The 115,343-nt window shown below is 51.7% G+C and carries 100 protein-coding genes and 1 tRNA gene (2 of these 101 running past the window's edge); 51 read left to right on the forward strand and 50 right to left on the reverse strand.

The features are described 5' to 3' along the window. Positions 1-367 carry the beginning of a methyl-accepting chemotaxis protein gene (locus tag DXV75_RS09405; protein ID WP_245953165.1) on the reverse strand. Its footprint begins 1,112 nt before the window's first position, so the window shows 367 of its 1,479 coding nt (coding positions 1-367); its start codon is at positions 365-367; its stop codon lies beyond the left edge, outside the window. Between the two features lie 136 nt (positions 368-503). Here DXV75_RS09405 and DXV75_RS09410 point away from each other — a divergent pair, with 136 nt between their 5' ends. Next, positions 504-1,040 (forward strand): DsrE family protein, encoded by a 537-nt coding sequence (locus DXV75_RS09410; RefSeq protein ID WP_115593159.1) that lies wholly within the window; start codon positions 504-506, stop codon positions 1,038-1,040. Positions 1,041-1,050: 10 nt separating this feature from the next. Here the strand turns inward: DXV75_RS09410 and DXV75_RS09415 are convergent, their stop codons facing one another. Beyond that, a complete protein-coding gene (locus tag DXV75_RS09415) occupies positions 1,051-2,019 on the reverse strand; it encodes a zinc transporter ZntB (RefSeq protein WP_115593160.1) in 969 nt (322 codons plus the stop codon). After that, the gene (locus DXV75_RS09420; RefSeq protein WP_115593161.1) at positions 2,016-2,900 is read right to left on the reverse strand and encodes a mechanosensitive ion channel family protein; all 885 of its coding nucleotides are present in this window, start codon (positions 2,898-2,900) and stop codon (positions 2,016-2,018) included. Before DXV75_RS09420 ends, DXV75_RS09415 begins: the two co-directional genes overlap by 4 nt. Positions 2,901-3,032: 132 nt before the next feature. Between DXV75_RS09420 and DXV75_RS09425 the strand changes: the two genes are divergently transcribed. Beyond that, entirely contained in the window at positions 3,033-3,542 is a 510-nt protein-coding gene (locus DXV75_RS09425) for a hypothetical protein (RefSeq protein WP_115593162.1), read from the forward strand. 9 nt (positions 3,543-3,551) lie between these two features. After that, a complete protein-coding gene (locus DXV75_RS09430) occupies positions 3,552-4,421 on the forward strand; it encodes an ATP-grasp domain-containing protein (RefSeq protein WP_115593163.1) in 870 nt (289 codons plus the stop codon). Between the two features lie 36 nt (positions 4,422-4,457). On the opposite strand, the gene DXV75_RS09435 is transcribed toward DXV75_RS09430, so the two are convergent. The 5 genes from DXV75_RS09435 to DXV75_RS09455 all read right to left on the reverse strand — a co-directional run bounded on the left by DXV75_RS09435 (position 4,458) and on the right by DXV75_RS09455 (position 11,399). Then, complete coding sequence (locus DXV75_RS09435) at positions 4,458-5,810, reverse strand: DUF3300 domain-containing protein (protein ID WP_115593164.1); 1,353 nt, start codon at positions 5,808-5,810, stop codon at positions 4,458-4,460. A gap of 174 nt (positions 5,811-5,984) precedes the next feature. Further along, on the reverse strand, positions 5,985-6,599 hold the full coding sequence (ribA, locus tag DXV75_RS09440; RefSeq protein ID WP_115593165.1) for a GTP cyclohydrolase II: 615 nt from the start codon (positions 6,597-6,599) through the stop codon (positions 5,985-5,987). Between the two features lie 125 nt (positions 6,600-6,724). Further along, positions 6,725-9,610, reverse strand: coding sequence for an EAL domain-containing protein (locus DXV75_RS09445; protein ID WP_245953166.1), 2,886 nt, complete (start codon positions 9,608-9,610; stop codon positions 6,725-6,727). Positions 9,611-9,654: 44 nt separating this feature from the next. Further along, positions 9,655-9,984: a hypothetical protein gene (locus tag DXV75_RS09450; protein ID WP_115593166.1), complete on the reverse strand. Its 330-nt coding sequence runs from the start codon at positions 9,982-9,984 to the stop codon at positions 9,655-9,657. Further along, positions 9,972-11,399 (reverse strand): protein adenylyltransferase SelO, encoded by a 1,428-nt coding sequence (locus DXV75_RS09455; RefSeq protein ID WP_115593167.1) that lies wholly within the window; start codon positions 11,397-11,399, stop codon positions 9,972-9,974. The genes DXV75_RS09450 and DXV75_RS09455 overlap by 13 nt, the downstream gene beginning before the upstream one ends. A 231-nt stretch (positions 11,400-11,630) precedes the next feature. On the opposite strand from DXV75_RS09455, the gene DXV75_RS09460 reads away from it, so the two are divergent. Beyond that, entirely contained in the window at positions 11,631-12,305 is a 675-nt protein-coding gene (locus DXV75_RS09460; RefSeq protein ID WP_115593168.1) for a glutathione S-transferase, read from the forward strand. Here the strand turns inward: DXV75_RS09460 and DXV75_RS09465 are convergent. The 3 genes from DXV75_RS09465 to recQ form a co-directional block, all read right to left on the reverse strand. After that, positions 12,302-12,490, reverse strand: a complete 189-nt coding sequence (locus DXV75_RS09465; RefSeq protein WP_115593169.1) for a hypothetical protein — start codon at positions 12,488-12,490, stop codon at positions 12,302-12,304. The genes DXV75_RS09460 and DXV75_RS09465 overlap by 4 nt on opposite strands. Further along, complete coding sequence (locus tag DXV75_RS09470) at positions 12,487-13,350, reverse strand: VOC family protein (RefSeq protein WP_115593170.1); 864 nt, start codon at positions 13,348-13,350, stop codon at positions 12,487-12,489. Before DXV75_RS09470 ends, DXV75_RS09465 begins: the two co-directional genes overlap by 4 nt. 231 nt (positions 13,351-13,581) lie before the next feature. Next, complete coding sequence (recQ, locus tag DXV75_RS09475) at positions 13,582-15,423, reverse strand: DNA helicase RecQ (RefSeq protein WP_115593171.1); 1,842 nt, start codon at positions 15,421-15,423, stop codon at positions 13,582-13,584. A gap of 235 nt (positions 15,424-15,658) precedes the next feature. On the opposite strand from recQ, the gene DXV75_RS09480 reads away from it, so the two are divergent. Together DXV75_RS09480 and rarD are read left to right on the forward strand one after the other, a co-directional pair. Further along, positions 15,659-16,996 carry a magnesium transporter gene (locus tag DXV75_RS09480; protein ID WP_115593172.1) on the forward strand — a complete coding sequence of 446 codons (1,338 nt, stop codon included), beginning with the start codon at positions 15,659-15,661 and terminating at the stop codon, positions 16,994-16,996. A gap of 149 nt (positions 16,997-17,145) precedes the next feature. Next, the gene (gene rarD / locus DXV75_RS09485; protein ID WP_115593333.1) at positions 17,146-18,039 is read left to right on the forward strand and encodes an EamA family transporter RarD; all 894 of its coding nucleotides are present in this window, start codon (positions 17,146-17,148) and stop codon (positions 18,037-18,039) included. On the opposite strand, the gene DXV75_RS09490 is transcribed toward rarD, so the two are convergent. Further along, entirely contained in the window at positions 18,036-19,295 is a 1,260-nt protein-coding gene (locus DXV75_RS09490; RefSeq protein WP_115593173.1) for a response regulator, read from the reverse strand. The genes rarD and DXV75_RS09490 overlap by 4 nt on opposite strands. An 86-nt stretch (positions 19,296-19,381) precedes the next feature. After that, positions 19,382-21,553 carry a DNA helicase II gene (uvrD, locus tag DXV75_RS09495; RefSeq protein ID WP_115593174.1) on the reverse strand — a complete coding sequence of 724 codons (2,172 nt, stop codon included), beginning with the start codon at positions 21,551-21,553 and terminating at the stop codon, positions 19,382-19,384. A 347-nt stretch (positions 21,554-21,900) separates the two neighbouring features. Here uvrD and DXV75_RS09505 point away from each other — a divergent pair, with 347 nt between their 5' ends. The 3 genes from DXV75_RS09505 (at position 21,901) to DXV75_RS09515 (ending at position 25,416) form a co-directional block, all read left to right on the forward strand. After that, entirely contained in the window at positions 21,901-23,262 is a 1,362-nt protein-coding gene (locus tag DXV75_RS09505) for a uracil-xanthine permease family protein (protein WP_115593176.1), read from the forward strand. Next, positions 23,252-24,622: an 8-oxoguanine deaminase gene (locus DXV75_RS09510; RefSeq protein ID WP_115593177.1), complete on the forward strand. Its 1,371-nt coding sequence runs from the start codon at positions 23,252-23,254 to the stop codon at positions 24,620-24,622. The genes DXV75_RS09505 and DXV75_RS09510 overlap by 11 nt, the downstream gene beginning before the upstream one ends. Positions 24,623-24,735: 113 nt before the next feature. Continuing rightward, positions 24,736-25,416, forward strand: coding sequence for a DUF3313 family protein (locus DXV75_RS09515; protein WP_115593178.1), 681 nt, complete (start codon positions 24,736-24,738; stop codon positions 25,414-25,416). A gap of 271 nt (positions 25,417-25,687) precedes the next feature. On the opposite strand, the gene arfB is transcribed toward DXV75_RS09515, so the two are convergent. Beyond that, a complete protein-coding gene (gene arfB / locus DXV75_RS09520; protein WP_115593179.1) occupies positions 25,688-26,101 on the reverse strand; it encodes an alternative ribosome rescue aminoacyl-tRNA hydrolase ArfB in 414 nt (137 codons plus the stop codon). Positions 26,102-26,278: 177 nt separating this feature from the next. Between arfB and cysE the strand changes: the two genes are divergently transcribed. Further along, a complete protein-coding gene (cysE, locus tag DXV75_RS09525) occupies positions 26,279-27,094 on the forward strand; it encodes a serine O-acetyltransferase (protein WP_115593180.1) in 816 nt (271 codons plus the stop codon). Here the strand turns inward: cysE and DXV75_RS09530 are convergent. The 8 genes from DXV75_RS09530 to DXV75_RS09560 are packed head-to-tail and all read right to left on the reverse strand — an operon-like array spanning position 27,077 to position 33,333. Beyond that, positions 27,077-27,796 carry an HAD-IA family hydrolase gene (locus DXV75_RS09530; protein WP_115593181.1) on the reverse strand — a complete coding sequence of 240 codons (720 nt, stop codon included), beginning with the start codon at positions 27,794-27,796 and terminating at the stop codon, positions 27,077-27,079. The genes cysE and DXV75_RS09530 overlap by 18 nt on opposite strands. A gap of 18 nt (positions 27,797-27,814) precedes the next feature. Continuing rightward, positions 27,815-28,732 (reverse strand): tyrosine recombinase XerC, encoded by a 918-nt coding sequence (gene xerC / locus DXV75_RS09535; protein WP_115593182.1) that lies wholly within the window; start codon positions 28,730-28,732, stop codon positions 27,815-27,817. Further along, on the reverse strand, positions 28,732-29,430 hold the full coding sequence (locus tag DXV75_RS09540) for a DUF484 family protein (protein WP_115593183.1): 699 nt from the start codon (positions 29,428-29,430) through the stop codon (positions 28,732-28,734). The genes xerC and DXV75_RS09540 overlap by 1 nt, the downstream gene beginning before the upstream one ends. Continuing rightward, positions 29,427-30,257: a diaminopimelate epimerase gene (dapF, locus tag DXV75_RS09545; RefSeq protein ID WP_115593184.1), complete on the reverse strand. Its 831-nt coding sequence runs from the start codon at positions 30,255-30,257 to the stop codon at positions 29,427-29,429. Before dapF ends, DXV75_RS09540 begins: the two co-directional genes overlap by 4 nt. A 35-nt stretch (positions 30,258-30,292) precedes the next feature. Beyond that, positions 30,293-31,543: a diaminopimelate decarboxylase gene (gene lysA, locus DXV75_RS09550; RefSeq protein ID WP_115593185.1), complete on the reverse strand. Its 1,251-nt coding sequence runs from the start codon at positions 31,541-31,543 to the stop codon at positions 30,293-30,295. Continuing rightward, entirely contained in the window at positions 31,544-31,702 is a 159-nt protein-coding gene (gene lptM / locus DXV75_RS17310) for an LPS translocon maturation chaperone LptM (protein WP_147291819.1), read from the reverse strand. A 49-nt stretch (positions 31,703-31,751) separates the two neighbouring features. Further along, a complete protein-coding gene (locus tag DXV75_RS09555) occupies positions 31,752-32,819 on the reverse strand; it encodes an MJ1255/VC2487 family glycosyltransferase (RefSeq protein ID WP_115593186.1) in 1,068 nt (355 codons plus the stop codon). A 1-nt stretch (position 32,820) separates the two neighbouring features. After that, a complete protein-coding gene (locus DXV75_RS09560; RefSeq protein ID WP_115593334.1) occupies positions 32,821-33,333 on the reverse strand; it encodes a phosphatase PAP2 family protein in 513 nt (170 codons plus the stop codon). A 317-nt stretch (positions 33,334-33,650) separates the two neighbouring features. Here DXV75_RS09560 and rraA point away from each other — a divergent pair, with 317 nt between their 5' ends. Further along, entirely contained in the window at positions 33,651-34,136 is a 486-nt protein-coding gene (gene rraA / locus DXV75_RS09565) for a ribonuclease E activity regulator RraA (RefSeq protein ID WP_115593335.1), read from the forward strand. A 102-nt stretch (positions 34,137-34,238) separates the two neighbouring features. Here rraA and DXV75_RS09570 read toward each other — a convergent pair whose 3' ends face one another. The 3 genes from DXV75_RS09570 to DXV75_RS09580 all read right to left on the reverse strand — a co-directional run bounded on the left by DXV75_RS09570 (position 34,239) and on the right by DXV75_RS09580 (position 36,545). Beyond that, on the reverse strand, positions 34,239-34,667 hold the full coding sequence (locus DXV75_RS09570) for a DUF3299 domain-containing protein (RefSeq protein ID WP_245953171.1): 429 nt from the start codon (positions 34,665-34,667) through the stop codon (positions 34,239-34,241). Between the two features lie 121 nt (positions 34,668-34,788). Then, positions 34,789-35,322, reverse strand: coding sequence for an inorganic diphosphatase (gene ppa, locus DXV75_RS09575; RefSeq protein ID WP_115593187.1), 534 nt, complete (start codon positions 35,320-35,322; stop codon positions 34,789-34,791). Positions 35,323-35,567: 245 nt separating this feature from the next. After that, positions 35,568-36,545: a class 1 fructose-bisphosphatase gene (locus DXV75_RS09580; protein WP_115593188.1), complete on the reverse strand. Its 978-nt coding sequence runs from the start codon at positions 36,543-36,545 to the stop codon at positions 35,568-35,570. A gap of 266 nt (positions 36,546-36,811) precedes the next feature. On the opposite strand from DXV75_RS09580, the gene mpl reads away from it, so the two are divergent. The 3 genes from mpl to DXV75_RS09595 are packed head-to-tail and all read left to right on the forward strand — an operon-like array spanning position 36,812 to position 39,673. Further along, a complete protein-coding gene (gene mpl / locus DXV75_RS09585) occupies positions 36,812-38,245 on the forward strand; it encodes a UDP-N-acetylmuramate:L-alanyl-gamma-D-glutamyl-meso-diaminopimelate ligase (protein WP_115593189.1) in 1,434 nt (477 codons plus the stop codon). 3 nt (positions 38,246-38,248) lie between these two features. Next, a complete protein-coding gene (locus DXV75_RS09590; protein WP_115593190.1) occupies positions 38,249-38,875 on the forward strand; it encodes a flavin prenyltransferase UbiX in 627 nt (208 codons plus the stop codon). 3 nt (positions 38,876-38,878) lie between these two features. After that, positions 38,879-39,673: a S1/P1 nuclease gene (locus tag DXV75_RS09595; RefSeq protein WP_181898396.1), complete on the forward strand. Its 795-nt coding sequence runs from the start codon at positions 38,879-38,881 to the stop codon at positions 39,671-39,673. A 36-nt stretch (positions 39,674-39,709) separates the two neighbouring features. Here the strand turns inward: DXV75_RS09595 and DXV75_RS09600 are convergent, their stop codons facing one another. The 3 genes from DXV75_RS09600 to uvrA are packed head-to-tail and all read right to left on the reverse strand — an operon-like array spanning position 39,710 to position 43,708. Continuing rightward, the gene (locus DXV75_RS09600; RefSeq protein ID WP_115593191.1) at positions 39,710-40,423 is read right to left on the reverse strand and encodes a 2OG-Fe(II) oxygenase; all 714 of its coding nucleotides are present in this window, start codon (positions 40,421-40,423) and stop codon (positions 39,710-39,712) included. Next, the gene (locus DXV75_RS09605) at positions 40,410-40,835 is read right to left on the reverse strand and encodes an acyl-CoA thioesterase (protein WP_115593192.1); all 426 of its coding nucleotides are present in this window, start codon (positions 40,833-40,835) and stop codon (positions 40,410-40,412) included. The genes DXV75_RS09600 and DXV75_RS09605 overlap by 14 nt, the downstream gene beginning before the upstream one ends. A 50-nt stretch (positions 40,836-40,885) precedes the next feature. Beyond that, the gene (uvrA, locus tag DXV75_RS09610; protein WP_115593338.1) at positions 40,886-43,708 is read right to left on the reverse strand and encodes an excinuclease ABC subunit UvrA; all 2,823 of its coding nucleotides are present in this window, start codon (positions 43,706-43,708) and stop codon (positions 40,886-40,888) included. Between the two features lie 471 nt (positions 43,709-44,179). Here uvrA and DXV75_RS09615 point away from each other — a divergent pair, with 471 nt between their 5' ends. Next, positions 44,180-45,526, forward strand: coding sequence for an MFS transporter (locus tag DXV75_RS09615; protein ID WP_115593193.1), 1,347 nt, complete (start codon positions 44,180-44,182; stop codon positions 45,524-45,526). 280 nt (positions 45,527-45,806) lie between these two features. After that, on the forward strand, positions 45,807-47,804 hold the full coding sequence (gene tkt, locus DXV75_RS09620; protein WP_425451695.1) for a transketolase: 1,998 nt from the start codon (positions 45,807-45,809) through the stop codon (positions 47,802-47,804). A gap of 118 nt (positions 47,805-47,922) precedes the next feature. Here the strand turns inward: tkt and tal are convergent, their stop codons facing one another. Continuing rightward, complete coding sequence (tal, locus tag DXV75_RS09625) at positions 47,923-48,873, reverse strand: transaldolase (RefSeq protein WP_115593195.1); 951 nt, start codon at positions 48,871-48,873, stop codon at positions 47,923-47,925. 229 nt (positions 48,874-49,102) lie between these two features. On the opposite strand from tal, the gene DXV75_RS09630 reads away from it, so the two are divergent. The 5 genes from DXV75_RS09630 (at position 49,103) to DXV75_RS09650 (ending at position 54,970) form a co-directional block, all read left to right on the forward strand. Beyond that, the gene (locus DXV75_RS09630) at positions 49,103-50,761 is read left to right on the forward strand and encodes a ribulokinase (protein WP_115593196.1); all 1,659 of its coding nucleotides are present in this window, start codon (positions 49,103-49,105) and stop codon (positions 50,759-50,761) included. Continuing rightward, positions 50,758-51,450, forward strand: a complete 693-nt coding sequence (locus tag DXV75_RS09635; protein WP_115593197.1) for an L-ribulose-5-phosphate 4-epimerase — start codon at positions 50,758-50,760, stop codon at positions 51,448-51,450. The genes DXV75_RS09630 and DXV75_RS09635 overlap by 4 nt, the downstream gene beginning before the upstream one ends. Positions 51,451-51,483: 33 nt before the next feature. Then, positions 51,484-52,989, forward strand: coding sequence for an L-arabinose isomerase (gene araA / locus DXV75_RS09640; RefSeq protein ID WP_425451699.1), 1,506 nt, complete (start codon positions 51,484-51,486; stop codon positions 52,987-52,989). A 112-nt stretch (positions 52,990-53,101) separates the two neighbouring features. Beyond that, a complete protein-coding gene (locus DXV75_RS09645; RefSeq protein ID WP_115593199.1) occupies positions 53,102-53,686 on the forward strand; it encodes a beta-phosphoglucomutase family hydrolase in 585 nt (194 codons plus the stop codon). Between the two features lie 219 nt (positions 53,687-53,905). Beyond that, on the forward strand, positions 53,906-54,970 hold the full coding sequence (locus DXV75_RS09650) for an aldose epimerase family protein (RefSeq protein ID WP_181898397.1): 1,065 nt from the start codon (positions 53,906-53,908) through the stop codon (positions 54,968-54,970). A 35-nt stretch (positions 54,971-55,005) separates the two neighbouring features. Here DXV75_RS09650 and DXV75_RS09655 read toward each other — a convergent pair whose 3' ends face one another. Continuing rightward, positions 55,006-55,617, reverse strand: coding sequence for a hypothetical protein (locus DXV75_RS09655; protein WP_115593200.1), 612 nt, complete (start codon positions 55,615-55,617; stop codon positions 55,006-55,008). Positions 55,618-55,721: 104 nt separating this feature from the next. Here DXV75_RS09655 and DXV75_RS09660 point away from each other — a divergent pair, with 104 nt between their 5' ends. From DXV75_RS09660 to ssb, 5 genes are all read left to right on the forward strand, one after another. Further along, entirely contained in the window at positions 55,722-56,579 is an 858-nt protein-coding gene (locus tag DXV75_RS09660; RefSeq protein WP_115593201.1) for an alpha/beta hydrolase, read from the forward strand. Between the two features lie 92 nt (positions 56,580-56,671). After that, positions 56,672-57,649, forward strand: coding sequence for a Gfo/Idh/MocA family protein (locus tag DXV75_RS09665; RefSeq protein ID WP_115593340.1), 978 nt, complete (start codon positions 56,672-56,674; stop codon positions 57,647-57,649). 43 nt (positions 57,650-57,692) lie between these two features. Further along, the gene (locus DXV75_RS09670; protein WP_115593202.1) at positions 57,693-58,061 is read left to right on the forward strand and encodes a YidH family protein; all 369 of its coding nucleotides are present in this window, start codon (positions 57,693-57,695) and stop codon (positions 58,059-58,061) included. A 231-nt stretch (positions 58,062-58,292) separates the two neighbouring features. After that, positions 58,293-59,024: a FadR/GntR family transcriptional regulator gene (locus DXV75_RS09675; RefSeq protein ID WP_115593203.1), complete on the forward strand. Its 732-nt coding sequence runs from the start codon at positions 58,293-58,295 to the stop codon at positions 59,022-59,024. Positions 59,025-59,338: 314 nt separating this feature from the next. Further along, positions 59,339-59,890 (forward strand): single-stranded DNA-binding protein, encoded by a 552-nt coding sequence (gene ssb, locus DXV75_RS09680; RefSeq protein ID WP_115593204.1) that lies wholly within the window; start codon positions 59,339-59,341, stop codon positions 59,888-59,890. An 86-nt stretch (positions 59,891-59,976) separates the two neighbouring features. On the opposite strand, the gene DXV75_RS09685 is transcribed toward ssb, so the two are convergent. Further along, positions 59,977-60,471: a sugar O-acetyltransferase gene (locus DXV75_RS09685; RefSeq protein WP_115593205.1), complete on the reverse strand. Its 495-nt coding sequence runs from the start codon at positions 60,469-60,471 to the stop codon at positions 59,977-59,979. 50 nt (positions 60,472-60,521) lie between these two features. Here DXV75_RS09685 and DXV75_RS09690 point away from each other — a divergent pair, with 50 nt between their 5' ends. The 10 genes from DXV75_RS09690 to tldD all read left to right on the forward strand — a co-directional run bounded on the left by DXV75_RS09690 (position 60,522) and on the right by tldD (position 72,919). After that, entirely contained in the window at positions 60,522-61,088 is a 567-nt protein-coding gene (locus DXV75_RS09690; RefSeq protein WP_115593206.1) for a histidine phosphatase family protein, read from the forward strand. A gap of 355 nt (positions 61,089-61,443) precedes the next feature. Next, positions 61,444-61,959 carry a hypothetical protein gene (locus tag DXV75_RS09695; RefSeq protein ID WP_115593207.1) on the forward strand — a complete coding sequence of 172 codons (516 nt, stop codon included), beginning with the start codon at positions 61,444-61,446 and terminating at the stop codon, positions 61,957-61,959. A gap of 342 nt (positions 61,960-62,301) precedes the next feature. Further along, positions 62,302-63,345, forward strand: a complete 1,044-nt coding sequence (locus DXV75_RS09700; RefSeq protein WP_115593208.1) for a rod shape-determining protein — start codon at positions 62,302-62,304, stop codon at positions 63,343-63,345. A gap of 39 nt (positions 63,346-63,384) precedes the next feature. Next, positions 63,385-64,272: a rod shape-determining protein MreC gene (mreC, locus tag DXV75_RS09705; RefSeq protein WP_115593209.1), complete on the forward strand. Its 888-nt coding sequence runs from the start codon at positions 63,385-63,387 to the stop codon at positions 64,270-64,272. A gap of 1 nt (position 64,273) precedes the next feature. Beyond that, a complete protein-coding gene (gene mreD, locus DXV75_RS09710; protein ID WP_115593210.1) occupies positions 64,274-64,753 on the forward strand; it encodes a rod shape-determining protein MreD in 480 nt (159 codons plus the stop codon). Positions 64,754-64,771: 18 nt separating this feature from the next. Beyond that, entirely contained in the window at positions 64,772-65,356 is a 585-nt protein-coding gene (locus DXV75_RS09715; protein ID WP_115593211.1) for a Maf family protein, read from the forward strand. Next, positions 65,353-66,819: a ribonuclease G gene (gene rng / locus DXV75_RS09720; protein WP_115593212.1), complete on the forward strand. Its 1,467-nt coding sequence runs from the start codon at positions 65,353-65,355 to the stop codon at positions 66,817-66,819. The genes DXV75_RS09715 and rng overlap by 4 nt, the downstream gene beginning before the upstream one ends. 8 nt (positions 66,820-66,827) lie before the next feature. Then, the gene (locus DXV75_RS09725; RefSeq protein ID WP_115593213.1) at positions 66,828-70,673 is read left to right on the forward strand and encodes a YhdP family protein; all 3,846 of its coding nucleotides are present in this window, start codon (positions 66,828-66,830) and stop codon (positions 70,671-70,673) included. After that, positions 70,666-71,487, forward strand: a complete 822-nt coding sequence (locus DXV75_RS09730; RefSeq protein ID WP_115593214.1) for a carbon-nitrogen hydrolase family protein — start codon at positions 70,666-70,668, stop codon at positions 71,485-71,487. The genes DXV75_RS09725 and DXV75_RS09730 overlap by 8 nt, the downstream gene beginning before the upstream one ends. Beyond that, positions 71,477-72,919, forward strand: a complete 1,443-nt coding sequence (gene tldD / locus DXV75_RS09735; protein WP_115593215.1) for a metalloprotease TldD — start codon at positions 71,477-71,479, stop codon at positions 72,917-72,919. The genes DXV75_RS09730 and tldD overlap by 11 nt, the downstream gene beginning before the upstream one ends. A gap of 46 nt (positions 72,920-72,965) precedes the next feature. Here tldD and yjgA read toward each other — a convergent pair whose 3' ends face one another. Then, positions 72,966-73,514, reverse strand: a complete 549-nt coding sequence (gene yjgA, locus DXV75_RS09740; protein WP_115593216.1) for a ribosome biogenesis factor YjgA — start codon at positions 73,512-73,514, stop codon at positions 72,966-72,968. A 70-nt stretch (positions 73,515-73,584) separates the two neighbouring features. Here yjgA and pmbA point away from each other — a divergent pair, with 70 nt between their 5' ends. Next, positions 73,585-74,916 (forward strand): metalloprotease PmbA, encoded by a 1,332-nt coding sequence (gene pmbA / locus DXV75_RS09745; protein WP_115593217.1) that lies wholly within the window; start codon positions 73,585-73,587, stop codon positions 74,914-74,916. A 79-nt stretch (positions 74,917-74,995) separates the two neighbouring features. On the opposite strand, the gene arcA is transcribed toward pmbA, so the two are convergent. From arcA to DXV75_RS09775, 6 genes are all read right to left on the reverse strand, one after another. Then, positions 74,996-75,703: a two-component system response regulator ArcA gene (arcA, locus tag DXV75_RS09750; protein WP_115593218.1), complete on the reverse strand. Its 708-nt coding sequence runs from the start codon at positions 75,701-75,703 to the stop codon at positions 74,996-74,998. A gap of 134 nt (positions 75,704-75,837) precedes the next feature. Next, the gene (locus tag DXV75_RS09755) at positions 75,838-77,490 is read right to left on the reverse strand and encodes a sensor histidine kinase (RefSeq protein WP_115593219.1); all 1,653 of its coding nucleotides are present in this window, start codon (positions 77,488-77,490) and stop codon (positions 75,838-75,840) included. Positions 77,491-77,571: 81 nt separating this feature from the next. Next, complete coding sequence (glgA, locus tag DXV75_RS09760; protein ID WP_115593220.1) at positions 77,572-79,011, reverse strand: glycogen synthase GlgA; 1,440 nt, start codon at positions 79,009-79,011, stop codon at positions 77,572-77,574. 168 nt (positions 79,012-79,179) lie between these two features. Continuing rightward, positions 79,180-80,271 (reverse strand): methyltransferase, encoded by a 1,092-nt coding sequence (locus DXV75_RS09765; RefSeq protein ID WP_115593221.1) that lies wholly within the window; start codon positions 80,269-80,271, stop codon positions 79,180-79,182. Further along, positions 80,271-80,990: a tRNA (guanosine(46)-N7)-methyltransferase TrmB gene (gene trmB / locus DXV75_RS09770; protein WP_115593222.1), complete on the reverse strand. Its 720-nt coding sequence runs from the start codon at positions 80,988-80,990 to the stop codon at positions 80,271-80,273. The genes DXV75_RS09765 and trmB overlap by 1 nt, the downstream gene beginning before the upstream one ends. Before the next feature lie 98 nt (positions 80,991-81,088). Continuing rightward, the gene (locus DXV75_RS09775; RefSeq protein WP_115593223.1) at positions 81,089-81,802 is read right to left on the reverse strand and encodes an alpha/beta fold hydrolase; all 714 of its coding nucleotides are present in this window, start codon (positions 81,800-81,802) and stop codon (positions 81,089-81,091) included. Between the two features lie 83 nt (positions 81,803-81,885). On the opposite strand from DXV75_RS09775, the gene mutY reads away from it, so the two are divergent. The 6 genes from mutY (at position 81,886) to DXV75_RS09805 (ending at position 85,421) form a co-directional block, all read left to right on the forward strand. Next, positions 81,886-82,914, forward strand: coding sequence for an A/G-specific adenine glycosylase (mutY, locus tag DXV75_RS09780; protein ID WP_115593224.1), 1,029 nt, complete (start codon positions 81,886-81,888; stop codon positions 82,912-82,914). Positions 82,915-82,944: 30 nt separating this feature from the next. Next, entirely contained in the window at positions 82,945-83,217 is a 273-nt protein-coding gene (locus tag DXV75_RS09785) for an oxidative damage protection protein (RefSeq protein WP_115593225.1), read from the forward strand. A 142-nt stretch (positions 83,218-83,359) separates the two neighbouring features. Continuing rightward, positions 83,360-83,435 (forward strand) — tRNA-Phe (locus DXV75_RS09790). Positions 83,436-83,875: 440 nt separating this feature from the next. Continuing rightward, positions 83,876-84,664 (forward strand): hypothetical protein, encoded by a 789-nt coding sequence (locus tag DXV75_RS09795; RefSeq protein WP_115593226.1) that lies wholly within the window; start codon positions 83,876-83,878, stop codon positions 84,662-84,664. Positions 84,665-84,689: 25 nt separating this feature from the next. Further along, positions 84,690-84,935, forward strand: a complete 246-nt coding sequence (locus DXV75_RS09800; protein WP_425451696.1) for a hypothetical protein — start codon at positions 84,690-84,692, stop codon at positions 84,933-84,935. A 21-nt stretch (positions 84,936-84,956) separates the two neighbouring features. After that, entirely contained in the window at positions 84,957-85,421 is a 465-nt protein-coding gene (locus tag DXV75_RS09805; RefSeq protein ID WP_115593227.1) for a DUF3604 domain-containing protein, read from the forward strand. Between the two features lie 361 nt (positions 85,422-85,782). Here the strand turns inward: DXV75_RS09805 and DXV75_RS09810 are convergent, their stop codons facing one another. Continuing rightward, positions 85,783-88,362 carry a TonB-dependent siderophore receptor gene (locus DXV75_RS09810; RefSeq protein ID WP_115593228.1) on the reverse strand — a complete coding sequence of 860 codons (2,580 nt, stop codon included), beginning with the start codon at positions 88,360-88,362 and terminating at the stop codon, positions 85,783-85,785. A 415-nt stretch (positions 88,363-88,777) separates the two neighbouring features. Here DXV75_RS09810 and DXV75_RS09815 point away from each other — a divergent pair, with 415 nt between their 5' ends. Together DXV75_RS09815 and DXV75_RS09820 are read left to right on the forward strand one after the other, a co-directional pair. After that, on the forward strand, positions 88,778-89,146 hold the full coding sequence (locus DXV75_RS09815) for a hypothetical protein (protein ID WP_115593229.1): 369 nt from the start codon (positions 88,778-88,780) through the stop codon (positions 89,144-89,146). Between the two features lie 32 nt (positions 89,147-89,178). After that, positions 89,179-90,708, forward strand: coding sequence for a peptidoglycan-binding domain-containing protein (locus tag DXV75_RS09820; protein WP_181898398.1), 1,530 nt, complete (start codon positions 89,179-89,181; stop codon positions 90,706-90,708). On the opposite strand, the gene DXV75_RS09825 is transcribed toward DXV75_RS09820, so the two are convergent. The 3 genes from DXV75_RS09825 to DXV75_RS09835 are packed head-to-tail and all read right to left on the reverse strand — an operon-like array spanning position 90,683 to position 94,811. Continuing rightward, positions 90,683-92,071: a TolC family protein gene (locus DXV75_RS09825; protein ID WP_245953167.1), complete on the reverse strand. Its 1,389-nt coding sequence runs from the start codon at positions 92,069-92,071 to the stop codon at positions 90,683-90,685. The genes DXV75_RS09820 and DXV75_RS09825 overlap by 26 nt on opposite strands. A 50-nt stretch (positions 92,072-92,121) precedes the next feature. Further along, entirely contained in the window at positions 92,122-93,144 is a 1,023-nt protein-coding gene (locus tag DXV75_RS09830; RefSeq protein ID WP_115593232.1) for an efflux RND transporter periplasmic adaptor subunit, read from the reverse strand. Further along, positions 93,141-94,811 (reverse strand): ABC transporter transmembrane domain-containing protein, encoded by a 1,671-nt coding sequence (locus DXV75_RS09835; protein ID WP_115593233.1) that lies wholly within the window; start codon positions 94,809-94,811, stop codon positions 93,141-93,143. Before DXV75_RS09835 ends, DXV75_RS09830 begins: the two co-directional genes overlap by 4 nt. A 97-nt stretch (positions 94,812-94,908) precedes the next feature. Here DXV75_RS09835 and DXV75_RS09840 point away from each other — a divergent pair, with 97 nt between their 5' ends. The 3 genes from DXV75_RS09840 (at position 94,909) to DXV75_RS09855 (ending at position 98,323) form a co-directional block, all read left to right on the forward strand. Then, a complete protein-coding gene (locus DXV75_RS09840; RefSeq protein WP_147291820.1) occupies positions 94,909-95,799 on the forward strand; it encodes a LysR family transcriptional regulator in 891 nt (296 codons plus the stop codon). 104 nt (positions 95,800-95,903) lie between these two features. Continuing rightward, complete coding sequence (locus DXV75_RS09845; RefSeq protein ID WP_115593235.1) at positions 95,904-97,778, forward strand: DUF885 domain-containing protein; 1,875 nt, start codon at positions 95,904-95,906, stop codon at positions 97,776-97,778. 308 nt (positions 97,779-98,086) lie between these two features. Next, positions 98,087-98,323: a hypothetical protein gene (locus DXV75_RS09855; protein ID WP_147291821.1), complete on the forward strand. Its 237-nt coding sequence runs from the start codon at positions 98,087-98,089 to the stop codon at positions 98,321-98,323. A gap of 63 nt (positions 98,324-98,386) precedes the next feature. Here DXV75_RS09855 and DXV75_RS09860 read toward each other — a convergent pair whose 3' ends face one another. The 8 genes from DXV75_RS09860 to xylB all read right to left on the reverse strand — a co-directional run bounded on the left by DXV75_RS09860 (position 98,387) and on the right by xylB (position 111,447). Continuing rightward, a complete protein-coding gene (locus DXV75_RS09860; RefSeq protein WP_115593238.1) occupies positions 98,387-98,767 on the reverse strand; it encodes a hypothetical protein in 381 nt (126 codons plus the stop codon). 155 nt (positions 98,768-98,922) lie between these two features. Next, positions 98,923-100,413: a tryptophan halogenase family protein gene (locus tag DXV75_RS09865; protein ID WP_115593239.1), complete on the reverse strand. Its 1,491-nt coding sequence runs from the start codon at positions 100,411-100,413 to the stop codon at positions 98,923-98,925. A 20-nt stretch (positions 100,414-100,433) separates the two neighbouring features. Next, complete coding sequence (locus DXV75_RS09870; protein WP_115593240.1) at positions 100,434-101,468, reverse strand: cupin-like domain-containing protein; 1,035 nt, start codon at positions 101,466-101,468, stop codon at positions 100,434-100,436. Positions 101,469-101,485: 17 nt separating this feature from the next. After that, complete coding sequence (locus DXV75_RS09875; protein WP_115593241.1) at positions 101,486-102,238, reverse strand: SapC family protein; 753 nt, start codon at positions 102,236-102,238, stop codon at positions 101,486-101,488. A gap of 125 nt (positions 102,239-102,363) precedes the next feature. Continuing rightward, a complete protein-coding gene (locus DXV75_RS09880; RefSeq protein WP_115593242.1) occupies positions 102,364-105,432 on the reverse strand; it encodes a TonB-dependent receptor in 3,069 nt (1,022 codons plus the stop codon). A gap of 361 nt (positions 105,433-105,793) precedes the next feature. Beyond that, positions 105,794-108,358, reverse strand: coding sequence for a glycoside hydrolase family 3 protein (locus tag DXV75_RS09890; protein WP_245953168.1), 2,565 nt, complete (start codon positions 108,356-108,358; stop codon positions 105,794-105,796). 195 nt (positions 108,359-108,553) lie between these two features. After that, on the reverse strand, positions 108,554-109,873 hold the full coding sequence (xylA, locus tag DXV75_RS09895; protein ID WP_115593244.1) for a xylose isomerase: 1,320 nt from the start codon (positions 109,871-109,873) through the stop codon (positions 108,554-108,556). Positions 109,874-109,989: 116 nt separating this feature from the next. Further along, positions 109,990-111,447 carry a xylulokinase gene (xylB, locus tag DXV75_RS09900; RefSeq protein WP_115593245.1) on the reverse strand — a complete coding sequence of 486 codons (1,458 nt, stop codon included), beginning with the start codon at positions 111,445-111,447 and terminating at the stop codon, positions 109,990-109,992. A gap of 186 nt (positions 111,448-111,633) precedes the next feature. On the opposite strand from xylB, the gene DXV75_RS09905 reads away from it, so the two are divergent. From DXV75_RS09905 to DXV75_RS09915, 3 genes are all read left to right on the forward strand, one after another. Beyond that, the gene (locus DXV75_RS09905; protein WP_115593246.1) at positions 111,634-112,842 is read left to right on the forward strand and encodes a XylR family transcriptional regulator; all 1,209 of its coding nucleotides are present in this window, start codon (positions 111,634-111,636) and stop codon (positions 112,840-112,842) included. 486 nt (positions 112,843-113,328) lie between these two features. Beyond that, a complete protein-coding gene (locus DXV75_RS09910) occupies positions 113,329-114,765 on the forward strand; it encodes a sugar porter family MFS transporter (protein WP_115593247.1) in 1,437 nt (478 codons plus the stop codon). A gap of 199 nt (positions 114,766-114,964) precedes the next feature. Then, on the forward strand, positions 114,965-115,343 hold the 5' end (the start) of the coding sequence (locus DXV75_RS09915) for a PDC sensor domain-containing protein (RefSeq protein ID WP_115593248.1). Its footprint extends 3,542 nt past the window's final position; 379 of the gene's 3,921 nt are visible here — the first part of the coding sequence; it begins with the start codon at positions 114,965-114,967; its stop codon lies off the right edge, out of view.

The raw sequence follows: 115,343 nt of genomic DNA on the forward strand, positions 1-115,343 counted from the left end.
GCAGCAGAAAGAATCCGATGTGGTGTACAGCAACCGTCAGTGTTGAGGCAGCAATGACTCTCCAGTCGCGGAAATACGCTAAAAAAGCCAGCACGACAAAAATCTGGAAGTGAATTTCGATCAGGCCATAAGTCTGATGAATGTGAAGGGCGGTCATCAGTTGGACCGCAATTCCAATACAGATTCTGCTTAATGTCGTTTCAGGTTGAGAAAAACTGAGAAATAAAGGAAGTGCGAGTATTGGAATACCGACTACAAACGACACAAGCCATTCGCCGGTCATTGCCCCAATGACCAGTGACAACAGCCACTGAACCAGCAGTAAAATTCGAAAAATTCTGTGCCCGTCAAAGATCCAAGGATACATCAAAAGCTCCTCACCCAACCGTCTTCTGGTCCCTGATTCGGGTGTAGGTTACATTATCTACATCACTAACGACGTTGGCCGTTTCCGCAGGGCGCGGTGAACGCACCTAATATGCATTTTTAGCAGGAAAATAGCGATGACAATTTGGTTAAGAAACTTTGTACTTTTAATTCTGGCATTTGGTTCACTTTCGGTGCAGGGGGCGGAATTTGTCAGTGGAACGGCCATACCGGATTACGGCAAATACGCTCAGGTACCTGGCGTGAAATTTAACGCAGAGAGCCGCTTTCAGGTGGTGTTTGATGTGGCTGAAGGGGGGAAACCCGGCGAACTGAACCGGCGTTTCAACAGTCTGGCCCGCTTTCTTAACATGCATGTGGGGCACGGAGCGGTGCTGGAAAATCTCGATTTGGTTTTGGTAGTGCACGGCAGTGCAACGCTGGATTTACTCAATGATGAGCAGTACCAGGCAAGAAAAAGCCAGAAAAACGCTAATGCTGGCCTGCTGGCGGCGCTGCAGAAAGCCGGGGTAAAAGTGTGGGTGTGCGGTCAGTCAGCAGCAGGGCATGAGGTTGAAGAGGCCGATTTGTTACCGGGTGTCGAAGTTGCACTGTCAGCCATGACGGCGCATGCCCAGTTGCAACAACAGGGCTATACCCTCAATCCGTTTTGAGCTGGCTGGCTTACAGCCAGCGTTTCCACAGCATGGCCACCAGCAATACTGCTGCCAGCCCAATCATGCTAACCATCAGTATGGTAAAGGCTTCCTGGGATTCGGTGCCGGGCAGGCCGCCCACATTCATGCCGAACACACCGGTCAAAAAGGACAGCGGCAGGAATATGGCAGTGACCATCGACAGCACGTACATCCGCATACCCTGTTGATCGGCCACCCGGTTGCGCAGTTCGTCCTGCAGCACAATTGCCCGTTCGCGGGCCAAATCCAGATCTTCCACATAGCGGGTCATTCGGTCTGATTGTTCGCGCAGAAAATGCGCCTGATCAGAATTCAATAGTTCCGGCATTCTGAACAGGGCGTCCAGCGCGTCTCTTTGAGGCGCCAGATAGCGCCGGATAGCGGCCGACTTCCGGCGTAATGCAGCAAGCTCCAGGCGCTGGCTTTTTTCGAGGGATTCCGCAGTTTCAAATTCCACAAGCATCCCATCCATTTCATCCACCGCTTCGTGGATCTTGTCCGCCAGGTGAGATATCAGGCTCAATAACAGTTCAACCGGTGTTAATGGCGCCTGCCCCTGTTCTACCTGGCTACGGACTTCCTGGGCGGAGAGCAGGCGGCGGTTTCTACGCCTGGCAGTGACGATTTGATTTCCTTTGATCCAAACCCGCAGTGACACCATGTCTTCGGGTTCGGCGCCGGGATTTTTGTTTATACCGCGTAAATACACCAGCAGACCGTCATCAATGGAGAGGCTGCGTGGGCGGGTCTCCATTGCCAGTATGGCAGAGCGTGCAGCATCGCCAAGACCCATGCGCATCAGAAGCTCGTCAGCGCCTTTGGCATCGGACTGCAAATGCACCCACTGATAACCCGATTCCGGCCTTGTATCGCTGAGCGCCTGCTCTGGCTGAAACGTGCCGATGCCATCCGGTTCAATTCTAAACGCCCACAAAAATGCCGCTGATTGGTTCATTGGGCGTCATCCTTGTTTGGAGGCAGCAGGGTAATGGCGCCGTCCAGATGCACGTCCCGTTGTGGAAAGGCAATGACGATGCCCGCGTCGTTGAACAGTTCATCAATGGCGAAACGTACGTCACTGCGAATGATGCGCAGATCGCGCTCTACAGTGGCATTCACCCAGAAGTAGACTTCGAAAACCAGAGCATTGTCGCCAAAATCATCGAAAATTACCGTGGGATGTGGCTCCTTGAGTATGTGTTCATGCTGGCTGGCTGCTTGTTCAATCAGGTTGGCAACCGTGCGGCAGGGAGAGCCGTATGCCACACCTACACGTACTGAAGTTCGGGTCAGGCGGTCGATCAGTGTCCAGTTAATCACGGTATTTTCAAGCAGTTTGCTGTTGGGGATCAGCATATGTACACCGTCTACCCGTCGAATACGGGTGGAGCGGGTATTTATCGATTCAACCGAACCTCGGGCGTTGTCCACTTCAAGAAAATCTCCGATGCGGATGGGCCGCTCCCACATCAGGATCCAGCCGCTGATGAAATTATTGACGATGTTTTGGGCGCCGAATCCCACCCCTATGGCGATGGCACCGGAAAGAAAGGCAAAGGCAGTAAGTGGCACGTTGAGTATGTCCAGAACGGTGATGATCAGGACGGCAAATGCGATTACGTAAAATATTCGTTTAAACAGGTGTACTGAATCTGCGCTGGCACCGGTTTTGCGTAACCGGTAGGTTGCAAGATGCGCAAGTTTTTCGATTAGCCACCAGCCCAGCAGCAGTACCAAAGGCAGTAAAAGTAACTCTCCTACGGTAAATGTGTGTTCAAACAGGGTAAAAAGTGAAAAGCTCAGTACCTGCTTAACAACCGCTAATAAATCACTCATGAGGACAGAAAGGGTTCCCGGGACCAACAGACAGAGTGTCGGCATAATAGACCGCGAGGCGCTTAAAAGCCAAGTGCGACTCACCCTGGGGATATGGTAGAGTAGCGCATTTCTTCCATTGCAGAGCTTGCTATGCGCCTATTTTCCCGGGTTTTTATATTTATCCTGGCTTGCCTGAGCTTCACCAGCCAGGCAATAACCTTCAGTCTTTCAGAGCGGGACGTTAATCAGATGGTTCGTCTGGCCTTTCCGCAATCCCAGGCTTATCAGGGACTGAGCTGGACATTCAGTGAACCGGAACTGCAACTGGGCGAGCTGCGCAACCTGACGATTTCACTCACATTGAGCGCAACCCAGGAGGGCCGGGAATTGAAGGCGCGTGGCACCTTTAGTGGTGAGCTGGCGTATCAGCCCGGTACCAAACAGCTGCAGATTGCTCAGCCCATGCTGGTGGATTACCGCATAGAACAGAATCAGCTCGCCCCGGGCGAATCATGGGTCTCACTGCTTGAAGACTGGAAAGGGCAGCCATTGCCCATGATTCTGCTGGTCGACTTTAACCACATTAACCTTGGTTTGTTGGGCAATCAGTTACCCAAACGAATTGATATTCAAAAGCAAAAACTCATCATAGAAATTTAAGGAGCCTGAGTGTCTCGTGTTGCTTTCCTGTCGATGGACAACCTGGAAGATTTTTTTGTTTACGACGACTTGTTGGCCGAACCGCTGGCGCGAGCCGGGTGGCAGGTCAGTTCTGTGCCCTGGCGGGACAGTGCTATCAACTGGAATGACTACGATGTGGTGGTAGTGCGCAGCTGTTGGGATTATCAGCAGTCTCCGCAGGAATTTGAACAATGCCTGAGGCGCATCAATGAATCGTCGGCACAATTGCAAAACCCGCTGGATTTGATGCTGTGGAATTTGCACAAAACTTACCTCAAGGAGCTGGCTGAGAAAGGCGTGCCGATCGTTCCCACCGCCTGGGCGGAGCATTTCAACCGCGACTGGCTGGAGCAACAGTTTGCTTGCTTCAACGCCGACGAGCTGATCATCAAGCCGGTACTCAGCGCCAATGCCGACGACACTTTCCGCCTTACTCTGGAAACACTGGACAACATGGAAGCTGAGCTGGGCAGATTGTTCAGCCACCGTGCGCATATGGTTCAGCCATTTGTTGGGAGTGTGGTCAGTGAGGGTGAGTATTCGCTGTTTTACTTTAGCGGCCAGTACAGTCATGCCATTCTCAAAAAGCCGAAGCACGGGGACTTTCGTGTTCAGGAAGAACATGGTGGCGCTTTGCTGGCGGTTGAGGCCGATGAAGCGCTGCGCCAGCTTTCGCATCAGGCTCTGGCAGCCATGCCTGCCAGCGCTCTCTACGCCCGTGTGGATGTCATACGTACGCCGGCGGGTTGGGCTATTATGGAACTTGAGCTGATTGAGCCGTCGTTGTACTTCAATCTGGACCCTCAGTCACCGCAACGTTTTGTGGATGCCTTTGTGGCACTGCACGGTGCCGGCTGACGCTTTTAATTTCCTTCGTTCTGCACCATGAGCAACTCAGTGGTTTTTCTCGCGTTGACTGGCAGCGCGGTGTGATGCCACTGAGTTGGACTGACTTTTGCCCGACCGGCTAGTGCCAGAGCTCGGCTTCCCCCGTGAATATTCTCCCCGCTCGGGTTGTTTTACAGAACGCGAAACCGTCGGGTTGGGCCTTTGTTGCCGCTGAACCACGGGTATCTCGGGTTTGGTTGTTTTCGTTGTGGTAACCGTACGCTGCTGGGTATTATGGCGGTTTGCGTTCGGGTACGGCTTATTGAGTTGAGCAGGTTTCACGTTGTTATACTTTCTCACCGGCCCGTTGGTTGTTTGCGTGGTGGTGACGGTGGTGCGGGTGGCAACCCGGTTGGCCGGAACCGAATGTTTGCCCTGCTGGGAGCCTATGGCAGACGCCTGGTTTGAACGATGTTGGTCACGAGGCACCGACCGGGTGGTTAGAACGGGTTTGTTGGTTCGGTAATCAACCTGGCCGCGATACATGGGGCGTGCCGGGTGAGCCACATAAGACTGGCTGCGCACTACCACTTTTGAGTAGGGGGTACGGCGATGTTTAACATTGTGGTGCCAACGCTGGAAGTCATGGCTGTATACACGCCTGACGGATGGGCCCCGGTAGTAGTGCTGTACCGGGCGATGGCTGACCGCAACATAGCGGTCATGCCAGTGAATGCCTCCGAAATAGAAAAATGATGACAGGCGTATGCTGGGGCTCCAGTAGAACCCGGCGCTCCAGCTGTAATGAACCGGGTGGTGCCAATAACGCGGGGCGATGCGGTGCCACCAGTGCCCGTAAACAATGCGGGTATCGTAATAGGGTACATAGACTACTCTGGGGCTGGCGGGTTCAATGACAATGACGTCCGCGTCCTGTTCTACCCGAACGTACTCGTTGTTCTCCAAACTTCCATTTTGCCGTGCATGCTGGCGCAATACCTGTACCCGTGCCAATACCCTATCCTGGCTGATGAGTACGTTATCGCCCAGCGCCTGCAGCCAGTCCAGATCCTGGCTCATGGTCTGCAGCACTTCGGCAAATGGTGTGAGTGCTTTAACACTGGGGTCCCAGTCAAAGCCGTCTACCGCCACTTCCACCTGCTCTGCGGTCATGCTGAGATTGTCCTGGCGCCAGCGATCGGCAGCGATAATTTCCAACGGGTAGGTAGAGGCTATCAGAATGTGGGTCAGTACGCTGTCCGGGTAGAGCGCAATGGGGGCCAGCAGGCTGTCGAGTTCGGCATCGGTGTAGTTTTGCAGTTGTTGTTCAACTGCAGGTTCGGGGGTCGCCTGTGCTGCCAGTGGCGCAAGGGTAATCATCGGTAACGCAGCCAAAACGGCGGTGGCAAAACGTATCATACATGCTCCTTATACCGGCGGTGCATCCATGGCCAGGGTGATGGTTGGCCAGGTTACAGCCAGCAGGGTAACGACTGTGCGGTTTAGTATGAGTTATAGAGGGGCGGGAATTAACCTAAGCTGAACCGAACTGAATCGAAAGTTCAGCTGAATGGGCGTTGAGACGTACCGGGCTTATTTTAACAGGTGAGGGTCGAAAGCGTGGCCAAGTTTTTCGGTTTTGGTTTTCAGGTAATGTTTGTTGTCTTCAGTGATGCCGTGGTCAATAGGCTTGCGGGCAACAACTTCAATACCCAATGCAGAAAGCGCCTTGAGCTTTTTCGGGTTGTTGGTCATTAATTCAACCTTGGAGACCTTAAGGGTTTCCAGCATCAGCTTACAGATGTCGTAACTGCGCAGATCGGCGTCAAAGCCCAGATGTTCGTTAGCTTCAACGGTATCCAGGCCGTTGTCCTGCAGGTTGTAGGCGCGGATCTTGTTGAGCAGGCCAATGCCCCGGCCTTCCTGGCGCAGATACAACAGCACGCCCTTGCCGTGTTCAACAATATTTTTCAGTGCTTTCTCAAGTTGGAAACCGCAATCACAACGGGTACTGAACAACGCGTCTCCGGTCAGGCATTCCGAATGGATTCGAATGGGGACAACTTCACCGGGTTGCCACTCGCCATAGGACAAAGCAACGTGTTCCTGACCGCTGGCTTCGACAAAACCGTGAATACGAAACTCACCCCAGCGAGTGGGGAGTTTGGCGGAACTGACATATTCATATTTAGGTTGTTTGCTGGTCATGGCACTTCATTAACCCCGGAAAAACGAGCCTTGTATGTGGGGGTACATTCACGGAATACAAGAGAAATCTGCCAAATTATAGCAACTCGTTGGCGTCTCATACAGGCGTCTCTTACACGCGTCTCTTAAAGCGATTTAAATTCACTCAGTGGAGCCGGTTCAGCAACACCGATTCCCTGAGCGTAGTCCACTCCCATTCGGCCCAGTTCAACCATGGTGGCCTCAGATTCAACAAACTCTGCTACCGTGTCCATACCCAGCGCTTTGGCCACATCCTTAATGGATGACACCATGGCAAGGTCGACCGGGTCGTTGAGCATGTCACAAACGAAACTGCCGTCGATTTTAACGGTATTTATTGGCAAGTGCTTAAGGTAAGTGTAAGACGAGAAACCACTACCGAAATCGTCCAGCGCAAACAGGCAGCCCAACTGTTTAAAGGTACGCACAAACTGCAGGGTGTCCTCCATCTTGATAATGGCCATGGTTTCGGTTATTTCGAAACACACTTTACTGTATGGAATGGCGTACTTTTCAAATGCATTGAGAATGAAAAGTTTTAGTTCCCGGTTGGCCAGTGAGTGACCACTCAAATTAATGTTGCAGCGCTTGAGTGACGCAAGGTGCTCAGGGTTGCCAGCGAGCCACTTGAAGGTGTTTTCGACCACCCAACGGTCTATGTTGGCATTCAGGTTGTAACGTTCGGCAGATGGTAAAAATGCGTTGGGTGGCACCAGTTCCCCATCGTCACCCTGCATACGCAACATGATTTCATAGTAATCACCGTCGATCGGTTTATTGAGTGGTCTGAAATGCTGATAAAAAAGCACAAAGCCATTTTCTTCCAGGGCCCGGTTGATGCTGCTGACCCAATCCAGCTCCTGCTCATAGCGTTTAAGGCTTTCGTCGTCACTGCTGTACCGGTGAATCTGATTGCGCCCCTGCTCCTTGGCGATATAACAGGCCGCATCTGCCATCGACATCATTTGCTCGCCACTGGCTTCGTACTGGCTGCAATTGAGCATGCCGATACTGACACCCAGGGTGAAAATGCGGTTTTCCCAGATAAATCGATACGACTGCACCGCGTTGAGCATTTTAACGCCGTACAGATACGCCGCGTCTTCCTGATGCCCTTTGAACAGTACGGCAAATTCATCACCACCCAGCCGGGCGAGAATGCCTTTGCCGTCAAGAGTGTTTTGCAGCAGTTGGGCGACTTCTTTGATCAGTGCATCGCCCGCCTTGTGCCCGCACGTGTCATTGACCACCTTGAAGCGGTCGAGATCCAGATACAGCAGAATAACAGGGGCGTTATGCGGCTTGGGGTGCTCTATCAGCTGGTGCAGCTGTTGTTCGAATTCGCGGCGATTGTACACCCCGGTCAGGGAATCGTGGGTGGCAAGATATTCCAGGCTGATATCCGATTGCTTACGCTCAGTGATGTCAAAAATTGAGCCATACAAATAGTTGTCGCCCTCTTCCTGGCGTAGCTGGCAGGATATGGAAAACCAGAACTCGCTGCCATCTGCCCGCTTGCCTTTTATTTCCCGCCCCATGACTACCTGGTGCTCCAGAATTTCGCCGATCAGCAGGTCCCGGTCTTCCCCTCTTACATACAGCATTTTGGTATTGCTTACGGCGGCAAGCATGGTGGCTTCATCGGCGTAGCCAAACAGCGAGCACATGGCCGGATTCACACTTTTGAGCTGCCCTTCCAGGGTGGAAGTAAACAAGCCTTCGGCGGAATTGCGGAACAGATCGTAAAAATAATGCAGATTGCTGATGGTGCGCTCCTTGGCGAGCAGGCGTTGGAAGTTGGCGTTGCGCTCTTTGAGTTCAACCGATACGCCAAAGCTCAGGCTGGCAAACATCAGCATTAATGCCATGTACAGATTTTCTGCCGTAGAGAGGCTTTTGCCATCCAGCATCACGGATATCTGCATCGCCAGCAAGGCAAACAAAAAGCCCCAGGCAACCATAAATATGCGCGATAGCGCCTTGTTGCGCCTATCGCGGTAAAACAAGGCGTAAAACAGTTGCAGAAGCCCGCCAATGGCCGCCAGGGCAAAGGTTCCTGCTGTCATAAGATAGGGCGCATTGGTTGCCACCAATACCAGGCCTGCAATTGAGGGAAGGTAATTGAGCAGCCTCAATTGTGTTGGCAGGCGGGTAAACAGGCTGTGTGTGACCTTCGCCAGTGTGAACATTACCAGTGCGACCAGCGCCGTGAGTATGTGTTCGGCGTAATTGGCCAGTGGCAGAAGTTTGATGAACAGCCCTTCTTCGCACACTATCAGGCCGACAAACAGCAAATTGCTCAGAGAAAGCCAGAAGCGGGCTGCGGTGCGCTGATAAAGGTAGGAGATAAAGAAATATCCGAACAGGATCCCCAGCGTGCCGACTGCCACACCAAACAGAATCAGGTTGTGATCATCGTGTTCTTCGAGAGCTTCCTGTTGCCACAGCCGAAAGGGAAAACTCACCAATCCGGGGTCTGCAATGCTGACAAGCAGAGTAACCTGTTGTTCCGGCTGAACCTCCAATGGAAAATCCAGCGAAGGCAGGGTGCCTGACAACATTGAGGAGTCTTTCTCTGCACTGCTGGAAGCGGAATGGATAATCCGTTCACGTTCATCAAGCACCATCATGCTGACTTGATCAAGACTGAGACGATCCACCCGCAGAACCAGTCTTATGGGTTTGTTGCCGTTGTGGGCAAGGTGTACCTGGTACCAAAGCCGGTGGTCGGCAGGCAGGGGAGACAGGTAGTAGTCAGGGTGCCAGTGGTTCTGCTGGTGAAAAACCTTCAGATAGGCCTGGTTTTTTGGTGCGATAGCACTGGAAATATAGGGCTGCAGGTCGGCGCTGCGAAAGGCATTGTCAGTGTTCAGTACCAGGTTTTGAGCAGTGGCAGGTATTGACCAGACACTGCAAAAGATAACAACCAGCGCCACCAGGGCCAGTTTAAACATGGAAATGCGTTGAAAATGTGCTCTGTTCGTGGACACCAATGCTTCCCTGACCATTACTTTGTCCTTGTAATACTAGCGAATTACCCTGCACCTTGCGACTTACATTTGTCCCGCAAACAGCGCCATAAAGCTGCGGCGTCCCAGTCACTGCCGCCGGATGATTCCAGCCAGATGGAATCGCAAAGCCACTCAATGCAGAGCAGGCAATAAAACTGACCGTTAAAAAGCGTCGCCTGAAAACGATCTGCACCCCACTCGGCGTTCAACGGTTCGAAACCGACCAGCAGACAAAACTGTTTAACCCAGTATTCTGTTGCGGCTGGGGTAACAGGCAGGGGCTGATGCAGCCGGATGATATCCTGATCCAGAATGAGGGTGTCATAGAGTACGTGCACATCTAACTGCTGCATGACAGGCTGATGGTCTGGGTGTTTGAAGGTGGCTGACATAACGGGTGGCTATCATACTTTGTACTAAAGGGGCGGCGCAGGGCTTCAAGCAGTTGTTCGGCTACACTGAAATCGCCCTGTTCGGCCGCAACAATGGCGTCCTGCATAAATTGGGTGCGGGCAATCACAGCAGGATTAACGGCCAGCATCTCCGCCTGGGTTGTCGGAACCGTCGTTCTCAGTGCGCGGTATTCGCGCCACCAGTTGTCGAAGGCATCACGGTCAACAAAAGTGTCCCGTAAGGCTGGTTTTGACTGTTGCGGGTCGGTGAGAGCCAGCAGCCTGAACGTATGGTGGTAATCACGCTGTTGGCCGGCAATCATGTCTAACCATTGATTTAACAGGCGCAACGCCAGTTCACTGGCTTCCGGCAGCCCCAGACGCTGAAGCATTTTCAACTGGTATTGTTGAATAAACGTTGGTTCAAACTGGTTCAGAATATCAACAATCTCTTCTTTGGAGCACTGATCCGTAAAGGCCCAGGCCAGTGCATTCAGGTTCCAAAGCGCAACCCCTGGCTGCTGATCAAATGCATAGCGGCCCTGGTGATCTGAGTGATTGAATACCGCCTGCGGCTCAAAGTGCTCCATAAATGCGTAGGGCCCGTAATCAAATGTGATGCCGTGAATTGACATGTTGTCGGTATTCATCACGCCGTGAACAAACCCGTGTGCCTGCCACAGTGCAATCATGCGTGCCGTGCGCAGGCAGATACTGCGTAGCAACGATGCGTGGGGGTTGCTGGTTTTCAGGCATTGGCGGAAATACCGGTTTAATGTGAATTCAAACAATGCGTTAAGTTTGCGCTTTTCCTGGGCATGAAAAAAGTATTCGAAATGGCCAAAACGTATGTGACTCTGGGCTGTCCGAATCATCATAGCCCCTGGTTCCGGCTGCTCCCGCAATACTTTCTGTTTGCTGGTAAACAGACAAAGCGCGCGGCTGCTTGGGATACCCAGGTGGTGCAGCGCTTCGCTGCCCAGATATTCGCGCAGTGTGGAGCGTAAAACAGCGCGGCCGTCTGCGTGACGGGAGTATGGAGTTGGCCCGGCCCCCTTGAGATGCAAATCGTTCGGCTGGCCCTTAAGGTCAGTGATCTCTCCCAGCAACAGGCCACGCCCGTCGCCCAGGTAAGGGTTCCACTGGCCAAACTGGTGGCCACCGTACTTTTGTGCCACGGCATAGCGGCACAACTCAAAATCGGGATTGCTCAGACCACGAACCAGGGTATCCGATTCCCACCATTGCTTCGGCAAGCTGAATTCATCGGCAAGTTCGCGATTCACCAGCGCCAGACGCATTCCACCCAGAGGCGAAGGCCTGACTGGTGACACCAGTTCCGGAAGGTGCTTGGCATAGTGATGGGAAAGTTTCAAATAAGCCTCTCAGTGTCGGGGTATTCAGAGTAAATCAGGGTGAAAATGGCTGACAATCGGCTGTTCAGTCGAAATCCGCAATCTTGGGTCGAGTCCGATTTATCTTACAGTGAATCAAACCATTCTAGAGATTTCCGTGTAACAAAGACAGTCTGACATTTCGCATCAATAACAACGGGATGACTGACTGAACTGCAATAATCACGAAACCCGAAAAAAACTGAGGTCCCCATGCTTGTATTACACCATTTGGAGCATTCCCGTTCGCAGCGCATTTTGTGGTTGCTGGAGGAACTCGGCGTGAATTACGCAATTGAACGTTACGCGCGGGATCCAAAAACCGGACTTGCGCCGAAAATTTTATCGGATTTACACCCGTTGGGGCGCTCGCCGCTCCTCGAGTGTGATGAGGGGATTCTGGCGGAGTCAGCAGCGATAGTTGAATATCTGGTGGGTGATCTTCAGCATGCCCCGTTTGCAAGACCAGTGCGACCTAAAGCGCTGCAGCAGTACCATTTTTGGCTCCATTTTGCAGAAGGTTCGCTGATGCCGTCGGTGGTTGCGACAATGATTTTGAGAAAAGCGCGTGCCAAAGCAAAGCCATTTTTTGTTACGCCAATTGTGAACAAGGTTTGTGACGGGATCATCAGTGCGTATTACGGGCCGAACCTGGCGCAGTCACTGGATTTTGTGGAAGAATATTTGACTGATCATCAATGGTTTGCCGATGATCGCCCCACAGGCGCGGATGTCCAGATGGTATTTCCCCTTGAAGCAATGCTGAGTGCGGGTCTGACGCCGGGCAGGCCCGCCATCAGTGAATACGTTGCCCGGATCCACCAGCGCCCTGCCTACCTGCGGGCGCTGGAAAAGGGAGGACCCTACGCATACGCCAGCAAACCCTAATGGCGGTCCGGGCGGCCGGAGAGCCCTACATGAGCGTTGGGGTTTACATGAAAGCCGCCGTTGTAGTAGTTAACGTCAAGCCCGACGTCGGCATGGGGTGTGATGCGGCAGGCCGACAAAGCCACTGCTGCGCCCAGAACGATAACCAGTTTGCAAAGGGTGGAAGTTCGAAACGGGGATTTCATGGCAGGGTCTCCTGGTTTTGAAGTAACATGGCCGCGCCACTGGGGTCCTGAATCAGAGCCAGGTTGCCATTGGCAAAGTCTGGATTAGGGCGCACGGTAAGACGGCCACCCCACTCAAGCACTTTTTGCAGTGTGGTTTCGAAATCCGCCACCGAGACAACCGGGATCCACTGATTCGGCGTGTCGTCAAACGGGTTGGTAGAAACCGTGGCCAGAGGTTCGCCGTTCTTGCTCAGCATATGCCGGTTGCCATCCATTGAACTGGTTTGCAATTCAAAGACTTTGGCATACCAGCTGGCAGTAAGCAGTGGATTGGACGTAACCAGTTCATGCCACGTCCACATCTGGTTATTTACGCTCTGTGAGGCATCGCTGGAGACTACTTCCAGAACTTCAAACACCGCACCCTGCGGGTCCTGGACCAGTGCCGACATTCCCCGGTCAGGGTATTCCCTTGGGGGCTTTATGATAGTGCCGCCGTTGTCGGTGATTCGTTTCAGTGTTGCTTCCAAATCGATGGACTGTAATGACAGCAACCAGCCACCGGAATTTAACGGCCAACCCATTTCAGCGGAGTCAAACATGCCTCCCACCAGAGTGCCGTTGGCGTCCCTGAGGGTTGCATAGGGACTGGTTTGGGAAACCTGCCAGCCGAGAACCTGCGTGAGGAAGTCACTGCTGCGCTGGGCCTGTGGGCTGAGCAGGTCGTGCCAGACCACAGGTTCACCGGGTGAGGACTGAATGGCGGGGACGGTAAAATCGACGCTTTGACACCCGGCCATCAGAATAATGCCAGCAAAAGCCAGCAGTCTGAGCCTCCGGGCAGGCAATGTCAGGACGCTGTTAAGATGAGTGTTCACTGAGAATCTTCTCCTTGGTTACCGATAACCCGGTGCGGCTGGGTTGAATGGAAATGCATCAGGTCCGGCGGACAGCAGAGTACCAGGTGGTCCGCTGGTTGAGCACGCTCACCAGGCCACGTAGCCCTTGCATGAGCAGCTGTTGGTATCGAAAGCGCGCGTCAGATTCAAATGTAGAACAAGCTTTGGAAAATTGCGAAAGCGGATAAAACTCAAAATGTTGAGCGCCACTCAGCTTAACGGATCGCGCTGCAGATAGTCGGCAATGAGTTGCATAAAGGCATCGCCGTAGCGACTTAGCTTGGTTTGCCCAATGCCCGATACCTCCAGCATGGCCGCTGAGTGAGTGGGTTGTTTGGATGCCATGTCAGCCAGGGTGGCATCGCTGAATACCACAAATGGGGGAACACCATGTTCCTCTGCCAGAGCTTTGCGAAGGTGTTTGAGGCGTTTGAACAACGCACGGTCATAGTTTTCCGGTGCTTTGCTTTTGCGTTCCGGCTTGAATTCGAGCCGTGGGCTGGCCAACTGCAGGGGCGCCTCACCTTTGAGTACCGGGCGGGCCGCTTCGGTGAGCCGCAACGCGGCATTGGCCACTATGTCAACTCGAATCAGCCCCTGGTGAATGAGCTGATTGATGATGTTGTGCCAGTAGCTGTCAGAGTGCTCTTTGCCAATGCCGTAGGTAGACAGATGCTGATGGCCGGCTTCCTGGATTCGTTTGAGTGCCTTACCCCGAATAACGTCGATAACATACTGACTCGCGGCCTGCTGTTGCAGACGTAAAATGCACGACAGAACTTTCTGGCTCAGCACGGTTCCGTCGATCAGTTTGGGTGGGTCTAGGCAGATATCGCAGTTTCCGCATGCGGTGTCGCTGAACTGGGAGAAATAATTCAGTAATACCTGACGGCGACAGGTCTGGGCTTCGGCGAACGCTTCCATCGCAGCGAATTTCTGCAGTTCCACGGCATTGCGGTCGGCACGTTCGCCCTGATCTATCCATTGGCGAACCCGAGCTGCATCTTTTTCATCGAACAACAGCAAGGCTTCGGCTTCAAGTCCGTCCCGTCCGGCACGACCGGTTTCCTGATAGTAGCTTTCGATGCTTCTGGGTACGTCATGATGCACTACGTAGCGCACGTTGGATTTATTGATGCCCATTCCGAACGCAACGGTGGCCACAACAATATCTATTTGATCATTAAGGAAGCGCCGCTGCACATATTCCCGTTCGTCACTGTCCATTCCAGCATGATAGGCCGCGCATTTGAAGCCTTGCCGGTGTAGCTTGGCGTAAAGGTCATCGACTTTCGCCCGGCTGTTGCAGTAGATAATGCCACTGCCTTCCTGGCGTTTTACATAGGATACCACCTGATCGAATGCCTTGTATTTGGGCATCACCCGGTAACGAATATTGGGGCGATCAAAGCTGCCTTTGAAAATGTAGGGTGTATCAAGGTGCAACTGGGTAACAATGTCGGCCTGTGTGGCAGAGTCGGCGGTGGCAGTGAGGCCAATCACCGGAACCTGGGGAAAGCGCTGTTTTATGAGCCCCAAGGCGCGGTAATCCTGACGGAAATCGTGGCCCCAGTGCGACACGCAGTGGGCTTCGTCGATGGCAAAAAGCGCAATATCCAGGCTGGTCAGCAGGTTCATAAAACCCGGCTGTAGTAAACGCTCTGGTGAAACATACAGCAAATCAAACTTGCCGGCCTGTAACTGCTGTATAATCTGCTGCTGGCGTTCCGGTTCCAGGCTGGAATTGACAAACGCCGCACTGACGCCCACTTCGCGCAATTGCTCAACCTGATCCTGCATCAGGGATATCAGTGGTGATACCACAATCGCAGTTCCGGATTTCACCAGCGCCGGGATTTGGTAACACAGTGATTTGCCGCCACCGGTGGGCAGCAGAACCAGCACATCCTGGCCATCAAGCAGATGCTGAATGACCTGTTCCTGACCGCTGCGAAACTGAGGGTAGCCGAATACCCGCTCAAGCACCTCCTGGGGTGAGCGTGATTCAGTGGGGCTGGCCGGGAGAGAGGCTGATGAACTGGATACTGTCATTGACGCGATTTTACGTTTTTTCGGCGCCATGTTCACGGCAAACGCACAACTTTTTTTGTGGCGCGGCGAATTGGCAGATGGTTTGATTTGACTTAACAGACTAATTTAAAAAACTATCCGGCCAATATCTTGCTTTCGCCGCTGGTACCTTTATCCTGTGCATGGCTGCGCCGCGCGCGAGAAAAAGGAGTCTCCTAATCTTGCCTGCCCACTGAAACCCGATTGGAGATGTTCGATGGCTGAACCTTTGCCCGATCTCATAGAAGAGTTTGTATCCGATTCCCCCAACGATGACCCGGCTGCCATTCTCAGTGCTCTGAGCAGTCAGGACGACGTGTATATTGCCAGCCTGTTGGAATCTTTGCCGGTTGAGCGTCGACTTGCCGTGTGGGAAGGCATTCCCCGTTCACGCAAGCTGGCGGTGCTGGTGGAAATGCGTAGTGATCCCCGGGAAATACTCATCGACGCGACACTGGACGATGAATGGGCGGCAATACTGGCCGACATCGACGCCGAAGATTTACTCGAACTGCTGGATTCCCTGCCCTCCCGTTTGGTGGATCTGGCCTACGCTGAACTGGACGCCCAGCAACAGAAATACTTCCGGGAAGCGACTCAGTTTGATGACGACGAAGTTGGGCACTGGCTTAGCCATCAACTGCTGGTTCTGCCTCTGAACGCGAAGGTGCGGGAAGGGTTGCGGCTTATCCGGCGCAATGTGCCTGCACACTGCGATACGGTGTTTCTGGTTAACCGCAGCGGGCAGTATTCTGCAGCCGTTAAGCTTACGCGTTTGTTTGGGGCGCCAGAACATCTGGCACTGGTGGAACTGACCGAAGAAAACATGCCAATGCTGAAGGGCACCGATGAATGTACCACCGCATCACTGCAGGTGCAGCGTTCGGGGTACGTGTCCTTGCCAGTAGTGGATGACAACAATAAATTGCTCGGTCGACTCGACATTACCTCCGCCTGCGAACTGATCAACGAATTCTATGAACGCCAGGTAATGGCATCGGCGGGTATGGATGAAGACGAGGATTTGTTCTCGCCGGTGGCCAAAAGTGCCAAAAACCGAGCCCTCTGGCTGGGTATCAATTTGCTTACAGCATTTCTGGCGTCCTGGTTTATCGGCCTGTTTGAAACCACCCTTCAGCAGGTGGTTGCCCTGGCAGTATTAATGCCGGTGGTTGCCAGTATGGGCGGCATTGCCGGCAGTCAGACTCTAACCCTGATAGTACGGGGCCTGGCTCTGGGGCAGGTGACCAAGGCCAACCTCAAGGCCCTGATGGTCAAGGAACTCAAGGTTGGTGGCTTAAACGGGCTTATTTGGGCGCTGGTGATTGGCATTGTGGCCTTTTACTGGTTTTCCGACCCGTTACTTGGGCTGGTGATCTGTTTTGCCATTCTGGCTAACATTGTTGCGGCTGCACTGTCCGGGGTATTCATCCCGGTATTGCTCGATAAGCTGAAAATTGATCCGGCCCTGTCTGGTTCGGTGATTCTCACCACCGTTACCGACATTGTCGGCTTTGTGGCGTTCCTGGGGCTGGGAACGCTGTTTTTGCTGTGAATTCCTCCCTTTAAAACGGGAATGTACTTGTGTTTGAGGCGGGCTTTGCTCACAATGCCCGCCTCAATTTTCGACGCATCCGAAACTTCTCTGTGAACACCAAAAACCAGCTCTCCGACGAACAATTACGTGCTACCCGCGCTGGCGTAATGTTTGCCATTGCCGCCTATACCATGTGGGGCATTGCGCCTGTGTATTTCAAACAGCTTGCGATGATCCCGTCGCTGGAAGTGTTGATGCATCGGATAGTTTGGTCTGCCGTGGTACTGCTGGGTCTGATTGTCGCTTTTAAGCAGTTTGGCAAAGTGAAGGCAGCGCTGAAATCCCGCAAGGTAATGCAAACCCTGTTTGTGGCCGGATTGCTGCTGGCGGCCAACTGGTTGCTGTTTATCTGGGCCATTAACAACGACCATCTCCTGGACGCCAGCCTGGGCTATTACATCAACCCTTTACTGAATGTGTTCCTTGGCCGTATGTTTCTGGGCGAACGCCTGCGGCCGATGCAACAGCTTGCAGTCATGTTGCTCGTGGTAGGCGTTGGGGTGCTGATATACACCTATGGGCAGTTGCCCTGGATTGCCCTGGTACTGGCGGGCAGTTTTGGTGTGTATGGCTTGCTGCGCAAGCAGGTTGCGGTGGACGCATTGCCCGGTCTGTTCATCGAAACCCTGATGTTGCTGCCTTTGGCTGTGGGCTATTGGCTGATGTTTGCGTCGCATAACAGCAATATGCTGACCAACGATATGCCTTTGAATATGTGGCTGGTGGCTGCCGGTTTGGTGACCACAGCTCCTTTGCTGTGTTTTACCGCTGCGGCGCGGCGAATCATGTATTCAACGCTGGGTTTCTTCCAGTACATCGGGCCAACCCTGATGTTTATTCTTGCGACCTGCTTATACAACGAACCATTGGAACCGGCCCGGTTGATCACCTTTGGGTTTGTATGGCTGGCGCTGGTGATATTCAGTTTTGATTCACTCAAAGTCTACCGTCAACAGCGCAGGCTGCGCTCGGTCAAACCGGATGACAGCCCGAAGCCCTAAACTTCGGCTGCCACAGGCATGTCACTGCACACTTGGTTGCGGCCATCGTTTTTAGCCTGGTAAAGCAGGCTGTCGGCGAACGATAACAGGGCTTCAATGTTATTGGCCGGGCGGGTGGTGAGGCCGATGCTGGTGGTAATGCTGATGACATCGCCATTGTTCTCGATACGAGTGTGCTCGACTTTCTGGCGAAAGCGCTCCAACCGTCTGAAGGCTTCCTCAGCACTGAAACCGGGCAGGTAAATACAGAATTCCTCGCCGCCCAGACGGGCAACAAACACATCGGCAAATTCGCTCGCTAGCAGGCTGGCAACCGACTTGAGAACTGCGTCGCCGGAATCATGACCATAGCGGTCATTCACCCGCTTAAAGTAATCCAAATCCAGTAACGCCAGGGCCTGCTTTGTGGGCAGATTGCGGTACTGGTGATTCAGGATATAGAAAAAATGGCGGCGGTTGGGCAGGCCGGTGAGGTAGTCGGTATTGGCCGCGCGGCGTATGTCTGCAACCCGTTCCAGAAGTTCGATCAGCATGGTGACCCGGCACAGAAATTCTTCATAACAGAAAGGGTTACGTAAAAAGTCAGTGGCACCGCTCTTGATGAAGCGGGCGGGGAGCAGGTCGCTGTTGTCGTTGGCCAGCACCATTATGCTGAGTTCGCCGCGGGAATATTCCTTGCGCAAACGGGCAACAAATTCGGTGGCTGCAACGTCCGGCAGCTTATCGCTACAAATGACCACCTGAATATGCGGATGAGCGGTAAGCTTGTCCAGCGCTTCGCTGCCATGGCTAGCTTCATAGGTTAAAAAATTATGCCGGTTGAGCAGGGAAGTGACCTGGTTTCGCTGGCTTCGATTCGGGTTGACTACCAGAATGCCGATAAATTTATTTTTTTGCAGGCGAGCCATCAGGCGGCTGAGGTAGTCGTATACCTGTGCATTTTCTTTTGGAATGTAGTCGACGACCGGCCGGGCCCAAACTGCGGCCCGGGTTTCTTCATTGACCTGGCCGGTCACCACAATGGTGGGCAGGTAAGATTCAACGGCAAAATCGATGGCTTCTCCGTGTGGTGCATCGGGCAGATGGTAATCTACCACGGCACACAGATACTCTTCCGGTGTTGAGTCTGCAAATCGCACTCGGGCTTCGGTTAATGAACGCGCCCCTACAGGCTGCAGGCCGGCCTTGCGAACCAGCTTCGAAACCAGCTTTAAACTGGTGCTACTGTCTTCAATCACCAGCACTTTACGCTGCATGAATCATCCTAGCTTTCGTCAGCGCAGCTCCGGAAAACTGCTGTTGTTCTCTTCCAGTGAGGTTACTGCAACAGAGCGAATGTCACTTATGCCTGCTCAAGCTTGGCGTACGCCAATACCAGCCATTTACTGCCATATTCGTCGAAGTTGACCTGAACCCGGGCATGTTCACCGGAGCCTTCGTAGTTAAGCACAATGCCCTCACCAAATTTACGGTGCCGAACCCGTTGCCCCAACTGAAAGCCGCTGCTTTCAAATGCTTCATGAGACGTAGCCCGACTGAATCTATTATGTATCGGCCGCTGTACGGTGGATTTTAGGCGCACTTCCAAAACACAGTCGCTGGGGATCTCACGTATAAAGCGTGAGGCGGTGTGATACTTGTCCTGACCATAGAGTCGGCGGCTTTCTGCATAGGTGATAAACAGTTTCTGCATAGCGCGGGTCATACCCACGTAACACAGACGTCGCTCTTCCTCCATGCGGCCCGGCTCGTCGTTTGTCATCTGGCTGGGAAACATGCCTTCCTCCACACCGGCCATGAACACCAGAGGGAATTCCAGCCCTTTGGCGGTGTGAATCGTCATCACCTGCACCGCATCCTGATCCAGCTGGGCCTGGGCTTCGCCGGCCTCCAGCGAGGCATGGGCCAGAAAAGCGGCTAATGGGGTCATTTCATCGGCTTCTTCCGGAACGATGAACTGTTTGCAGGCGGTGACCAGTTCTTCCAGGTTCTCTAGTCGCGCCTGGGCCTTTTCGCCTCGCTCTGCCTGATACATGGCGTACAGGCCGGAGTGTTTGATGGCTTTGTTGGCCTGCTCCTCCAGCGGTTCGTCGAGTAGCTGCTGTTCCAGCTCTGTAACCAATCCGGTAAAGCCCTGCAAGGCATTTGCTGCGCGCCCTTTCAGCGCGCCTTCGCTGATCAGCAGGTGGCTGGCCTGCCAAAGCGAGCAGTTGTGCAGGCGGGCGGTATCACGAACCTGGGTCAGGGTTTTGTCACCAATTCCCCTGCTTGGGGTGTTGACCACGCGCTCGAAGGCGGCATCGTCATGGGGGTGATTGACCATGCGCAGGTAACCCAGCGCATCCTTGATTTCCTGACGCTCGAAGAAACGCAGGCCGCCGTAAATCCGATAGGGCAGGCCTTCGTGCAGCAACGCCTCTTCCAGCACCCGCGACTGGGCGTTATTACGATAAAGAATGGCGCTGTCTTTCAGAGCGTTACCCTGCTGCAACCAGTCCTTTAGCTGCGAGACAACAAAGCGCGCTTCGTCCAGTTCGTTGAAACCCGCATAAACCGAAATCGGTTCCCCCTCGCTACCCTGTGTCCAGAGCTCTTTGCCCAGGCGGCCCTGATTGTTGTCGATTACCGCATTGGCGGCCTTGAGGATCGTGCCGGTGGAGCGGTAGTTTTGCTCAAGCCGAATGGTGGTGGGGGTATCAAAATCCTTGAGGAAATGGTGCAGGTTGTCGATGTTGGCGCCACGCCAGCCGTAAATAGACTGATCGTCGTCGCCCACAATCATGATGTTGTTGGTGTTGCCGCTGCACAGCATTCTCAGCCAGGCGTACTGAATGTTGTTGGTATCCTGAAATTCGTCCACCAGCACAGCGCGGAAGCGACGCTGGTAGTTGGCCAGAATATCGGGGTTTTTGGCCCAGAGTTCGTGGGCGCGTAACAACAACTCGGCAAAATCGACCAGCCCGGCGCGGTCACAGGCTTCCTGATAGGCAGCGTAGATGTCGCGCATTTTCTGCTGGGTGTGGTCGCCATGGGTTTCAATATGATGGGGGCGCAGGCCCTCGTCTTTGTTGCCGTTGATATACCACTGGATCTGCCTTGGAGCCCAGTGCTTTTCATCCAGATTCAGGCTTTTGAGAATGCGGCGTATCAGGCGGTACTGATCATCCGAGTCGAGGATTTGGAAGTTTTCCGGCAATCCGGCTTCGGCGTGGTGTGCCCGCAAAAGCCGGTGGGCCAGGCCGTGAAAGGTACCAATCCACATGGTGTGCAGGCTTCGGCCCATCAGCGATTCAATTCGGCCGCGCATTTCCCTCGCCGCTTTGTTGGTAAAGGTTACTGCCAGAATGGAAAACGGTGCGATGTTTTCAACTTCCATCAGCCACGCAATGCGATGCACCAGTACCCGGGTTTTCCCGCTGCCGGCACCGGCCAGCACCAGTGCATTCGACAAGGGGGCGGCTACCGCTTCACGTTGTTTGTCGTTGAGCTCGTCAAGCAGTCGGGATACATCCATAGTTCGGTCACACCTGTTTAGCGCTGATTAATTTCAAAACCGCCATTATGCCAGCAGACTGTGAATTTATACAGGGTGGAATTCCAAAAGCCAACGACCCAAGTGACAGGACTTCCCTGCTTCTTTGCACTTTCTTGGTGCGAAGGTGGTGATGGCATTTGTTTTTTTGTCGCCAGGTATATTTAACTTGTTGAATTTTAATGTTTATATATTTTGAATGATTCCTGACTAATTGGTTAGGTTTTTGCTGTAATTTGAGGTGGTTTGGAGACATCACATCGAAATCGCACGGCAATTCCATTGCCTGCGAATCGATTAGCTGAATTGGAGTCTGGAAGGAGCAAAGTATGGCTGATACCCGCAATACCGATATGTTGTATGCCCTGGATGACCGTCCGCCGGTGGTGCAAAGTGTAACTGCGGCTGCACAGCATGTATTGGCCTGCTTTATCGGTGTCATAAACGGTACCCTGATCATTGGTGGTGCGCTCGGGTTAACGGCAGAGTTGCCTTATCTCATCAGTATGGCCTTGTTTGTTTCAGGATTGGCAACCTTCATTCAGGCTAAAAAATTTGGCCCGGTTGGCAGTGGTCTGATTGCTGTTCAGGGGACAAGTTTTGCATTTGTCAGTGCACTGCTGGTCGCGGGTGTTGCGGTGAAGCATCGGGGTGGCAGCAATGAAGATGTGCTGGCCATGATGTTCGGAATTTGTTTTTGGGGTGCGCTGGTGGAGATAGCGCTCAGCCAGTTCATTGACAAGCTCAAACGAATTATAACCCCGCTGACCACAGGCATTGTAGTCACCACCATTGGTTTATCGCTGATTAAATATGGAATGACCGATCTCGCCGGTGGGTTTGGCGCAGAAAACTTTGCAGCCAGTGAAAATTTGCTCATCGGCGGCTTTGTCTTGCTTGTGGTACTGGTGCTGAACAGTAACCCGAACCCCTGGGTCAGGCTTTCAGCAATTCTGGTGGGAATGCTGACAGGGTCTCTGATAGCCTGGTCTCTTGGAATGATGAATTTTGATCATCTGGCAAGCCTGCCAGCGGTGGCTGTTCCGGAGCCGTTTAAATATGGCTACAACTTCGACTGGCAACTGTTTATACCTGTGGCGATGGTGTATTTGCTGACCGCGATTGAAACAGCGGGCGACCTTACGGCCAATTGTCTGTTCTGTAGAATACCGCTTCAGAGTAAGGATTATTTTACCCGCGTCAAAGGCGGCATTCTGGCCGACGGCATTAACTCTATGATCGCAGCGGTGTTTAACACTTTCCCAAATACCACATTCGGACAAAATAACGCAGTTATACAAATGACCGGAGTTGCCAGCCGCTATGTGGGGTTCTATGTGGCCGGCATCCTTATGCTGCTGGGCCTGTTTCCACTCATTGGTGGTATTTTTCAGGCCATGCCCAAGCCGGTATTGGGTGGGGCAACACTGGTGATGTTTGCCACCATCGCGGTGGCAGGTATCCGCATTCTGACGTCTGAACCTATCGACCGGCGCAAGAGCCTGATCATAGCTACCTCCCTGGGTTGCGGGCTCGGCGTTATGATGGTGCCGAATGCGCTCTCCCAGTTGCCTCAGTGGGCCCAGGATATGTGGTCCTCGCCGGTTACCGTTTCGGGTTTTTGTGCCATTTTTCTGAGTGTTGTTATGCCTCAGCCACAAAGCAAGGAAGAAGTTGTTCATGCAGCGTGATAGCCAGACACTGTGGTTACGTAATCCCCGTGCCGCCTTTACCGCCAATCTGCAGGATGCCAGCAACGGTCTGCTGGTTCGGGGCAGTGAAATTATTGAACTGGTTGGAAAAGGGCACGAGCCAGTCCATCCCTACCAGCAGGAATTGGATTGTTCGAACTGGGTGATTACGCCCGGGCTCATTAACACCCACCATCATTTTTACCAGACCCTGACCCGCTGCCTGCCCGCGGCACTGAACAAACCGCTGTTTCCGTGGTTAACGACGTTGTACAAGGTGTGGCAACACCTTGACGACGAAATGCTCTACAACGCTTCGCGACTGGCCGGTCTTGAACTCATGCTGTCTGGGGGCACCACGCTGGCGGATCATCACTACGTATTTCCCAAAGGCCTGGAGCACGGCATTGATATTCAGGTTGAAGCCATGCAACGGCTTGGGTGCAGGGCCGTGCTGACACGCGGCTCCATGAGCCTGGGAGAAAGCCAGGGTGGATTGCCACCAGACTCAGTAATTCAGTCGGAAAGCCAGATTCTGGCCGACAGTCAGCGCTTGATTAAGCGTTATCACAACGCTCAACCGGGCAGTTATCTGCAAATTGCGCTGGCACCCTGTTCACCGTTTTCGGTTTCCCGGGAACTGATGCAGCAAACAGCAACCCTGGCTGCGCAGGAGAAGGTTCTGTTGCATACCCACCTGGCTGAAACCGAGGATGAAAACCAGTTCTGCCTGCGGGAATACGGTATGCGCCCGCTGGACTACCTGGAAGACTGCGGCTGGTTGGGGCCGTCAACCTGGCTGGCGCACGGTATCCACTTTACTGATGAAGAAATTCTTCGCTTAGGCCGCAATCGGGTGGGCATTGCCCATTGTCCGAGTTCCAACGGCTTGCTGGCGTCTGGCATCTGTCCTACCCTGGATTTGGAGCAGGCCGGTTGTGCGGTGGGGATGGCGGTAGATGGTTCCGCCTCCAACGACTGTTCAAACCTTATTCAGGAAGTTCGGCAGTCACTGCTGCAGCAACGATTGCGTTATGGTGCACAGCGGATCACTGCGGAAAAAGTGTTGTCCTGGGCCACACTGGGTTCGGCCAAAGTGTTGCATCGTGACGACATTGGCGAACTGGCGGTGGGTAAGCAGGCCGACTTAGCGTTCTTTGCGCTTGATGAATTGCGCTTCAGTGGTGCCGGTGATCCCATCGCCGCACTGGTGTTGTGTGGTGCGCAGAAAGTCGAGAAACTGATGATTGGCGGAAACTGGCTGATAGAAGATGCGCAACACCGGGCCGGGCTGGAACAGGTGTTAATGGCCCGTCATTCGGAATTGGCGGTTCGCTTGCAGAGCAGGCTGGCGCAGTAGCGCTCAGAATTTGAGATGCCTGATTGTGCGTTGATATCTGGTCATTTTCAGGCTATCGGCTAGGCTTACAGGACCTGCTTTGACTCAATGGCTTTGTGCACAAGGAAATCATTATGAAATCTGCCTTTCGGGCCCTTTCGGTAGTTATCTTCTGTGTTACATTGGCTGCGTGCCAGTCCCAGTCTGGCAGCATGGCCGAACAAACGGAAACCCTGAGCTTTGATGGCATGGTACGTCAGTCCCAGGACCAGTTTGACGAAGTGTATGTTTCGCCCGAATTCAGCATTCAGGATTACCAAAGCCTGATGCTGGAACCGGGAACGGTGGCGTTCAAGAAAAACTGGGCGCGCAATTACAATTCTTCCGGCCGGCTAACCCGGGTGACAGAGCGCGATATGGAAATGATACGCGAGCGGATGTCAGGTTATGTATTCTCAGAATTTGAGGCGGTATTGGGTGACAACAGCCCCATGCCACTGGTTACTGAGGTGGGCGAACTGACATTGCTGGTTAAGCCTTCCATCATCAATCTTGACCTTAACGCCCCCGATTTGGTGACAGCCAATCGTCAGTACAGCTATGCAGAAAGTGCCGGTGAAGCCACCTTGTACCTCGAACTGATTGACAGTGTTAGCGGTAAACCGCTGGCCCGGGTAGTCGATCGGCAGGAAGACTGGGACGACAACTATTTTACCTGGCGAAACCGTGCTACCAATGCCCAGGACGCCAAACGCATCGCCCGTTTATGGGCAGAGCGTTTTGTTGAGCTGCTCGAAAAAGTCGGCCCAGCATAGGGCCTGTTGATCTTTGCTGTTCAATTTTGCAGCAAATTGTCGTGCATTTATGCAAGGCAGAGGCTGTGAAGTGTAGTCATCTACATGAACAGTCACTAACGCAGCAGAAAAGCGCGACAAGTGCTGCCCTTCGGGTTCACTCTGAGTGCTTCCATGACTGCGTTGTTCGCCATTTACTTAGCTGACTAAGCTTCATGGCTCTCGCCTTGCCCTGAAACCACTCAGAGAGAACAAATTTCGAACAGTAAAGATCAATAGGCCCTAGTAGGGCTTAAAAATCAATTTTCTGGCGCAACTGTTTGCGCTGGCTAGATTTTTTCTTTGTTTCCTGGCGCCGCTGTTTGGCCGCCCGGCTGATTCGGGTGGGTTTGCGCTTTTTCGCTACCACGGTCGCTGCAGCAACCCACTCTGCCAGTCTCGCGATGGCGTCCTGACGGTTTTGTTCCTGGGTGCGAAAATTCTGCGCCTTGAGTATGAAGATACCTTCATTGGTAACGCGGCTGTCATTGCGGCTGAGTAAACGCTGCTTCACTGGTTCTGGCAAAGATGAGGCTGCAATGTCAAAGCGCAAATGAATGGCGCTGCTGACTTTGTTGACGTTTTGCCCGCCAGAACCCTGTGCGCGGATGGCACTGAGTTCAACTTCTTCGTCGGCCAGCTGGATGGAGTCAGTGATTGTTATCATCAGAGGTTCAGTATGTTACTCAAGCTAAGCCGCACACTACCACGGCCGTTAATTTGCCTCAACGCCGATTAAATCATCACAACGATGTGATAAACTCTTGCGCAATCCTTGAATTGGTCCTGGTCAGATACCATACAAAGTGTCTGTTTCGGGAATACGTCGCACAGGGCTGGCATTATGCAAACGCTAACCACCATCACCAACTTTTGGCTCTCCTTAAAGCAGGAAGCAAAACGGATTGCCGAGCAGGAACCGCTGCTCGCCAGCTATATTCACGCCTGCATCCTGACCCATCACAATTTTGAGTCGTCACTGAGTTTTATTCTGTCCAACAAAATGGCAGACGATGTGATGCCGGCTTTGGCTATTCGGGAAGTGTTCGATGAAGCCTATATGCTTGACCCGGAAATTGCTGAATCGGCGGTTGAAGACATTCGTGCCATCCATCAGCGTGATCCGGCTGCGTCCGGTTTTCTGACCCCGCTGCTGTATTTTAAAGGTTTTCATGCAGTTCAGGTTCATCGCATGGCCCATTATCTGTTTAAAAAAGGCCGGCATCAGCTGGCACTGTTTTTACAGAGCCGTAATTCCGAAACCTTTGGTGTGGATATTCACCCTGCAGCCCGAATAGGGAAAGGCGTAATGTTTGATCATGCAACCGGTATTGTGGTGGGGGAAACCGCAGTTATTGAGGACAACGTTTCCATTCTGCAAAATGTAACCTTGGGCGGAACTGGCAATGAGTCCGGCGATCGGCACCCGAAAATCCGCCAGGGAGTGCTGGTGGGTGCTGGTGCTAAGATCTTGGGCAATATTGAAGTTGGTGAAGGTTCCAAGGTTGGCGCGGGCAGTGTGGTGCTCAACGATGTGCCGGCCCATGTTACGGTTGTGGGCGTGCCAGCCAAGGTGGTCGGGCGGCCAGAGTGCCAGCGACCGTGCGAGTCAATGCGTCAAAACGTGCTCGAAGACAACGGCTCAGTTGACGAGCCGTAATAGATCATCAAGCTGTTCAAGTTCAACGTGAGGCAGCACCCGGGTATCTTCCTTGCTCAGCAGCATGGGGCGGTCAGCCGCATACCAGGCCGCCTGCATACCTGCCGCTATTGCTCCAAAGACATCTTTTTCCAGATTGTCGCCCACATGCAGTACCGTTTCGGCCGGGGCACCCAATAAGCAGGCGGCTTCTTCAAACATGTGGCCGTGGGGTTTCATAGGGCGTTCAACACTGGCGTGCAGAAAGCCTTTAAAATAGGGCGCCAGGCCAATTCGCTGTACGTCGACATTTCCATTGGTGATCCCAATCATCGGTACCCGCTGGGACAACTGATCCAAGGTATGAACTACCCCGGGCTCCAGTTCCAGTTCGCTGCGTGCGTGGTAAAAGCAGTCGAAACAGGCTTTTGCTGCTTCCTGTAATGCTGACTCGCCTTTGCAATCATTGCGTAGAGCCACTTGTAAGGTATTCAATCTCAACTGGCCCATATCCGATGCCAGTTTTGGCTGTTCAGAGATAACGGCCCGTTTGATGGCCTTCCAGTCTGCCGCAGTCAGTTGGGCTGCGTGGGGGAAGTTGTCGTGAATAAACTGCTGCAGGTGTTGCTCTGCCTTTCGGATCACTGGCCCATTGTCATAAAGGGTGTCATCCAAATCAAACGTTATGGCGGAAACAGGTTTGAGAGGGCGATAGAATCGCATTCTGACTCCTTACTGAATTTACTTGCGTTTGGCCCTGGGGTGGGCCGAATCGTAGACTTTCGCCAGATGCTGGAAATCCAGGTGGGTATACACCTGTGTGGTAGACAGGTTTGCATGGCCGAGTAATTCCTGTACGGCGCGCAAGTCCCCACTGGACTCGAGTACATGGGTGGCGAAAGAATGGCGCAACTTGTGTGGATTTACCTTCTGGGCAAGGTGTTGGGATTGGGCAAGCTGATCAAGGCGGTTGGCAACCTGGCGGTTGGATATGCGGGTTTGCCGCTTGCTGACAAAAACTGCAGGTTCATACGGTGAAGCGTACTGGCCTCGAACTTTCAGCCAGGCTTGCAGCGCCCTCCAGGCTGTTCTGCCCAGCGGCAAAACTCGCTGTTTGCTGCCTTTTCCTGAGACTACCAGCGTGCCATCGGGTTTGCAGTCACTTAAATTGAGCCCGGTCAGTTCACTCAGACGCAATCCGCAGCCATAAAGCAGTTCAAACATGGCCATGTCTCTGCAGGCGATGCCGTCGTCCTGCTGGTTAGCCAGAAGATGCTGCATGTCGTCCACACTCAGCTGTTTGGGCAGCGGCCGGCCCTGCCTGGGAGCCTGAATGCCTTCTACCGGATTGGTGGACATCTGCTTCTTGTTTATCAGGTACTGGCAGAATGTACGTAGTGCGGACAGCCGCAAAGCGATACTGCGGGGCTTTTGCCCAGCACGTTTGGACGTCGCAAGTATCCGCTTAACGTCAGCAGGTGTGAGTGAAGGCCAGGCGTTTAGTGCGAGAGTTTGGGCGATAAAAACCAACTGACGCTGATAGTTGCTGATGGTATGTTCAGAAAGCCCGCGCTCGACCTGCAAATGAAGCAAAAATTTGTCCAGCCATAGCTGGCAATCTTCACTCAACGGCGCTGGGGCGTCACCTTGCTGGGTCATCAGTACCCGAGTATGGTTGGCATAATGATGTTCAGCACCTGTTGCAACTGCTTCAGCAACAGGGTGTCCATATCCGGAGTAAAGTGGCTGGGATCGCTGCTGCCGACGGCAAGAATGCCGAGCTCCCGTTGTTCGCCAATCGCAATCAGTGCCACCGATTCGGCGGTCAGTTCGCCAAACAACAGGTGTTTTTCATGCTGGCTCAGACGGCCGAAGAAAAACGGACTGGTTTTAAAGCGCTTCTCAATAAACAGGCGACGCTGGAGTTCAGGCACCGCATTCGCACCCTTAAACGGTTTCAGGACCACCGATGAAAGCTGCAGTTGTTCCTGCAACACTTCTTCAAGTTTGAGTTGAATGTCTGAAATGCTGGTACAGGTGAGCAACTGCACGTTGAGGTCAGTGTATACCCGGTAAATTTTCTCGTTCTGTTTGGCAATGCCAATCAGTTGATTGAGTTTGTAGTTCAGCTGGCGCAGTTTCTTGCGCAACTGTTCGCTTTGCAGTTCAACCAGCGAAACACTGCCTTTCTGGCCGTGAGGAATAACCAGGCGTTCCAGCAATTCCGGATGCTGGGTGAAAAATTCAGGGTGCTTAAGCAGGAAACCACGCACATCATCTGCGCTTACACCTACGGCGTCCCCGTAATGGGACTCTATGGGTACGGTGGCTTGGGTTTGGCCTGAAGCTTCACTCATAGGGTTAGTTGTCCATCGTAGATGTGTTCTGCCGGTCCGGTCATTTTTAGTGTAGAGTCCGCACCCTGCCAGCGTATTCGCAAACTTCCGCCGGGCAAATCAACCCGGACATCCTTACCTAATTTACCCTGAATCTGTCCTATTGCAACTGCTGCGCATGCGCCACTGCCACAGGCGAGGGTTTCACCACTGCCTCTTTCGAATACCCGCAGGCGAATGTGATCGGCAGAGAGAATCTGCATGAAGCCTACATTCACTCCTTCCGGGAAGCGATCATGTCGCTCCAAAAGCGGCCCTATGGTATGCACGTCGGCAGTGTCCACGTTGTCGACTTCCAGCACACAATGGGGGTTACCCATGGATACGGCACCACAGAACAGCGTGTGGTCATCGGCCCGGATCACGTAGGTCTTTTCGTGCTTGTTGGCTTTTAACGGAATTTTTGACGGTTCGAACTCCGGGCGCCCCATATTCACCGTGACCTGGCCATCCTTTTCGAGGTACAGGGTCATTTTACCGGACTTGGTGCTGACCCGAATCTTGCTCCTGTTGATGAGGCCCTTGCTTTTTACAAAGCGGGCAAAACAGCGGGCGCCGTTTCCACACTGGGATACTTCTGAGCCGTCGGCGTTAAAAATACGGTAGTGGAAATCTTCTTCCGGATCGTAAGGCGGTTCAACCATCAACAGCTGGTCAAAGCCAATACCAAAATTCCGGTCTGCCAGCTGCTGGATTTTCTCGGTAGAAAAGTAAACATTCTGGGTTACGTTATCAATGACCATGAAGTCATTACCCAGACCGTGCATTTTGGAAAACTGTACCTGCATCAAGCGCGTCTTATTGTTCTGGCTATGCCTTTAGTTTACGGAAGTTTGTGCTCACCTTTCCAGAGATCTTTTTGAATTTCTCTTGCCCGCACCAGGTGTACGTTGTCACCGTCAACCATAACTTCGGCAGGCCGGCAACGACTGTTGTAGTTCGACGCCATGGTAAAACCATAGGCACCCGCACTTCGAACAACAAGCAGGTCGCCGGGGCTGACTGACAATTCCCGGTCTTTGCCCAGGAAGTCTCCGGTTTCACAAACCGGACCAACAACGTCATATATCCGGGTTTGGGAGGTAGTTGAGCGGTCTACCGGAATGATTGCCTGCCAGGCAGCGTAGAGTGACGGCCGTAGCAAGTCATTCATCGCCGCGTCGACAATGGCAAAATGCTTTTCTTCGCCTTCCTTAACAAATTCAACTTCCGTTACCAGGATGCCCGCGTTGGCGGCAATCGCGCGGCCCGGCTCCATTATCAGTTTCAGGTTTTCACGGCCGGCCATTTTCTGTGCAATAGCTGCGGCGTATTCTCTTGGGTGAGGGGGAGATTCCTGATTGTAGGTAACGCCCAGGCCACCGCCAACATCCAGGTGGGACAACTCAATACCCAGTTCCGCCAGTTCGTCAACCAGGCCAAGCAGCCGCTCCAGTGCGTCCACAAAGGGGCCGATGTCGGTTAACTGGGAGCCAATGTGACAGTCCATGCCGGTCACTTTCAGATTCGGTAACTCATGTGCCAGGCGATAGGTTTCGATTGCCCGTTCACGGGGAATGCCAAACTTGTTGGCCTTGAGGCCGGTGGAAATATACGGATGGGTTTTGGCATCAACGTCAGGGTTTATGCGTAATGAAATAGGCGCAATCTTGCCCATCTGGCCTGCAACTTCGTTGATTCTGTGCAGCTCTGGTTCGGACTCCACATTGAAACACAAAATGCCCTGTTCAAGCGCATAACGGATTTCGTCGGCCTTTTTGCCAACACCTGAAAATACCACCTTGCCCGGATCGCCTCCGGCTTCGATTACCCGGGCCAGCTCACCTGCGGATACGATATCAAATCCGGAACCCAGCCGGGCCAAAACGTTCAGAACACCAATGTTCGAGTTGGCCTTAACGGCGTAGCAAATCAGGTGGGGATGATTACCCAGTGCGTCATTGAACGCATGCCAGTGGCGCTCCAGAGTCGCCCGGGAATACACGTATAAAGGGGTTTGGTACTGCGCTGCAATATCTGCTACGGCGACGTCTTCTGCAAAAAGCTGCTCGCCTCGATAGGCAAAATGGTCCATCTATTCTGAATCTCCGGAGTTGTCCGCGGGGGCGTTGGGTTCGGGCTGCTGATTGGCCGGCGCGGTCTCCGGTAAGTACAACGCGCCTTTGTATCCGCAGCCGTAACAGGCCAGACATAAAAGGGCAGTCAGCAGCAGCCGTGGGTATGTGTTTCGCACTCTGATTCCGCAGGAAGCATTAAAATGCGCTTATCATCGCATTGCAAGGCTAAATTGCAAGCGACAATAATTTCTGCCGGGTTTCGTCGCCGTATTGAACCTGTTGCCATAACGCATCACACAGGCTCTGGGGGTTGTGCCAGTCGCGGTTGGTGATCCAGTCTATCAGAATGCCAGGATCATCGGGGAATTGAATGGCTTCGTTGTCTGGCGCATCCAGCCATTCTTCAACGATGTCGGTGTCGAGCTGAAACAGCGTTTGGCATAGGCCCAGTGTGTTCAGCGTCAGCACATTGGACAATTGTTCAAATTGCCCATGAAGCGGTTTGATCAGTAATTTTTTTCCCAGTTGCAGGGCTTCGCTGGACAACTCGAAACCACCATTGGCAATCACGCCCTGGCAAAGTTGTAATGAGCGCTGGAAGCCCAGCTTTGAGGTGGGTTGCCATTGAATGTGGCCTGCTTGACGTGGCGCACTGATGGCCGGGTGGAAACACTGGAATGGCTGGTCCGTCAGCGGCTCAAGCAGGTTGTGGATGTCACGTACTTCTTCAAACGGCAGGTACACCAGAATGTGGTTGCTCAATTGGCCGGCTGCGGGTTTTTCGCACACGAAGGGAGGCAAAATGGGCTGATTGAAATGGAACCAGTGAACCCCGAGCCGGATTTGAGCGGGCGCGAAAAACTTCATTATAATGTGATCAAGAAAGGAATCGCCGTGCATGGGCACAGCGTAGGTAAATGCCGCCTGGTGGCTGATGGATATAGACGGTACATTTTGACGCCGTGCAGCCCACGCGCTGATAGGTTCAAAATCGTTGAGCACCAGGTCGTATCCGCTTAAGTTCAGTGACCTGACATCACAAACAAACTGTCTGAAGCTGTTCTGGCGAAAAGTAGCCAGCTTATCGACCTGACCGTGCCGGGTTACAAAAGTTAATCCCTGGCGTGTTTCGTAGTTGCCAAACACTTCCATGTCGAAATATTTGTTCGCTGAGCGGCCTGAAAACAGATAATCCACTTCCAGCTCTGTGCGACGGTTGAGGGCGGCAGCCATAATGCGGGCCCTGGCAATGTGACCGTTTCCCGTGCCCTGAATACCATATAAAATTTTCATATCAGGCAAGTACACCCAAACTAAGAGAGGCTATGGTGATACCAAGCAAGGTTCCCGCCAGAACATCCGAAGGGTAATGTACCCCAAGTAGTATGCGTGACAATCCAATCAGCCCGGCCCAGGAATAGGCCAGAGCGCTGAAATCCGGATAAAAGTGGCTAACTATGCTGGCCATCAGAAATGCCGCGGCGGTGTGGCCGGAAGGCAGGCTGAATTTGTCCGAGGGCGTAACATGAGCTTTGAAGTTGCTGAGCAAATCGCAGGGTCTGGGGCGCTTGAACATTTTCTTCAGCAACACGTACAGCGGCAACTCAAGCCCGTAAGCCATTAGTGCGGTGTAGATAAAAAGCTCACCGTGGTCGTGTTCAAAGGCCCACAGCAACAGCGCGATTACAAAGTACAGATACCCGTCTCCGGTGCGGGACAGCCAGATAATGGATGTACAGTTCCGCTTTACTGTGATGCCGTGAATGCGACAAAACAGATGGGTATCGTATTTGGTCAGAGTTTTCAGATTAAGCATGGCCTTGCCCGGTAAACTGAATTGAGTGTGACGTTACAAAGGCTGCATGACTTCAACATTACAGATAAAAGAAACCTTTGTGACAATTGGCAACTCGGGTGATGGAATTTGGCGACACCTCAGTGATTTGCGTTCCCGCTATCCGTTTGTGGATGGATGCGGGTAAACAGTGCTATGCTAGGCTTTCAAGTCATTCGGTCAGCCGGAGTTACTGTGCAGAACACCCAGGTGTAATTACACAAACACTCCCTCGCAAGATTCAGACCGAGGTGAAAAACCGCATTTCAAGCACAGTTAAGGGCAAAGCGATGGACTACAACACTTCCGAATTATGCGATTTATTTGCAGACAGCGTTGATGTGGTTGACCCCATTTTTGTGAGTTACGGAGGCCGCTATTCCTTCGGTGGCGAAATCTCCACGGTAAAATGCTATGAAGACCGTGGCCTGATTGACAGGGTATTGGCGCAGCCCGGAGCCGGTAAAGTGCTGTTAATTGACGGTGGTGGTTCAACCCGTCGTGCGTTGCTGGATTCTGCTTCAGTGCAGATAGCAATTGAAAACGACTGGGAAGGTATCGTCTGTTACGGCAGTGTGCGGGAAGTAGATACTCTGGCAGATTTGGATATTGGCATTCTGGCGGTGGCTTCCATTCCGGTGAATGCCGACAGCGAAGGTGTGGGAGATGTAGACATTCCGGTGAATTTTGGTGGTGTGACTTTCCTGCCGGAAGACCACCTGTACGCCGACAGCACCGGGGTTATTCTTTCGCCCGAACCTCTGGATTTGGAGTAACCTGAACCTTTAACAATGACAGCGGGGGCTCCCGCTGTCTCAGAGCGTTGTTAAGGTTCCGTTGTTCAGGATAAACACTCTTCAGTCTGGACGTTCGGGAGTTCAGAATGGAGCGACGGATTCACCGCTAAGCCGATATCCGACCGACGCAATGTCCCCTGACCATCCTTCTGTAGAAAGTACCCCGGTAACCCAAATTGCGTCGTAGAGATTTTCGATTGGTACGCCCTGCTCAAATTTCACGTACACAATCTGGTTTGACGGTGGCGGTGGTACGTGGATACAGGCACCAAAGTAAGGCACCAACAAAAATTCGGTCGTCAGTTCTGCCGTGCCCTCTAAGGGGACGACAAAGCCGGGAATTTTGACGTACTTACCATCGTAGTTCTCTACCACAGGCGCGTTGGGTTGTAGCTGGGTCATCTGGTTGTCGTGGCTGACAGACGGAGCCGTAAGTTCGTTAAACCCCTCTGGTACCAGATCTTCCCAGTAAACTTCCTCGGGCTCACTGGCCTGAAGTGTAGCCGACATCAGCAACAATACGGCAGAGCTGATAAATTTGTGAAGCGGTGACATGATTTTCTCGGTTTGGCGGTAACAAAAAAGGGCCCGACAATGCGAACCCTTGTGATTGCAACTCATTGATTAAGCATTATTTGCTTTCTTCGTAGCGCTTAACGCTGGCAACGATTTCTTCTTTGGCGGCGGCAGAATCGGCCCAGCCGTCAACTTTCACCCACTTGCCCTCTTCCAGATCTTTGTAGTGCTCGAAGAAGTGCTCAAGCTGCTTGAGTAACAGAGGGGTAACGTCGGAAATTTCTTTTACGTCGCGATACAAAGTAGACAGTTTGTCTACCGGTACAGCCAGTACTTTTGCATCTTTGCCGGATTCATCGGTCATGTTCAGAACACCCACCGGGCGGCACTTGATTACCGAACCAGCCAGAAGCGGGAATGGGGTGATGACCAGGACATCCACCGGGTCACCGTCTTCAGACAGAGTGTTCGGTACGTAACCATAGTTGGTGGGGTAGTGCATGCAGGTCGCCATAAAGCGGTCTACGAAAATGGCACCGGTGTCTTTGTCGACTTCGTATTTTACCGGATCTGCGTGGGCAGGGATCTCAATAATTACATTCACTTCATCAGGCAGATTTTTACCTGCCGGAACGGCGTTTAAGCTCATTGCGGATTCCTTTGTGTTTAGGTCATAAAAATTAGTCCGGCAAAGGCATCGTGTCTGCGAAAACCAACGGGCAATTGGTGATCTGAAAAATACGAAGGCTTTGCCGGGCTAACCCACTGACCCTGGATAGTTGAGTAAGACGTTTACCGATTTTTGCGATCCGTAAGTATACGGCGACCAGCGCAAAATAAAAACCGCCGCAAGCCTCAGTTTCCGGCGGTTTTGTACGAAAAAGGCAAATTTGGTCAGGAATGTGCCTTGTAATAGCTTAGACAGGCCTCAATTTCATCCTTGGAGCCCAGCAGTACCGGAACCCTCTGGTGAATTTCGGTTGGCATTACTTCCATGATTCGACCGCTGCCGGTGTGCGCCAGACCGCCCGCCTGTTCAATCAGAAACGCCATAGGGTTGGCTTCATACAACAGGCGCAGCTTACCTGGTTTGTCAGGGTCACGCTTGTCGTACGGGTACATGAAAATACCGCCCCGGCACAGTACCCGATGAATGTCGCCCACCATGGCGGCTACCCAGCGCATGTTGAAGTTTTTCTCCCGGGGCCCATCGCTACCTGCCAGCAGATCGGCCACATAAGCCTGCATGGCGGGTTCCCAGTGGCGCTGGTTGGAAGCATTAATGGCATACTCGGTAGTTTGCGCAGGAATGCTGACATTAGGCTGGGTGAGCAGGAAGCCGCCGTGAGTTTTGTCCAGCGTATAGATGTGTGTGCCGCGGCCGGTCGTCATGGCCAGCATTGTGGATGGACCATACAGCACGTACCCTGCTGCGACCATCTGTGTGCCCGGTTGCAGGAACGCTGATGGGTCACTGGGTTCCATCCACTGAGGTGCGTGAGCAATTGAGAAAATGGTACCAATCAGGCTGTTAATTTCAGTATTCGAAGATCCGTCCAGCGGATCAAAGCTCACCAGATAGTTTCCTTCAGGATTGCAGGGAACCACATCGTCCTCTTCTTCGGAAGAAATGGCTTTGACGTATCCGGATTCCCGCAGGGTGTCTTTCAGGATTTGATTGGAAATGACATCCAGCTTCTTTTGGGTTTCTCCCTGTACGTTTTCACTCAGTGTGGAGCCGAGCACCCCCGCCAGAGCCCCTTGGCTAACCCGGAACGCAATTTCCTTGCAGCCGGCCAGTAAAGTACGGATCAGCAGGATTAGTTCAAGGGGAGCGCCATCCTGTTGCAGTTGTGAGTTCAATCGTTTCATGGTGTGCAATTGCCTTTTTGTTGTAGGTAGGGTCATGAGTTAACGGCGACCCGGCAATCCTTACCGGCTCAGTCCGAACAGTTACAGACGAGGGAAATGTGGTTCCCCGCGTTGTTTCAATACAACATCTTTGAATTATTAATCAGGAAAAACAGCCCCTTGTCCGAATATGATTGTAACCGTGAACGGTCTTGAGGGAAATGAGTATTCGAACATGTCGGAGCTTCTGGTAGAGTATCGCTCCTGAATAAAGGGTTTGAAACACTATGCACGTACACATTCTTGGCATTTGCGGTAGTTTTATGGGCGGCATCGCCGCAATTGCCAAATCTCTCGGGCACAAGGTGACCGGTTCGGACAAAAACGTTTATCCGCCAATGAGCACTCAACTCGAAGCCCTGGGCATCGAGCTGACGCAGGGGGACGATCCTGCCCAGTTTGAGCCGGTACCGGATGTGGTCATTATTGGTAATGCCATGGCACGCGGGAATCCGGCGGTTGAATATGTACTCGATCGTAATCTGCCATATACCAGCGGCCCGCAATGGCTGCTGGATAATCTATTGACCGAACGCTGGGTTATCGGTGTGGCCGGGACTCACGGAAAAACTACCACCAGCAGCATGGTAGCCTGGATCCTCGAGTATGCCGGGCTGAACCCCGGGTTTCTGATCGGCGGTATACCGGAAAATTTTGGTGTTTCCGCAAGGGTTGGCGAAAGCCCTTTCTTTGTCATTGAAGCCGACGAATACGACAGTGCGTTTTTTGACAAGCGTTCCAAGTTTGTTCATTACCGGCCCCGAACGCTGGTGCTGAATAATCTTGAATTCGACCATGCGGATATTTTTGCGGACCTGGCGGCAATCCAGACCCAGTTCCATCATCTGGTGCGCACCGTTCCGGCCAGTGGCATGATTGTATCTCCGGCTAGGTGTGAGGCGCTCAATCAAACGTTCGAGCGAGGTTGCTGGAGTGAGCGGCAAACTCTTGGCGGTGATGACTGGCAGGCGCGTTTATTGAGCGCTGACGGAAGTGCGTTTGAAGTCATCTTCAAGGGCAAAGTGGCTGGCGAAGTTCACTGGTCACTAATGGGCCAGCACAATGTGAATAATGGCGTTATGGCGATTGCCGCAGCACACCACGCAGGGGTTACGCTTCAGGATGCAGCAGCGGCGCTGGGTGCGTTTAAAAATGTTAAACGTCGTATGGAAGTGAAGGGGCAGGTGGGTGGAATAACGGTTTACGATGATTTTGCCCATCATCCGACTGCAATTGAAACCACCCTGGCGGGATTGCGCAACCGGGTGGGCAAAGAGCGGATTCTGGCCATTCTCGAGCCACGCTCAAACACCATGAAAATGGGGGTGCACCAGAGTACCCTGGCCCGGTCCTGGCAGCAGGCGGATGACATTGCCCTGTTTGAGCCAGATGGGCTGGGCTGGTCCCTTTCAGAGCTTGCCAGTCACAGTGAAACACCGGCACGGTGCTATCATTCGGTGGAAGACATTGTTGATCACATAGCGCGAATTGCACAGCCGACTGATCATGTTCTGGTGATGAGCAATGGCGGGTTTGAAGGCATTCACGGTAAGTTACTGGAGCGGCTGGAAACCCAGCAGAAAGCCCAGCTGGAAGCCCAGCAGAAGGCCCAGCTGAAGGCCCAGTGTGAAGGCGGGAAAGACAAGGCAGGAGATGCATAAAACATGTGGAGCAAAACCGTTACACTGGCCATAACAGGCGCATCCGGAGCACCTTATGCGCTGCGATTGCTGGAGTTGCTTGTTAAAGCCAACTGTCAGGTTTACGTGCTGGTATCCTCGGCGGCAAAGGTAGTTTTGGCTACCGAGGAAAATATAAAGCTGCCGGGAAACCCTGAGGATGCGGCTGCGTTTTTCATTGACCGAACCGAAGCAAAACCAGGCCAGATTCAGGTATTTGGCAAGCAGGATTGGTTCTCGCCTGTTGCTTCCGGTTCTGCGGCGCCAAAACACATGGTTGTTTGCCCCTGCTCGACCGGTACGCTGTCGGCGGTAGCGGTTGGTGCCAGCGATAACCTGATTGAGCGTGCCGCCGATGTGGTTCTCAAGGAACGCGGTCAGCTGATTCTGGTGCCACGGGAAATGCCCTTTTCCACACTGCATCTGGAAAACATGTTCAAACTGTCACAAATGGGCGCTACCATCATGCCTGCTGCACCAGGTTTTTACCATAACCCTAAAGATATCAGTGATCTGGTAGATTTTGTGGTGGCCAGGATTTTGGACCACCTGGGCATAGATCAAACGTTAATGGCCCGCTGGGGCTATCAACCCAAACCGAAAGAGGAATAAACCATGCTTCAACTGGCCCGCCATATTGCCGCAGGCATGACAATACTCACCTGTCTGGTAATCAGCCTCCCTTCACTGGCATGGGGGCCAACCGGACACAGGGTTTCCGGTGCCATAGCCGAGCAATATTTAAGTCCGCAGGCGAAGATGGCGATTTCGGAACTATTGCCAAACGAATCCCTGGCTGAAGCGTCCACCTATGCCGATGAAATGCGCTCTGACCCGAGTGTGTTCTGGCAGAAAACGGCTTCACCGTACCATTACGTTACGGTTCCCCAAGGTAAAACCTATGCACAAGTGGGCGCACCTGAGCAGGGTGATGCCGTATTTGCGCTGAATCAGTTTACCGCCATAGTTAAAGACCCTTCAGCCAGTCGCGAGCAAAAGCAACTGGCATTGCGGTTCATTGTTCATATTATTGGTGACTTGCACCAGCCACTTCATGCCGGAAACGGTTCCGATCGTGGTGGTAATGACGTCAAGGTGCGGTTTTTCTGGCAGGACTCGAACCTGCACCGGGTCTGGGATTCACAGTTGATAGACCATCGTCAGTTGTCGTACACAGAATGGACAGACTGGTTGGCCGGGAAAATTACACCGGAGCAGGCGCGGGCCTGGCAGGTAACCGATCCGGAAGTCTGGATTGCTGAAAGTACACGGCTGCGTGACGGGCTTTACCCCCAGGACGCCAATAACATGGCCTACGACTACGTTTATGAACACATTGACAGTGTCAAGCTTCGGTTGCAGCAGGCGGGGGTGCGTTTGGCCGCCTATCTGAATGAGGTATTCCGCTGAGCAACGGGTAATGTCCAGCCAGTAGCACCTGGCGGGTTATTTCTTCGGCGTGTAAATCTGTTCAGCGCGGTTGAACATTAGCCAGGATGTCAGAATGTATTTGTCATGGCTGATGGGGACCTGGCCCCGATGGGTGTGGGTGAAGTAAGCCGGTGCGATTACCATGCGGCCGGCTTTGGGTTGAACAGAGCGATTCTGATAATAAAAATCGGTTGTTCCCCCTTCGTCTACGTCATTCAGGTAGAACATAAAAAGCAGAATCCGGTGCAGAGCTTCGTTGTGGCCCACCTGTGGGTACACCTCGGAATGCCAGTAGGGGTAGCCACCCTGGCGGGCCAGGTAGCGCTGGGCATTCACCCGCCCAATCCTGAACAGGTAATTCATCAGCTTGGGCATGTTCGGTTTGCCCGCCTCATCAAAGTTGTCCCCGGTTAGTTTGACCGCTTCGCCGGTATGAGGGTGGCGCACCGTAAGCCCTATTGGGCCGATAAGTGCGTGATGGTGTTTTTCCATATAACGCAGCAACTGGGCGCTGGTGCGTTGCATCACGCCGGCAAATAAGCCGGCAAATTCAGGATTGTCGCTGAACGAAATATCACTGCTGCGTTTTTTGTCCAGATCCACACCTCCACCGGTCTGGCCGGGTTGCTGATTGGGGCTGCGGTTGAATGCGCGGATGATTTTCGCACACAGTTCGGGCTCCAGCACATTGTCGATGACTTCGATAAAATCGTGTTCAGGGGGTGGCATCGCTCTTGTCCTTGAGATAAACATCCAGCGCGGATCGGATTTCGTCGGGAATCGGTACAGCGGATTGGCTGATGTAGTCAAAATGTACCATGGTTGTGGTACCCGATGCGCATTTGTTCTGGTTTTGCCACACTTCCTGGTAGACATCAAATGCCCTGTTGCCGATGCGGGATATGAAGGTTTTTACGGTTACAGGCTGACCGTAGAAGATTTGTGCGTGAAAGTCGACCTGGTAGCTGGCCAGAATAAGGGGCCAGTTATCCAGTGCCAGGGTGGGGTTGAAGATGCGGAAGATTGGTTCGCGGGCAGATTCAAACCAGCCAACCAGAACTGTATTGCTGACATGACGCAGGGCGTCGGTCTCATAGAATCGTACATCAAAAGTGGTGTTCAGTGCTTCGGGACTGCTCATAGTGCCTCCGCAGGCTAAATCGGGCGGCAGGTGCCGCCCTCTATAAAAGCTTACAGCATGGGTTTGAGGAACCGACCGGTGTGCGATACCGGTGATTCGGCGATATCTTCAGGCGTACCCTCGGCGATAATCTGACCGCCGCCGGAGCCACCTTCGGGGCCAAGGTCTACCAGCCAGTCGGCAGTTTTGATGACGTCCAGGTTGTGCTCTATGACCACAACTGTGTTGCCATGATCCCGTAAACGGTGCAAAACAGCGAGCAACTGCCGAATGTCGTGAAAATGAAGACCAGTGGTGGGTTCATCCAGAATATACAGGGTCTGACCGGTATCCCGTTTGGAGAGTTCCTTGGCCAGCTTAACCCGTTGCGCTTCACCGCCGGAAAGGGTAGTGGCGGCCTGTCCAAGTCGAATATAGGCCAGACCTACGTCAATGAGTGTCTGAAGTTTGCGTGCGATGGCCGGAATTGGGTCAAAAAATTCACGGGCTTCTTCCACCGTCATTTCGAGCACTTCGTGGATGCTTTTACCCTTGTATTGTATTTCCAGGGTTTCGCGATTGTACCGCTTGCCTTTGCACACATCACAGGGAACATACACGTCGGGCAGGAAGTGCATTTCTACCTTGATTACACCGTCACCCTGGCAGGCTTCACACCGCCCGCCTTTTACATTAAAGCTGAAACGCCCGACTTTGTAACCTCGTGAACGGGCTTCCTGGGTACCGGAGAACAGCTCCCTGATGGGAGTGAAAATACCGGCATAGGTGGCCGGATTGGAGCGTGGAGTGCGGCCGATTGGGCTCTGGTCGATGTCCACTACCTTATCCAGATGCTCCAGGCCCTGCATGCTCTCGTAAGGAGCCGGTTCGGACGTTGTTGCCTTATTCAGTTCCCGGTGAGCAATGCGGTAGAAAGTATCGTTAATGAGTGTCGATTTGCCTGAGCCGGAGACGCCGGTTACACAGGTCATCAAACCCACCGGTATTTTCAGCGTAACCGATTTGAGGTTGTTACCGGTAGCGCCTGTCAACGTCAGCCACTGGCCTTCACGAATAGGGGTTCTTTGCTGCGGGACTTCAATCTTTTCTCTGCCGGAAAGGTATTTTCCGGTAAGTGAGTCTTCACTTTCAAGAATGTCGTTAAGACTTCCCTTTGCAATGATTTGGCCACCGTGAACACCGGCGCCCGGGCCAATATCAACGATAAAATCCGCTTCACGAATGGCGTCTTCATCGTGCTCCACCACCAGCACCGTGTTGCCTAAATCACGCAAATGGGTCAGGGTTTTCAGTAAACGTTCGTTGTCGCGCTGGTGCAGGCCAATTGAAGGTTCGTCCAGCACGTACATAACCCCAACCAGCCCGGCACCAATTTGGCTGGCAAGCCGGATACGCTGGGCTTCACCGCCAGAGAGAGTGTCTGCACTGCGTGACATCGACAGGTAATTCAGCCCCACGTTGACCAAAAAGCGCAGGCGGTCGAGGATTTCCTTGAGGATTTTTTCGGCAATCTGGGCCTTTTGTCCATGCAGCGTCAGGGTGTCAAAAAAGTCGTACGCTTCGGAAATCGACATGTCAGCAATGGTGGGCAGGGTGGTGTCGGCAATGAACACGTTTCGTGCTTCCAGCCGCAGGCGCGAACCACCGCAACTGTTGCAGGGTTGCTGACTGAGGTATTTGGCCAGTTCTTCGCGCACAGCATTGGATTCGGTTTCCCGGTAACGGCGCTCCATATTGGGAATGATCCCTTCGAACGGGTGCTTGCGCTCCATGACGTCGCCCCGCTCGTTGATGTATTTGAAGTTCAGTGACTTACCCCGGGAACCATAGAGCACGATGTCCCGGGCCTGATCGTCGAGTTGTTCAAATGGCTGGGTAAGATCGAAGTCATAATGTGACGCGACTGCCTGCAGCATTTGAAAATAGTAGTAACTGCGTTTGTCCCAACCCCTTATTGCGCCGCCGGACAGACTGAGTTCGGCGTTGCTGATAACCCGCGCCGGGTCAAAGAACTGCCGGGTACCCAGGCCGTCACAGGTTGGGCATGCCCCTGCGGGGTTGTTGAAGGAAAACAGCCGGGGTTCCAGTTCACTGAGGCTGTAGCCGCAGTGAGGGCAGGCGAAATTGGCCGAGAAGATGATTTCTTCCGCATCCGGGTCATCCATGTGGGCAACTTTTGCGTTGCCACCAGACAACTCCAGTGCGGTTTCAAAAGATTCGGCCAGTCGCAGTTGCAGGTCTTCACGAACCTTAAAACGGTCGATAACAACTTCAATGGTGTGTTTCTTGTGCAGATCGAGTGTGGGTGGATCGGACAAGTCACACACCTCACCGTCGATTCTGGCCCGGATGTAACCTTGTGCGGCCAGGTTTTGCAGTGTTTTTACGTGTTCGCCTTTGCGGTCCTGAATAACAGGTGCCAGCAGCATCAGCTTAGTGCCTTCCGGCATGGCCAATACCTTGTCAACCATCTGGCTGATGGTCTGGGCATCCAGTGGCACATGATGATCCGGGCATTGCGGAGTGCCTACCCGGGCAAACATCAGGCGCAGATAATCGTAGATTTCAGTTATGGTCCCTACGGTGGAACGCGGGTTGTGGGATGTGGACTTCTGCTCGATGGAAATGGCCGGTGAAAGGCCTTCTATGTGGTCTACATCCGGTTTTTCCATCATCGACAAAAACTGCCGGGCGTAGGCCGATAACGATTCGACATAGCGGCGCTGGCCTTCGGCGTAAAGCGTATCGAACGCCAAAGATGACTTACCCGAGCCGGACAGGCCTGTAATAACCACCAGTTTGTCACGCGGGATTGATAAATCGATGTTCTTGAGATTGTGGGTGCGAGCACCGCGAATGTCGATTTTGTCCATTGAAGCCTGATTATTTTTAAAAGAAACAGTATGCCACACTCAACTTAAATCTACTAAGGCTCCTAGGGCTTGTTGATCTTTGCTGTTCGAAATTTGTTCTCTCTGAGTGGTTTCAGGGCAAGGCGAGAGTTATGAAGCTTAGTCAGCTAAGTAAAGGGCGAACAACGCAGCCCTGGGAGCACTCAGAGTGAACCCGAAGGGCAGCGTTTGTCACGCTTTTCTGCTGCGTTAGAGACTATTCATGTCGATGACTACACTTCATAGCCTCTGCCTTGCATAAATACACAACAATTCGCTGCAAAATCGAACACCAAAAATCAACAGGCCCTATAGATGAGCGGCATTTATGCCCTGACTGTACCCTTCACACTGCTAGCCCGTGGTGCCGGAAAGCGCATATTTGCTACTGGGCCGGAAATGGATTTGTGCTACACTTCGCGGCCGAATTGAACAACAGGACACAGGGTCGCTTTGAACGCAATAGAAGTTCGTGCAGCACTGGCGCTGGCGCTGGTTTACGTGTTGCGCATGTTAGGTTTGTTTATGGTCATGCCGGTGCTGGCTTTGTCCGCAATGGAATATCCTGACTATTCACCATTGATGGTCGGGCTGGCTATTGGCGGGTATGGCCTGACCCAGGCAACATTGCAAATTCCCATGGGCATGCTGTCTGATAAGTGGGGCCGAAAACCCGTCATTCTGCTGGGTTTGTCGGTGTTTGCACTGGGCAGCTTCATTGCAGCACAGGCCGACAGCATGGTGTGGATGGTCGTCGGGCGGATCCTGCAGGGGGCGGGTGCCATTGCCGGCGCCATCATGGCCCTGGCCACTGATGTCAGTCGCGAATCCCAGCGGGCCAAAGTGATGGCGATTATTGGTATTGCCATCGGATTTTCTTTCTATATTGCGGTATTGCTTGGTCCGATTCTGGCTGAACAATGGGGGCTGGCCGGGATTTTTGCCATCACCGGCATTCTGGCCTTGTTGTGTATGCCTCTGGTTCAATGGGCCGTGCCTTCGGTGAAGGGGCTGGCCAGCGGCGATACCCTGCCTGACATTGCCCTGGTCGGTGAGTTGATCCTGTCTTCCCAGTTGTGGCGTCTGAATGTGAGCGTAATGCTCCTGCACATGATGATTACCCTCCTGTTCGTGCAGCTTCCCGTTACGCTTATGCATTTCAATATGAGCCTTGAAAGTCACTGGATGCTCTATCTGCCAGTGCTGGCAGCCTCTGTGGCCGGGCTTGTCGTAATGATGGCGATGGCTCGGGGGCGGGTACCCAAGAGCTTGCTGAATTCCGCGATTGTAATGATGGCAATCGCATTTGCTTTGCTCGCCACACAAGGCGAGACCCGTTGGGTTGTAGTAACCGCTGTTATCCTGTTCTTTACCGGTTTCAACTATCTCGAGGCCAGTTTCCCGGCGCTGGTGTCCAGTATTGCGCCAGCCGGCCGCAAGGGCACAGCGATGGGTATCTACGCCAGCTTTCAGTTTTTCGGTGCCTTTCTGGGGGGATTGCTGTCCGGTTTGGTTACCGATCTCTGGTCCGCGGACAGGGCTTACCTTTTGGGAGCGGCAGGGGCATCAGTGTGGCTGATTCTGTTCATGGGATTTCGGGAAGTCGCCCGGATTAAGCGCATTCAGATGAATGCGTCGTTCAGCGAACAGCAGGAGCCTGAACTCAGGGAAAAACTTTGCGTATTGCCCGGTGTTCAGGATACGGAGTTTTCAAGCCAGAACAATACCATCTACCTGAAAGTAACTGCAGAATTTGATCAGAGGCTGGCCAGAAACGTGGTAGAGGAAATCCATCCTTAAAAAACATAATGCTTGGGGCCTTTTCTCTGTCCGCTCATCGGGTTAGCATGGGGGAGGTCAATCCCATTCGTTATGATTATTTTCCGGCTGTGTTTGCAGGTTAAAACATACAGCGGCCCAAACGCACGGAAAGCACGCAGTGTCAATGGAATTGGTAACAGGGGCCAAGTGGCAAACTAACCGGTAAGAGTGTTCTTTCTTGCTGGACAAGGGTTGAATTTGCAGCTGCCTTTTGTCATATTGTTTGTATTATAATATTATTTAGCAAGTGAATGAATTTATGTCTATGACCTCCTCAAAATCCGCCAATGCCATCCGCATGCTGGCGGTAGACGCAGTACAAAAAGCCAATTCAGGGCACCCCGGTGCCCCTATGGGTATGGCGGACATTGCTACGGTTCTGTGGCAAAACTTTTACCGTCATAACCCTACCGATCCCAAATGGGCAAACCGTGACCGATTTGTGTTGTCGAATGGTCATGGGTCGATGCTGCAATATGCACTCTTGCATTTGAGCGGATATGACCTGGGCATTGATGATCTGAAACAGTTTCGTCAGTTGCACTCCAAAACACCCGGCCACCCGGAATACGGTTACACCGACGGTGTTGAAACCACAACCGGGCCTTTGGGGGCTGGTATTGCCAATGCTGTGGGGATGGCCATAGCGGAGAAAACCCTGGCTGCACAATTCAACAAGCCCGAGTTTGATCTAGTTGATCACTACACCTACTGCTTCCTGGGCGACGGCTGTCTTATGGAAGGTATCTCCCATGAAGCCTGTTCACTGGCTGGAACCCTCAAGCTGGGCAAACTGATAGCGTTCTGGGACGACAACGGCATTTCCATTGACGGTCATGTTGAAGGCTGGTTTACCGATGATACCGCCAAGCGCTTTGAATCATACGGCTGGCACGTGATCCGAAATATCGACGGGCACAATGTCAACGACATCACTGCGGCCATTGAACTGGCCCAATCGGTTGAAGACAAACCCACCCTGATTTGCTGTAAAACGCTGATTGGTTTTGGTTCACCCAACAAATCGGGCAGCCACGATTGTCACGGCTCTCCTCTGGGTGACGCAGAAATTGCCGAGGTGCGTAAAGCATTGGACTGGGATTATGCTCCATTTGAAATTCCAGCGGATGTATACGAAGAATGGGATTGCAAAGCCAAAGGCCAATCTTTGCAGCAGCAGTGGCAGGATTTGTTCGCTGAGTATGCTGAGGCGTACCCACAGGAAGCCAAGGAATTTACCCGCCGGGTTATCAAGCAGGAATTACCTGCTGATTTCAATGCCAAGGCCGACGCGTTTGTTCGTGCTTGCCAGGCAGACATGAAAGATATGGCGACCCGCAAAGCCTCACAGGATTCAATTGCGTTTTTTGCCAATCAGTTACCGGAACTTATGGGCGGTTCGGCTGATCTGGCCGGTTCCAACCTGACATTGTGGCCTGAAGCAAAAGGTATTCAGGAAGCCGAAGACGGCAACTACATTTTCTACGGTGTGCGTGAATTCGGTATGAGTGCGATCATGAACGGTATTGCACTGCACGGTGGTTTCATTCCTTTTGGTGCCACTTTCCTGATGTTTATGGAATATGCCCGCAATGCCGTGCGCATGGCCTCACTGATGAAAGCCAAAAACATTTTCGTTTATACCCATGACTCTATTGGTCAGGGGGAAGACGGGCCAACTCACCAGCCGATTGAGCAAATTGCCAACCTGCGTATGACGCCGAATCTGACTACCTGGCGCCCTTGTGATGCGGCAGAGGCGGCGGAAGCCTGGCGTCAAGCTCTGATTAAGCAAACCGGCCCGAGTGCCCTAGTGTTTACCCGTCAGGGAACCAAAGCACTGGAGCGCAGTGAGTCACAGCTTAAAGATGTCGCCAAAGGCGGTTATATTCTGAAAGACTGCAATGGTGCTGCTGAGCTGATCATCATCGCAACCGGTTCTGAAGTGGCTCTGGCGGTGGACGCAGCCAATGCCTTGGCTGAAGAAGGGCGCCGGGTGCGTGTGGTTTCCATGCCCAGCACCAATCAGTTTGATGCCCAGAGCAAAGAGTATCGTTTGTCGGTGCTGCCGGCCGACGTTCCAAAACTGGCTGTTGAAGCTGCGCACTCGGATTTCTGGTACAAGTACGTTGGTCTGGAAGGCGATGTAGTGGGTTTGACGACCTTCGGTGAATCGGCTCCGGGTGGAGTGCTGATGAAGCACTTTGGTTTCACCGCAGAGAATGTGGTCGCAAAGGCCAAGGCCCTGTTGGGTTAAGCATTATAAACGGTTAATTTCAAAGGCACCCTGCGGGGTGCCTTTTTTGTTTTTATGTAGTGTTTGGTGTGAGCGGATTATATTTGCAGAGGGAAGAACTCCCCCTGCACTGAGGCAATCAGGCCATTTCCGTTAGCAAGGCTTCAAGTTTTTCCTGGTCAATCGCGAACTGGCGAATGCCTTCGCCTAATTTGTCGGTTGCCATAACGTCCTGATTCATTTCCCAGCGGAATTCCGCTTCTGTGAGTACAGAAGGAGCGGGTTTGACTTCACCAGTTGCATTAAGCATGCGAGGCAATGGCGCTTGTGTACTGGCCAGTTCATCAAGCAACGCCGGGCTGATGGTGAGGCGATCGCAACCTGCCAGATGTTGAATTTCACCGATATTGCGGAAGCTGGCTCCCATCACTACGGTTTTGAAACCGTGCTCCTTAAAGAAGCGGTAAATGCTTTGTACCGATAGTACCCCCGGGTCATTTGCTCCACTGAAGTCTTCCTGAGGCTGCCGCGCCTTGTACCAGTCCAGAATGCGGCCTACAAACGGTGAAATTAAAAACACTCCCGCTTCTGCACAGGCCCGGGCCTGGGCAAACGAGAACAGCAGAGTGACGTTACAACGGATCCCCTGATGTTCGAGAATTCGGGCAGCCTGAATCCCTTCCCAGGTGGCCGCGATTTTAATCAGTACCCGCGAAGTATCGATGCCCTGCTGGCGATACAACTCGATCAGGTGCTGGGCTTTTTCTACCGTTGCCATGGTATCGAAGGACAAGCGGGCGTCCACTTCGGTGGAAACCAACCCGGGTACCTGCTCCATCAGTTTACTGCCAATCAGTACCGCCAGTTTGTCTGCTGCAACACGGCCAATGTTTCGGTCGGTTGAGTGAGCGCGAGCCCAGTCTATCGCTTCTTGCCCTAGGCTGCGGTACTTCTTAATTTGAATGGCTTTCAGAAGCAGGGAAGGGTTGGTAGTTGCGTCCTGTGGTTTGTATGTGGCAATCGCTTCAAAGTCACCGGTGTCGGCAACGACGGTGGTCATGGCTTTCAATTGGTCTAGTTGGTTTGTCATAGTCGTTTTCCGTTGTCAAAAAAGCTCCGCCTGTGCACTGCCCGGCAGAAGTGTCAATTTGATGCAAAGTTGTTGTGCCAACCTGCATTGCGAGAGGTGATCCAAACGAGCCCTCTCCATTAATATTATTTTTATATTACCTTTACAAAGCAACATTATTGATATTATCATACAATTAAAGGCAATAGCCAATCTGTGTTTATAACGACAACAAATTTTGAAGGTATTTATGTCTCGATACACTTTGGGACTGGATTATGGTTCGGATTCAGTAAGAGCACTGCTGGTGGATGTAACCAGCGGCGCTGAGCTCGCAAGTCACATGGTCAACTATCCCCGCTGGGAAAAGGGGTTGTATTGTGAGCCCGGCCAGGATCAGTATCGCCAGCATCCTTTGGATTACACGGAAAGCCTGATTGAGGTGGTAAACGGGCTTTGGAGCAACGTACCTGCCAATACGGCCAGCCAGGTTGTCGGCATGAGCTTCGATACGACCGGTTCTACCCCGGTGCCGGTTAACCGCGAGGGTACTCCCCTGGCACTGACGGAAGAATTCGCTGAAAACCCCAATGCCATGTTCGTGCTTTGGAAGGATCACACCGCAATTCAGGAAGCCGGTGAAATCACCGTGGCTGCCAACAACAATGACGTCAACTATCTCTCCCATATGGGCGGAATTTACTCTTCCGAATGGTATTGGGCCAAAGCGCTTCACATATTCCGTACCGATGCCGCGGTGAAAGAGGCAACCTACAGCTGGGTTGAACATTGTGACTGGATGACCGCACTAATGTGTGGCAAGACCCACCCGGCTGATTTTGTACTGGGGCGGTGCGCAGCAGGACACAAAATGATGTGGAACGAGCTGTGGGGAGGCTTCCCGCCTAACCAGTTTTTTACCTCTATTGACCCTCTGCTGGATGGGTTGGTTGATACGCTGAACCCTAATACCCAGCCGAGTGATCAGGCCGCCGGTACGCTTACGGCTGAATGGGCGCAAAAACTCGGCTTGCCGGAAGGGATAGTTGTGGGCTACGGTGCGTTCGACTGCCATATGGGCGCGGTTGCGGCCAGAGTGAGACCGGGTGTGCTTACCAAGGTGATGGGCACCTCCACTTGTGACATTACGGTCACTTCCGCCCAACAACTGGGCGACACCTGTGTTAAAGGCATTTGTGGTCAGGTAGACGGCTCTGTAATTCCTGGTCTGGTTGGCCTCGAAGCTGGCCAGTCAGCTTTTGGCGATCTTTACGCCTGGTTTAAGAATGTGGTGTTGTGGCCAACCCGTCAGTTGCTTTCAGAACTGACAGACAGCGGTCAGTTGGCTCTGGTAGAGCGCATTGAAGAAACTACCTTGCAGCGTCTCTCCCATGCGGCGGATTTGGTCACCCCAAAACCGACGGATGCCGTGGCGCTGGACTGGGTCAATGGGCGCCGCACACCGGATGCCGACCAAAGTGTGTCGATGGCACTTGCCGGCATCAAAATGGGTACTGATGCCCCCCGCCTGTTCAAGGCACTGGTGGAAGCCACAGCGTTTGGCGCCCGGGCCATTACTGAGCGTTTTCGGGATGAAGGTGTGCCCATCGAATCGGTGGTGGTTATTGGCGGCATTTCAAAGAAATCTGACTACGTCATGCAGACCTGTGCGGATGTATGGAATTGCCCCATCGACGTACTTGAAAGCGATCAGAGTTGTGCCCTGGGTGCGGCCATAATGGCTGCGGTTGCGGCGGGTGAGTACGACTCTGTTGCCGCAGCGCAGGAGGTTATGGCTTCACCTGTGTGCAAACAGTACCTGCCTAATTCCGATCGGGTTGAAATATACAACAGCCTGTATTCCCGATATCAGACCCTTGGTGGCTACGTCAGTGGAGGCAAGCCATGAGTTACAAAGAATTAAAACGTCAGGTGTTTGAGGCCAACATGGAGCTTCAGCGCCGAAATTTGGTTATCTATACGTTTGGCAACGTATCACAGGTCGACCGCGAAAAAGGTGTGGTGGCGATCAAGCCAAGCGGCGTGTCTTACGAGTCCATGAAGCCGGAAGACATCGTGATTGTGGATCTGGAAAATAAAATCGTGGAGGGAACCATGCGGCCCTCATCGGATACCAAAACCCACACCCATCTTTATCGCAAGTTTGAATCCATTGGTGGAGTTACCCATACGCACTCTACCTATGCGACGGCCTGGGCACAGGCAAAGCAAAGCATTCCGTGCCTGGGAACCACCCATGCTGATTACGTGCATGGTGACATCACTTGTACGCGGGAACTGACCGACGAGCAAATTAACGGTGACTATGAAGAGGAAACCGGAGTACAGATTGCGGATGCGTATACCGACCGGGATCCAATGGCAGCGCCCATGGTGATAGTGGCAGGTCATGCGCCTTTTACTTGGGGAAAAGATGCAGCCCAATCGGTGTATCACGCTGCGTTGCTGGAAGAAATTGCACGAATGGCTTATCTCACCCGCACTCTGGTGCCAGGTGCTGCGCCGCTGAACCAGGCCATTCTGGATAAACATTATTTACGCAAACACGGCAAAAACGCTTATTACGGACAGAGCTGAACCGACGGCGTACAACATTTTTTTGAGGACTAGATTATGACGACTGCAAATAAAGAAGTCTGGTTTGTTACCGGGTCACAGCATCTGTATGGCCCCAGAGTATTGGAAGAAGTGGCTGGCAACAGCCAGGCATTGACTGCTGGCCTTAACGAAACCGGTAAGCTTCCGGTAAAGGTAGTTTACAAAGACACAGTAAAGAGCGCTGCGGAAATTCACCATGTATGCCAACAGGCCAATAGTGACAAAAACTGCGTAGGCCTGATCCTATGGATGCACACTTTTTCTCCGGCCAAAATGTGGATTGCCGGCCTGACTGAGCTTCGCAAGCCATGGTTGCACCTGCATACCCAGTTTAACGCAGGGCTTCCGTGGAATGACATCAACATGAATTACATGAATACCCACCAGTCCGCTCACGGTGACCGGGAGTTTGGATTTATTGGTACCCGTATGCGCAAAGAGCGCAAAGTGGTGGTGGGTCACTGGCAGCGCCCGGAGGTGATCTCCCAAATCGACGGCTGGTGCCGTGCCGCTTTGGGCTGGGCAGAAAGCCAGTCACTGAAAATAGTCCGTTTTGGCGACAACATGCGCAATGTAGCAGTCACTGAGGGTGACAAGGTTGCTGCACAAATTGCCTTTGGTTACGAAGTGCACGCGTATGGATTGCAAGATCTGGCTGACGTTGTGAACGAGGTGAGTTCAGGTGATGTGGCAGCGCAGATCGATGCTTACCATCAGGATTACGACGTTTCCGATTCGCTCACATCTGAAGATTACAACCGTGACCGGCTGGAGAAAGAAGCGCGCCTTGAAATTGGTATGGAACGCTTTATGACCGATGGCGGCTTTGCGGCATTCACCAACTGTTTTGAAAACCTTGCAGGCCTGACCGGACTGCCGGGCTTGGCAACGCAACGACTGATGGCCAAAGGTTTTGGTTATGGTGGTGAAGGTGACTGGAAAACTGCCGCCATGGTGCGCATTTTGAAAGTGATGGGCCAGGGGCGTGAGGGTGGAACCTCCTTTATGGAAGATTACACCTACAACCTGACTCCGGAGGTTGACCAGGTACTGGGCGCTCACATGCTGGAAGTGTGCCCATCCATTTCTGCGGCCAAGCCAAAGCTGGAAATTGCACACCATACCATTGGGGTGAAATGTGACGTACCGCGCCTGCTGTTCTCAGCCAAAACCGGCCCGGCAATCAATGTCTCTCCAATTGACATGGGGAACCGCTTCCGCATCCTTATCAACGAGGTAGAAGCGGTTGAGCCTCCGGCGAGTACGCCCAATCTGCCGGTAGCTTCGGCGTTGTGGGAACCAAAACCGGATCTTAAAACCGCTGCGGCGGCCTGGATCCATGCCGGGGGGGCGCACCACACCGCGTACACCCAGGCGGTTACCACCGAGATGGTTGAAGACTTTGCAGAAATGGCGGGAGTGGAGACCGTGGTCATTGATGACGACACCAACATTCGCGCCCTGAAGGCTGAGTTGCGCTACAACGCTGCTTACTACCACCTTAAACAGGGCGTTTAATTTTTAGCTTGCTCTGAAGGGCCGACCCCATAGTACACTGAATGTTCATTGCTGTGGGGTTGGCCAAAATTCCAATCTCACACCTGCACGCATTTTTAACCAGGAGTGAACAATGCTCGACCTTGGCCGCTACAAAGGCATCATATTTGATATGGACGGAACCCTGATTGACTCCATGGGTTCACACATTGAAGCCTGGGAGCAAACCTGTCTGCATTACGGATATCCCTTTGATGAAGCCTATATGCATGGGCTGGGTGGTGTCCCAACCCAGAAGACAGCAGAAATACTCAATCAAAAGTTTGGCCTGAACCATGATCCCAGAGACGTTGCGGTGTACAAACGCCTTGTTTGGGAGAGCATGGATCACACCCCTACTTTAATCGACGAAACTTACCAGCTATTTTGCCACTATCGGCCATCCAAGCAGATTGCCATAGGGACGGGCGCCGAGCGCCCTCACGCCGAACATTTACTCCAACATCACGATCTACTGGATAAACTCGATGCACTGGTAACTGCCACAGATGTAACCCACGGCAAACCCCACCCGGAGACCTTTGTTACTGCGGCGCAGGAGATGGGGCTTCAACCTTCAGAGTGCATTGTGTTCGAGGATACTGAAATCGGATTTCAGGCGGCGCAAAGCGCCGGAATGGATTGCATTCTGGTTAGAAATGGCCGCATTCAAAAATAATCAATGACTGCTTGCTTTTACCTATAATAAAGTAATATAAAAGTATAAATATTGTTAGGTAAAGGTTGCGTCATGGAATATGTGTTGATGGGTGAAAGGCAAATGCCTGTTCGATATCAGAAATTGAATCGCATTCTGATTCAACGGTTTAAGGGGGCGGTGGTTTCTCTTATACTCGTGCTTTTTCCTTTTATGGTAATTGCGGAACAAGGATCAAGCATGTCAAACCTCCCCTCGGCGACAATGCAACTGTATGGCAAGTTAGCGGATGCAACTCCGGTCAATAAAGTGATACTGACAAACCGTCATGGAATCGAAGTGGAAGTGATCAGTTACGGCGGTATTATCACCCGTCTGCTCACTCCCGACGCCAACGGAGAGCTGGGCAATATCGTACTGGGAATGGATAACCTGCAGGATTACGTAGACGCCAGTCCGTATTTTGGTGCCATTATAGGCAGGTATGGCAACCGTATTGCCAGTGGGCGTTTTAGTCTCAACGGAACAGAATACAGTCTGGTCGCCAACAACGGCGACAACTCACTGCACGGCGGATTGCAGGGCTTTGACAAAAAGGTCTGGAACATGGTGCCCTTCACCACCGAACACAGTGCAGGAGTGGTGCTGACATTAACCAGTCCTGATGGCGATCAGGGTTTCCCGGGCACGCTGAAGACGAAAGTGACCTATACGCTGACCGACAGTAACACGCTCGACATGCAGTTTTTTGCAACAACCGATAAGCCAACCATAGTAAACCTCACCCAGCACACCTATTTCAATTTGGCGGGTAAAGGTGACATTCTGGGCCACATACTCGAAATTCCAGCCGAAGCCATTACGCCAGTCGACGAAGGCTTGATCCCTACCGGTGAACTGCTGGCGGTTGCTGGAACTCCGTTCGATTTTCGTGAGCCAAAAACCATCGGTCAGGATATTGATGCCGATCACCAGCAGCTGAAATATGGGAATGGGTATGATCACAACTATGTGCTGAAAGACGTGGCCGATAAAGCTCTGATCGAAGGTGCGAAGGTTTTTGAACCTGATACAGGAAGAACTCTGACCTTACTGACCAAAGAACCTTCAATGCAGTTTTATTCCGGAAATTTCCTGGATGGCAGCAGTTCGCAATCCGGCCGCAGTCATGAGTTCCGTAATGCGTTCTGCCTGGAGCCCCAGCACGCGCCGGATTCACCCAATCAACCGGCCTTTCCGAGTGTTACGCTGTTACCCGGAGAGGTATATTCAACCCAAATCGTTTATCAGTTTGGAACCCGATAGCAGGGACAGTTAGCGAAAGCCCGTGCTGGCAAAGATCAGTCAACGGGCTTTTGTGATCCCAAAGCTGTGCCCTCACACTCCTGGCGATACGCGTTCGCTATGCGCTGTAATGCCGAGTCTATAGCACCTTTCATGACATTCACCACGCTCTCGGTTTCACCCGATTCGTCAGTAGTCGTATGCTGACCCCGAAACAGGCGTGGATCGGAGAACCGGGTCGCATTTGGGCCTCGATAGCGGGCTTCAAACACCACATTGGCTGATAAATTATTCTGCACAGCATGTAAGTAGGTTCTGGTCAGGGACAGTTGCAGTGCTGCTCCCTGATAGTCATACTGAGGTTCTATTTCAGCACGAACCAGGCCAGTTTGTATCCATTGCTCTATCATAGAGGCATCGATACTGAAACTATCCTGCCCCAGGGTCTTGGTATGCCGTTGATCAACAAATTCATTCAGATGCAAAGTACACAGACGCGCTGCAGTGGTCTGCGCAGGCATCAGCGCCTGTGGTACGGCATGTTGAGTTTGCTGGTAAGACGTATCAAGCTGGCAGCCTGTTAACACGGCGCAGATGCTCAGTGTCAGTAACAACATAGTGCGGCTGAAATGGAAAGGGTTTGGACACAGCGGATTGTGAGTGTTCATGTTGTTCCCTGACATGAGTTTACTTAGTCGGTCCGTGCGTATTCTATATCAGCCGCTTTATCTGCAACAATGATTGAAAAGCAAACCGCCAACAAGGATGTCCTATGAATTGGATTTTACGTTTACTGAGCATCAGTACAGTGGGGCTTATTCTATGCAGCTGCGCGCTGGATGTTAGCCCCAAGTCGTTTATACATCAGGACTCAGAAACCAAGGAACTTGATACAACCGCGCTGTTGCAGGCGGTTAATCGGGCCGAGGCGAAAATCTCCCTTACGCCGGTTTCTCTTACCAATGCACAGGGAATCCTGCTTTCAGGGGTTATTGCTTCCTATCCCGAACCCATCGTTAATATCGTGTTTTATGCCGCTAACGGCATGACCATCAATAACGCTTCGGCTTTGCTTGCGCATTTTTCCAGAATTCCGGCCAACATTTTATGGGTGGATTACCAGGGTACAGGGGCCAGTGAAAAGGCCAAAAAACTGCAGGTGGCTCATTTGCAGGCAGATGCGCTTCAGGTATTTGATTACGCCAGCAAGGTTTTTGAAAACAATTTGCCGGTAGTGTTGCACGGATTATCGATGGGAAGTTTGCTGGCAACATACGTTGCCCAAAACCGAAGCGCAGATGGGCTGGTACTTGACGGTGCCATAGGTTCAGTGCCGGATTTGGTTGGCAACGTAGTACCACCCTGGTCAAAACCTTTTACTTCGGTAAAGATCCATCCAGACCTGCTGAAGATGAATAATGTAACAATGCTTAGCACCTATACAGGGCCGTTGATGTTGTTGGTTGGCGAAAAAGACAAGAAAACGCCGCTTGTTCTAAGTGAATCGCTCTTTGCGCAATCGCCCAGTAGCAAAAAGGAACTGGTGGTAGTGCCCGGTGCGACACACGGAAACAATATGAAAACGCCGCTGGTGGTTGATCAATACCGACGTTTTGTGGCGGGATTGTAGCTTGTATGGGTCTGCAATAACGGAATGAAAAGATGTTGTTTGAGCGTGACACGAAAGTGTCCGCGCTCGTATTGAAAGAGGATTTTGAATTGATGAATAATCATCTCACCCGATGGGGCATTATTGGCTGTGGTGCCGTAACGGAAGTAAAAAGCGGGCCTGCCTATCAACAGGTGCCCGGGTTCAGCTTGCAGGGCGTAATGCGACGAAATGTCCGTCAGGCGGAAGACTATGCCAGCCGTCACGGGGTCGAGCGGTTCTTCGATGATGCAGACGCACTGATAGCTGATCCTTCCATTGACGCGGTTTACATTGCTACTCCGCCTGATTCGCACAAAGAATATGGCCTGAAAGTAGCAGCGGCAGGCAAGCCCTGTTGCATTGAAAAACCACTGTCACCGGGTTATTCCGATAGCCTGGAAATCTTCCAGGCTTTTAGCGAAGCAAATATTCCCTTGTTTGTTGCCTACTATCGGCGGTCTTTACCACGCTTTTTGAAGATTAAAGAATTGTTGGACACAGGTGCCATCGGGGCGGCGAGGCACATAAGCTGGCATTTGTGTAAAGCACCCAGCGACTGGGACCTGCGAGGTGTGGAAAACTGGCGCACTGACAGTAAGGTAGCGCCGGGAGGTTACTTTGATGATCTGGCGAGCCATGGCCTGGATCTGTTTGCCTTCTTGTTGGGAGAGTTTGCCGAGGCCTGCGGAGTTGGAGTTAATCAGCAGGGGCTGTACACCTCGCTGGATGCCATATCGGCTTGCTGGCAGCATAGAAGCGGTGTAACCGGCAGTGGCTGCTGGAATTTTGGCAGCCGCCACAAAGAAGACAAGGTGGTGATATACGGTAGCAGGGGGGAGTTGGCTTTTTCAGTGTTTGAAGAGCAGCCAATAGTGGTACATACACCCCAACATCAGCAGGAAATCTGGCTGGAGAACCCAAAGCACGTACAGTTTTATCACGTTCAGAATATGCGTGATGCGCTGCACCAAGGCGTCAGCCACCCGTCTTGCGGCCGGTCTGCATTACATACCAGCTGGGTGATGGATAAAATTCTGGGGAAAATTTAGCCCACGGTGGCAACGCCAATGTTTTGACTAAAGGAGAGTGGCTGTGTCAGATGCAAAAGATCCACGGGTATTGTTTGCGGCAGAGAGAACGCTACTGGCCTGGAATCGCACCAGCATTGCTTTAATAGCGTTTGGCTTTGTTGTCGAACGATCAGGGTTGTTAATGGCGGTACTGGTGCCGAATGCCCCAACCGGATTGCCATACTGGTTGATTTTCTCGGTTGGGATGGGGTTTATTATTCTGGGTACCTTCACAGCACTGTATTCTTCCCGCCAGTTCGCCAAGGTATTAGCGAACCTGAAGCCGGCAGATTTTCCGGATGGGTATGCCACAAAGTGGAGTATTGCAATTAACCTTCTGGTGGCTTTGATGGGGGCAGTAATTGCCTTGGCTCTGGCACTTGCGCATTAACCTTAGATTTACCTCTGTGGTTACCAAACAGCCTTGTTTCATCAGAAGCGCCTTACACTGGGATTACAGTATATAATACTAAATGTTTTTTTGTTTTTGCCCCGTGCTGCTTTTTTTGCTTAAAAATCAATTTCTACGAATGAGAATTTCCGCTGTTTTGAGTAAAAAATTGTCAATTAACGGGTTAAAACAAGGTAGTATTATATGAGAGATGCTTAACAAGGGTGTTTTATGGCGCGCATTGAAAATTTAAATTTGTCACAACGAGTGACCAACGAGTTGGGCAAAGCCATTATTAGCGGGCATTACAGCGCGGATAGCGGTTTGCCGACCGAAGCTCAGTTATGTGATGAATACGGGATAAGCCGGACCGCAGTGCGCGAAGCGGTAAAAATGCTTGCTGCGAAAGGTTTGATTTCTTCGCGCCCGAGGCAGGGAATTCGTGTGGAGTCACCGGAAAACTGGAACCTGTACGACACAAACGTTTTGAAATGGATGTTGGAAAGCAGCCCTTCACTACTGGTTTTGAAAGAATTTTTGCAAATGCGCCTGGCCGTTGAACCGCAGGCAGCAGCACTGGCTGCTCGACAGGGTGACCCACAGGATATTGCAAAAATAGGCGAAGCGCTAAAGGCAATGGAAGACGCAGCGAACGATCCTGACGGCGATCTCCATTCTGCCGACTTGTCTTTTCACACAGCCATTCTGAAAGCCAGTGGGAACCGCTTTTTCTACCAGTTGCGTGATTTTATCAGTACCGCCCTGAATGTGAGTATCCAGCATACAACTCCGGCAAAAGGCAGTAACAAAGCGATTGCCGAAGAGCATGGCCGTGTTTATACCGCAATACTTAACGGTGACGCTGAGCGGGCCAAAAATATGATGGTGTACCTGATTGATGAAGCCATGGCATTTATTGAAAATGAAATTGCCAATTCTTCGTTAAACGAAAATGTGAGCTGATTCAACGTCCTTAAGCCTCCTATGCAAAGCCTGACGCTAGGCTTTGCAGCCCCCAGCAGCTTAGTCAAGCCTCTGATTTAGCCTGTCATTAAATTGCCAACTTGAGATATGAAAAACTGAACGCAGGCCCTGTAGTTTCAAGCGGGGTAGTGGGTTATAACATTATCGGCGGGCAAAATGCTGTATATAGCAAAATAACCCTTAGTGCTGCGTTAAAATCGGTTATACTGGTCAGCTTTGATAACGTAACAAATCGATAGAACGGCTTTGGGTAAAGCGTTGACCAAGGCCTGAAAAACAGACAGGAGACATCGATGGCAAGCAGAGGCGTGAATAAGGTCATTCTTGTGGGTAACCTGGGTAATGATCCTGAAGTAAGATACATGCCTAACGGTAATGCGGTAGCAAACCTGAGCCTGGCAACCAGTGAGAGCTGGAAAGACCAACAGGGCCAGGTGCAGGAGCGTACCGAGTGGCATCGGTTAACCATGTATCGTCGCCTGGCTGAAATTGCCGGTGAATACCTGAAAAAGGGTTCGCAGATTTACGTAGAAGGCAAGTTGCAAACCCGTAAGTGGCAGGACCAGCAGGGCCAGGAACGCTTTACCACCGAAATCATTGTTGATCAAATGCAAATGCTGGGCGGCCGTGCCGAGGGCGGAAATGCAGGTGGTGGTTACCAGCAGCGTCCCCAGGGAAACACACAGGGTAACCCTCAAGGCAACCAGAATTATGGTGGTCAGCAAGGCGGTTATCAGCAGCCTCCACAGCAAGGTGGTGGTCGTCCGCAGGGTGGAAACCAAGGGCAATCTAAACCGCCAATGGCTGAGCCCGATTTCGATTTTGATGACGACATTCCGTTCTAACGGCCAACAAAATAGAAATTGTTTATTTTTTATCATTAAGCCCTGATTTTTCAGGGCTTTTTTATTGGCACTAATATTGGTTGAGGTTACTGTATTGCACGAATTACCCTGCAGGGGTTTCCAGCCGCCAGTGTCAGGGCTGGTACGGATTCTGTCACATAACTGCCCGCTCCTATCACCGCCCCCTCTCCAATGGTTACTCCGGGCCCTATGTACACATGGGCACCTACCCAAACGTTGTCACACAGGGTGATGGGTGAACCGTCTTGCGCATTGTTACTGCTGGGGAGTGTTGATATCAGAGTATGAGGGCCAATGAGAACGTGTTTGCCAATATTAACCGGATAAAGATCTTCAATTGTGACATTGTGGTTAGCATAAACATTGTTGCCAAGCAGGATGTTTGTGCCTAATGAACACTGAAACTGGGGTTCCAGCCAGGCGTTGTTTTCAATTTGAAGCAGGCTTTTCAATAGCTGCAGACGCTTTGCAAACGCGTTTGGCTTTAACTGGTTGTAGGTAAAGCACCACTGAGCGGCCTGTGGAGACTGAAATTTTGGAGTTGATGCTTTATTGGTCATATATTAGTCGTTAATATCGAATATCCCCCAATTTTATACTGACAGAGCGCATGGAAGCGAAGGAAATACTCTTAATCCGCCATGGTCGGCCGAAATCGGCAACCAATGAAAAAGTAAATGCGACGGGATTTGCCCATTGGGTACGCGACTACAATCGCGCCCAGTTGCATCCGAAAAGTAAAGCCGGGCACCGGCTGGACCTCAGCGAATATTACATTATGTCCAGCGACCTAAAACGCGCCCAGTTGTCCGCCAGTCAGTACAGCGATCAACCCATTCATGAGATAAGTGCCTTGCTCAGGGAAATGGATATTCCGCGATACCGATTGCCGTTCAGATTGCGGGCCTGGACCTGGGTTGTAATAAACCGGGCTATCTGGTTCGCTGGAGTCAGGGGGCCATTCGAATCTTTTTCCGCTGCTAAAGTACGCGCGAATTATGCCGCTAACCTGTTGGAGGCCCGTGCCGAGACTCATCGTAAGGTTGTGGTGTTCGGCCACGGATTGAGCAACCGGTACATACGTCGGAATTTGGAACGTCGTGGCTGGAAGGTGTTAAGTAAAGATCATGGATACTGGGGGCTCAACCGGTTGCAATTGCCGGTCTCAACCGACTAATTAGGGCCTGTTGATCTTTGCTGTTCGAAATTTGTTCTCTCTGAGTGTTTTCAGGGCAAGGCGAGCGTCATGAAGCTTAGTCAGCTAAGTAAACGGCGAACAACGCAGCACTGGAATCACTCAGAGTGAACCCGAAGGGCAGCGTTTGTCGCGCTTTTCTGCTGCGTTAGAGACTATTCATGTAGATGACTACACTTCACAGTCTCTGCCTTGCATAAATGCACGACAATTCGCTGCAAAATTGAACACCAAAGATCAACAGGCCCCAGGTATGCCATAAAACTTATTGATAGCGCGATAAGCCTGAGAACTAAAATTCGGGTATGATACGGCGCTTTTTAAGGGAGGGCGGCAAATGAGCCGTAAACGTGCCGCCAAAAACGGCCATTTGAAGATGTTGATGCAGGTTTCGCTGGTGTTTTTGCTCGGTGGGATCATGGCAACCTTTATTACCCGTTTATATCGGGTTGAACCTAACATGCAGGCAGATTTGCTGCAGCAGCTTGGAGACCGAATGGAATCCAGTGCCACGCACGCCTACTGGCAATGGCGTGCTGAAGGGCAACCAGAAAGGATAATGCTGGTGCATTACGACAAGCAGGGTAAAGAAACTGACCGGCGGCCCGTCAGTCTGTCCCATACCGGCTTGCCAAAAGTGGAGCCAACCAGTGAGGGGTGCCAGCGATTGTGGCGTATGCTGCTCAATGTGCCAATGCAAATAGATGGTTTTCGGATTGTGGGCGAATATTATCAGGGTGAACTGGTAAACAGTGAGCCGTTAAACGCCTATTGCCGGTATCGCCTCAGTGTGGGTGCTTCATTTGATTATGCTGTGACAAGCGGGAAAGTCACTCATCAGCCTGCGGGCTGACTCTTACATCGTTTGTTGATGCAGACGGTGAGGGTATTTCGCATAACCTTTCATCATCGGAACGATGGTATGATCCGGCCCTAATCAGGGGGCTGGTTAGTTGGCGGCTGGTTTTTTACTGCCAGGTGTGGTTGTTTTTTGTGCTTCTTTCAGCAAGTCCAGCCAAATTGCCAGTGAAAGTCCGGAAAAACACCGAAATTTATCGCCATTGATCCGGTCTTGACTTGCCCAAAAATGCCCCCGTTGTTAAAGTGTGCGGATAGATATCTATTCAAGCTGGCGCGCAACTCCGCACCCGTCTATGTTTAATCGCGCAGGCACTGTTACAGGAAATAGCATTTCATGTTTAAGAAGCTTCGAGGCATGTTTTCCAACGATCTGTCCATCGACCTCGGAACAGCCAATACGCTGATCTACGTAAAAGATCAGGGAATCGTTCTCAATGAACCCTCTGTTGTTGCCATTCGACAGGAACGGGCTTCCGGGCCAAAAAGTGTTGCCGCTGTAGGGGCTGAAGCAAAACGGATGCTGGGCCGAACGCCGGGAAATATCCGTGCCATCCGGCCGATGAAAGACGGTGTGATTGCGGATTTTTACGTTACTGAAAAAATGCTCCAGCACTTCATCAAGCAAGTGCATGACAACAATTTCTTACGCCCAAGCCCCCGGGTACTGGTATGTGTTCCCTGTGGCTCGACCCAGGTTGAGCGCCGCGCAATCAAGGAATCGGCTTTGGGTGCCGGTGCTCGTGAAGTTTATTTGATTGACGAGCCGATGGCAGCAGCCATAGGTGCCGGTTTGCCGGTATCCGAAGCCACTGGTTCCATGGTGGTGGATATCGGTGGTGGTACCACCGAAGTGGCAATCATCTCTCTGAACGGCGTGGTTTACTCTTCATCGGTTCGCATTGGTGGTGACAAGTTTGACGAAGCCATTATCAATTACATTCGTCGTAATTTCGGTTCACTGATTGGTGAAGCCACCGCAGAACGCATCAAGCATGAAATCGGTGCGGCATACCCTGGTGAAGAAGTTCGCGAAATCGAAGTGCGTGGCCGCAACCTGGCTGAAGGGGTACCGCGAGGCTTTATTCTGAATTCAAATGAAATTCTGGAAGCGCTTCAGGAGCCACTGACCGGCATCGTATCGGCAGTTATGGTTGCGCTTGAACAATCACCACCCGAACTGGCATCCGACATTTCCGAGCGGGGCATGGTACTCACCGGAGGTGGTGCCCTGCTGAAAGATCTCGATCGGCTGCTGATGGAAGAAACCGGCATTCCGGTTGTGATTGCGGATGATCCTCTTACCTGTGTGGCAAGAGGGGGCGGTAAAGCCTTTGATATGATCGACCTGCACGGCGGCGATCTGTTCAGCTACGAATAATCAGGACCGGGCACCTGATAAAGGTGCCTTCCCGGTAGCATGGATACCATATTCACCCGTGGCCCATCTTTGAACAACCGACTTGCGCTCGCCATAGCCCTGTCGGTTTTGTTGATCTTTGTTGACCATAAACTGGATGGTTTTAAATCCACCCGGGTTTATCTCAATTCTCTCATGAGCCCTTTGCAGTACCTGGCTAACCTGCCAGGTTTACTCCTCAGTGAAAGTGCCCAGCGTCTTACCTCCCATCAGGTGTTGCTTGCTGAAAATGAGCGCCTGACCAATCGGGTGCTTATTATGAGCGAGCGGTTGCAGCGATTTGAACTGCTGCAGTCTGAAAATATTCAGTTGCGTAAGCTTTTGGACGCACCGGTCAAACCTGGCATGCGCAAAATGGTGGCTGAACTGATGGCGGTAGACAACAATCCGTTCAGTCAGCAAATAGTGATCAACAAGGGTGCCATCGACGGCGTTTTCGAGTCCCAGTCTGTGCTGGATGATCAGGGAATTGTCGGCCAGGTGATGGAAGTGGGTACCACCAACAGCCGTGTTTTACTGATTTCGGATGTTACCCATGCAATCCCGGTCCGTTCGCTGCGTAACAACATTCGTTTTATCGCCAGTGGCAGTGGCTCACTGGATGAATTGTATCTGGAACACGTCCCGCACAGTGTTGATATTCAGGAAGGCGATTTGTTGATTTCCTCCGGGTTGGGCGATGTGTTTCCTGAAGGCTACCCGGTCGCAAGGGTCAAATCCGTTATTCATAACGAAAGCCGGCCATTTGCCTCGGTAAGCGCCCAGCCGCTGGCGAGCCTGGACAGGCTGAAGTACCTGTTGCTGCTCTGGCCTTTGAGCGAGGGTGAGCTGACTGAGGATGAGCAGGGTACCACGTTGACTGGGCAGGCAGTCGGAGACAGGAAGTAATATGCTCAAGGCCCATCATTACGCAGTACCTATCAGTATTATTATTTCCCTGGTGTTGCAGATCATGCCGTTGCCCATTCAGGCTGATGTGTACCGTCCGGACTGGACGCTGATAGTTCTGGCGTACTGGACCATGGCATTACCGCACCGGGTAAATGTTGGTGTGGCTTTTCTTACCGGACTGGCGCTCGATATTCTGTTGGGGACTGCACTTGGTATTCACAGTTTTGCGCTGAGCCTGTGTGTGTATGTGCTTGCTGCCAACTACCAGCGTTTGCGCAATTACTCGGTGTGGCAACAGGCCATTATTATTGGCCTGATCAGTTCGTTGTATCATCTGGTGGTGTTCTGGTTGCAGCATTTGCTCACGGATATCTATTTTCAATTTGAATACCTTTGGCCGGTTGTCACATCCATGGTGTTGTGGCCGTGGGTTTTCTGGTTATTGCGAAAAGCCCGCCGCCAATTCCGAATTCTTTAAACCTGGACCGCGTGTGTTATGCCTCCATCACTGATCCTTGCATCTGCTTCCCCCCGTCGTACTGAGTTACTGACCCAAATAGGTATCCAACACCGGTTGATGCCGGTAGACATCGATGAGTCACCCCAGTACCAGGAACTGCCTCTGCATCTGGTTGAGCGACTGGCAAAAGAAAAAGCCCGTGAGGCGTACTCACGTTTGTCCGGGGAACGGCAACAGGACAGTGTGGTTCTGGCTGCTGATACGCTGATAGCGCTGGACAACCTGCCACTAGGTAAGCCCACTGACAAAGCCGATTGTGTGCGCATGTTGCTGTCCATGTCAGACCGGGAGCATGAGGTGCTTACTGCTATCAGCCTCATTAGCACTCAACGCCAGGTGACCCAGTGTGTTGCCACCCGTGTTCGTTTTGGTACTGTTACTGAACAGGACATTCACGCATACTGGGAAACGGGAGAACCACAGGATAAAGCCGGTGGTTACGGAATTCAGGGAATCGGCGGGCAGTTTGTCAAATCTGTCAATGGCAGTGTCAGTTCTGTTATCGGGCTGCCGCTCTATGAAACCAAACGCCTGCTCAAACACTTTGGGGTACTATTGTGAGTGCGGAACTGCTAATCAATGTCACACCTTCTGAGTCGCGGGTCGCCCTTATTGAAAATGGCATATTGCAGGAAATTCATGTAGAGCGTCACACCAAACGTGGCCTGGTGGGAAACATTTACCGCGGCAAGGTAAGCCGGGTACTGCCGGGCATGCAGGCAGCGTTTGTTGATATTGGCTTGGAAAAGGCCGCATTTCTGCATGCATCCGATATTGTTATTCACAATGAAATCGTTGGTGAAGTCTCGACCAGCCATATTCAAAAACAGGATATTCGTGAACTGGTGCGTGATGGCCAGGATATCGTAGTGCAGGTGGTTAAGGACCCTATCGGTACAAAAGGGGCAAGGCTGACCACGGACATCACCATTCCTTCCCGTTACCTTGTGTTCATGCCCAGCGTGACGCATGTTGGCGTTTCCCAGCGTATTGAGGATGAAGCGGAGCGTGAGCGTCTCAAAGGCCTCATGCAGGAGTTCTGTGATGAAGACGGCGGGTTCATCCTGCGCACTGCAGCTGAGGGTGTAAGCCAGACTGAACTGTCACAGGATGCCAGTTTTCTGCGGCGTTTGTGGAACAAGATCCAGTCCCGCATGAAAAAGCGTAAATCCAATGTTTTGTATGAAGATTTGCCTCTGGCCCGCCGGGTCTTGAGGGATTTCGTTGGTACCGAACTGGATCGTATACGCATTGACTCCAAGTTGTCCTATCAGGAGCTGTGTGAATTTACCCGGGAATACGTGCCCGAACTCAGTTCCAAGCTGGAATACTACACCGGTGAACGGCCAATTTTCGATTTGTACGATGTGGAAAACGAGGTTCAACGCGCATTGGAGCGACGGGTGGATTTGAAATCCGGTGGCTACCTAATCATTGATCAAACCGAAGCGATGACCACAATCGACATCAATACGGGCGCGTTTGTAGGCCACCGAAATCTCGAAGAAACCATCTTTAATACCAATATCGAGGCCACGCAGGCCATTGCCCGCCAATTGCGGTTGAGAAATCTGGGCGGCATGATCCTCATCGACTTCATAGACATGACGGAACCCGATCACAAACGTCGGGTCTTACATAGCCTGGAGGTAGCCACCAGTAAAGATCGCGCCAAAATCAACATTCACGGGTTTACCGCTCTGGGGTTAATTGAAATGACCCGCAAGCGTACACGGGAAAGCCTGGAGCACATTCTGTGTGGAGAATGCCCGGTGTGTAAGGGGCGAGGCTCGGTAAAAACCATCGAAACCATCTGCTTTGAAATCATGCGTGAAATTGTACGGGTTAACCGTGCCTATGATGCAGACAAGTTTGTGGTTTACGCTTCCCCCAAGGTGGCGGAGGAGTTGCTGGGTGAAGAATCACATATGCTGGCGGAGCTGGAGGTGTTTGTTTCCAAACAGATTAAGGTGCAAACTGAACCCATGTACAACCAAGACAAATACGACGTCGTGATGATGTAAGGCCGAGAGTGACAAAAGCATTCAATGTGGCAGCCTATCTGGTCAAAAAGCTTTGGCTGTTGTTTGCCATTTTACTGGTGTTATTTGCCGTAATGCTGAGCGTGATGCGCTACGCATTGCCTCACCTCGACCAAAAAAAGTATCTGCTGGAAGATTATGTCAACCAGCGTTATGGCGTTCACCTCGGTATTGGCAGCGTACGTGCTGACTGGAAGAACAATGGTCCGTCTATAGTACTCGATGGGGTTACTCTTGAGCAGGATGCTTCCTCGCCTGTTGAACTGCAAATCGAACGAATTTACATAGAGGTGGATTTCTGGAAATCAGTTGCCCGGCGAATGGTTTCCTCAGACCGTTTCGATCTTGAAGGCGTGGTGTTGGATATCGACACCGATCGCATGAAAGGTGGGGGCGACAGCAGTTATCCTGTGGTAGATGCGCTGAAAAGCCTGTTTCTTGAACAGTTGCAAAGCTTTTCCCTGCAGCAGGGTGAGGTGCGCCTGTCCAGCAGCGGTAAAAAGCAGGTGTTGGAACTGGAGACCCTAAGCTGGTCGAACCGTGGCAGGAGTCACCAGGGGCAGGGGGCACTGAGGGTTAAGGAACTCGCCAACAATTCCGCTTCTTTTGTGATAGACCTGACGGGCAACAAGGACAACCTTGCCGGTGTGTTTTATGCCAAGGCTGAAGAACTCGACATTTCCCCCTGGGTCAGTGGCCTGATTAACACTTCACGTCCATTAACCAGCAGCCGTGCAAATTTTGAAACCTGGATTGAACTTGAATCAGGCAGTGTCAGTGCGTGGTTTGCCAATTTTCAGGACAGCTCGCTGGAGTGGGGGGGAGAGCATTCGCCGGCAGTGTTGACCGGTATTAAGGGCGGCAGTATTCAGGCGTTACCCAGCGAATCTGGCTGGAACTTCCGGGTAGACCAACTCATTTTCGGCACCAATGACCAAAGCATTGTGACCGACTTGGTCGGGCGTCGCTCATCTGATGGCGCTATTGTCATCAACACCGTAAAGCCCATTCCGGTAAACCCTTTACTGGTTTTGTTGCCGATAATGACCGACGATGCCTCGGATGATGATGCCAGGGGATTAAACCCGAGAGGCCAACTGGCGACTCTACAGTTTCGCTGGAAGGGTGGGCAGCCATCTGTGGCAGCCAAACTGATTGACCTTAGTTGGCAACAGCAAGGTTTAATGCCTGGCGTTGATAGCCTGGATATGGATTTTTACTGGCATGGCAACCAGGGCACCATTGCCTTGCGGGCAGATGAAGCCCGGCTCACTATTGACAACCTGCTGCCGCAAAACAGCCAGATAGATAAGTTACGGGGTAAGGTTTTTGTTTACCAGCAACAGGGCGACTGGGTGATCCAGGCAAACCAGTTGCGCGTGGAATCTCCCTTGGTATCCCTGAAGCAGGCATTCCGGTTTCAACAGGCCGACAGAGCTCTGAGCCTGTATACCGAAATTGAAGATTTGGCGGTGGCAGATGTGCACAAATTGTTGCCCGCACCGCTGATGGGCCAGAAAACCAGTGATTACCTTACCCGGGCATTTGTTGGGCCAGGTCGCATAGAAGGTGTACGGTTATTGTGGCAGGGCACAGGGGCCGATTTTCCGTTTCATGACAACACCGGTGTGTTTCAGGCCTACGCCAATGTGACCGACAGCAGTTTTCTGTTTTCCCCCGACTGGCCGGCACTGACAGAGTTTGACGTTCAACTGAAATTTGAAAACGACAACCTGACCATGTTTAGCCCGGGCGGCAAGCTTATGGGGGTAGAGGTGACGGATATGACCGCCGCCATTCCGGGATTGAAAGGCTCTTCGGTACTGACGATAGAGGCAATGGGGCAAGGGCGCGGTGAGCAGGTTGCTGACCTGATGATGAACAGTGGTATTCGAAACTCACTGGGCAAGGTCCTGAAAGAGGAAGTCAGGGTCAGTGGTGACCTGGAAGCTCGTCTTAAGCTTGAAATTCCATTGAATGGCAAGCCCGTTGTAGCTTCCGGAACGGCTGAACTGGCTGGTAACCAGGTTGACATTACCCGCGTGGACATTCATCTGGACAGGGCAACCGGGAAAGTGGATTTCATCAATGACATAATCTCTACCCGAGGCTTCACCGCCAACCTGCTTGAGCAACCTGTGGCTTTGCAACTGAATGGAAGCAAACAGGGCCAGAGCTATGAGGTTGCTGTTGGGCTGAGTGGAGACTGGGACGTAACGCCTTTGGTGCGGCAATACAAACCCACCTACGAACGTTACCTGTCCGGTAATAGCGCCTGGCAGGCAGAGGTGAAAGTCAGCTTGCTTGAACAGGGGTTTGAATATCAGGCCGATATCCGTTCACAGCTTAACGGGTTGTATTCCACATTGCCTTCTCCACTGGCTAAGGCCCAGGGGCAGCCAATCGCGCTGGTTGTCTCAGGTAAAGGCAACCAGCAGGCGTCGACCATCGTCGCCTCACTGGGTGATACCATTCGTTTCGACGGGGTATTACCGCACAGGGAAATGCAATTCTCCCGTGCGCATCTGGCCTTCGGGGAAAGTGATTTTGTTGGCCGGGGCATGGGATTCAGTATTTCGGCCGACTTGAACGTGGTCAATGTTGGCGACTGGTACCAGGCCATCGATTTATTGCTGGTTGGCATCAACAAAGACACCAAAGGGCTGTTTTCAAGCCCGGAACGCATATTCATCGACACCGACAATCTGGTATTTGCCGGGCAGACTCTCAGTGACGTGAGTGTTACCGCCAAGCAGTTAAATCAGAACTGGTCGCTTAATATAAATTCCCAGCAAGCCCGTGCCACAGTCAATCTTTATGATCAGTGGCTACAAAGAGGAATCGAGATTGAAGCCGATTTTGTGCGGTTTGACGAATGGAACAGCAACGCTTCAGACGATGTTCATGACTGGAATGCGGACCGCTTGCCTCCGCTCTATTTCCATTGTGGCCAGTGTTCGGTGTACGGTAAAAACCTGGGTGAAGTCACCCTCGATGTTGCTCGTTCTGAACAGGGCATGGAGATCCGCCAGTTCAAAGCCAAAAGTCAGCACGGTGAACTAAGTGCAAGCGGGCAGTGGCGCTTTGGTGAATCGTTGAACTCGACAAGAATTGCCGGCGTACTAAGTAGCAATGATGTCGGCATGATGCTGCAGTCATACGGAGTTAACGCTGGCATCAAGGATTCCGGCGCACAACTGGACTTTGACCTGGCCTGGCCACTTTCGCCGATGGATTTTGCCCTGCAGGATCTGGCGGGTACCGTGACGTGGGAATTGTCAGACGGTTACCTGAGTGAGGTAAGCGACAAAGGCTCAAGAATTTTCAGTCTTTTTAGCCTCAACTCGCTGGTACGTAAACTCAGCCTGGATTTCAGGGACGTGTTCGCGAAAGGCTTTTTCTATGACAAGATGAGTGGCACCCTGCAAATTTCCGATGGCAGGGCCTACACAGATGATTCAGAGATTGACGGTGCAGCCGGTGAAATTGTTATTGATGGCTACACCGACCTTGTCGCACAGCAGTTGAATTACGATGTGACCTTTACACCCAACGTAACCGGTAACCTACCGTTTTTAGTATACTTTCTGGCTACTCCACAAACGGCGCTGGCCGCGCTTGCGATAGATCAGGTTCTGACGTCGGCCAAGGTCATTTCGAATGTGAATTATCGTGTCACGGGCACCATCAATGATCCCACATTCGAAGAGGTGGGCAGGGACAGCAAAGACATAGCATTGCCGGCCCGTGCCCAGCCTGAGCCGACAGCGCCTGACAGTCAGCCGCTTACCCAGCCAGATCTGGAACCTCTGCATATGGAGATTATAAATGGTTAACCTGGTTGCGCTGCAAATGACTTCGGTGCCCGATGTGGAGTCTAACCTCAGCTGGGTATACGGGCAGTTGCGGCGACTGCCGGCAGAGCAAACGAATCTGGTGGTATTGCCCGAGTGTTTTGCTTTTTTTGGCGGTAGGGACGGTGATCAGCTCGCACTCGCAGAGGCCCGTTATGAGGGGCCCATTTCCCGCCGTTTGAAACAGATGGCAGCGGAGTTTGGCTGTTATTTAGTGAGCGGTACCTTTCCACTAGAGGGCGAGGATGCGGGGCATTTTACCGCATCCAGCCTGTTGATTTCACCTGCTGGTGAAGTGATGGCCGAATATCAGAAAATCCATCTTTTTGATGTGTCGGTCAACGACAGCACCGGCAGCTATCGTGAATCTAAGTATACCCAGGCTGGTAACGAGGTGGTGGTGGTTGATACGCCAATAGGCCGTATCGGCATGGCAGTGTGTTATGATGTGCGCTTCGGCGGGCTGTTTAACGCGATGGGTGACATAGATATTCTGGTCTTGCCCGCAGCCTTTACACGCTATACTGGTGAGGCACACTGGCATACCCTGTTACGCGCCAGGGCAATCGAAAAACAGTGTTTTGTGGTGGCCGCCGGGCAAACCGGGGAGCATGCCAACAATCGCCAGACGTACGGGCACAGCATCATTTATTCTCCCTGGGGAGAAGTTCTGGCGGAGCTTCCTCACAACCGGGGATCCATTCAGGCTGTTGTGGACGTATTACAGCGCCATAGCCACAAAGCGAATATGCCGGTTGGAGAACATAACCGGTTCAGGAGTGAAATTGTCAAATAACGTAGAACGCCACTTGCTGGCAGAGTCCGGCCTGGACCTGGATTCACTGAACAAGGCCCTGGGGCAAATCCATCATCATGACAACGATTATGCCGATTTGTATTTTCAGTCCAGCCAGCATGAAAGCTGGGTGCTGGAAGACGGTATTATCAAGGAAGGCAGCTACAACATCGAACGGGGTGTTGGTGTTCGCGCGATCAGCGGTGAGAAAACCGGTTTTGCCTACTCCGACGACATCAGTGAAGAATCGCTGATCAAAGCTTGCCACGCAGCCAGAAGTATTGCGCCTGACGGTGGCAAGGTTCAGATCAGTGGTTTTCAGGCCCAGCCTTATCAGTCTCGCTATGACAACGACAATCCGTTGCTGGGTATGGCCGATGCGGAAAAGATAGCCTTGCTGAAATCGGCAGACGCCTACATTCGTCAGCAGGAGCCGGGCATCAGTCAGGTGGTGGTGAGTCTCAGCGGAGTGTATGAACAGATTTTGGTAGCCGCCACTGATGGTACGCTGGCAACCGACATTCGCCCCTTGGTGCGTTTGAACTGCTCAGTGTTGCTGGAGCAGGGGGATCGCCGGGAAAGAGGCAGCGCCGGAGCCGGCGGCCGCCATACCTACAGCTTTTTCAGCTCGGACGACGATGGCCGCCCCTATTACGAAAAGCTGGCCGACGAGGCCCTGCATATGGCCAGGGTAAACATGCAGGCGGTGGCTTCACCAGCTGGTACCATGCCGGTTGTTTTGGGTAACGGATGGCCGGGAGTGTTGCTGCATGAAGCGGTTGGTCATGGTCTGGAAGGCGATTTTAACCGTAAAGGCGCTTCTACATTCAGTGGCCGCATTGGTGAGCGGGTAGCCGCCAAAGGCGTTACTGTAGTGGATGATGGTACCTTAAGTGGTCGCAGAGGGTCTTTGTCTGTTGATGACGAAGGCACGCCTTCACAACACAACGTGCTCATTGAAGACGGCATCCTGAAAGGATACATGCAGGACAAAATGAACGCCCGCCTCATGGGGGTTGCCCCAACCGGCAACGGGCGCCGTGAATCCTTTGCTCACTTGCCTATGCCGCGTATGACTAACACCTATATGCTGGCCGGAAAATATGACCCCAGCGAGATCATTGCCACTATCGACAAGGGTATCTATGCGCCCAATTTCGCCGGTGGTCAGGTGGACATTACGTCTGGCAAGTTCGTGTTTTCCAGCGCTGAGGCCTATCTGATTGAAAATGGTAAGATCACTGCTCCCGTGAAGGGGGCAACCCTGATAGGTAATGGCCCTGAAGTGATGCAGAAAATTTCCATGATTGGCAATGATCTGGCGCTGGATAAAGGCGTTGGCGTGTGCGGTAAGGATGGCCAGAGTGTGCCTGTGGGTGTAGGGCAACCCACGCTTAAAATCGATGAACTTACAGTGGGTGGTACAGCCTGATAAGTATCAGGCTGGTCACCCAGTAATTCTTATCAATCCAGTCTGTTTAAGGCTGGATTATTTCCTTCAGGTACTGAAAAAGCTCTCTGAACGCTTTGGGCGGGGCACTTTTCTCACGTTCTTTTTTCACCTGGCGGTGAAACTGACGCAGTTTTTGGCGATCGAGTTCAGGGTATTGTTCAATCAGCGTTTGAATGGCTGAATCCCCTTTCTGAATAACTGCCTCGCGGGCTTTTTCCAACTCATGGAAGGCTGCATTGGCTGCCTGGTGCTGGTGAGTCAGGCTGGCTAATGCCTGTTCAATCTCATCGGTTTCACGCTGGCGCATCAGCTTGCCGATAAACTGCAACTGGCGTCTGTAGCCATCTTTTTTACGGTTGATGTTTCTCGCAAGGTTTACCGCATCAGCCAGTTCGTCATCCATTGGGATGGTCGCCAGGTGCGCGGCAGAGAGGTTTACCAACTCTTCGCCGAGTTTTTGCAGCCGTTCAGACTGACGTTTCAGCTCAGTTTTACTGAGCGGTTCGTCATAGTCGTAGCCGGCCTCTTCTTCAAAAAAAGATTCTTGTTCAGAATGGTGTTTATGGTCACTCATTTGCTACTCATAAGTGTTACACTTCGATTACCGTAATTGTGACATACAGACGTAAATAGCGAAACTTACTATGCAGATTGAGCAGCAAATAGCAGAAATCCAGAACATTGTTGATGATGTGCTAAAAATGGCCCTCAGCAAGGGGGCAACCCAGGCTGAAGCCAGTATGTCCAAAGTCCAGGGTATTGCTGTTTCGTCCCGCATGCGTGAGGTAGAAAACGTTGAGTTCACTAATGACGGTGGTCTTGGAATCAGCGTTTACGTTGGCAAGCACAAGGGGAGTGCATCAACGGCGGACTTGAGCCCGCAGGCGCTGGCCCTGACGGTGGAAAAAGCCGTTGATATTGCCCGATATACCAGTGAAGACCCCTGTACCGGACTGGCCGACAAGGAACTGATTGCCACCGAGTTTCCCGATTTGGATCTCTATCATCCCGAAAGCCTGGATACGGAAAAAGCAATACAGATAGCCATTGAGGCGGAATCTGCCGCGCTTGAGTTCGACCCGCGTATCGTTAATACCGACGGGGCCTCGTACAACGCCAATCTTGGCATGCGGGTTTACGGAAATACCCATGGCATCAATGCCGGATACCCCAGCAGTCGGTACAGCCTGAGCTGTATGGTAATTGGCGCCGAAGGCGAGGACATGCAGCGTGATTACGCTTATACCGTCAGCCGCAGAGCCAATGAGTTGCGCCCGGCACATGAAATAGGGCAGGAAGCGGCAAGGGAGACTGTATCGCGTTTGGGGGCCCGTAAGCTTAAAACAGCCAATATCCCCGTTTTGCTGCACAAAGACATCGCCAGTGGTTTATTTGGTCACTACGTTGGTGCGATAAGTGGTGGCAGCCTGTATCGCCGCTCCAGTTTTTTACTCGACAAGCTGGGCCAGCAGATATTTCCTGAGTGGCTGACCATAGAAGAGCGCCCGCATCTTAAGCAGGGGCTGGCGTCCAGTAATTTCGACCATGAAGGGGTGGCTACCCACGACAGGACCATTGTCGAAAATGGTTTGCTGGCTACCTATCTGTATACAACCTATTCGGCACGTAAGCTTAATACCAAATCGACTGGCCACGCCGGAGGCATTCACAACTGGCTGGTGGGTGATACCGGAGACTCTGATCAGGCTATGCTAAACAAGCTGGGTACCGGGTTACTGGTAACCGAGCTGATGGGGCAGGGCGTAAATGGCGTGACCGGTGATTATTCCCGAGGGGCGGCAGGATTCTGGGTAGAAAACGGTGTTATTCAGTATCCGGTGCATGAAGTGACGATTGCCGGAAATCTGTTGGATATGTTTGCCAATATTCAGGCCGTCGGAGCTAACCGTGATACCCGGGGCAGTATTCAGACTGGCTCAGTGTTACTGGATAATATGCGCATTGCAGGCAGCTAGGCTGCACTAAAGGCAGTAATAAAAAACAACGCAGCCAGAAGGCTGCGTTTTAATTTAGATTGCTTCGGTTTTTAGTAACTTAGCTGTCTACGCTTCCGCAGAAACGATAACCTTCACCGTGAATGGTTACGATCAACTCTGCATCATTCGGCTCAGATTCAAAGTGTTTACGAATACGGCGAATGGTAACGTCTACGGTACGGTCATTCGGGCGCAACTCGCGTCCGGTCATTTCCATGATCAGCTGTTCACGGGTCAGAATCTTGCCCGGGTTACTTAGGAACAGATGCAACGCTCTGAATTCACTGCGTGGTAAACGGAATTCTTTATTGCTTGGAGAAATCAGTGAACGGCTGTCACCGTCCAGAGTCCAGCCGTTAAAGCTTACACGGCTAGGCAAATCATCATCTTCAGCGGCGCTGGTGGTGCGGGCCAGTAGGTTACGCGCACGAATGGTAAGTTCACGCGGGTTGAACGGTTTGGTCAGATAGTCGTCAGCGCCAATTTCCAGACCCAAAATACGATCAACATCGTTGTCGCGGCCGGTCAGGAAAATCAGACCAACGTTTTTGCGATCACGAACTTCCCGTGCCAGGATCAAACCGTTCTTGCCGGGCAGGTTAATGTCCATAATCACCAGGTTAATGGTGTGATTAGCAAAAAAATCATGCATTTGTTCGCCATTCTCGGCTTCAAATACGCTATATCCTTCTGCCTCGAATAAGCTTTTTAACGTGGTACGGGTGACCACTTCGTCTTCTACTATTAATATATTTGGCGTCTGCATGGTGTTTCACACTCTTGTTACAATCGAAAAAGCAATCTACTGGTTAAATTTTAATGTTCGTAACCTTGTTTGCAAGTTATTATCCAATAACTTTGCTTCTACGGTATAAGGGTTTATATCCAAAATACAAGGATTTAGTGATTTAATTTTAATTGCGCCCTGTTTTCAGTAGACGCAACCGGGAAGACAATCACAAACTCTACCCCATTTCCTTCCTCACTGGTCAGCGCAATTGTGCCGTTCAGTGCCTGCGTAACCAGGTTATACACCAGGTGCATTCCCAGTCCGGAGCCTCCCTGCCCGCGTTTGGTGGTTACAAACGGATCAAACACCCGCTTGCGAATATGGTTCGGTATTCCACGGCCGTTGTCCCGATAAACCAGCTTTAGCTTGTCTGACGGCAACAGTTCGGCGGTGATGTTGATCTCCCCGTTTTCCATGCCTTCAAAACCGTGCAAAATCGAATTCATAATCAGATTTATGAGGATCTGATTGATTGGGCCCGCTTTGGTATTAACTGTCAGGGTAGGGTCACAATCAACATGGATGGTGTGCGGAAGTTTTTTAAGCCGGGGCCTCAGTGACAATAATATTTCGTTTACCAGTTGAGCGAAACAAAAAGAACGGCTGCTTTCACTGGTCTGATCTACCGCTACCTGTTTGAAGCTGGAAATTAACTCCGCAGCGCGGTTAAGGTTTCGGTAGATTATATTCAGGTTCTCCTGACTTTCGGTCAGAAACTTGCGCATGGTGCTGGCTTTGAGGGTTTTGCTTTCAAACTCCTTTTCAATATCCACCAAGCGGTCGAGCATCATGGTAGAAGCGGTTACCCCTAGTCCAATCGGGGTGTTAACTTCGTGGGCCACCCCAGCAACCATGTCTCCCAAGGAGGCCATTTTTTCATTTTGTACAATTTGGCGCTGAAACTGATGAAGTTTCTCAAGCGTCTGAATCAGCTCCTGGTTGGCGTCCTTGAGCGCCAAAGTGCGCTGGTTGACCATATCTTCCAGGCTGGCATTGAGCTTTCGGTGCCTTTCTTCCGCAATCTGCTGTTTCTGCATGTACTCCTGAATGCGAGACAGCATGACATTGATGGCTTCGGATAAAATACTGAACTCGCGGATATTCGGTGACTGGGAGCGGGCCGAGTAATCCCGGTGCCTTGATGTACGGCGCAAGAATTCGGAAAGGTGCTCAATCGGGTCTGTGATAATGCGTTTGAGGCGCAGAGCGAGCAAAAAACTCACAACCATCATTATGAACATCACCGACAAATTCAGCAGGATCGACTGCCCTACCAGCTGGTTGAAACTGTCTGCTGAAGCCCGAAGGTAAACGTAGCCAACCCGGTTTTTATTGTCGTCAGTAACTTCCCGGGCGATCTCAATGACCGCATCGCTGATTTTGGGACTGAGGTAATTTAGAAGCTGTGTGGATTTGCTTTCTACCTGAGGGTGCCCCTCACGCTGATACCTCGTAAACAGCGCAAGCTCTCCAAATTCCGGATTGCGGCGATATATATGCACATTCAAAACTATCGGGGCTGCGGAGAGGCTTTTTAATCGTTTGTCGGCCGAATCCCTGTCTCCGTCAATCAGATAACCTGCTGCATTAAAGCTGATCAGTTCAGCCAGCATCTCGACCTGGGCCGTCAATTCTTCACGATAGGTTTTAATTTGGGTATACATCGACAGACTGGAAGATATTACCAGTGTGATGGTGGCAATAGCCATTACCACCCACAGGAATAAACTCCTTATTGAGAGCCTTACTGTCGAGTCTGTCATCGTATCTTTATAGCTTCGTTCAAAAAACGCACATCTTGCCTTATAGTGGCTTAATCGGCCACAAAAGGAAAGCGCGTACTACTATGCCCGGTACTCTCCTGACATCGACTGATACAAGGTTGCATAGGAATCTGCTGCTGCCTGCCATGTAAATCTTGTGGCCATTCCACGCAACTGCATTTCCCTGAAAGCAACCGGGTGTTCATAGTAGAACAGCAGCGCACGGCGAATGCAGGACAAAAGCGCCGAGGAACTGGGCGCAGAAAATACAAAGCCGGTCGCACCATTTGCGTCGTCCTTGAGGTCAATTACGGTGTCTTTCAGGCCTCCGACAGCACGAACAATTGGAATGGTTCCATAGGCCAGGCTGTACATCTGGTTCAGTCCGCACGGCTCAAACTGGGATGGCATCAAAAAGAAATCCGCACCGGCTTCTACCAGATGTGCGTGTTCGGTACTGAACCCATTGATAAAGGCAAACTGAGCGGGGTGACTTTGGGCGAACTCGCCCAAATCCATGCATACTTTTGGGTCGCCGGTTCCTACGATCACAATTTGCAGGTTGTGTGACATCAGGTCATCGAGAATGGGAATAAGATAGCCGAAGCCCTTTTGTTCTGTCAGGCGACACACCATACCAATCAGTGGAACGTCGGCATTTTGTGGAAGGCCACTTTTTTCCTGCAGAGTGAGCTTGCAGGTTTTTTTTGCAAGCAGGTTATCGGCACTGTAGTTCTCCGGCAGATATGGGTCAGTCGCCGGGTCCCACTGGCTGTAGTCACAACCGTTCAGAATACCAGACATATCACTTCGCCGGGAAACCAGACGGTCATGCAGGCCATGGCTGCCCAGGTCTGTGAGTAACTCCTGCGCATAGTTGGGGCTGACGGTGGTAACCTTATGGGCGAACTCAATGCCGCTCTGCAGCATGTTGATGTAGCCGCCATGAACCTGAGATAAAATTCCGGGGTGGTGCCGCAGAAACGGAATGTCTTCGAGCTTGTTCACGCCCTGAAACGCCGCATTGTGGATGGTGAAAACAGTTTTACTGTCAGAGAAAAAACCTGAGCGATCGTAGGCCATCAGGTAAGGCAGCATGGCAGTGTGCCAGTCGTGGCAGTGGATCACATCCGGCTGCCAGCTGATTGCCTGCAGAGCACTGAGTACCGCACCGCAGAAAAAGCTGAAGCGTTCACCATTGTCTTTGTACGCCTCATAAGCATTGCTATACAAGCCATCGCGGTCGAAATATTCAGGGTAATCTACAAAATATACCTGTATTCCATGCCAGTGAAGTTCTTTTAGACGATAGTGATAAACCTGGCTTTCGGCGAACAGGGTTTGCGGAGGGCAGGCGTCGGCGAGTTGGTATTCGCGGGCAATGGCCTGATAGTAGGGTAATACAATGACTACCTCATGACCCATTTCAGACAGGGCTAAAGGCAAAGCTTTTCCCACGTCCGCGAGGCCACCGGTTTTTACCAAATCCTCGACTTCAGATATAGCAAAGACAATTTTCACAACATCACCTCGATTGTTGGTGCCACCCCTGGCTGAAACGAATGTTCATTGCGATCATTCAGCAACGAGGACAAAATTCCTTTTCAGCTCAGGCGAGTTGCTGGTCAACTAGCATGGAAGTATCCCAAATAAATGAACTCTACGGTAGCACAGCGGGAGATTGTCGCGCTATCCACTTATGGCTAAATAAATGGAAAACTTTGAATTTTGTGCAACGGTACGGACCTGGGGAAAACTTTCCTGCAATAATCCGGGATAAGGCAAAAACCGGTTGGCGACCATAGTCAGAGTGCCGGAACCTTTCAGCAGCCTGCGTGCGTCGCTGATAAATCGCTTGGTAATGCTGTAATCCGTTTTAATACCGGTGTGGAAAGGCGGGTTGGTAACAATGTGGTTGAACTTTTCGTCCACGCCATGAAGCCCATTGGCGGCAATCAGGGTGGCCGCCTGGTTGTTTTCAGACAGGGTTCTGGCGGCGCTGTAAAGGGCCGGGGCACTCACGTCAGACATGACCATGCCCAGGTGTGGGTATTGTTTGAGCAGATAACTGCCTACTACTCCTGAGCCGCAGGCGAAATCGAGAACGGTTCCGCTTAAATTAGCTGCCACTTTCTGCAGCAACAATTCGGTACCATCGTCCAGTTGGGTGTGGCTGAATACTCCGGGTAGGGAGGCTACATGCCATGAGACATCAAGCGTTTCGTATTCCCTGTACTCAAGCCATTTCTCGGGATCAAACAGGCCGGCAGGCTGTTCCACGCTGGTGGTAAGCAGGCTGCAATGCCTTGCTGAATCAACCTTGATGGTGGTGCCATAGTGATTGGACAGCTTGGCCGCGCTTTTTATGCCGCCTTTGTTTTCACCAACCAAATGAATATTTCCACCGGGTTTTACGCAACTGGCCGCCATTTGAAGAAGCATTTGCAGGTGTGCTTTGGCCTTGGGTAAATAAATAAGTACGTCTGTGTAACGCCCTTGAGTCAGGCTGAATGGGCTAAAGGTGTGCAGATGATTGCCAACTTGCTGCTCTACAGAGAAACCCTGCGGGGAGTTGCTGATGTCCCGGCTGTCCAGGGTAATGGAAGGGACTACCCGTACGCTCTCACTGAACACGTCGAAATACTGATGCAGCACGTGCAGCTCACGATGGCTGAGTAAGTCGGTAAAGTAGGCGTCCGCCGGGTTTACCAGCAGCCATTCACCCATTTCAAACATTTCAAGATTGCGTTCCAGCAGTTGGCTCTGGGGGCTCAGCATCATTATTCAGTACGCTCGTAGATAAGGTCCCAAACTCCGTGGCCGAGTTTCTGGCCCCGTACTTCAAATTTGGTAATTGGGCGATAATCCGGCCGGGGCACATAGTTGCCCTGTTCGGCTGTATTTTTAAAGCCAGGCGCTGAATTCATGATTTCTGCCATATGTTCGGCGTAGTTTTCCCAGTCGGTTGCCATGTGAAAATGGCCACCCATTTTTAGTTTGACGCGCACCATCTCAGCAAATTCGGGTTGCACAATCCGGCGCTTGTGGTGGCGTTTTTTATGCCATGGGTCGGGAAAATACAATTGCACCCGGTCCAGGCTGCTGTCGGGGATCATTTTTTTGAACACTTCAACGGCATCGTATTCCATGGCGCGAAGGTTGGTCAGGCCCAACTCGCCAGCCAGAGACAAACAGGCACCTACGCCGGGGCGGTGTACTTCAATACCAATAAAGTTTTTGTCGGGGGCGTTGCTGGCCATTTCGACCAGCGACTTACCCATCCCAAAGCCTATTTCCAGTACGGTGGGGGCCTCGCGCTGGAATACCTCAGAAAACTTCAGCATGGAGTCGTCAAATTCGATGCCCATGGTGGGCCAGAACTGCTCCAGTGCCCGGGCCTGTCCTTTGGTTAACCGGCCTTCCCGCTTCACAAAGCTTTTCACTTTGCTGATGTAAACGCCAGCTGCTTCGGCTTCTGCCTGATTTTTAAATTGCCCCATTGCGATGCCCAAATTAGCGGATTTTTGACTGGAGCGGCATTATCCAGCCTGATGAATCGATTGCAATGTTTTAGATGAAAATTGCCTCAATTACCACCTCATTTGCAGGGGGGGTAGGGTTTAAATCCCGCCAGCAGGGCCTGGGTTGTTTCAGCAGGGCGCTCAAGTATGACCATATGGCCACTACCAAGGATCACCGTCAGAGTAGCCGAAGGCAGAGTAGCTGCCATGGACTGCATACCCGCTAACGGTGTAACCTGATCCTGCTCTGCCGCAACGACATGAATGGGAAAGGGTGATTTTGCCAGCCCTGCAAGAGTGCTGCTTCTTGGCGTTGTGGCCTGGGTATGGGCCAGTAACGTGCTCGCGCCCAAATCTGATCCCATGGCTCGAACTGTATCGGCAACCTGTGAATTCAGAAAGTCCAGGTGAATAAAACGTTCGAGGTAGTTCGGGTTATCCGGCTTAAACTGCCCTTTGCGCAGAGAACCGATTAATTGCTTGCGGCGCATTTCTTCTGCATGTTCGAAACCGTTTGCGTTGTATCCCACTAACGTCAGAGAGGCTATACGCTTGGGGTTCGCACAGGCATACAAGCTGGCGATATAGCCACCCATAGAAAAACCAACCAGATGGACTTTCTCATCATTCATGATTCTGTCGGCGGTCAGGGTCAGCATTTCTTCTTTGCTGGAAGCCCACTGCAATGGCACGTAGCGGCGCTGCGCCAAAGAAAGCTGACGCCATACAGGTAACCAGACTCGTTCGTCACAAAGGGTGCCGGGAAGAAAAACGACAGGTTGTTCGATCACTTAAAACCTCAGTTTGGGTGGTTAAACCGAATGCATGGTATCATACGCGCCCTTTGATATTAGCATTTGGATGGTGCGGCAGTATGGCTGACACTTTCGCCACCCGGGTACTGGCGTGGTTTGATAAAAATGGGCGTAAACATCTGCCGTGGCAACAAAACATTAGCGCCTACGGAGTTTGGGTTTCGGAAATTATGTTGCAGCAAACCCAGGTGACGACGGTCATTCCGTATTATCAGCGTTTCATGCAGCGTTTCCCGGCCATAGATAGCCTCGCAAGTGCCCCCCAGGATGAAGTGCTTCATTTGTGGACGGGGCTGGGCTACTACGCCAGGGCAAGGAATCTGCACAAAGCCGCACAGCAGATTGTGCAACAGTATGGTGGGCAGTTTCCGCAGACGCTTGAAGAGGTTATGGCGCTGCCGGGTATTGGTCGTTCTACGGCTGGTGCCATTTTGTCGCTGGCTTGTCAGCAACAGCACCCGATTCTGGATGGTAACGTTAAGCGTGTGCTTGCCCGTTATTACGCCATTGATGGTTGGCCAGGACAAAAAGCCGTTGAAAACCAGTTGTGGAATTTGGCAGGGAAAAACACGCCTGCCAAGCGCTGTAACCATTATACCCAGGCGATGATGGACCTGGGTGCCATGGTGTGCACCCGTAGCAAGCCAGATTGCGACATGTGCCCATTGCAAGCAGATTGTCTGGCTTACGCCCAGGGCCGACAAAGTGAATTTCCGGGCAAAAAACCAAAAGCCCAAAAGCCGCAAAAGTCGGCTACCATGCTGGTGTGGCTGTATCAGCGCCAGGTGTATATGGAACAGCGCCCTGCCAGTGGCATCTGGGGCGGTTTGTTTGGTTTCCCTGAAACAGAGCAAAGTGCGAATTTGATTGGGGCACAAGAGTGGCAAACTGAGGCATTGCCCGAATTCAGGCATACCTTCAGCCACTTTCATTTAGACATAACGCCACAAATCCGGCTACTCTCTGCTCCGCCAGGGAATGTAATTCAGGGAGGTTCAGGACGCTGGTTTGATATAGACGATGCCATAGAAGTTGGGCTTGCTGCACCAACCCAAAAGATAATTAATCAACTTAAACATATGCTGTAAGCAACCAGCTTGACGCAGAGGACCTTAAACATGAGCCGAAACGTGTACTGCCAACATCTCAAACAGGATGCCGAAGGGTTGGATTTCCAGCTTTACCCCGGGGAATTGGGCAAACGTATTTTTGACAACATTTCCAAACAGGCCTGGGCTGAATGGCAAAAGAAGCAAACCATGCTTATCAACGAACACAAGCTGAATATGATGGACCCGGCGGCGCGCAAATTCCTCGAAGAAAAAATGGAAGCTTATTTGTTTGAAGGTGTAGAACCTACCATAGAAGGCTATGTTCCGCCGAAAAAATAACCATTAAACACCAAATTGTGCAAACAACGTGCAAACGAAAAAAATTCCGCTAAAAACGGTTGACTTGCGAAGCGGAAATACGTTTAATACGCACCCACGACGCGACAGGCTTTAAAAGAAAAGCCCAAGCGCAAACAGTTTCGCCCAGATAGCTCAGTTGGTAGAGCAGCGGATTGAAAATCCGCGTGTCGGTGGTTCGATCCCGCCTCTGGGCACCATTCCTAGAAGCCTCGCAGTATTGCGGGGCTTTTTTGATCTTGAAATGTGAAAACACTACCGCCCGTGTCGGTGTTGTTGCTCAGCGCGTTACGATCCCGCATCTGGGCACCTTTCCTCTTGGCGTCTCACCGAATCGTCATTAATAAATAAAAAACTTTGCATGAAATGTTGAGTTGCTGTCTTTCTTTTTGGACATCTATTTCACTACGAATTCATCATTTACAAGACAAATCATCAGCGTAACAAAATCAAACAGTTTGATTGCTGCTGCGGTGAGTTGTGAAGGTCATTTAAGTGCGAATCTTGCGTGCACTTCCAATAATCATTCGCTGAAAAAAGGAACAGCGTGACATTTGCAGCTGTATTGTATATTTTGGATACTTAAAATTGGAACATATTAAGGTTCTGAAATTTGTTGCTGATGTTTAAGGATAGACACATGACAATAAAACCAGTTGCTCCAGGCATATTGGAGCCTTCATTATCAGCGTCCACTGATGCTGCAATGCAATATAATGAAGTCACTATAAGCGCTTTTCCAAAGAGAATCTTAAAATTTAGCCTGATCATCATTGGCCTTTTGTTCTCGTTTCATATTACGGCTCTTGTGATGAAATTTGGCTTCGGCGCTGTTACCGGTTATGGGTTTATTACGCTTTTTGACCTGAACAAAGAAGCCAATATACCTACCTATTTCTCATCCTTTCTGATGGCATCTTGTGCAGTATTCATGGTCTTATTGTGTCATGCTCACAAGTCTCTGGCGACACCCTGGCATCGTCACTGGGCATTTCTTGGATTGGTTTTTATATCGATGTCCATAGATGAAATTTCCCAGATACACGAAAAAAGCATCGAACCATTAAAGCACTTTTTTGGCATTCAGCCAGGTGATTATTTAACTAATGCCTGGGTAATACTGGCATTTATTTTTCTACCCGTCATGGCGCTGTTGTATTTTCGGTTTCTGATGGCAATGGAGCGTCGTTCGGCAATTTTATTTATCACCTCAGGTGCGGTATACATTTCTGGCGTCGCGGGTGTGGAAATGGTGTCCGGTGTCATGAAAGGTTTATACAGCACGCAATCGCTTGCCTTTGCCATCTCCACCACTGTCGAAGAAACATTAGAGTTACTAGGCCTGGCCTTGTTCTCTTTTGCCTTAACGGATTATGCTGCTCGACAGAAATTCATCTGGCGGCTCGGCATGGGTGAACACACACGTTAATTTGCTACTTTGCCATGCCAGAAGCATGATCTGGGCACAGCGACTCAAGCGGGTCTTTAACATCGACATCACACTGTGTGAAAGCTGCACCAAACACAGTGTGAAGATCATTGCCTGCATTAGTGAACCTGTAGTTATCAAGAAGATCTTCGATCACCTCGATAAGATTGCCTCACCAATTACCTCACCATTGCCATCACTTCGCGCACCGCGGATGGATACCTTTGACGATAGCCAAACGATCCAGCGAGATTTCGACTGGGGAGCCTGAAACATTTAATGTCAGCCGACAATGTCGCAATTTGTATGGCACAGGCACAACTGCACCCTGAATCGCAAGGGAGTACCTATGGGAGGGGATTTGTACCAACCGGCAGATAAAGCTGCACTCGGCTTTTTAACATCGGTGATGAAGGATCCGGACGGTGCGAACTTGGATAGGGTGCAAGTGGTTAAAGGCTGGTTGAATGATGCCGGAGTTTCTGAGGAGAAAATTTTTGATGTGGCGTTATCCGACGGCAGAACTGGCGGCAGCGTTAAAGTTGGTAACACCGTTGACCTTACCACCGGAAAATACACCAATACTATTGGCTTTCCCCAGTTAAGCGTATTTTGGGCCGACCCCGAATTTAATCCTTCGCAAAATGCGTTCTATTACGTTCGGGCACTGGAAATCCCAACCTCCAGATACTCATTGCTGGACGCCATTGAGCTGGGTATCGATGTGGAGCAAACGGGGCGCCCTGCAACAATATAGGTGAGGATATATAGCTCTCCTATCTGGTACAACGCCGCTAAAAATTAGCCTAATAAAAATGGTTGGAGGTGTTTTTCCTTTGCGCTCATTTGTGTCTTGGCAATCATTACCCATGAAAATTTGGGCTATGTCAGCGTATTATAACCAGACCGCTCGTGCCCCGGCCTGTCCTAACGCTCTGTCACAGGCGTGGAAGTATTATGCGAAGTGCGATGAGTAAAAAAAGCCGCGCAAGAGCGCGGCTTTGAGTTGTCGTTGTATAAACACAGGCGGAGAACACAATTGTTTATTCAACGGTTGCTGCTTCTCAACAGCGCTCAATCTGAAACGGGGCCAGACTGAACGCCAGTCATGGGAAGACTTAAAATGTGTAGGATGCTGTCAGTGAGAAGGTGCGCCCCTCCGAGGGTTTAACTATCACCGAGTCAAACAGGTCTGCCGAGGTGTAGTATTCTTCATCCAGCAGGTTGTTGAGTTTAAGCATGACGGACATCGGGCCGTAGGCATACCCTACGGAACCGTTCCAGACCGAATAGCTAGGCAGCATCACGGTTTTCAATACATCGGTATAGGTTGAGTCTACCCAGGTAACGCCTACGCTGGCTGACAGCTCACCGCTGGCAATAGGCTGAGCCCAGTTAGCGTAAACGCTGGCAATGTTGTCCGGCAAACCACCACGCTCAAGTTCCACACCCTGTCCGACAAATGCTGAACGGGAGCCGGCAATACGTCCTCCGTACACTTCCCAGGGCTCAAGGCCGTTTTGTTCGGCAAATTCTGCGCCGTTGATAACGGCCAGTGCACCGTCACTCACTTCGGTGGTGTCTGTGTGGGTTGCGGTGGCTAGAATGGAGAGGTTGTCGGTCAGCAGTGCTCTGAGTTCAAATTCATAGCCGTCACCAAATACTGCAACCAGCGCATTGGTCTGGCCATCGCGGAAGGTTTTGTCCTGGTCGTAATAGGAAACCGCAGCATAAAGCTTTCCGTCGTACAGATTGGCTTTGATACCGATTTCGCTGAGGTTGGACTCCTGCAGATATTCGCTGTTGTCGATGGTATCCGGAATGATGCCACCCAACTGGTTCGTGCTTAAAGAGTTGGAAACCGCATGGGTTACGTAAGGAACAATGCCATCAAAATCATAGGAAACGCTGATGTTGTAGCTGAACGCATCGTCGCTGCCACTGTGTACACCGTCACCCTGGGGTTGGCCAAAGTAGCTTACCCAGGTGTTTTCTGAAGCTACGTCGAAGTAGTCATAGCGGGCGCCGAGCAATACGCTGAGGTCGCCAAATGCCACATCGGTAAGGAAGAACACACCGGTGTTTTTAGCTGTCGATTTGTGTCGCTCGTTGAAGTTACGTTCAAGAGTTCCGTCTATCCCGGTAGGGTTACCGTCTTCATCATAAAGGATGGTGGCATACTGGTAGGGGTCAAACACGGCTGGTGAAATCCGGTCATTGGGGGTTGGCCCAACGGTCAGATCACGAAAGTCGAACGTCTCATCAAACCATGAGGCGTTGTTATAGAGGTCTTCGTAACGATAGTTTACGCCCACAATGCTCTCAGCGCTTACGCTGTCGAGCTCAGTGGTAAACGTCAGGCTGCTGCGCAGTTCGTACAGGTACGCATCGGGGTAGAACGCTGTGAAGCCCCAGCTTTGGTATTTTGTATGGTCCATGTAATCGTAAAAGGCTTCGTTTTTCCAAACCACACCGCTTTCAAATTCATGGGTGACATCAAAGTACACAGTGACCGCAGTGGTGTCTGCGTAGTCTTCCTCATCAATGAAGGTGGTACGGTGATCCAGGTGTGCTTCACCAACGTTAGTCAGCGCAAACGGGTTGTTCAGGCTGCGATCAGCCAGAAAGTTGCCGAATCCGCCCGGGCAGGAAATTTCAAAGCCATTATAAACAGCGTTACCTTCACCTGGTGCAGCAGCGCCACAGAAGCTCCCCGTATTGGAAAACGCATTGTTCAAAAAGCCGGGAGCGAAAGGCGCGACAAATGCCGATTCCTGTGGAAGCAGGGTATTGGCGCCCAAGGTATTGGTTGAGTTTAGGTTCTGTGGTGCGCCGGTGATGTAGGTGCCGTGATCAATAAGATCCTGGGTAACCCGGTTCCAGCCAGGTACCTGAATGCTGTCAGATTTTTGAAACTGGACACCAAACTCAATGGTGGTACGGTCGCTCCAGTCAATGTCTACCGCAGCCTGGAACAATTCACTGCTGGGTTCATAGCCGTGGAAGTAAGAGTCAGAATCTTCGGCTTCGGCAAAAAAGTTGATACCACCATAGCGCTTGCCCAGCTGAAACGGGATTGCGAGGCTGCCGGATACGATTTGCTGGTCATAGGAACCAAAGGTGGCGGTTACATCGCCGGTTACCGAGTCAATGTATTTGCTGCCGTCTACCTTGGCCGATTTGGGGATGTAATTCAGCTGGCCGCCGACACTTCCGCTGCCGTACAGGGGAGATACAGGTCCGCGCATGATTTCAAGTTTTTCAGCACCACGAATAATGGTGTTGAAGGCTCCTGGGTTAGCGATTCGGCGGAAGCCGCGGAAGTAGTTGTCTGCCGCTTCGCCACGTATGTCCATGGCCCCCTTGATTCCAAAAAAGGAACTTGTGAATGCACCGGGAGTAAGGCGAACCAGATCATCCACGCTGCGCAGGGCGAATTTCTCAACCAGGTCTTCACTCACTTCCGTGATTGAGCGCGGGGTTTCATAAAGGCTGCGGTCGAGGCCGAATGCGCTGCCACTGTCTTCCGTGGGCATAATGCCGTAACTGTCAACGCGCTTTCCGGTTACGCTGATAACTTCAGTCTGAGGTTCGGTTTGTTCGGCTTCCTGTGCCAGAGCATGATTTGCCATGATAGTGGAAACCGCCAGTGTGACCGCAGCGGTGACCCGGTTGAGTTTGCATTCCAAGTTCTTCATTGTGTGTTTCCAGTTGGTAATGTGCTGTAGTTAATTTGTGCAATTCACTACAGAGCAGCTTTGATGCCAAAAAGCTGACCATTTGGTCTGTTTATTTTTGCAAGTGACTGGAAAATAGATAATTTTGCAATTTTCATTGCAAAAGCCTATTAAATTCAGTTGGTTGTGTGATTTTTGTACTCTATCTGTTTCATAGCATACCGGTTTCATAAATCTTAATGTTGCTGAAATGTAAAGATTTTGCGGCAAAAATCAGGGAAAGTGTCGGGATGTTGGTTGTTTCTTGCACCAAAATAAATCGGTAGTGCTCCGTTACTGTGAATCGAAAGCTGCACAACCGGCGCGCTCCGGCGGTAGCATTTTGTTGAATTTATGCCAGTCTAGTAATTCACCTCTTGTAAAAAGGAGTGCACGTATGGCTGGCGAAACCAAGGCGCAGGGTTGGGAAGGCATTAAGGATTCCTTGCAAAACGCGGTGGGGGACCTGGCGACACTTTCGGTCGAAACCTATACCGGAGAGCTCAGTGTTGCGGTTAACAGTGACAACAAGTCATTAAAGTGGAGCGACCTGCTTAGCCTGACCCAGAGTGAGGACGCTACCATTAAAGGCAAGCTAAAACTGGTATTGGCGACCCAGGTCAACATTGATGGCGATGCGAAAAATTTTATTGCCTCCAGTGGGGTGACCGAAGCATTGATTGAGGCGCACTCTGCGGCGGTCAGGAACGGCTCAGAATTCAGGGCGAAGATCATCGGGTTAGCCGTCGGTAAATTAACCTCATAACTTCGGCAGAAATGCACAAGGCAGGAGGCAGCATGGAAGTTACTGATCTTGGCAAACAGCCTTCGGGGTTTGATCAGCTCACTGCTTTTGATGAGTTAGTTGCTCAGCTGGAACCGCAGCAAAAGGTTGTGGTGATCCCCGAAAACCAGGATCGATTTGAAGCTCTGGCACACGACCGTGCATTGTTCACCAATCTCTGGGATCGCCTTTACCGGCTTGGGTATCTTCGCAGAAGTGCGCCTTCTGCAGGAACAGGAAAGCCGGGTATAAAGCGGCGGCAGCAAGCAAGGCGTAAAAATAGCCGGGAACTGAAACAGGCGCTGAAGGTGTTTCAGAGTGAAGCGGACATTCATAATGACGGCTGGTTGGGCATGCAAACCTGGAATGCATTGCAGCAACTGTATACGTTTGAAGAGCCGACGCATCTGGCCGAGTGGCTGGTGCCACGGCGAACAGCTGCGCTCAACAGGAGTATAGAGTTGCGTCTGCGGGTTTTTGGTGTGGTGTCTGATGAACGTAATTCGGTCAGAACCCACGGAAGAAACCGCAAGTCTGGTGTGATGGTATGGCAGGCGTTTCTCAGTGCTTTAGTGCGTATGCCTGCGACAGGGCAGAATGCTGTGGCGCTAACCTACCTGTACGACCTTGACAAGCTCACTCCTTTACTGAGTGCGCAGTTCGATATGCTGACAAGCCCGGATTTTATCCGCGCCCATCCATTTGTCGAAGACCTGCTCTACAATCTGCTGACCATTGAGTTATGGCTGTACGGATTTTCCGGTGTAAAACCCGGTGCCCACCAATCTAGGCTGCCGCTGGATGATCCCAGGCATAACGCATTGGCAAAGGCCGTTGCTGAATTGTGTGAATCGGAGCAGTTGGGCAGTGATTCCGGGCAATCAAACCTGCAAATTATCCGCCGTTGCCTGGCGTATTTTGCGCTTAACGAGATAAATGGCGAGGAGCGCGATTCGGGCGCCGAGGCCGTCGTTCAGGCTATTGAGGATATGTCGGCTGACCGTCAGCATGCGCATATGTTATCCACCGAAATCAAGCGTGAATCTTGGGGCAGCTGGCTGTTTGATGGCCTGAAGCGTTCTTTTCGATGGCTGATTCGGCAGCTTAAGAAGGGAGTGGACTGGATACAGGAAAAAATCCGCTCGCTGGCGACCGCGGTCAAGAAGATGTCGGTGCATGTCTTAAGCTTTTATCGCCGCATGGTGAGGGTGCTCTCAGACGGCTTGTCTGTATTTACACAACGTGTATTTAGTGGCTCAACCTTGGACGTTGCTATTTGTCGTGACTGTGATTTTGATTTTAAGGTGTTTGTTTCCTCATCTGCTGGCACGCAGGAGGTCTCGGCGTTTCTCTTACGCTTCAATACGCTTTGGCGGCGCGTCCATCAGTTGCTGGATTTGTGTCTGCTGTTGATTAATATTATTCAGTACGCCGTTTTGCTTGCTTCTGCAAACGTTGTCGGGCTGCCTTACATCATCGCAAGATTTTATAAGTTCACGCGTTCGCCGCGATACCAATTCATAACTGAGGCGTTCGTTGAATAATGACCTCATTACCCCAGGTTTGCGTAGCTGCTGTACTCACTACGAACTCGTGATCCAGTGATGCCTGAATTTTCAAAATGCGCAGTTGTTGTCGGTAGATATTGAACTCTGCGCGAATGGACTTGAGCTTTGCTTTGAACGCATCGACTTCCCGGCTGTTTAGCATAAAAAAGTCACTGGCACCCAGTTCAAACTGGCGTTGCTCCTGGAGCAACAAGCGGTTGTTCAGGCTTACCTGCTGGTGGTTCATCTCGAAGAGTCGGGTGGCGTAATTCAGGTTTACCCTGGCTTCTTCAAGTTGTGTGGTAATGGCTTGTTTCAGCGCATCCAGTTCCGCGTTAAGTTGCTGCAGTTCAAGTTGTACCTTCGACTTTTCTGCCTTTGCCTGATTGCGTTGAAGGGGCAGAGAAAAATACAGCCCAATTTTGGTTTCAGCCTGTTCCAAAGGTGCAGGCCCGGCGCCGAAATCTTTGGCGATAGCCGCTTCCAAATCCAGTTTGGGAAGCAGTTTGGTGTCAGCCAGGCGCAGCTTTTGCTGATAAACGCTCAGTTCCAATAGCTTGGTGGCAACGGCCGGGTGAGTATTGATGTCCTTCCTTGTTTGTTCTGCCAGTGCGAAAAGCGTCTGCCATCCTCTGCTTTGTTCGGTAAATAGACTGCTCTGGGATTGATAGAAGTTCCCCTTCCACCCACCCATAAAGTAGCTGAGTTTCTGAAGGCTGGTCTGGACTTTGCCTTCCGCTTCGAGCAGGGAGAGTTCCCGCTCCAACAGGCGCGTTGCAAATTCGGTCAGGGCGAGGTCAGCTAGATCTCCGGAATCTACCCTTTGCTGAATCGCGTTTTGTTGCGCTCTTGTGGTTTCAACCAGTTGTTGTGCGGCAGCCTGGTAGTTTTTTGCCTCGGCCCAGTTGAGGTAGGCCTGTATGGCTTCAAAGTAAAATTCACTTTGTGCAATTCTCACTTGTTGCCGCCATTTTTGAGTGTCTACGCTGGCCTGGCGAATGCCGAATCGGTTGTCATCAATGTCACGGTTTTGCAGAAGTGACAAACGTACGCCCACAGACGCTTCACCACCCGATAAGGTTTGATTTTCCTGCTCATACACCGGAAAGTCCTGATCGGAAATCCGGTACTCGGTAAAGAACTGGGCATTAAATGTTTCTATGGGCTGAACATAGCGCTGGCGGGCATAAATCCCGTCATAATAGCCGCTCAGACGTGCAGCACTTTTGTGGATCAGCGTACTATCATAAGCCCCTTCAGCTTTTTGCAGGCTGGCCTCATACTGCCCCCCGCGAGCAGCCATAGCACGCAATTCCGGGTGCCCCTGAGAGACTGCCGACAGATATTCGGCCAGCGACATGGCTGCGCTACCAAAGGGAAGTAGAAGTAGGAATATTAAAAGTGACTGTTTCACTGTGGCTCACGATTTGTCGTTTGAAGCGGTGGAAAATTGTTGAGCTGACGCCATAATTCGTAGCCCAATTGTACTTCCTCCAGCAGGATCCAGGCCCGAACCCGGCTGCCAAGTCGGGCGCTGTCATGCTCAGGCCAGGGATCGGCGCTCGGGTCAGGAGATACCCAAACGGTAAACTCGCCGTTTTGATCGGCTACCGGCTCCACAAACGTGACAATACCTGCAAAGGTTCCCACTGAAATGCCAGGCCAGCCGCTGAACTGAAATGCTGGCCAGCCTTCGAATTGAATTCTGACTGCCCGGCCTTTGCTCACCAGTGCTGCGTCCAGACCGTTTACCTTTATGCTTACCTGGCGTTCAATATTGTCCGGCACAAACGAACCAAGTTGCTCTCCCGCTTTGATGTAGGTAGCCGCGCCAATGGAGCGAAGGCGCACAACCGTACCATCCATGGGAGCGACTTTGGTTCGGGTTTCCTGGCGTGCAAGGGTCATTCGGATGCTGTTTAGATCCTCCTCCGTTTTTGCCAGTTCTGCTTTCAGTTTTTCCAGCTCAATCTCAACTTGTTCAACCGCTTTGGGTGAAACCAGGCCCTCCAGCAACAAAGTCTGTTGCCGCGAGAGGTTTGACTGGGCATTTTTTACCGCCTGTTGATTAGCGACAAAGCGCTGGGTTGCGGCTGCCTGCTGCGAGCGAATTTTTTCCAGCCTGTCTGCGTCCACGTCAACGAGTGTGACAATGGGTTGGCCCTGTCGGACTCTTTCCCCTTCACTTACATGCCACTGCTCAATTTGACCATCCAGCAGAGCTGAGATGGGCTGAATACGCAGTAGCGGGTTCAGTGAGTTTACACTGCCAGTGCCATAGGCGGTTTGCACCCACGGAGTGAGGGTCAGAAGCGCAACTGCTGCAAGCACAAAGGTGATGATAATCCAAATAGCTATTCGGTGGATGCTCGGCAAAGACAATTGGTTGAGCGTTTTCATTGCAGCCATAAAGTCAGCACGTGCCAGGCTCATCGTTTTGCCTCCTCGCGGGTGTTTTCAGCCTGGCCGGTGCCAACCTGTATGTCTATGGTCTGCGAAAAGCTGGTGGAGTTGGGGGCGTTGGTAAAGTACAACACAGTGCAGTCCAATTGTTCGAGAATGCGCAATAAAGCTTCACGCCGAGCGCTGGGAATGGCATCAAAATGCTGGTTGAGAATTATGATTCTCGGTGTGTTGAGCATGACCACGGCCAGTTTCAGCAGGATCAGTTCCAACGGTTGCAGTGGTGAACCGGCAGCCGACAGAGGGGTCTGCATTTTGAGCGGTAATTTATTAATGCCCTCCAGTAACCCAACGTTTTCGAGTGCTGAGTTGATTTGGCTGCTTGTAGCGCAAGGTGCCGACAGCTGAATAAATTCGGCAATGGTGCATTCCACGATCAACGACCGGTCGAGTATGGAAACCGCCTGCCTGAGTTCATAGGTATCCAGATCTGTGAGCTCATGATCGCCCATATTTATCCAGCCTGATTCCGGTAGGCTATAGCGCTTTAGCAAATTTACAATGTGTTTTTGTACCCAGTTGGAGTGAGTGACGATAAAGCACTTTGCCCTGTCAGGCAGGCTAAAGTGCAGCTCGCACTTCTCACTGTTATGGCTCAGCGTTACATGGTGAAAGGTCAGAGACGCACTTAGAGGGCTCGGTTTGCTTGAGTGCTCGAGAGATTCCTGGGGCATATTGAATATGCCGCCAAGTTTGTCTGCACTGCCGTACAGTTCGTAATAGAGTTTTAGGTAATGGCTGAAACGGGCAATGCCAAAAAATACAGCCGACATAATCAGCTCCGCGGCAACAAGTTGTCCAATTGAGAGCTGGCCGGCGATAACCAGCCATCCACCCAGGCCCAGTAAAGCAGCGCTTGCTGAAGCATAAAGCACCAGAAACATAATCACCTGGCGAAATGTGAATGAGAAATGCCGGGAGTGAGCGCGAACATATTCATTCACGCAGTGCTCCGTCTTTTTGCCTACGTACTCGAATTGGGTGGCTGATTTTACAAAGGTATGGGCTGAGGCCAGATTGTTCAGCCATTTAGCTGTGGTGTATTTAGATTCTGACAGGATGACCGCAGTTTCTTTTGCTCGAGTGGACCAGATCTTCCAGATCAGATACATGGCGAACAGTACACACAGGTTAAACGCCAGTAAAAACGGGTGGTAAAAGGCTACCAGGGTAAAACCTACCAGCATTTGAAGTACCAGCGCGATACCGTCAACCATCAGGCTGGGGATATTTTTCTGCAACGTCATTATGTCGAAGTAGCGGTGCGTGATACTGGTATTCTTGCGCCCTTCGAAATAGCTGTGCGGGGCAAGCACTGTGCGAAGGCTCAACTCCGCCACCAGGCGGGCGTATACGCGTCGCTCGTAATACTCCATCACCCGCATTCTCAGGGCACTGAAGCACCCGGAGAGCAACAGCGTGCAAAACAGCACGACAGCCAAAACGGTAACGGCCCGGGAGGAGGCAATATTGACGATGGTGTTGATCAGAGTTTGTACGGCGATAGGTACAGCCAGTGTCAGCAGTCCAATGGCGACACTGTAGGCAATCACTACCCAAAAGAAATCTCGCTCTGGTGCTAACAAAGAGACAAGTAATTTTCGGGTCTTTTCGAGGTCTATTGTTTTCTCGGCCATAATCAAGAAATTTTTGCGGGGTTAGTTCGTAATATACGGCCTGTTATGTTAAAAGTTAAGTTGATAATAATTGAGTTTGATTCAGTTTAAATTTGATATGAGCCATCTTAACTACCATCATCTCAAGTACTTTTACTTAACCGCCAAGCACGGCACCATCATTGAGGCCAGTAAACTTTTGCACGTTACGCCGCAAACGGTGAGCAGCCAGATTGCCGCATTGGAAACCCAACTGCAAAAGAAGGTCTTTGAGAGACAGGGGAAACGACTGAAACTGAATGCCGTTGGGGAAACGGTTTTTCATTATGCGAAAAGCATATTTGCCACCGGAGATGATCTGCTGCTGGCGGTAGCCGCCATGGAACAGGCTAAGAAGCAAACGTTTGTTATTGGTTCGACTGATGCAGTGCCTAAGATGTTGGTATATAAGCTTTTCTCCCCAATGATAGAAGATGTTTCAAATGCCCATTTTGTGTTCAGGGAGGGCGGATTCGATGTTTTGCTCACAGAGTTGGCATTGGGGCGGGTAGATTTGATCCTGGCAGACAAAGCGGTAATGGCCGGAGCTAAGGTAAAGGCCCGCAGTATTCTGTTAGGGGAGTCTTCATTGGGCTTTTTTGCCTCTCCCCAGCGTGTTACGCAAATTCGCAGTGACTTTCCCCGCTCTCTAAACAATGTGCCAATGTTACTGCCCGGCGACCGCAACTCATTAAGGCCGTTGCTGATGGAGTGGTTGCAGGAACACAATGTGGTGCCCAATGTAATAGCTGAGTTCGATGACAGCGCAACACTCAAACTGTTCGGTCTGCATGACAGCGGCATATTTTGCGCACCCTTATGCATTCGCGATGAACTGGAACAACAGTATAACGTTGCACTAGTGAAACAGATTGATCTGCAGGAAAGCTTTTATGTGACAACAACCGGAAACCAGGACAAGTCGGCCATGGATAAGCTGAAGCGTCTGGCCGCTGCTATTTTAGGCTAAATCGGGCAGAAATATGGTTTTTGTCTCTCTTCAGTTTGTTGTTACGTGACAATCCGTCAGAATTCTGAACAATATCGTCGAACCTAACGAGTGGAAGAAATGCAATGAAAATAACCACAATCGCATTGACGGTGGGGCTAACCGGCATCCTAATGGCATGCAGCCAGCCACAAACATCGGCAGCGTATTCTGCACAGTTGTCATCAGTCTCCGAATCAGCAGGTAAGCAGGCTTTGAAGGAGAAGGAACAGTACCATACCCAGATCTTTTTAAAGCAGCAGCCAACCCTTGCTACCATGCTGGCCCTTTCCGCAGAGCAGGCCGGTGGCAGCTACAACGATCGGTTGCCCGATTACCGTGTTGCCGGTATGCAGGCAATGCAAACGGCAATGGCGGCCGCGGCTGCGGAACTGCGCAGTATCGATACCGATGAGCTGGGCGCGCCGCAGCGTTACCACCAACAGATTCTGGCTAATATTTTTGAGTATTTTACCGGAGATACGAATTTTCCGGCCGGGTACATCGATACCTGGGGCGGGCATCTGCCTTATATCATCAATCAAATCTCCGGCCCGCTTATTGACGTGCCCAAACTGATGCAGGTGCAGCAATCCGTGGCGAGCCCGGATGAAGCACAAGCGTACCTGACCCGACTGGGTAAGATGGATGAATTTGTTCAGGGCGTGCTCGGTAAGTATCGGGCTGATATGCAAAAGGGCATCATTTTGCCGAAAAATTTGCACCCTAAAACCCTGGCGTTTTTCGATGCATTTTTGGCTGCCCCAGCGCAGGAGCACGAACTGGTGCGCAGTTTCGCTGAGAAGTTAACTCAGATGGACGGTTTGTCCTCCGATGAACAGCAAGCTTTGACTGCTCGCGCAGCTTCGCTGGTGGAAGACGTGGTGTACCCGGCTTACCAACAGGCTCGTCAACTGATGGTTGAAAGTGCGAAAATCGCCAGGGACGAGGACGGCATCTGGTCCCAACCTGGCGGCGATGAGTTCTATCAGCACGAAATTCGCTTTTTGGGTGATTCCTCTCTCACTGCCGATCAGATTCACCAGATTGGGCTGGATGAAGTGGCGCGTATTTCTGCAGAAATGGACACCATCCTCAAAGCCAACGGCCTTGAAAATGGTTCTGTCGGTGAGCGTATGATGGAGTTGGCTACTTTGCCAGGCCAGGTTTTCGAAGAAAGTGATGCGGGCCGCCAGGCACTGATTCAGTACCTGAACCAAGAGATCAGTGCCATCATGGCTCGCGCTCCCCAGTTCTATGGCACTCTGCCTGAGCAGGCGGTTGAGGTCAGACGCATTCCGCCCGTATCGGAAGCAGGTGAAGCCGGAGGCTTTTACTCGCCGCCGTCACTGGACGGCAAGCGCCCAGGCATATACTGGATAAACTTGCGGGACATGGCAGCTGTTCCTAAGTATGGCCTGAAAACGCTCACCTACCACGAGGCTGTACCCGGACATCACTTCCAAATTGCACTGAATATGGCGCAGGACATTGGTCTGATGCGCCAGAATGCGCCTTACAATGCGTATGTTGAAGGCTGGGCGCTGTACTCCGAATATGTGGCAAGTACGATGATGGGCATGTACCAGGATGATCCGCTGGGTGATCTGGGGCGTTTGCAGGCTGAACTGTATCGTGCCGTGCGTCTGGTTGTGGATACCGGGCTGCATCGTAAAAAGTGGACTCGCCAGCAGGCCATCGATTATTTTCACGCGACCACAGGTACGTCCCTTTCTGATGTGGTTCCAGAGGTAGAGCGCTATATGGCCTGGCCCGGTCAGGCGCTGGGATACAAGCTGGGTATGCTGATGTTTGTAGAGCTGCAAAAGCAGGCTGAGCAGGCTCTGGGTGATAAATTCGACCTGCGTGAATTTCACGACCTGATCCTGTTGTCGGGCGCAAGACCGATGGCCATGGTCAAGCAGGACGTTGAAAACTGGATCAAACAACAAAAATTATAATGGTCTGAGCACTCCTTCCGGAATGAGGGAGGAGTGTTACCGAACGAGTGCCTTTATCTAAAGAGTAAAGGCACTTACCTTTCTTTAGGTTCATACGAACCGCGCTGAAATCCGCATAACAAAACAGGTCACATTACCTAAATTCATTAAAAATCATTCTTAGGTATGGTTTTTCAACCCCAACACTTTGGGATCTGCTGCTATATTTTTGAACAACGACTTGCCATTGTTCTTCGTTTTGCTCAGGAACCGGGCCGCCATTGGCAAGATAGGATGATAATAATTTAGTGGTATATTGAGAGGTACCTATGAGAACTCGTGTAATTCCTTTGTTGGTGTTGTCCATGATGGCCCCTTCACTTATGGCCGCTGACTTTCAGCCTAGCCAGGGTGCATGTAAAGGCGTAGATAAAGAAATTGAGCGTGTGACTAGAGAGATGGAAGAAACCACTTCCAACATCAAAGGTGAATGGCTTAAGCGTCAAAAGCGCGCGCTGGAAACCAAAAAGTCGTCCTGCTCAGACAACGGCTATACTGTCGACTGATTTGTTTGCCAAAACAAGTAAGCGCCAGGCTCCGGGTCGATTCGGCCCGGAGCCTGTCTGTTTTCAGTCGCAGAGTTTTTCACCCCACCAGTCACCATCAGCAACAAACTTAATCACTTTTCCGTTATTGATCATCAGCGCATCGGTAGTATAGCCCTTGTAACCGCCAAACAGGTTTTTGGTATTCAGCGTGGCACACACCAGATAGCCGTAATACACATTATCCATTTCATTACCTATCCAGTATCGCTTGGGCTCAGCAATACCACGCCATAGCGTGGCGTCGGGATCTCGCAGTTCTTTGTCGTAGTACGCTTCAACGATGGCTTTGTAATTTTCCGGGTAGGGGCCATAGTTCGCGTTGTCAATTTGCTGGTCTGTGGGCAAATCTGCGCAACCAGCCGTTAGCACAGTACAGGTTATGGCAATGAGTGCTTTGCGCATCGGTGTTCCTCTAAAACATCAAAAACAGAAGTTAACGGGGAGACACTATAGAGATTTGCCGGAAAATTCCCAGTCGGTTTGACGCCCGCCCTGCAGAGTTTACCGAAAAAACGCAAAACTTTGGTTATGCAACGCCTGATCACAACCGATTCGGATCAACTGCGCTTGCAGTATTGGTTTATAAACGTCTGGTGGTCTGGCAGTCTGTTTACCAGTTGAAGTATTTGCTCACGGTGTTGGCTGAGCGCCTGGCTCAGTTGCTGGTCGGTCATTAGTGCCGGGGCAGGATGATGGTGTTTTGGTAGTAATCGTTGCCCAAGCATTACCTGAGTCCAGGAATCTACCCGGAACAATTCATTGTGTTTCTGAAACGCGTGCCCCTGAGTGGCGAAGAGGTTGATACGATGCAGCAGAGTTTCGGGAATCTCCATTCTTCTACAATAGTCCCAAAACGGACTGTCGTTGCGTTCGGTGACATGGTAGTGCAACACAATAAAGTCACGGATCCGCTCCAGTTCTTCAATGGTTTGCTGGTTATACTCGTCGATCAGGGCGCTGTCCCACCCATTAAAAGGAAACAGCTGCATCAGGCGGGTGATACCCATAATGATCAGGTGAATGCTGGTGGACTCCAGTGGCTCGACAAAGCCGCTTGCCAGGCCCAGGGCGACACAGTTTTTGTTCCAGGCTTTGAGACGGCGCCCGGTACGGTAGTGAATGACTCTCGGTTCAGTAATTGGCGTTCCTTCTACGTGACTGAGTAAATATTCGCGGGCCTCGTCGTCGCTCATGTGCTGCCGGCTGTATACCAGCCCGTTTCCGACCCGGTGCTGCAGTGGGATTTGCCATTGCCAGCCGGCGTGGTGCGCAATGGAGCGCGTAAAGGGTTGGGCGGGTGCTACCGATTCAGTTTGTATCGCCACGGCGCTGTCGCAGGGCAACCAGTGGGACCAGTCTTCATATCCGGTATGCAAGGTTTGTTCGATCAGCAGCCCGCGAAAACCCGTGCAGTCAATAAACAGATCACCTTCAATTCGGGTACCGTCGGTCAGAACCAGGGCGCTGATGAAATCGTTTTCGTGCTGCTCCACCTGTTCGATTTTGCCTTCAATACGCTTGACGCCCAAAGCCTGACAAAAGTTGGCCAAAAATCGTGCGTAGTCTCCCGCATCCAGATGGTAAGCGTAGTTGATGTCTGATTGAGGGGAGGTGGCAAATTTGCCCTGAAGCGCCGCTTCCAGTTCCAGGCAGTAGTCGCCGTAGTTGCCGGCTAAGCCCCGCTTTCTGGCTTCCAGCCAGAAGTGTACGAATTCAGCCAGCCAGCTTTGCTGGCCGGTTTGACCAAATGAGTGAATGTAGCTGTCTCCCACCTGCCCCCAGTTTTCAAACTGGATCCCGAGTTTGAAGGTGGCCGAGGTGGCTTGCATAAAAGCTTGTTCGTCAATGCGCAGTAACTTGTGAAATACCCGCAGCGGTGGAATGGTTGCTTCGCCCACCCCCACCGTGCCAATTTCAGCCGATTCCACCAGTGTAATGTCCAGCAGTGGCCCCATTTTCTTTGCCAGCGCCGCCGCGGCTATCCAGCCAGCTGTTCCGCCACCGGCAATAACAATCCGGGAATTTGTGCTTGGGTTTTCTTTGGTCATGGTTTATGCCACCAAGTGGGTTATCGGTTTAATTGGTTGAGCAGCAGTGACCGCAGTCGACGGGCCTTCAATTCATCCATTGGCCCCAGTATGCCCTGCGATTCAGGCGGCAAGTGTTTAGCGGCTGTAGCTGAGTCACCAAATACGTAGTAATCAAACAAGGTTTTCCATGCGGCTTTTTCCGCTGCAGATTTATCTCTTATTCCTAACATTGCGTGCAGTAGAGCGCCCATCCCGGCTGGCAAATACGCGGCAGAGGGAGACCACCAGTAGTTGATCAGAATGTTGAAGTCATTCAGCCCTTCTACCTGATGCCACCACATGGTGGGAATGTAAATGGCGTCTCCTGGCTTCAGCTCGGCCACCTGGCCAACGCTGAGTGCCTGCCGGAAGTTGGGGTAACGGGCGAAATCAGGGTTGTAAAAATCAACCATACTGATGGCTTGCCCCCCCGGGGTCATTTCCAGAGGGCCGGGATAAAGATTGGCGATTTGACCCGGTGGGAACAGCACAAATCGCCTTCGCCCGGCTACGCAGCAGGCAATGTTCTCCAGAGAATCAAAATGGCATGAGGCCAAAGAGCGATTGCCTATCCAGATACTCGCCAATGGAGGTGTGATGGGAATGTCCGGGTTTTCAATCGGAACCGTCAGGTCATTTTCTGCCCGCATGGCCGGAAAATGACTGTCTACCGCATTGGAGGCAACATACAGACTGGGCGCGTCATCACAGCCCAGGGTGGCAAGAATGCTGTCCAGCATTCCGTCAATCTGGCCCATGTGACTTTCGTAGTTGAGTTTGCTGACCTGCTCGTTATAAAAATAACGCCCGCGGATCTCGCTTGGGCCCTGATAAATCATGCTGCGCTTGCCATTGTAAAAGCGCTTGAGATAGGTCACGGCCGATTCAGGCCCAGCCCTGGACGCTTCAACCAGTGGCCAGCCCGACACCAATCCTCGAAGAATAACGGGTTGTTGTTCTTTCACCAGCATCTGCGAAAGCGCATCTTTGTCAGCGCCGCAGATTTCCTTTACCCGGGTATCAATTCCAAACATAGTAACAACCGACTCAGCTAGTAATTTGCATTCTGTAACCGGGCATTCTTCATATCGATGAGTTTCCGCATGTTGGTTAATGAAGCCACAATCAGAAATGCACCCTGCAGGAAACCATTCTGGTTGAGCTCGAATAACGCGTGTGCGGGAAGTTGGGCGAGCTTTTCCTCACTAATGGTGTAATGCCCGCCAATGCGAACTGCGTCGCCGTTGATAAGGGTGATATCAATGCTCAGAGGTTCAATCAGGTCATATTTTTCAAACGCAGCATACATTGCAGCGCTGGATTGCATGCCATCGTGAATGGTGCCGAGTAAACGGCTTACGTGATTCAGGTAATCGCTGTTACCGCCGTGGGGCAGAAATACCGCTTTGCCTTCCGACTGGTTGATACGCGGGCTGTCCATGTCGATGTGGATCATGGCATTTGGCTGCCCATTACCATTGTTGTGCATCCCAATTACAAACGGCCCTTTGGCAATCATGGCGGGAACATAACTGGCCTGCCAGCTTCCGCAATGATTGGTCAACGGGGAGGATTCACTTAAAAAAAGGTTTTCTCCCCGCTCCAGGCCAAACAGTGCAACAGCCTGAAATTGGGAAGATTGGGGGCTTTTGTGCAATAAGATTGGGTATTCTTTTTCAACATTGGCAAATTCGGTGGGAAAGGTAAGAGTGCTTGCAATATTGTCACCGAAATCGGCGCTGTAGCGGGTGACAACCCGAAGATCTTTATGGGTCAGATTATCCAGCAATACGAGATCTGTCATAATTTATCCTGAAGATTCAGTGCACTGAGTGGACTCCGGTCTGTGACTTCCACTATACGCATAAATGGCCACAATGTAAGTGGCCATTTAGGAATTTAGGCGCCCCTGTGAGGGGCGCTCCCATCTCAGTAAAACGCGTACCGCATGCCCAGACTATAACGAGGGCCGAGATCTTCCAGGTACCACATCTGATTGTAGGTCCTGCCGTGCTCTCGGTTGTCTTCGCCAGTCAGGTTGATCACCTCGAACGACACTGTCCAGTCTTCGGTAATGTTGTAACTCACATTAGCGTCAATCTGGCTGTGAGCTTCAACATAGGTGGGGTTGTTTGAGCCCCTATAGTTGATGCGATTCAGATAGTCATCCCGCCAGTTGTAAGCCACCCGGGCGGTTAGGCCATCCTTGTCGTAAATCAGTACCAGGTTAGCGGTGTCACTCAGGCCGGTAAGAGCGAACTGGGACACGTCCGGGCTGCCTTCGTTGTCGAAGCCGATGTCGCCACGAACCAGGGTGTAGTTGGCCTGCACACCAAAACCGCTGTCACCAAAGAAGTGCTGTACCGCCAGTTCTGCACCGTAGAGCTTCGCTTCCTTGTTGTTTTGCGGCAGGCTGGTTCGGAACACCATTTCCGGGTCGCCATTTTCAGGGGTGATGTCCCATCCGGGAGTTTCACCCAGCTCCAAAATTTGCTCCGCCGAGCCGGTGTAATCGTCAGCACCGTTCGGGAACGCCTGGGGTTGTTCAAGTAATACCATCATGGCAAACAGCGAGGTGTCGTCCACTGCAAACCCGCGCTCACGCAGCGCCGCAGCAGCAGCTTCAGCCCGTGGGCCGGCTGTCTGGTCGAGGATGCCGAAGAATGAACGGTTTTCCTGGCCGGTACCGATGAAATTGGCAACCCGTTTTTCAAAAAAGCCGATTGAAGCGTAGCTGGTGTCGCTGTAATACCACTCCAGTGACAGGTCCAGATTATCTGACTCAAGCGGCAGTAGTGAAGGGTTGGCAGACTGCGCTGTGGGGCGGGCACCGTTCAGCGTTGAGCCGTTGGTGGCGTAGCCACTTGGCGCTACCCGCAGATTACCGTAGCCTGCACGGGCAATGGTTTTGCTGTACGAAAAGCGGCCTTTGAGGTCGTCGGTGAAAAGTATGTCAAAGTCCAGGCTTGGCAGCAGGTTATCGTAGCTGGCTTCTTCAGAAAGCGGTTGAGCCGCTGTAGATGGATCCGTATAGACGCTGAAGTCGTTATTGTTCTCCCAGAGTAGATAGCTGGGCGGGGTGACCAGCGACGTAGAGGTAACGTCAGTGGTTTCGTAGCGCAAACCTGCCAGGATATTTACCGGGCGCCCACCGAGCTCGGCTTCAATGTGAACCTGGGCGTAAGCCGCCAGCGTGTCTTCTTCCACTTTATCGTTGTTGGAGAATATGGGGCTGACACCAAAGAAGTTGGAGTCACCGGGATACAGATTAATACCTTCCGTTGCCAGCGCTACCGGATCTCCGATAAAACCAATTCCCTGGCTGACACCAATGTCGAAGTCGTCAAAGCGACTGCCAATATCAATGGTTTCAAGCAGACCTTCGGAGAATTCGCCCGGGTTTGCGATACCCCAGTTACCCAGTGTCATATTGTCGTTAGCGGTTTCTCGAGCCGTCATCTCCATGGCCCGGCTTTCCACCCCAAAATCAAACTCGCCATTGTCAAACAGCAGCTTGCCATCCAGTTTGAACTGAGTAATGTCGGTAACCTGGGAGGCATGGCGGAATCGTAAAATGGATGAACCCACGTCGCCCGCATCCAGCACGCCATTGCCATTGCCGCGAGCGCTGTCGTCGTAAACGTTTCGGTAGCTGGGCAGTTCGCGGTCATACCACCATTCCCGTGAGGTAACGGTCGGCGAGCCAATACCGACTGCAATTTCTCCGCTAGCCAGATTTTCACTCGGGCCGCTGGGCATGCTTTCCATTGAAGAATCGTGAGCATCGAAGGTCAGAATCAGGCTGTCATTAACCATATATTCAAAGTTGAACCCCAAAGAGTCCAGAGTATTGGTCTGTTCACGCCATTGCTGTTCGTAACCTTCGTCCACCGTGCCATTGTAGCTTTCGGCCATGTAGATAGGTGTGGCAACCGGGCTGTCATCAAAGGTTACATGGGTAATATTGGAACCATTTTGTACCCAGTTACCAATTTCACCACGGTGCTCCTGAATTTCGTTTTCCGCGTACAGGTAATCCAGGGTGGCAGTCATGTTGTCGTTGGGCGCGTACTGGAACGTGATTTGTGCGTTAGTCCGGGTTCTGGAGGTATCCGAAAACGCATAACGAAGGTCGTTGGGGCGGGCATACAGCTGCCCATCGTCCGGAGTGTTTTCAAATACGGCATTGGCGTTATTGAACAGGGTGTCCGGGTCGTTTGGGTCGCCCCAGGTTCCAATGTTCCAGTCGTTTACTGTGGCTCCTGTGTAGCCAGAATCCCGTTTTTGAACAATTGCGGCAACATTAACTCCAAAGGTGGCGTCATCATCAGTCCAGTTAATGATACCGGAAACTTCAGGGGTAACGTCGTTGCCGGCTTCATTGGTGGTGTCGTGGAGGGCTTTGGCGCCCACATTGGCTCTGAAGCCCGGATTCGCCAGTGGTTTGGCGGTTATGATATTTACGGTCGCACCAATGCCTCCCGTCGCAATATTGGCCTTGCTGGTTTTGTAGACTTCTACTGCTCTGACGCCCTCGGAAGCCAGGTTGCCAAAATCAAACGCCCTGGAGCTGCCGCCCTTGGTGGTGCCATCAGCCCCGCTGCCTCCGCCATAGGTTTGGGCGGCAGGCATCATACGGCCATTGAGGGTGATCATGTTGTTTTCACCCCCAAAGCCCCGCACAGTGATCTCGTTACCTTCCCCATTGGAACGGCTTATTGAAACACCCGTTATGCGTTGCAGGGATTCAGCCAGGTTGGTGTCAGGGAATTTACCGATGTCTTCTGCCGATATGGCGTCAACGACACCGACGGATTCGCGTTTAATGGAAGCAGACTCCGCCAGACTGGAACGTAAGCCCCTTACTTCAATTACCTCTAATGGTTCATCGCTAGCAGCATTTTGTTGGGCGGCGACCGGAAGTATGACGCTCGTTCCAAGCAGTAACGAGATACTTTGCGTTAACAGCTTTTTGTTAAAGTGTCTCTGAAGGTTCATTGTGTTTATCCCCAGTGTTAGGTTTATGTACTTTCGCTCAGGTTACCTTCCTTGCCTTAACCGAGCGGTAACTTAGGGAGTTCGCTCTGACAAGATTAGATTGCCTGTGAATCTGGCCGCCGTATACAAGCCGTTAACAAATGTTAGCCAAGCGGCCTGACCCGACCATTACTTTTTTTTGCTTCATCGTGAAAATATCGTTTTTTGGAAAAAGCGCTTTCTCGAATCAGCGGTTTTACCCGGCGATGGTGCCCGGGAGCCACGTACTGCGGTGTTTTCGCTGTCCGCTGGTTTTGGCGGGCGGAGTTGACAACCGCTAAGTGTCAACGGATTTCGCAATACTTCCGCCCGGTTTACGTCATTACAAAGAGCAGGATGCCTGCCCCTGGTTGGCCACCAGATGCGCCTCAGCTATCTGCAACTGCAGGCCTGAGGTTGATTCGATCACCAGCGGCCGGGTAATCTGGTTCATATCGGCGCCCATCTGTTCGAAACAACTCAGCTTAATGGCGCTGCGTTGCCACCCTTGGCCGGTAAGCTTATTGAGCTGTGCAGTCAAATCCAGATTCCCCGCGCAGCCCGGGCCTGTGCAATACATACCCAGTGATATGTTGCCGGAAGCGGGTTTAAGAACCTGATAAACCAGCTCCAGCGCCATGTCGCCGTTGCTCTGGCGGGCAATGTCGATGGTCTCACCCTGTATGCTCAGGCTTCCAGCCCCGGCCCATGTGACAATCACAGTATCTTCCTGGGCGTTGTGATCAGTGGCCACTACCTCAAGCGCTCCATTCACCGAACTCATTCTCGGCTGATTGATAACTGTGCTGCCACCACCGTCGGCAGCAACCAGTTGCCAGGGGGGGACTGCATCGCCGGCATACAGGTAACGCTTGCTGAAATCTGTCGCCAGGGCACTTTCTACCTGTTCATTGAGTGTCATTACCGGTGAGTCGTCATGAATGCTCAGGCCGTACCCAACCGGAAACAGCGGGCTGTAGTTCTCGTCCTGAATGTTGAGCAATGCCTGTGACGGGTCGGCTGGCCATGAAAAGCTTAATCGCCCACTGAAATCATAACGGGGTTGCCCGTCTGCTGTGGCAAACAGCATATCTGCCACCCCACCTCCCTCTGAACCTGGCAGCCAGGCGGCAACAAAGGCATCACTGAGGTTTAGCTCTGGGTTTACCCAAAGCGGCCGTCCGGACAGAAAGACTGAAACGGTTGGAATACCTGCCTGGCGGAAAGCCGCCAGAAGCTCTAAGCCATGCTCATCAGCGAAGTCGACGTTAGCAATATCTCCCTGAAACTCCGCATAGGGCTGTTCGCCAAATACCACAATGGCAACGTCGGGTTGGCCGCTGAAAGTACCGTTGGCAGTAAATTCAATCTGGCCGCCGTTGGCTTCCACATACTCTGCGATGCCTGCGTAAATTGACTGGCCATTGGGAAAATGGGCGTTAGTGTTGCCACTGCCCTGCCAGGTCAGTGTCCAGCCACCCGCTGCCTGGGCAATATCGTCAGCACCAGACCCTGCAACAACCACCTTGGAGCTGGGTAAGAGTGGTAGTAGTTGGTTGTTATTCTTGATTAATACCAATGACTTGCGCACTGCTTCACGGGCCAGTGCGCGATGCTCTGCGCTGCCTAGAACGCTCCAGTCGCCAGCGTAAGGCCGTTCAGAAGGAAGGCCTGCCTCAAAAATTCCAGCCCGCATTTTGACTCGCAATATACGGCTCACTGCCTGATCAAGGCGTGATTCGCTGATGATGCCGGTGCGAACCTGCTCAAGAACATTCGAATACAGGGCTTTCCAGGAGTCCGGAGCCATAAACATATCCAGCCCGGCATTAAATGCCTGCGCGCAGGACTGAGGTGTGCATCCTGCAACCTGGCCGTGACCATTCCAATCGCCAACCACAAAGCCGTCGAAACCCATGCGATCAACCAGTACATCGCTGAGCATAGGTTTGAAACCATGCATCTTCTGGCCGTGCCAGCTGTTGTATGAAGCCATGGCAACCTGAACGCCCGCCTGTATGGCAGAGGGATAGCCAGCGGCATGTATGTCCCTGAGTTCTTCTTCGGTTACCTGGCTGTCACCCTGATCCACTCCATCCACGGTGCTGCCGTCACCGACGAAGTGTTTGACCGTTGAAATAACGTGATGCTGGTCAAGGAACACATCACTGTTCACTTTACCCTGGAGCCCTTCAACCATTGCAGCTGAGTATTTGCTCACTATGCTGGGGATCTCCGCATAGCTTTCGTAAGTGCGACCCCAGCGGTCATTTTGAGCAACCGCAACAGTTGGTGCGAACGTCCAGTCGTTGCCGGTAACCCGTATTTCAGTTGCGGTGGCGGCGCCGATGCGACGAATGAGGTCTGCATCATTTGCGGCACCCAGGCCAATATTGTGGGGAAACAGAGTAGCGCCCACAATGTTGTTGTGGCCGTGCACTGCGTCCACGCCCCAGATTACCGGAATGCCAACCCCGCCGTCACTGCGGTCAGTCGACGCTGTCCAGAAGGCATCGGCCAGGTCCAGCCAGTTTTCCGGAGCGGTGTGATTGTCGTTAAACGGGGCTGAGTTTCCACCATTGAGCACTGAGCCCAGGTTGTACTCGGCGACTTCCTCTGGCGTAACCGAGGCGATGTCGGCTTGGATCACCTGGCCGACTTTTTCTTCAAGCGTCATCTGCCCCAATAATGCTGATATTCTGGCTTCAATTCCAGGGTCCCGGGATAGCGGGGAAGACTGCTGAGGCCAGATTTCCGGGTGGATGGTTGCCAGCGTTTCAACGTTTTCGCTGATGGTAGAGTCTTGCTGCGTGCTGCAGCCAACTGACAGCAAAAGCGGACCTGCTGCCAGTGCCAGGGTAAAAGAGGGGAATCGCAATCGCTCAGAAAGCGCTTTCTCAATTTTCACGAGTTGAACCCTTGTGTGATGAAATGTGCTTAGGGATAACTCTCGTGAATTGTTGCGGAACTGTAAATACAGCGAAAAGAAATCAGAACGACGAAAGAAGATATCGCAAGCTAGCAGGTTAAGTGTTTAAGGCAATAAAAAAGGCCTCAATGAACGCTTGCTCATTGAGGCCAGATGGGAAGCTGTGAACCGGGGTTAGCGGAACAGCACCTGGTTCACCAGATTTTCAAGTTGTTCCTGTTTACCGGAAACATGTTTCGGGTCCAGTTTCTTGTCCAGGGTATAACCGGCGAGGGCTTCCAGTGAGTAATCACCACTCAGGATGGCTTTACCCAAATCGCTGTCCCAGCCTGCATAGCGTTTGGACTTGTGCGCGGCAATAAAGTCGCTTTCCAGTATGGCTGCCGCTTTCTTCAGGCCCAGGGCACAGGTGTCCATGCCACCAATATGGCCTATGAACAGGTCTTCGGCATCAATACTCTGACGGCGCAGCTTGGTGTCAAAGTTGAAGCCACCACTGGTGTAACCCCCGTTTTTGAGGATTTCATAACAAATCAGTGTCATTTCTTCTACGCTGTTGGGGAACTGGTCCGTATCCCAGCCCAACTGCGCATCGCCGCGGTTGGCGTCGATGGAGCCGAAAATACCCAGCGCGAAGGCAGTGGCAATTTCATGGTGGAAAGAGTGACCCGACAGGGTTGCGTGGTTGGCTTCGATGTTGACTGCAAACTCTTTCTCCAGACCAAACTCCTTGAGGAATCCGTATACAGTCGCAGTATCGTAATCGTACTGGTGCTTGGTGGGCTCCTGAGGTTTGGGCTCGATCAGCAGAAGGCCATCGAAACCGATCTTGTACTTGTGTTCAACAACCATCGACATAAACCGGCCCATTTGGTCACGTTCACGCTTCAGTTCGGTGTTCAGCAAGGTTTCATAGCCTTCACGGCCGCCCCACAGTACGTAGTTGGCACCGCCCAGTTTTTTGGTTGCGTTCATGGCGTGAAACACCTGGGTCGCCGCACGGGCAAATACTTCCGGGTCTGGATTGGTGGAAGCGCCTGACATGAAACGTGGGTTGCTGAATACGTTGGCAGTACCCCACAACAGTTTCATTCCGGTTTCTTCCTGTTTTTGCGCCAGCACATCGGTCATTACAGCGAAATTGGACACGTACTCTTCTACGCTGTTGCCTTCCGGTGCCACATCGATGTCATGAAAACAATAATAGGGGGCACCAAGCTTACTGAAAAACTCAAATGCCACATTGGCCTTCTCCTTGGCTTTTTCCATTGGATCGCCAGCGGCCAGCCACGGGCGTCCAAAGGTGCCGCCACCAAATACGTCCGCACCGTCCCAGCAGAAGTTGTGCCAGTAGCAGGAAGCAAAACGAAGGTGTTCTTCCATGGTTTTACCCAGGATAACTTCACTTGGGTTGTAATGTTTGAATGCCAATGGATTGGTGGAGTCGGCGCCTTCGTATTTGATTGGGCCGATGTTTTTAAAGAATTCTGCCATGACTAACTCCCAGTTCGAGCAATTGGCTCTGATAAAAAAGTAACGCTAAGTCTCAGTAAACTGGCTATCCGGCACAATTATGTAAACTGGATAGCCTCTTGTGATTTTTCTTCAGCTCAAAATTGCGGCTCAATCGCGTAATACAACTCGCGAAACTTTTGCCGCTTTTGTAAAAAGAATTCGTTAATGTCTGAGTTCGGTGTGTAACTCTGCTCCAGTTCCGGTACCGGACAGATGTTTGAAATAGATTCTTTCGGATACATTGCTGCCTGTGCCAGCCTTGCTGCGCCAAGGGCTGGGCCGACATCGCCTCCTCTGCGGTAATTCATAGGGATCCCGCTCACATCGGCAAGCAATTGTCTCCAGTAGGTACTTTTCACACCGCCACCGATCAGGGAGATGCCATCCACTTCCACACCGCACTGATGAACCGCGTCAATACCGTCAGCCAGTGCCATGGAAACTCCCTGAACAACAGCCTGGGCCATATGGGCGCGTGTGGTGGCGGCGGTTATTCCCACAAAGCCCGCTTTCGCGTTGGGGTTATTGTGAGGGGTGCGCTCTCCAGTGAGATAAGGCATAAACAGCGGGATTGCGGGGTCGTCAAAACGGGTATTGGCTTCCAGGTCGGCGAACAGTTCGCCCACATCGCGGTAACCACTGTTGTCGGCGTACCACTGAAGACAGCTGGCTGCACTGAGCATCACTGACATCAGATGCCAGCGGTTGGGCAGGGCGTGACAGAAGCTGTGTACCGCCGTTTCTGGATCGGCTTTGAATTCCCGGGTTACCGCGAAATACACACCGGAAGTGCCCAGCGACAGCATCGCCTGCCCCGGATTCACAATGCCACAGCCAATGGCCCCCGCTGCATTGTCGCCGGCGCCAGCCACAATCGGAACTTGCTTCAGGCCCCAGCGGTTCGCCAGGTCCGCACTCAGATAACCGGTAACCTCATTGCCTTCATAGAGTTTTGGCATGTGACTTATAGACAATCCACAGGCATCCAGCAGGGGCGCATTCCAGTTGCGCTCAGCAGTATTCAGCCAGGCTGTACCTGCCGAGTCGGACATGTCGGAAGCAAACTCACCACACAGTCGAAAGCGCAGATAGTCCTTGGGTAACAACACTTTGTCGACTCTCGCAAACACATCGGGTTCATTTTGCTTTACCCACAGAAGCTTGGGTGCGGTGAATCCTGGCATCACCAGGTTTCCGGTCACTTCCCTGGCATTAGGCACCTGGGCTTCAATTTGCTGGCACTGGGATTCGCTGCGGCCATCATTCCACAGAATGGCCGGGCGGAGCACCTTGTGCTGCTTGTCCAGCAGTGTGGCTCCGTGCATCTGACCAGCCAGGCCAATAGCCTGAACGCTGCCCAGATTGTGTGTAGAGGCCAGTTCATCCAGGGATTTCAGTGTAGCCTGCCACCAGTCTTCAGGGTTTTGCTCTGACCAGAGTGGCCTGGGGATGCTGACGTCCAGTGGCGCCTTGGCGGAAGCGACAACCGCACCGGTGGCATCCGTAATAATGGTTTTGACGCCTGAGGTGCCTAAATCGATACCAATAAACATAAATATAGTTTCTTAATGTGGTTTTTAGAGAGATGGCTGTATGTTGAAGTTGGGTTGGTAAAAGGACAATTATGAAATCTTGTAGTTTTTTTGTTAATTCCGTTTGAATGTATTAGGATGCTGTCAATGAGGTAAATAACATAACAAAGTTTATCTAATTTTGTTTTCAATGTTTTGGAGTGGGATATGTTTGAAAACAAACACAGCATTACAATGCTTTTTAATGCCAGTAAAGTTTACGATCGTCAGATAATTGAAGGGATTGGCAGCTATTTGCAGACCTCCAAAGTTGACTGGGATCTGTATCTCGAAGAGGACTTTATGGCCCGCCTTGATCACCTCGATGAATGGAGTGGTGATGGCATTATTGCCGATTACGACAACCCAAAAATTCAGGCGGCGTTGCAAAAAGCACAGGTGCCTGTGGTGGGTATTGGTGGTTCTTACAAGAACCCGGAAGATTACCCCGATGTCCCTTATGTCGCCACGGATAACTATGAGCTGGTAAACGCCGCATTCCAGCACTTGCGCCAGAAGGGCATTCAGCGTTTTGCGTTTTACGGCGCACCGCTGGATGAGCACCAGCGCTGGGCCGTGGAGAGGGAAAATGCAATGATAGACATTACCTCGAAGGAAGGCTATGAGTGCTATGTTTACCGGGGCCACCCTGTGCGCCCGGAAACCTGGCAATACACCATAAAACGTCTGTCTGACTGGTTACGCAGTTTGCCCACACCGATTGGCATTGTTGCGGTAACCGATGCCCGTGCCCGACATCTGTTACAGGTGTGTGATCATATCGGTATGCTCATTCCGGAAAAAATGGCCGTGATCGGCATCGATGACGACGAAATTGCGCGCTTCCTCAGCCGGGTGAGTCTGAGTTCCGTCAAACAGGGCTGCTTTGAAATGGGTTATCAGGCTGCCAAGTTTCTGCATAAGATTCTGCAGGGCTATCAGGGGCCCAAAAAACCTATTTTGGTTCCGCCAGAGCGGGTTGCAGAACGACAGAGTACAGATTTCAAAGCCATAGCGGATCCCCACGTTATGCAGGCCATGCATTTTATTCGGCAGAATGCGTGCAGGGGGATCAAGGTCGACCAGGTACTGGACTATGTAGGCATATCCCGTTCCAATCTTGAAAACCGCTTCAAGGAAGAGCGCGGTCACAGCATTCATACAGAAATTCACAACGAAAAACTGACCAGGGCGTGCAAAATGCTGAAAGAATCCGACGAATCCACGGCCGATATTGCCAGAATTTGCGGCTACCCCTCTTTGCAGTATATGTACGCCGTTTTTAAGAAACATTACGCCAAAACACCCATCGAATTCCGGGAGGCGTCCCGGCCAACCACCGTTGAGCTGGACTTGGAGTGGGAGCAGGATGAATAACTGAGTTTAATTCAAAAAACCACAAATCGCCCGGTTTAGGCTGAAATTTGGGCAGTCGGCCTGACCGGTTCTGCTGTATCCCTGGTGGTGTCGAAGGATACAAAGAGAGATATGGCTAACTGTAAACATTATGTTATTCTGCAACCTCATGGTGTTATTTTGTTTCACAATCCGTTGATATTGCGTGCCGATGGTTGAGGTTGCATTATGCTGGAGGAGAAACAGTTTTGGCGTGAACAGGGAGCTTTACGGCAGTACTGCGCAGGATTTGCCAGTTTCCCGGCACAACACAGTGCTATCTGCCTGACGCTTCTCGGTTATGGGCAAAGGGCATCATTTCCGTGCATTTTGCAACGTTACCGAATAGCTCATTTCCCTTACATCGCTCGAGAAATTGAACGTGGACTGACACCGCTGTAGAGGCTGGCAGGCTGCAAAGTACAACATAAATACAATAGTGTTATCTTTTTTAAAAGGAGTAAGTCAATGGACTCAGCTGCTCAGGCGTCCGCCGAATCCTTCGCGGACCAGGACGCGCACAATACCGGTTTTATTCTGTTTATCAGCGTGGTCGCTACCATTGGCGGTTTTCTGTTTGGTTTTGACAGTGGTGTAATCAACGGTACAGTTGATGGCCTGCAGACTGCATTTCAGTCAGAGAGTGTGGGTACTGGCTTTAACGTATCCAGTATGTTGCTGGGGTGTGCTGTTGGGGCGCTGCTAGCCGGCAGACTGGCCGATTTGTACGGCCGCCGTGCGCTTCTGATGGTCGCAGCGGTGTTTTTCATAGTCAGTGCCTGGGGTTCTGGGGTGGCAACCGGTTCTGTGGAATTTGTCATTTATCGTGTGCTGGGCGGCCTTGCTGTGGGTGCCGCTTCTGTTATGGCACCAGCGTACATTGCTGAGGTTTCACCGGCCCGCTATCGCGGCATGCTGACTTCCATTCAGCAAATTGCGATCATCAGCGGATTGTTTGCCGCATTTTTGAGTAATTATTTGTTGGCCGATTCAGCCCAGGGTTCCGTGCAACCTTTCTGGCTTGATTATGAAGCCTGGAGGTGGATGTTCTGGATGGAACTGATCCCGGCATTTTTGTTCTTTGTTATGCTGTTTTTTATCCCCGAGAGTCCGCGTTTTCTTATGGTGAAAGGGCTTGAGAGCAAGGCCCGGGGCGTTCTGACCAGCCTGTACGGTGAGCAGGTGGCGGTACAGAAAATCCGCGAAATCAGCCAGTCACTTGCCAAGGACCACCATCGTCCGCAGTTTTCAGATTTGATCAATAAGACCAGTGGCAAAATTCGTCCCATCGTATGGGTGGGAATTGGTCTGGCGTCCTTCCAGCAGCTGGTGGGGATTAACGTGGTATTTTACTACGGTGCGGTGCTGTGGCAGGCGGTGGGCTTCTCTGAGTCTGACGCATTGCTGATTAACGTAATGAGTGGTGCCCTGAGCATTGCCGCATGTGTAATTACCCTGATGATCATTGACAAAGTGGGGCGTAAACCACTCCTTAAGTGGGGCTCAGTCGGCATGACGATTACTCTGGGCCTGATGGTTGTTGCATTTATGAACGCAGATCAGGACCCGGATGGGAAGCTGATTCTGGGTGAGTTCGGCCCACTGGCACTGATTGCTGCCAATGCCTATGTGTTTTTCTTCAACATGTCCTGGGGGCCGGTAATGTGGGTGATGCTGGGAGAAATGTTCCCGAATCAGATCCGTGGCTCTGGTCTGGCCGTAAGTGGATTATTCCAGTGGGGCACTAATTTTGCGATCACCTGGTCATTCCCAATGCTGTTAGCCGGAGTAGGCCTTGCTGGTGCATACGGGTTCTACAGTCTTTGCGCCTTAATTTCGGTGTTTTTCGTGGCTTATGCGGTGCATGAAACCAAAGGTACCGAATTGGAAGACATGCAGGGCTGATCTTTATACAAGGTAGTATATAAACTTTCGGCGGGCCCCTTTTCTGGGGCCCGTTTTTGTTTTCCCGTCGTACTGTCGGGCAGTGCGTGTTGGTGAAAACTAACCAAACACGGCCAGGTTTCTTATACTTGACGTATCAGAATTTGGCGAGACAGGCTTAACGCCTGAGTTTTGTCGCCCAGTAACCCGGTATAGTGTTATGCCCCTTCGTTCCAGTCGGTACCGAGGTGTGGTTGTTATCTTTATAAGTCTGCTGGTTAGTTTTGGCCTGTGCGGTCTTTATTACTATCTGCAAATCGAAAAAAACAAATCATTTCTCAACCAGTTACATTTTCGTGAACTGGAATTTCTTGCCAACACCATTGATCGCAATGTTGACCAGTTGCTGAGTGCAGCGAATGGCAGCCTCGGCAAAACCAATCTGAGCGGTGTGCTTAGCGAAAGCCTCAAACAGGCCCAGGTGCTGGAAAATAGTGGAAGATGTGGTGAACTTCAGCGGGTGTATATCGGTGAGCCGGTTAAAGCATTTGGCAATAAACCCATTGCGTATACTGTGGTAAGTCCGATATCAACCGCTT

Origin of the sequence: Alteromonas aestuariivivens, from assembly GCF_003367475.1 — a bacterium.
GTDB lineage: Bacteria > Pseudomonadota > Gammaproteobacteria > Enterobacterales > Alteromonadaceae > Alteromonas > Alteromonas aestuariivivens.

Excerpts from the sequence above, each read along its gene's own strand:
- DXV75_RS09410 (WP_115593159.1), top strand. The coding sequence starts at position 504 with ATGACAATTTGGTTAAGAAACTTTGTACTTTTAATTCTGGCATTTGGT.
- DXV75_RS09415 (WP_115593160.1), bottom strand. The coding sequence starts at position 2,019 with ATGAACCAATCAGCGGCATTTTTGTGGGCGTTTAGAATTGAACCGGAT.
- DXV75_RS09420 (WP_115593161.1), bottom strand. The coding sequence starts at position 2,900 with ATGAGTGATTTATTAGCGGTTGTTAAGCAGGTACTGAGCTTTTCACTT.
- DXV75_RS09425 (WP_115593162.1), top strand. The coding sequence starts at position 3,033 with ATGCGCCTATTTTCCCGGGTTTTTATATTTATCCTGGCTTGCCTGAGC.
- DXV75_RS09435 (WP_115593164.1), bottom strand. The coding sequence starts at position 5,810 with ATGATACGTTTTGCCACCGCCGTTTTGGCTGCGTTACCGATGATTACC.
- ribA (WP_115593165.1), bottom strand. The coding sequence starts at position 6,599 with ATGACCAGCAAACAACCTAAATATGAATATGTCAGTTCCGCCAAACTC.
- DXV75_RS09450 (WP_115593166.1), bottom strand. The coding sequence starts at position 9,984 with ATGCAGCAGTTAGATGTGCACGTACTCTATGACACCCTCATTCTGGAT.
- DXV75_RS09460 (WP_115593168.1), top strand. The coding sequence starts at position 11,631 with ATGCTTGTATTACACCATTTGGAGCATTCCCGTTCGCAGCGCATTTTG.
- DXV75_RS09465 (WP_115593169.1), bottom strand. The coding sequence starts at position 12,490 with ATGAAATCCCCGTTTCGAACTTCCACCCTTTGCAAACTGGTTATCGTT.
- recQ (WP_115593171.1), bottom strand. The coding sequence starts at position 15,423 with ATGACAGTATCCAGTTCATCAGCCTCTCTCCCGGCCAGCCCCACTGAA.
- DXV75_RS09480 (WP_115593172.1), top strand. The coding sequence starts at position 15,659 with ATGGCTGAACCTTTGCCCGATCTCATAGAAGAGTTTGTATCCGATTCC.
- rarD (WP_115593333.1), top strand. The coding sequence starts at position 17,146 with ATGTTTGCCATTGCCGCCTATACCATGTGGGGCATTGCGCCTGTGTAT.
- DXV75_RS09490 (WP_115593173.1), bottom strand. The coding sequence starts at position 19,295 with ATGCAGCGTAAAGTGCTGGTGATTGAAGACAGTAGCACCAGTTTAAAG.
- uvrD (WP_115593174.1), bottom strand. The coding sequence starts at position 21,553 with ATGGATGTATCCCGACTGCTTGACGAGCTCAACGACAAACAACGTGAA.
- DXV75_RS09505 (WP_115593176.1), top strand. The coding sequence starts at position 21,901 with ATGGCTGATACCCGCAATACCGATATGTTGTATGCCCTGGATGACCGT.
- DXV75_RS09510 (WP_115593177.1), top strand. The coding sequence starts at position 23,252 with ATGCAGCGTGATAGCCAGACACTGTGGTTACGTAATCCCCGTGCCGCC.
- DXV75_RS09515 (WP_115593178.1), top strand. The coding sequence starts at position 24,736 with ATGAAATCTGCCTTTCGGGCCCTTTCGGTAGTTATCTTCTGTGTTACA.
- arfB (WP_115593179.1), bottom strand. The coding sequence starts at position 26,101 with ATGATAACAATCACTGACTCCATCCAGCTGGCCGACGAAGAAGTTGAA.
- cysE (WP_115593180.1), top strand. The coding sequence starts at position 26,279 with ATGCAAACGCTAACCACCATCACCAACTTTTGGCTCTCCTTAAAGCAG.
- DXV75_RS09530 (WP_115593181.1), bottom strand. The coding sequence starts at position 27,796 with ATGCGATTCTATCGCCCTCTCAAACCTGTTTCCGCCATAACGTTTGAT.
- xerC (WP_115593182.1), bottom strand. The coding sequence starts at position 28,732 with ATGACCCAGCAAGGTGACGCCCCAGCGCCGTTGAGTGAAGATTGCCAG.
- DXV75_RS09540 (WP_115593183.1), bottom strand. The coding sequence starts at position 29,430 with ATGAGTGAAGCTTCAGGCCAAACCCAAGCCACCGTACCCATAGAGTCC.
- dapF (WP_115593184.1), bottom strand. The coding sequence starts at position 30,257 with ATGCAGGTACAGTTTTCCAAAATGCACGGTCTGGGTAATGACTTCATG.
- lysA (WP_115593185.1), bottom strand. The coding sequence starts at position 31,543 with ATGGACCATTTTGCCTATCGAGGCGAGCAGCTTTTTGCAGAAGACGTC.
- DXV75_RS09555 (WP_115593186.1), bottom strand. The coding sequence starts at position 32,819 with ATGAAAATTTTATATGGTATTCAGGGCACGGGAAACGGTCACATTGCC.
- rraA (WP_115593335.1), top strand. The coding sequence starts at position 33,651 with ATGGACTACAACACTTCCGAATTATGCGATTTATTTGCAGACAGCGTT.
- DXV75_RS09570 (WP_245953171.1), bottom strand. The coding sequence starts at position 34,667 with ATGTCGGCTACACTTCAGGCCAGTGAGCCCGAGGAAGTTTACTGGGAA.
- ppa (WP_115593187.1), bottom strand. The coding sequence starts at position 35,322 with ATGAGCTTAAACGCCGTTCCGGCAGGTAAAAATCTGCCTGATGAAGTG.
- DXV75_RS09580 (WP_115593188.1), bottom strand. The coding sequence starts at position 36,545 with ATGAAACGATTGAACTCACAACTGCAACAGGATGGCGCTCCCCTTGAA.
- mpl (WP_115593189.1), top strand. The coding sequence starts at position 36,812 with ATGCACGTACACATTCTTGGCATTTGCGGTAGTTTTATGGGCGGCATC.
- DXV75_RS09590 (WP_115593190.1), top strand. The coding sequence starts at position 38,249 with ATGTGGAGCAAAACCGTTACACTGGCCATAACAGGCGCATCCGGAGCA.
- DXV75_RS09595 (WP_181898396.1), top strand. The coding sequence starts at position 38,879 with ATGCTTCAACTGGCCCGCCATATTGCCGCAGGCATGACAATACTCACC.
- DXV75_RS09600 (WP_115593191.1), bottom strand. The coding sequence starts at position 40,423 with ATGCCACCCCCTGAACACGATTTTATCGAAGTCATCGACAATGTGCTG.
- DXV75_RS09605 (WP_115593192.1), bottom strand. The coding sequence starts at position 40,835 with ATGAGCAGTCCCGAAGCACTGAACACCACTTTTGATGTACGATTCTAT.
- uvrA (WP_115593338.1), bottom strand. The coding sequence starts at position 43,708 with ATGGACAAAATCGACATTCGCGGTGCTCGCACCCACAATCTCAAGAAC.
- tkt (WP_425451695.1), top strand. The coding sequence starts at position 45,807 with ATGTCTATGACCTCCTCAAAATCCGCCAATGCCATCCGCATGCTGGCG.
- tal (WP_115593195.1), bottom strand. The coding sequence starts at position 48,873 with ATGACAAACCAACTAGACCAATTGAAAGCCATGACCACCGTCGTTGCC.
- DXV75_RS09630 (WP_115593196.1), top strand. The coding sequence starts at position 49,103 with ATGTCTCGATACACTTTGGGACTGGATTATGGTTCGGATTCAGTAAGA.
- DXV75_RS09635 (WP_115593197.1), top strand. The coding sequence starts at position 50,758 with ATGAGTTACAAAGAATTAAAACGTCAGGTGTTTGAGGCCAACATGGAG.
- DXV75_RS09645 (WP_115593199.1), top strand. The coding sequence starts at position 53,102 with ATGCTCGACCTTGGCCGCTACAAAGGCATCATATTTGATATGGACGGA.
- DXV75_RS09650 (WP_181898397.1), top strand. The coding sequence starts at position 53,906 with ATGTCAAACCTCCCCTCGGCGACAATGCAACTGTATGGCAAGTTAGCG.
- DXV75_RS09655 (WP_115593200.1), bottom strand. The coding sequence starts at position 55,617 with ATGAACACTCACAATCCGCTGTGTCCAAACCCTTTCCATTTCAGCCGC.
- DXV75_RS09660 (WP_115593201.1), top strand. The coding sequence starts at position 55,722 with ATGAATTGGATTTTACGTTTACTGAGCATCAGTACAGTGGGGCTTATT.
- DXV75_RS09665 (WP_115593340.1), top strand. The coding sequence starts at position 56,672 with ATGAATAATCATCTCACCCGATGGGGCATTATTGGCTGTGGTGCCGTA.
- DXV75_RS09675 (WP_115593203.1), top strand. The coding sequence starts at position 58,293 with ATGGCGCGCATTGAAAATTTAAATTTGTCACAACGAGTGACCAACGAG.
- ssb (WP_115593204.1), top strand. The coding sequence starts at position 59,339 with ATGGCAAGCAGAGGCGTGAATAAGGTCATTCTTGTGGGTAACCTGGGT.
- DXV75_RS09685 (WP_115593205.1), bottom strand. The coding sequence starts at position 60,471 with ATGACCAATAAAGCATCAACTCCAAAATTTCAGTCTCCACAGGCCGCT.
- DXV75_RS09690 (WP_115593206.1), top strand. The coding sequence starts at position 60,522 with ATGGAAGCGAAGGAAATACTCTTAATCCGCCATGGTCGGCCGAAATCG.
- DXV75_RS09695 (WP_115593207.1), top strand. The coding sequence starts at position 61,444 with ATGAGCCGTAAACGTGCCGCCAAAAACGGCCATTTGAAGATGTTGATG.
- DXV75_RS09700 (WP_115593208.1), top strand. The coding sequence starts at position 62,302 with ATGTTTAAGAAGCTTCGAGGCATGTTTTCCAACGATCTGTCCATCGAC.
- mreC (WP_115593209.1), top strand. The coding sequence starts at position 63,385 with ATGGATACCATATTCACCCGTGGCCCATCTTTGAACAACCGACTTGCG.
- mreD (WP_115593210.1), top strand. The coding sequence starts at position 64,274 with ATGCTCAAGGCCCATCATTACGCAGTACCTATCAGTATTATTATTTCC.
- DXV75_RS09715 (WP_115593211.1), top strand. The coding sequence starts at position 64,772 with ATGCCTCCATCACTGATCCTTGCATCTGCTTCCCCCCGTCGTACTGAG.
- DXV75_RS09730 (WP_115593214.1), top strand. The coding sequence starts at position 70,666 with ATGGTTAACCTGGTTGCGCTGCAAATGACTTCGGTGCCCGATGTGGAG.
- yjgA (WP_115593216.1), bottom strand. The coding sequence starts at position 73,514 with ATGAGTGACCATAAACACCATTCTGAACAAGAATCTTTTTTTGAAGAA.
- pmbA (WP_115593217.1), top strand. The coding sequence starts at position 73,585 with ATGCAGATTGAGCAGCAAATAGCAGAAATCCAGAACATTGTTGATGAT.
- arcA (WP_115593218.1), bottom strand. The coding sequence starts at position 75,703 with ATGCAGACGCCAAATATATTAATAGTAGAAGACGAAGTGGTCACCCGT.
- DXV75_RS09755 (WP_115593219.1), bottom strand. The coding sequence starts at position 77,490 with ATGACAGACTCGACAGTAAGGCTCTCAATAAGGAGTTTATTCCTGTGG.
- DXV75_RS09765 (WP_115593221.1), bottom strand. The coding sequence starts at position 80,271 with ATGATGCTGAGCCCCCAGAGCCAACTGCTGGAACGCAATCTTGAAATG.
- trmB (WP_115593222.1), bottom strand. The coding sequence starts at position 80,990 with ATGGGGCAATTTAAAAATCAGGCAGAAGCCGAAGCAGCTGGCGTTTAC.
- mutY (WP_115593224.1), top strand. The coding sequence starts at position 81,886 with ATGGCTGACACTTTCGCCACCCGGGTACTGGCGTGGTTTGATAAAAAT.
- DXV75_RS09785 (WP_115593225.1), top strand. The coding sequence starts at position 82,945 with ATGAGCCGAAACGTGTACTGCCAACATCTCAAACAGGATGCCGAAGGG.
- DXV75_RS09795 (WP_115593226.1), top strand. The coding sequence starts at position 83,876 with ATGACAATAAAACCAGTTGCTCCAGGCATATTGGAGCCTTCATTATCA.
- DXV75_RS09800 (WP_425451696.1), top strand. The coding sequence starts at position 84,690 with ATGATCTGGGCACAGCGACTCAAGCGGGTCTTTAACATCGACATCACA.
- DXV75_RS09805 (WP_115593227.1), top strand. The coding sequence starts at position 84,957 with ATGTCGCAATTTGTATGGCACAGGCACAACTGCACCCTGAATCGCAAG.
- DXV75_RS09810 (WP_115593228.1), bottom strand. The coding sequence starts at position 88,362 with ATGAAGAACTTGGAATGCAAACTCAACCGGGTCACCGCTGCGGTCACA.
- DXV75_RS09815 (WP_115593229.1), top strand. The coding sequence starts at position 88,778 with ATGGCTGGCGAAACCAAGGCGCAGGGTTGGGAAGGCATTAAGGATTCC.
- DXV75_RS09820 (WP_181898398.1), top strand. The coding sequence starts at position 89,179 with ATGGAAGTTACTGATCTTGGCAAACAGCCTTCGGGGTTTGATCAGCTC.
- DXV75_RS09825 (WP_245953167.1), bottom strand. The coding sequence starts at position 92,071 with ATGTCGCTGGCCGAATATCTGTCGGCAGTCTCTCAGGGGCACCCGGAA.
- DXV75_RS09830 (WP_115593232.1), bottom strand. The coding sequence starts at position 93,144 with ATGAGCCTGGCACGTGCTGACTTTATGGCTGCAATGAAAACGCTCAAC.
- DXV75_RS09835 (WP_115593233.1), bottom strand. The coding sequence starts at position 94,811 with ATGGCCGAGAAAACAATAGACCTCGAAAAGACCCGAAAATTACTTGTC.
- DXV75_RS09840 (WP_147291820.1), top strand. The coding sequence starts at position 94,909 with ATGAGCCATCTTAACTACCATCATCTCAAGTACTTTTACTTAACCGCC.
- DXV75_RS09845 (WP_115593235.1), top strand. The coding sequence starts at position 95,904 with ATGAAAATAACCACAATCGCATTGACGGTGGGGCTAACCGGCATCCTA.
- DXV75_RS09855 (WP_147291821.1), top strand. The coding sequence starts at position 98,087 with ATGAGAACTCGTGTAATTCCTTTGTTGGTGTTGTCCATGATGGCCCCT.
- DXV75_RS09860 (WP_115593238.1), bottom strand. The coding sequence starts at position 98,767 with ATGCGCAAAGCACTCATTGCCATAACCTGTACTGTGCTAACGGCTGGT.
- DXV75_RS09865 (WP_115593239.1), bottom strand. The coding sequence starts at position 100,413 with ATGACCAAAGAAAACCCAAGCACAAATTCCCGGATTGTTATTGCCGGT.
- DXV75_RS09870 (WP_115593240.1), bottom strand. The coding sequence starts at position 101,468 with ATGTTTGGAATTGATACCCGGGTAAAGGAAATCTGCGGCGCTGACAAA.
- DXV75_RS09875 (WP_115593241.1), bottom strand. The coding sequence starts at position 102,238 with ATGACAGATCTCGTATTGCTGGATAATCTGACCCATAAAGATCTTCGG.
- DXV75_RS09880 (WP_115593242.1), bottom strand. The coding sequence starts at position 105,432 with ATGAACCTTCAGAGACACTTTAACAAAAAGCTGTTAACGCAAAGTATC.
- xylA (WP_115593244.1), bottom strand. The coding sequence starts at position 109,873 with ATGGCAGAATTCTTTAAAAACATCGGCCCAATCAAATACGAAGGCGCC.
- xylB (WP_115593245.1), bottom strand. The coding sequence starts at position 111,447 with ATGTTTATTGGTATCGATTTAGGCACCTCAGGCGTCAAAACCATTATT.
- DXV75_RS09905 (WP_115593246.1), top strand. The coding sequence starts at position 111,634 with ATGTTTGAAAACAAACACAGCATTACAATGCTTTTTAATGCCAGTAAA.
- DXV75_RS09910 (WP_115593247.1), top strand. The coding sequence starts at position 113,329 with ATGGACTCAGCTGCTCAGGCGTCCGCCGAATCCTTCGCGGACCAGGAC.